This is a genomic window from Streptomyces sp. NPDC051987 (assembly GCF_040680735.1).
Classification (GTDB): domain Bacteria; phylum Actinomycetota; class Actinomycetes; order Streptomycetales; family Streptomycetaceae; genus Streptomyces.
The window spans coordinates 1-111,618 of sequence record NZ_JBFAXI010000019.1; the positions used below are offsets into that span (position 1 = coordinate 1).

The following is a 111,618-nucleotide window of genomic DNA, read 5'->3' on the forward strand; positions in this document are numbered from 1 at the left end:
GTGATCCTGCGGTGCGTGATCTGCGGAGGCCCCGACATCGAGACGGCGTACCTGCACAACCTGAACGTGCTGCCCATCGCGGACGATTTCACCGGGGCGATGTCGGCCTCGGCCCGGCGGCTGCTGGCGGCGGCGACGGTCGCCGGGTGACTCTCGCCCAGCGTGCGACGGAACCGGGTCAGGGTGTCGGTGTGCAGCACCGTGGCCTCGTCCACCCGGTCCAGCGCACGCAGGTCCAGCGCGACGTTGTTGGCGCAGGCCAGGGTGGTCGGGTGGTCCGCGCCCAGGTCGCGCCTGAGGATCTCCAGGGTCTGCCGGTCCAGTTCCAGTGCCTCTGCGTGACGGCCCAGCGCGCTGTGCTGGTTGGCCATGCCCAGGGCCGTGGTGAGGGTGAGGATGTTCTCCTCCCCCAGCGACTCGCGCATGCCCCGCAGTGCCGCCTCGACGTGTTCCCCGGCGGCGTCGAGATCGCCCAGGTGGCGCAGGGTGATGGCCACGTTCGTCCGGGCGGACAGGGTGTAGGGGTGAGCGGGGCCCAGCTGGGCGGCGTAGCGCTCGACGGTCGCCTCGCCCACCTCCCGGGACCGCTCCAGCTGGCCGTTCTGCCTCAGGTCGACGACCAGGTTGGCCGCGAAGGCGATGGCGTCCGGATGGTCGGCTCCGTAGCGGCTCTGGATCCGCGACAGGCCCTCTTCGGCGAGCTCCAGCGCCCCGTCGTGGTCGCCGGCGCGCCGCCGGCACACCGCGAGCACCCGGGCACAGGTGATGCTGGCCGGGTTGTCCTCGCCGTAGTTGGCGATGTACCGGGCGTAGACGTCCTCCTGGTGGACCAGCGCCCCCAGGTAGTCGCCGACCTCGCGCATGTCGAGGGAGAGGCCGCTGAGGGTGTTCAGGGTGTCGAGGTGGTTCTCGCCCAGGGTGAGGCCACGCAGCCGGGCCGTCTCCGCGTCGAGCTCGCGGGCCTCCTGGTACAGGCCCATCAGCCGCAGGCCGATGCCCAGGCTGTGCGCCGCGCGGAGGGTGGCCGGGTCGTCCTCGCCGAAGGCCCGCAGGGAGCGTTCGTAGACCGACCGGTTGATGTTCAGCGCCTCGGCCAGCTCGGCCCGCAGCCGCAGTCCGCTGGTCAGCTGGATGAGGGCGTCCAGGGTGCCCTCGTCGTCCTCGCCCGCGACCCGGACGTAGGTGTCCGCGGTGCGCTGCATCATGTCGGCGGCTTCCGCGTACTCGCCGACCCTGCGCAGCAGGAAGGCCAGCCACTTCGCCATCTCCAGCGTCTGCTGGTCCTCGGCGCCGAACTTCGCGGTCCACACCTGCAGCGCCTCACGCGCCATGGAGACCGCCCCGTCGAAGTCCCCCCAGATGGAGAGGAACTCCACCACGTCCCGGATCAGGCCGCGCACCCACGGCGAGTCGCACTCCACGGCCCGCGACACCACGATGTGCGGCAGCAGCTGCTGGTAGCGCGGCCACAGCTCGCGCGAGCCGGGGCTGTTGGGGTTGGCGTCGGCGAGCAGCAGGTGCGCGCCGTGCCGCATGTCCGCCTGCTGCTGCGGGGACATGCGGTTGACCAGGACCGCCTGGACCAGGCGGTGCAGCTGGATGGTGTCGTGCCGGTGCTCGATGCGGGCCAGGGCGTAGACGTTGATCTCGCGGATGGCCCGGCCCAGCCTGATCGGGTGGCGCAGGGCCTCGTCGAGCTCGGGGGCGATGGTGCTCCGTGAGTTGTTGAAGAGGGAGCGTGAGATCGGCTCGGGGGCGAAGAACGAGCAGACCTGGAGGAGCTGGAGCGCCGCGGGGTTGCGCTGTTCGAGCTGGCGCAGCGAGACGTCCCAGGCGGCGGCCACCGACATGGGGTAGTCCGGCGACGGGACGAGTTCGAGCATCAGCTCGGCGATCTTCTCCCGGATCAGCCCCAGGTACTCGTCCACGGCCATGCCGGTGACGGCCTGCCAGGCCGCGGCCTGCTCGATGGCGAGGGGCAGGTCGCCCAGTTCCTCGGCGAGCAGGTCGGCGTCGGCGTCGGTCAGGTCGCGGGCCCGGCGGCGCAGCAGGGCCTTGCTCTCCTCCCGGGTGAAGACGTCCACGGAGAGGGTCCTGGCTACCCGGTCCCACTCCTGGTTCCGGGAGGTGATGAGGATCTTGCCGGTGCCGCCGGTCGGGAAGTAGGGGCGTACGGCCTCGACGTTCTCGGCGTTGTCGAACACCAGGAGCCAGCGGTCGTAGGGATCGCCCCGGCGCAGGGCCTCGCGGACCGCCGGGACCGCCCGGTTGGCCTCCGTGCCCACGTTCAGGCCGATCCGGTGGGCGAGTTCGGTGAGCGCGGTCAGGATCATCGTCGGCTGTTCGGAGGGGATCCACCAGATCACGTCGTACTCGGCCGCGTGCCGGTAGACGTACTCGATGGCGATCTGGGACTTCCCGACCCCGCCCATGCCGTGCAGGGTGTGCGGCAGCACCGCCGAGGTGTCGCCCGTCAGCAACTGCTCGTGCACCTGCGCGAGGAGTTCCTCCCGCCCGGTGAAATTGGGGTTGTTCGGCGGCACGTTGCCCCAGACCACCGGCACGGAGGCGCGCTGCGGGGTCTGCCGTGACTCCGGGGCGGCCGGCCCCGGGACCGCCCTGCCGGGTGACGAGAGGTCGGCGCCCGGCTGCCCGTCGGCGCTCGGAACGGGAATCTCCCGCGCTGGAGTCCCGCTCGCGGTTCCCTCCGCTGCATGCTGGTACTCACTGGCAGTGGTGTCGGTCATGTCCGGGCCGCCCAAATCTGGATTTACCACATATTTATTACGGACATCGTGGCTCATTTGCCGCGAATTCTCATTGATCGACGCACCCGGGGACGCCCCCTCCAGTGCCGCGCTGACCCGGCGGGCGCGCAGCAGATAGGGCCCCGACAGGGCGCGCAGCACGGCCAGTTCGACCCGCACGAACGGCAGGCTCTCCGCCGTCACTTGGGGAACCGGCTCCTCCTCCGGGGCGAGCAGCGCGCCGTGCAGCCCGCGGGCCGCCTCGAACCGGTCGCCGTAGAACTCGGACACCGAGCTCACCACCCGGGCGGTGTCCGCGCGCATCGCGCCCGCCAGCAGCGCCTCGCGCGCGCCGTCGACGAACTCCAGCGGCGCGGGCGCGGCGGCGCCGTGCGCCCCGGCGGCGGGCGCCGGCTGCTCCAGCAGGCCGCTCAGGAAGAGCTCGGCCAGATGGGCCGGCTGTGCCTCGGGCACCAGTCGGCGCTGCACGTCGCGGACCAGGCGGGGCTCCAGGATGGCGGCGGCCAGGTGGGTGGCCAGCCGGAACGCGGTGGGCGTGGCATGGCTGCGGAAGCGCCGGATGCGCTCCTGCACCGAGGGCGCCGGGATGACGACCGGCGGCTCGTCCACGTCCTCCTCGGGCGCCTCGGGCGCGCCCAGCAGCAGCACCGGGGCCTCGACCCAGCCGGGTTCGGCACCGGCCACCAGACGGGCCCAGCGGCCCAGCCAGCGCGCGTCCAGTTCGAGGACCGGGACCGCCGCCGTCCAGCGGGCGGGCGGCGGGTCGAAGGGGTCGCGCCACTCGGCCGGGAAGTCCACGGCCAGTTCGGTGGTGCGGGCCCCGGCGCGGGGGCTGCGCAGCCGGGCCTGCCGGGGCGCCAGCGCGGTGCGGTGCCAGTCCCGCTCGGACAGCAGATGCAGCACGGCCACCGGTCCGGCCGCGGCCCAGGGCTCCAGCGCCTGCCGGCCGGCCCCGGTCCGCCACAGCGGTCCCAGGCCGTCGGTGAGCACGAGGACGATCCGGCGGCCGGTACGGTCCACCAGTTCGCCGGGGACGCCGAGGACGTCGTGCTCCGGGTACGGCCCGCGCAGCACCGCCTCCGGCCCCCGGGGGCTCTCGCGCAGGCCCAGCCGGCGCACCCGTACGTCACGGAAGGCGCCCAGCCGCTGGGCCACGGCGGCGAACTCGGCGACCGTCTGCTCCCAGATCACCATGGTCGCGTGGTCGTCCACCACCAGCACCAGATCGAAGCGGCGCTCGTCCGCCGGCCGGGTGTAGGGCACCCACAGGCCGTCCTCGGCGGCCCGTTCGGCGGTGGTCTCCTCGTCCAGCTCGACCTCGAACGCCGAGGGCGTCAGCTGCTTCAGCGCGCGCAGGGCGCGGGTGATCCCCGCCGCGTCCCGCAGGTCCGGCGGCGCCTCCGCCGGCCCGGCCGCTCCGGCCCCGGGCCGCCGGGCCGCCCGCTCCTGTTCCGGTGCGGCGGGCCGGAACGGCAGGAACACCACCTCGCCCGGGTCGCCGGTGTCGCGGGGGTCGAGAGTGGCCTGACTTCCGTCGGCGCCATGGGGGGCATGGCTGTCGTGAGTGCCGTGGGTGTCGTGGATGTCGTGGATGTCGCGGGTGCCGACGGACGGCTCCGTCTCCCGCACCGCACCGTCGGGGCCCGTCGCGCCCGTCGCCCCGCCCGTCGGTCCGCCGCCGCCGTCGCCGTCGTCGGCTGCCGTGCCGCCGGTGGCGCCGCCGGTCCTGCGGCCGGCCGGGCCGCCTGTCCTGCCGGGCGCCGACGACCTGCCGGGGGGTGGTTCGGGCAGCCCGGACAGCCCCGACAGGCCGGTCGGCCGGGGCTGCGGCGGGCGGTCCGACGCCGGCAGCCGCGCCGCCAGCGTCTGGTACGCGTGCAGCCAGAGGCCCTCCGCCACTTCGAAGGCCTCCGGCCGGGCACGCGAGTCCTCGTCCATCAGGGCGCCCCCGACAGCTCGCGCCAGAGGGCGTCGAGCAGCTCGCTCCAGGACTCGTCGTCCTCCCGGACCCCGGCCGTGCGCAGGAAGACGGCGTTGAGCAACTGGTCGGTCGCCAGCCCCCCGTGCTGCCGGCTGCGCTCCACGAAGGCCCGGATCATGTCGTCGTGGCGGCCCTCCTGGTCCCGGAAGTGCGCGGCGATCATGGCGGCCAGCTGGTCCTCGCGGGGCGGGGAGACGTCCAGCCGGACGCAGCGGCGGAGGAAGGCCGGGGGGAACTGGCGTTCGCCGTTGCTGGTGATGACGACGAACGGGAAGGCCCGGCACCGGACCCGGCCGTCCGTCACCGTGACCGTGGTGTCCGGGTCGTCGGTGAACACCTGCGCCCGGCTCTCGTGATGGCGGGCACGGACCAGTTCCGGGATGTCGTACGAGCCGTTCTCCAGCACGTGCAGCAGGTCGCTGGGCAGGTCGATGTCGCTCTTGTCCAGCTCGTCGATGAGCAGGACGCGGGGCAGCTCGTACGGGAGCAGGGCGGTGCCCAGCGGGCCCAGCCGCACGAAGTCCCCGATCCGGGCCGCGGTGGCGCCCCCGGCCGGCGCCCCGGTGCCGCCGTCCGGCGCCCCGGTGCCGCCGTCCGCCACCGGTGCCGCGGTGGTGTCGCTCCGGGCCGCGGTGGTGCCGCTCCGGGCCGCCGCCGCGGTGCCGTCGTGGTCCGGTGCGACGGCCGGGCCCCGCCCGAGGGAGGCCTGGGCGCGGCCGATGGCGTCGTACTCGTACAGCCCGGAGCGCAGGGTGCTGCGGGAGGTGATCCCCCAGTGCAGGACGCGGCCCAGGCCCAGTTCGCGGGCGACCAGATAGGCCAGCGTGGACTTCCCGATGCCCGGCCGGCCGGTGACCAGCAGCGGCCTGCGCAGCAGCAGCGCCGTGTTGATCATGTCGATGTCGTGCGGGTCCTGCCGGGAGGTGGTGCGGCCCGCGCTGCCGAGCCGGCGGTCGGTCTCGGCGCTCTCGGCCGGTACGGGCGGCAGCACCGGGCCGCCGTCGAAGGCCCGCCAGCCGGGCGGCGGGGGCAGCACGTCGGCGAGGCGGATGTCCGGCAGCGGCTGCCCGGTGCCCCGATAGATCCACCAACTGCGGCTGACCGGACCGCCGTTGCGGCCGTTCTCCACCGGATGCTGGACGCGGTTCATGAGGTCCCCTCGTCGTCGTGGCCGCCGCGCACGCCGCCGGGCTCCGACGCCGGGTGTCCCGGGTGTTCGGACCAGTCGACCATCCGGTTCGGGTCGTCGAGGAGTACCGCGAGATGACGTCCGGTGTGCGCGTTCCGTTGCGCCGCGGCGGCGGTGGCCGCCTCGTTCCGCAACTGCCTCACGCGCTGGGGCAGTTCGGCGGCCGTTCCCTTCAGTAGTTTGTCGACCCGTTTCCGGAAGTCGCCCGGGGGCGTGGGCCGGCGGTCCCAGACGGCCAGCGGCACGCCGGCCCGCAGCGCGGCTTCGAGGGTGGCCTGGCGGCCGTCGGGTCCGGGCAGCGGCGGCGCGTTGAGCGCGACCGAGACCAGTCGCTCGTCGGCGGCGAGCACGCTGGTCCACCGGACGGGGTCGTGGCCGCGCTCGCCCGTGGTGTCCCAGTGGCAGGCGATCCGGGGCCCGGCCGCCAGTTGCTGCCAGCGGTTGCGCCAGCGCCGGTGATAGCGCCGGGCCCGCATCCGCTCCAGGCTCCGCAGCGCCACCGGGTAGTCCAGGCACAGCGCGGTGGCGGAGGAGGAGTCGGAGGCCGTGGGCAGCCACTCCATGGGCTGGTTCAGCAACTGGAGCGGCAGCACGAACTCCAGGACCGGTCTGCCGGGGCGCTCGCCCCAGTCCTCCTCGACGCTGCCGACCAGCTCCTCGACCGCGGCCTCGACGTCGCTCAAGGCCACGATCCGGTCCTCTCCTCGCTCCGGCCGCCATGAGCCAGGTCGCCGCTGACGCCAGTGGGAGAGCAGGTACTCGTCCGAGCCCATCCCGTGCTTGCTCAACTGGACAACGAGACAGGCGGGTGCCGGTTCCGCCGCTCCCCGGGCGATCTGCGAGCGGAGCGCTTCGAGGGGCCGCACCAGGTCGAGCCGGCTGCTCTGGTCGTCGTTCCAGTCGCGCAGGCCGTCGATGAGGCGCCGGTCGGCGCCGGAGGCGGCGCCCGCCGCGATCGCGTGCTCCACCAGGGCCAGCACGGGAAGCAGGCCGTCGGGGCGGGCGTTGGCCCCGGCGAGGAAGTCGAAGGCCTCCTGGAGGGTGCCGACCGGGTGGGCCGGGAGCGGGAGGTCGCCGGCCGCCGCGTGCAGCAGGCCCTGCGGGTCGGGAGGCGATAATCGGCCGAGCAGCGAGCGGGCTCTGCGCAGTTCGGGCTCGGGCAGGACCGCCAGTACCGGCGAGGCGGAGACGAGCTCCGCGATCCTCAGGACCGGGAGGGAGCCGGGGTCGTACACCTGGAGGGTGTCCACCAGCACGGAGAGCCCGGTGGGCCGTTGCCAGCAGGCCCGTGCTATCTCCATGATGTCGTGCCGCTTCCGGTCGTGTCGCCGGAGGTTGGCCAACTCGGGTAACCGGCCCGCCAGCATGTCGATCAAGAGATCGCGCCCTCCCGGTGCGTCGAGTCCCGCCACGGCGCACATCTGCTCTACCAGTTCATGCTCGAATCCCGCCGCATGACCGCCGTTTCTCACACTGAACAAGCGTCCCCCCGTCACGGCTCCAGTGTCCCCCAACTCCCTTCCGAAACAGGGCAGTCCGGGTGCCGTAGCCCTGCGTTCAGGGTATGGCCCAGGCCTGACACGTGGCCACCCCGGACGGCGAATCACCGGCACGGCATCCGCCGTCCGGACACCGCTTCGCGGCCCGGCCCGGACACGGCCTAAGGTCGTCCGGTGACGAACAGCAGCACGACGCGGTCCCCCGATCTCGACGGCATACGTCCGGCGGCGCCGGCGTCCCCCGGGTGGCCGGGCCGGCTGCGCCGGTTCGGATACGCCGGGCCCCCGCGCACCGGGGCGCACGCCGGCCCGCACGCCGGAGTGCGGGAACGTCTGGTCCCGCCCTTCCCCGAGCCCGCCACCCGCGTCTGGCGGCTGCTGGGCCTCGGCCCGGCGCGGGCGCGGGGCCTCGCGAAGGCGATGGAGTGGCTGGGTCCGCTGCTCGTCACCGCCCTGGCCGGCGTCCTGCGCTTCTGGCGCCTCGGCCGCCCGCGGGACCTCGTCTTCGACGAGACGTACTACGCCAAGGACGCCTGGGCACTGCTGCACCTCGGGTACGAGGGCACCTGGCCGGACCGCAAGATCGCCGACCCGCAGATCCTGGCGCACCCCCAGGTGATCTCGCTCTCCGACACCGGTTCCTTCGTCGCGCACCCGCCGACCGGCAAGTGGGTGATCGCCGTGGGCGAGTGGCTGTTCGGTCTCGACCCCGTCGGCTGGCGCTTCATGACGGCGGCCCTCGGCACCCTGTCGGTGTTCATGCTGTGCCGCATCGGCCGCCGCCTGTTCCGGTCGACGTTCCTGGGCTGTCTGGCCGGGGCGCTGCTGGCGATCGACGGCCTGCACCTGGTGATGAGCCGCACCGCGCTGCTCGACCTCGTCGTCATGTTCTTCGTGCTCGCCGCGTTCGGCTGCCTGCTGATCGACCGGGACCGGGCCAGGGCCCGGCTCGCGGCGGCCCTGCCGGCCGACGCGGCGGGCGGGGTGCGCCCCGACGCGGACACCGGCGACCGCGCCCGGACCGGCCGGCGGCCCTGGCGCCTCGCGGCCGGCGTGCTGCTGGGCCTCGCGGCCTCGACCAAGTGGAACGGCCTGTACGTGCTGGTCTTCTTCGTGGTCCTGACGCTGCTGTGGGACGTCGGCGCCCGCCGCGTCGCCGGGGCCCGGCACCCGTACCGGGCGGTGCTGCGCCGGGACCTCGGCCCGTCGGTCCTCGCCCTCGTCCCGACCGCGGTCCTGACGTACCTGCTGACCTGGACCGGCTGGTTCCTGTCCGACGACGGCTGGGGCCGGCACTGGGCGGACGGCCGCGGCGGCACCTGGTCGTGGATACCGGCCCCGCTGCGCAGCTTCTGGCACTACGAGTACCTCGTCTACCAGTTCAACGTCGGCCTGCACACGCCGCACAAGTACCAGTCGAACCCGTGGAGCTGGCTGGTCCTCGGCCGTCCCGTGCTGTTCGCCTACGACTCCCCGCAGCCCGGCCAGGACGGCTGTCCGGCAGCGGGCTCCTGCACCCGCACGGTCCTCGCCCTGGGCACCCCGCTGCTGTGGTGGTCGGCCTGCTTCGCCCTGGCCTACCTGCTCTACCGCTGGGCGCTGCGCCGGGACTGGCGGGCCGGCGCGATCCTCTGCGGGGTGGCGGCCGGATACCTCCCCTGGTTCCTCTACCAGGACCGCACGGTGTTCTCCTTCTACGCCGTGGTCTTCGTGCCCTTCCTGTGCCTGGCCGTGGCCATGATGACCGGGGCCCTGCTCGGTCCGCCGGGCGCGACGGAGCGGCGGCGCCTGCGGGGCGCGGTGGCGGCCGGGGTGCTGGTGCTCCTCATCGCGTGGAACTTCGTCTACTTCTACCCGGTCTACACCGGGCAGACGATTCCCTACAGCGGCTGGCAGTCCAGGATGTGGCTGGACACCTGGATCTGAGGGTCACCGGTGCACCGTGGCCGTCGGGCTGGGCGCCGGGCCCTCCGCGCGCAGCGAGCGGTGGTCGCGCTCGGAGGTGGGGCGGGGGGTCGGCTTGCCGGCCGCCTCGGTGGCCGGCTTCTTGGGGTGGTGGCGGGGGACGACGTCCTGGGGGAAGGTCAGCTGGTCGTTCATCCACGTCAGGGCGGCCGGCATCTCCCGTACCCAGGTGGGGAAGTTGTGGCTGCCGTTCTCCGGGAGGATGGAGACGACCCGCATGGGCGCCTTGACGGCCTTGATGAAGGCCTCGGTCTCGGGGTAGCCCTTCTCGCCGTGCTTGCTGTTGGCGACCAGGACCGAGACCTGGGGGACGGGCAGGTGCTTGAGCCGCCACATCAGGTCGTGGCCGTCGATCCGGGCCTGGCGGCCGGGTCCGCTGCCGAAGAGGTTGCCGGTGGTGGGGTCGTCCTTGACCCGGTAGTCGGGCGACAGGGCGGCGGCCGTGGTGTAGACGCCGGGGTCGCGCATGGTGAGCTGGAGGGCGCAGCTGCCGCCCGAGGAGTACCCCATGACGCCCCAGGAGCTGGCGTCGTGCCCGGCCCGGTAGACGGACTTGATGGCCTCCGGGAGGTCCTTGGCCAGGAACGTCTCGGTCTGCGGTCCACCGGGGACGTCCACGCACTCGGTGTCGCGGGGCGGGGCGATGGTGGGCCGGATCATCACCATGATCGTCGGCTGCATCCGGCCCGTGCGCTGGAGCTCGCCGGCGGTCTGCGAGACCCGCAGGTGCTGGGCGAGGTTGTAGATGCTGCCCGGGTAGCCGCTGAGCGCGACGATCACCGGGAAGCGCATGCGGTGGTACGCCTTCTGGAAGTACTGCGGCGGCAGATAGACGAAGGCCGGGTCGATCACGCCGGTGCGCCGGCCGATGATCTTCACCGACTCCACCCGGCCGACGCTCGCGGCGGGCCCGTTCGGCAGTCCGCTGACCCGGCTCAGCTGCTGGTCACCGGCGGGCTGCACGAGGGAGGCCCCGTGGATGCTGCTTATGCCGTTCACCAGGCCGCCGCCGTTCCCGCCGGCCGCCTGCGTCACGCCGACGGGGGCGGTGTCGACGTTGCCGAACAGCTCGTTCCAGGAACCGAAGAACTGGTACGACGAGTTCACCGCGCACGCGAACGCCGCGACGATCGTCACCTGCGTCACCCCGATGGCCCCGAGCCGCCCCAGCACCGGCCACAGCCCCGGCCTGGCGAACCGCGGCCACAGCCAGACCAGCAGCGCCACACACAGCGCGGCCAGCGCCGCGAGCGCGTATACCGTCGTACGACTGGTCAAACCCATGTCACTCAGTCCCTGTTTCCCGTTTTCCCTGCCCATGCCTGGTTGCTTTCGCACAGGAGGAGGGCGGAATTCGCTTCCGCGTTCCGTAACGATGGATTCATGAGGAAGACATGACCTGTTACGCCATGTCGGGCGGGGTGGCGGGCGCCGGGAGGTGACGAACGTCATTGACACCCGGATCACCTCGGGTTGTCATGAACACATGCAACTGACCGGGCGCCGTCCCCTGCTCGACGCCGTCCGGGTCCAGGCGGCGGCGCGCCCCGGAGTGCTCCTGCACGGCCCCGCCGGCATCGGCAAGTCCGCGCTCGTCACGGCCCTGGCCGCCGACGCCCCCGAGGGCGGCGCCGTACTGCGCTGCTCCCCCGCCGAGGCGGACGCCCGGCTGCCGTTCGCCGGGCTCGTCGACCTGTTCGCCGGGGTTCCGGAGCACCGGCTGGCGGCCCTGCCGCCGGAGCCCAGGGCGGCGCTGGCGGCCGCCCTGCTGCGCGGCGGCGGACCGGCGGACGGCCGCGGCCTGCTCGCCGTGCGCGTCGCCGTCCTCGAAACGCTGCGCGCCCTGGCCGCGGGCGGTCCCGTCCTGCTCGTCGTCGACGGCCTGCAGTGGCTCGACGAACCGACCGCCGAGGTCCTCGCCTTCGTCGTACGGCGGCTGGCCGACCCCGCCGTCCGGATGCTCGCCGCCGAGCGGGTGGCCGACGGCGGGCGGCCCGAGCGGCTGCACTGCTGCCCGCCGGGCACCGTCGACCTCCCCGTGCCGCCTCTGACGGACGACGAGACGGCCCACCTCGTCCGCACGGACCTCGGCGCCGACCTGCCCCCGGCCACCCTGCGCGCGATCCAGCGGACCGCCGCCGGAAACCCGTACTACGCCGAGGAGCTGGGACGCGCCGCCCGGCACGCGCCGGCGCCCGCCGGGTTCGGCACCCTGCCGCCGGTGCCGCCGGGACTGCGCACCCGCCTGCTGGAGCGGGCCCGCTCGCTGCCCGAGCCGGTGCGCCGCACCCTCCTCGTCGCGAGCGCCGCCACCAGCCCCACCCTCACCCTGTTGCGCGCCGCCGGACTGCCGGACCCGGCCGCCCACCTCGCGCAGGCGGAACGGCTCGGCATCGCGACCGCCGACGCCGACGGGGTCGTACGGTTCCACCACCCCGTGCTGCGGGCCGCCGTGCACGCCGACGCCACCGAACACGGCCGCCGTCAGGCGCACGCGCTGCTGGCCCACGCCGTGCCCGAACCGGTGGAACGGGCCCGCCATCTCGCGCTCGCCCACCCGTACGAGGACGAGGCCACCGCCCGGACCCTGATGGCGGCGGCCGGCTCCGCGCGCCAGGACGGCGCCCCCGCCACCGCCTTCGAACTGGCCGCCCTCGCCGCCCGCCGCACCCCGGCCCGCCACCCGGCGGACCGCGCCGAACGGCTGCTGGCCGCGGCCGAGTACGCCTGCGACGCCGGGCGCGCCGAGGAGGCCGGCGAGGCCGCCGGTGCGGTGCTCGCCCGGTCCGGTTCGGCGGCCCAGCGGGTGCGGGCCCGCCTGGTCCTGCTGCGCGGCGCCGGACAGGCGCTGGAGGGCGCCGAGGACCTGATCGCCGACGGGCTGCGGGACGCGGCCGGCGATCCGCGCTCCGAGGCCCGGCTGCACCACTGGGCCGCCCTCCGCGGCCTGCTGTGCGGGGAGTTGACGGAGGCGGCCGGGCACGCCCGGCGGGCCGCGCGGCAGGCGGGCGCGGCCGGCGACACCGGCACCAGGATCGACGCGCTCGCCACCCTCGCCCGGGTCCGGTCCCTGGCCGGGGAGCCGATCGCCGCCGACGCCGCGCTCGCGGAGGCGCTGACCCTGGTCGCAGGCGCCGACGGCGGGCCGGAGAACCGGCGGCTGATCCGGATGCGGGCGATCCTCGCCCTGGACTCCGACCGGGTGGCCGAGGCCCGCGACCAGGTCGTGCCCCTGCTCGCCGCCGCCGGTGAGCCGGCCGGCGCCGAGGAGACCGTCGCGACGCTGGTGGCGCTGACCCGCGTCCAGGTGCGTGCCGGGCACTGCCGGGAGGCGCTGCGCACCGCGGCCCGCTGTTCGCGCGCCCTGGCCGAGGCGGCTCCCGCCCTGTACGCGGCGGCCCTCGCCGCGACCGCGGGCGGAACGGTCGACGAGGCCCGGCGGCTGGCCGCACGGGCGGTCCGCGCCTCGGAGGCCGACGGCGACCGGCTGTTCCTGCTGCGCGCGCTCGCCGTCCTCGGCCAGGCCGAACTGCTCGGCGGCGATCCGCGCGGGGCGGCCGCCGCCGTCGAGGCGCTGCAGCGCGTCAGGGAACTCGGCGAGGCCATGTGCGCCGCCGACCCGCCGCTGCTGCACTGGTACGGCGACCTGGCCGAGGCCCTGGTCGTGCTGGGCGAGACGGAGGCGGCCGGGACCGTGCTGCGCGACGCCCGCGACCGCGTGCCGGACGGCGCGCCCGGCAGCGTCCTCGCGGCGCTGGACCGGGCGGAGGGGCTGCGCGAGGCGGGCCTGGGCCGGGCGCGGGAGGGGGCGGTGCTGCTGCGCGCCGCCGTCGACCGGCTGCGCGGGCTGCCGCTCCCCGTCGAGCTGGTCCGCACCCTGATCGCGCTCGGTGCGGTCGAGCGCCGCGCCCGCCGCCGCAACGCGGCCCGCGCGGCGCTAGCCGAGGCGCTGGAGACGGCGACCCGTGTCGGCGCGGCCCCGTTCGCGGTCCGGGCCAGGGACGAACTGGCCCGGCTGGCGGCCGCGGAGCGCGGCGGCGAGACGGGCGCCGGCGCGCGTGAACTCACCCCCACCGAGGCGCGGATCGCCGAACTGGTCGGCGGCGGCGCGACCAACCGGGAGGTCGCCGCCGAGCTGTTCATCAGCGTCAAGACGGTGGAGGGGGCGCTGTCCCGGGTCTACCGCAAGTTCGGCGTCCGCTCGCGCACCGCGCTGGCGCACGCGATGGCCGTCGCCGTCATCGCCTCCGGCGCGGCGGTGGACACCGGCGACGACGAGCAACCCGGCCCGAACGCGGCCACCGTGACGGTGAGTCAGGCGGTACGCCCGCGGCTCCCCCGCCCGCTCGACACACGCAGGTGACGTGACGCCCCGTGGGCGTGACGCACGCAGGTGACGTGACACCGCCGTTGATGTGGCACCGCCGTGGGCGTGACACACGCCGTTGACGTGACACGCGCAGTTAACACGTGACGCAAGGGTTCCCCCGCTTACGGGGGTGGGGCCGCCGTTCCTACGGTGATCCCGTTCCGGTTCCGGGACACTCCCCACCCCCACCCCCCACCCTCCGGAGGAACTTCGGTGAAGTCACGCCTGAACCTGCTCGGTCTGGTCGCCGCGCCGGCGCTGATCGCGGCGGTCGTCCCCGCCGCCTACGCGGCCGACGCCCCGCACACCGCCCGTGCCGCCGTCGCCGGTGACGTCCTGCCCGGCCTGAAGCACGACGCGTCCCGCACCGGCGAGGTCGCCGCGGGCAAGCGCATATCGGTGGCGATCAGCCTGACGCCCAGAGGCGGCAGCGCCCTCGACACCTTCATCGCGAAGGTCAGCGACCCGCACTCGGCCGCCTACGGCCACTACCTGACGAAGGGCCAGTTCGCGGCCCGGTTCGGCCGGACCGACGCCGAGGTCAAGCAGCTGAAGGACTACCTGCGCGCACAGGGCGTCACCGTCGGCAAGGTGCACTCGGGCAACCTGCTCGTCGACGCCAGCGGCACCGCCGCCCAGCTGCGGAAGGCGTTCGGCACCCGGCTGTCGACCTGGAAGGACGCCGCCACGGGCCGCTCCTTCTACGCCAACGACAGCGCGCCGACGCTCCCGTCCTCCCTCGCCGCCATCGTCAGCGACGTGGCCGGCCTCAACAACCGTGTCCAGCTGCACCACCAGGCGACCCCGCACACCGTCTCCCCGCACAACGGCCCCGGCGGCGGCTACACCCCGGCCCAGCTCAAGGGCGGCTACAACGTCTCCGGCACGTACACCGGCAGCGGCCAGAAGATCGCGCTCCTGGAGTTCGACGGCTTCCAGCAGTCCAACATCACCAAGTACGACACCAACTACGGCCTGGGCTCCCCCACCCCGACCGTGTCCAAGGTCGACGGCGGCTCCGGTGCGCTCGGCGACGGCCAGGTCGAGGTCGAGCTGGACATCGAGGTCCTGCACGCGATCGCCCCGAAGGCGAACGTGACGGTCTTCGAGGGCCCCAACTCCGACGCCGGCGAGGTCGACACGTACCAGGCCATCGTCGACAGCGGCATCCCGACCACCTCGATCAGCTGGGGCGCGGCCGAGTCCGCCCGCACCACCTCCAACATCAACGCGGTGGACGCCGTCTTCAAGGCGGGCGCCGCCGAGGGCCTCGGCTTCTACGCGGCCTCCGGTGACGACGGCTCCGACGACGCGGGCGACGGCGGCACCTCCGTCGACTACCCGGCCAGCGACCCGTACGTCACCGGTGTCGGCGGCACCAAGCTCACCGTGACTTCCGCCAACGCCTGGAGCAAGGAGGTGGCCTGGTCCGGCGGCGGTGGCGGCAAGTCCTCCGTCTTCAAGATCCCGAGCTGGCAGACGGCCGTCCAGAAGAGCGCGGGCGGCGGCTACCGGCAGGTCCCGGACGTCTCGGCGCACGCCAACCCGAGCCCCGGTGTCTCCATCTACTCGCAGGGCTCCTGGTCCTCGGTCGGCGGCACCAGCGCGGCGGCCCCCGAGTGGGCGGCGTTCGCGGCCCTCTACGACCAGCAGGCCGCGGCGGCCGGCAAGGCCGGCCTCGGCTTCGCCAACCCCGCCCTCTACGCGGCGAGCGGCACCGGCTTCCACGACATCACCAGCGGCAGCAACGGCGCCTACTCCGCGGCCACCGGCTGGGACTTCACCACCGGCTGGGGCTCGTACAACGCCTCGACACTGGCGTCGAAGCTGCTCGGCTGACAGGCGGGGGGGGCTGGGCCACCGTCTCCGGGTGCGGGTGCGCTGCGGCTGGTCGCGCAGTTCCCCGCGCCCCGGACGGGGCCCGCACCGCCGTCACCGGCTGCGCTGAGGGGGCCTCACCTGACGTCGACGAAGTCGCCGGGCGCCGTGGCCGGGCCGGTGGTGCCGGTGCCGGCGAAGACGAAGCGGAAGTAGCCGTCGGTCTTCGCCACGGTGGTGGTCCGCAGCGCTCCGGCGCCGCCGCTGGTGACGGTCTTCAGGGTGGTGTAGGTGCTGCTGCCTTTCTTGCGGAACTGCAGTGCGACCCGCTGTCCCTGGTAGCCGGTGTAGGTACGGCTCTCCCAGTTCGCCCGGCTGAGTCTGCCGGTGACGGTGACGGTCCTGCCCTTCCGCACCGGCTCCGGCGAGGCGTTCACCGTCACCTCTGCCAGCCGCTTGATCCGGGCCGTGCCCGCGGCGTCGATCTCGGTCCAGTCGTCGGTGCGGTCCTGGGCCCCGGCGAGCACCTTCCAGGTACCGGCGAGAGCGTTGTGGTGGAGGTCCCGCGCGGCGTCCACGGCGATGCTCACCGCGCAGGCGGAGGTGGTGGGGTCGGTGGACGACACCGTGCAGGTGCCCGTCGGCGGGTACAGCGGCAGGTGGCCGTCCTCGTCATCGGTGTTCGGGCCGTGCCACAGGTAGGCCCAGGACGCTGCGACGCCGTCCGGGTCGGTCGCCGTCCAGGTGAGGGTGACGGTCTTCCTGGTGGTCAGGCCGAGGACGATGTCCTTGCCGCCGTTGACCACGATGTTCGAGAACGTGGTGTCACCGGACGCGGTCCGGTCCGCCGCCTGGGCGGCTGCCGGGAGCACCGACGTGGCAAGGGCGAGCAGGCCGGTGGCGAGGGTCACCGCGGTGACGGCCGGGCGGATGCGCATGGGATCCCCCTCAGGGACGGACGGCTCGCCGCCTGCGGACGGCGAGTCCTGATGCTGTGTCACACCCGTTGGACATGCGGAGGACCGTGACGGTTGCCCCGGTGTTCCGACCGTGTTCACGAACGCCGGCCGGGACCACGGCGGCCGCCCCCCTTCGTGCGAGATACCCCAAGACGGCGCTTCTGTCCTCGCTTTCCACTTTCTGCCCCCGATGGGCCGGTCCCCGCTGTATCTCTGGCAGCACGCGTCGAGGCAAGGGGGGACGCATGCAACGTGTGGCGCGTTGGGTTGTCGCGGTGTGCGCGGGAGCCGGTTCGTTCGTGGTCTGTCTGTGGGCGGCGCGGGCCGCGCGTCTCGGTTTCCTGCCCCGCGCGGAGGCCGACCGGTGGGTGGTGGCGACGGCGTTCGCCACCACGGTGGCCGCGCTGGTCGGGGCGGCGGCCGGGTGGTGGGCGCAGGCGGGGACCGAGGGGGCCGGGGCGGTGCGGCAGGACGTCACGGCGTCCGACGACGCCCGGGTCACGCAGGTCGCCGGGGACCGGCGCCCCGGCCCCGGCGCCCCCGCGCAACGCCCCGGAGTACGGGACCAGCGCGCCAGGGCGGCGGGCCGGGCTCGGATCACCCAGGTCGGCGGGGACGACGGCACGACGGGCCCCGGGCGTGGTGAGCAGTAGGCGCGGGGCCGCGCAGGCACAGGCCGCGGCGGCCTCCGGGCACGGCCATGTCATCCAGATCACCGGCAGCGGCAACCAGGTCTGCGCGTCCGGCGCCGCGGACCGGTCACCGGTGCTGCACCTCCCGGCGGAGCCCCCGCACCTGGCGGGCCGGGAGCAGGAGGCCGAGGCCGTACTGGCGCTGCTCGCCCCCGTGTCCCGCGGCCGGCCCGACGCCGTCGTCTCGTTGCTGTCCGGGCTCCCCGGCATCGGCAAGACCGCCCTCGCCCTCCACGTCGCCCACCGGGCGGTGGCCCGCGGCTGGTTCCCGGGCGGCGCGGTCTTCCTGCACCTGCGGGGCTACGATCCGGCCGGCCCGGTCGGCGCGGACGAGGCGGTCGGCGCGCTGGCGCGGGCGCTGTGCGTGGCGGAGGCGAGGACACCGGACGAGCAGACGGGCCTCTGCCAGGTCGCGCTGAACCGGCTCGCCGACGAGGACAGGGCGGTCCTGCTCATCGCCGACGACGCGGCCGACGCCGCACAGATCGAGCGCCTCGTACCGGCCCGCTCCACGCACCGGCTGCTGGTGACCTCCCGTCACCTGCTCACCGGACCCGCCGTCCAGCCCCGGCTGATCGGCCTGGACGAACTGACGCCGCAGGGTGCCGCCGACCTGATCGCCGACGCGCTGCGCCATGCCCGGCCCGACGATCCGCGTCCGCAGCGGGAGGCCGGCGCGCTGGCCGAGCTCGCCGGACACTGCGGCCACCATCCGCTCGCCCTGCGGATCGCCGCCTGCCTGCTCGTCACCGACGCGGGCCGGTCCATCGCCGCGCTCGCCGCCGACCTGGCCGACGCCCGGACCCGCCTCGACGTGCTGTGCTTCGAGGACGGCGGGCGCACGACGGCGGTCCAGGCGGCGTTCCGCCTCTCCTACCAGCGGCTGCCGTCGGCCCACCGCCGGCTGTTCCGGCAGCTCGCCCTCAGCCCCGGCCCCGACATCGCCACGGACGCCGCGGCGGCGCTCGCGGGACGGTCCCGGTCCTGGACCCGGGACTCCCTGGCCGCGCTCGCCCGAGCCGGGCTGCTGGCGGAACAGCCGGTGCGTTCGGGGCGCTGGCGGATGCACGACCTGGTCCGGGTCTACGCGGCCGCGCTGGTCGAGAAGGACAGCGCCGCGGTGCGGGAGGCCGCGTTCACCGGTCTGCTGACGCACTTCCGCAAGCTCGCACGGGCGGCGGACGCGCATCAGCACCACCACGACCACGGACCGCTGCCCGGCGACTTCCCCGACCGCGCGCACGCGGTGCGCTGGCTGGAGGCGGAACGGGCGAACCTGGTGGCGCTCATCGTCCGCGCGGCGGCCACCGGACATGCGCGCGCGGTGCTGGACCTGGAGGAGCACCTGCGGCTGTTCCTGCTGCAGCGCAGCAGTTACGCCTCCGACGCCGTGACCGTCGCGCGGCTCGCCGTCGGCAGCGCCCGCGCGATGGGCCACACCTGCTGCGAGGCCAACGCCCTCGGGCACCTCAGCGAGGCCCTCGGTGACTGCGGGCGGCTGCCGGAGGCGGTGGAGGCCGCCACCAGGAGCGTGGCGGTCGCCCGGACCCGCGGCGAGGACCGGGAGCGCCAGATCGCGGCACTGCACGTCCTCGGCACCTCGCTCCGCCGGGCCGAGCGGTTCGAGGAGGCCGTCAAGGCCCACACCGAGAACCTGGCGCTCTGCGAGGAACTCGGTGACGGGTACTGGACCGGCAAGGCGCTCGTGGGCCTCGCCGACACGCTGCGCGACCGCCACGAGTACCCGGAGGCCGCCGGCCTGCTCACCCAGGCCGTACGGCACTTCGCCGAGAGCGGCGACTGGCACGCCGAGGGCCTCAACCTGCTGGGGCTCGGGGACACCTTGTTCGCCATGAAGAGGTCCGAGGACGCCGTCGGCGCGTACCGCCGCGCACTCGCCGTCTACCAGGAGCGCGGCGACGAACACCACCAGGCCATCGCCATGCAGCACGTGTGGGCGGTGACCGACCTGAGCCCGCAGGAGGCGGTGGAGAACTTCGAGAAGGTCGTGGCCATCTGTCACAAGGTGTTCGACCGTCAGCTGGAGGCCCTGGCGCTGAAGGCCATGGCCGACCGGCTCCAGCGGCTCGGCCGGTACGACGAGGCCGTCACCGCCCACCGCAGGGCGGCGGCCATCCACGAGGAGCGTGACGAGGAGAGCCTGCTGGCCGGCGCGCTGCGCGACCTGGGGAGCGCCCTGTGCGCGGCCGGCCGGCCCATCGAGGCCGCCGAGGTGCACGAACGGGAGATCGCACTGTTCCGGAGCAGCTGCGACCGGCACAAGGAGGCCGAGGCACGGGAACGTCTCGCCACGGCGCTGCGGCGCGGGCGCCGGCGGACACAGGCGGCGGAAGCCTCCGCCGCGGCGATCGGCCTCTACCGCGAGCTGGGCGACACCTGGTGCGAGCGCAGGACACTGGGTGATGTGGGCCTGCCCGTCCGGGACACGCGACGGGCCGACCGGGCCATGGCCGTGTACCAGGGGGTGGTCGCCGCGCTGCCGGAGAACGCCACGCGCGGCCGGGAGAGCGTGGTCCTGCTGGCCGTCGCGAGCGCGCAGCAGCAGGCGGGGCGCGTCTCGGACGCCTTCTGGTCGGTGGCGAGCATGGTCGACATCCTGGGGCGCGACGACCAGGTCGCGGAGCAGTTCGCCGAAGCCCTCCGGCTCCTCGCGAGGACCGCCCTCCGCCCCGGCCCGGTCCTCGTCGCCCTGCGGAACCGGTACCGCCGCCCGACCGCCTGAGCCGCACCCCGCAGCCGCCCCGCCCCGCCTCGTCCCACGCGCGTCCCAGCGGCACTCGGTCCCCGCAGGTCACAGGCGGGCGGGCATCCCCGCGTCCCGATCCGGAGTGCGCGGTGCGGGGCGGTGGGGCGCCGCTGCCAACATGGCCGGTGCCGGGGCTCCCGGTCACTCACCGAGGGGGAACACAGATGGGACGGAGGACGCTTCCGCGGGGTCTGCCCCTGTACGGATCCATGGCGGTGCACGCTCGGCGGAACCGGCGACAGCACGCACCGGAACGGCACCCCGGCCGGCCTCGGCCGTGACCGGTGGTGGCAGGACGGCACGGTCTGACGCCGTGCTCTCGGGGGAGCGGAGCTCCGGGTACCGCCGCTTCGGTACCCGGAGCTCCGGGTCTGTCAGTTCTTCGGCGTGCTCTGCGGCGTGCTCTGCGGCGTGCTCTTCAGCGCCGCCTCGCAGGAGGGCCAGTCGTGGAAGTCGTGCCGGACGCTCCACAGCCGGTGGGCCGCCCTGATGTTCCAGTCCGGGTCGAACGCCCGCAGCGGGGTGCCGTCGAGGTCCCGCAGCCGGGCGTCGGAGATCTGGAACACGCCCCAGTTGCGGCTGCCGTTGGTGTTCGGCAGCACGTACAGCGGGTCGAGGAAGGACGCGCAGCGGGCGACGGCCACGGCGGTGCCGGGATCCTCGGTGAACACCTCGCGGATCCGCTGCGCCACCCTGTCCGGCGGCCAGGTCGTCATGCTCACGTTCTGTGCGTAGAGGGCCTTCTTGGTCGCGTCGTCGACCACGTTGGTGGCCGGCAGGCCGGCGAGCACCTGGAAGGCGGTCACCCGGCGCAGGGTCTCGGGTCCGAAGTCGCCGTCGACGGCGAGCTTGCCCTTCGCCCGCGCCAGCAGGGTCTGGACCTCGCGCACGCAGGCGTCGTGCTGCCCCATGCTCACGATCTTGCACGCCGGGGAGTCCAGCAGCTTGTCACCGGACGCCGACGCGCCGCCGCCGGAACCGCTGCCGGGCAGCCACACGAAGCCGGCCACCAGCGCCACCGCGACCAGGGCGGCCAGGACCACGGCCCGCGGCGACAGCTTCTCGGGCATCCCGAACCGCCGCGCCCGCCCGGCCCCCGGCGGCGTGGTGTCCTCCGGTACGGCGCCGCCCGTCTCCGGTTCGTCACCGGCCCGCACGCTGTCGGGGGCGCTCTCCGGCACGCCCCCCTCGGCGGAAACGGCCGGCGGTGTGTCCCGGTCGTTGTCCGCCAGTGCCCACAGCCGATGGAGTTCGCGGAGCTCCTCCGCGCTGGCACCGCACACCTTGGCGAAGGCGTGCACCACGCGGTAGTCCACCGGGACGCTGAGGCCGGAGCAGTACCGGTGCAGACTGGAACCGCTGACGCCCGCCTCCTTGCCGAGTCGGTCGTATCCCCGGCCGCTGCGGTCCTTCAGCATCCGAAGGTGGGCGGCGAACTTCTCGGAATGCGGAGAGGCAACCACGCGTCCCCCGTTGCTCAAACCACTACTGACGGCTAGAAGCTACACCGCGCGAATGGAACACGTACGTGCTTTCGAAGCCGCGATACGACCACCAACAGCCTTTTTCTCACCACCATGTGACACGTCATCAAACAGATACGCACGCTTCCCCCCGGGACCTATTTGCACTCGACCTGCCCCACCGCACCCGGCCCGGTCGTCAGCGCCTCGCACGCCGTCCGCCAGGCGTACCGGTCGGACCCGAGCTGGGCGCGCAGGTAGGCCGCGGTGAGCTGCCCGAGGGCGGCGACGCGCTCGGGGTTCTCGTCGGTGGTTTCGTCGGCGTCGTATCCCGATATGCCGCCCAGCAGGTGCTCGGCGCCGAACAGGGTGAGGAGGGTCTTGGGGGCGGGGGCGAGGCGGTAGGGGTCGGCGTGCCAGTCGGGGCCGATGTCGGTGAAGTGCCGGGAGTCGTCCTTGTCCCCGGCGACGACCAGGGTGGGCGCGGTCATGGTGGAGAAGTCGGTGGCGTGGAAGAAGGGCACCTTGTCGGCCATCGGGCCGTTGAGTATGTCGCCGCCCCTGCCGGGTGCGGCCAGCAGCACGCCCGCCTTGATCCGGGGCTCGCGCAGGTCCACCTCCGCCCCGGTGTCGGGGTCGGTGGTCCGGGCGCCCAGCAGGAGGCTCGCGGTGTGGCCGCCGAGGGAGTGCCCGGCGACCGCGATCCGGTCGTGGTCGAGGCGCCCGGCGAGCTGCGGCACGGTCTTCTCGATCTCGTCGAGCCGGTCGATGACGTGGCTCATGTCCTCGGCGCGCGAGCGCCAGAAGAAGGGGCCCTCCGGGGCGCCGGCGAGGCGATCGGCCAGGGTCCGGGAGCTGAGGTGGGTGGGCTGGACGACGGCGAACCCGGCGGCGGCCCAGAGGTTGGCGAGCGGCGCGTAGCCGTTCAACGAGGAGAGGTTGTGGGAGCCGCCGTGGCCATGGGAGAGCAGGACGAGGGGCAGGCCGGTCCCGGTCGCGGGCACGGAGACACGGACCTGGAGGTCCACGGGCCGTCCCGGCACGGAGAGAGTCACTGGGCTGTACGACAGGACGGGGCTGCTGTCGGCGGCGTCGGAGGTCTCGGTGGTTGCGCGCATGATGAACGGTCCCTTCTGCGTCCGGTCGCACCGAGCGAAACGGAATGCTGTCCCGATTACTATCCGGAACAGCGTCCCGTTTTGTCAAGCCCCACCGGACCCGGCCGGCGTCGGACTCCGTCGTCCCCCGTCGGACCGTGTCGTCCCGCGTCGGACCCTGTCGGCCCGCGGCCCCCGTCGGGCCGCCTGGGACTCCGTCAGCTCGCGTCGGCCCCCCGTGGATCCGGTGCGCCCGCGGCGGTCAGAACGCCGACAGTCCGTTCGGCGTGCCGTTGCCGGTCGGGGCGTCGTAGCCGGTCACCGCGGTGCAGAGGTAGTCGCCGTCGCAGGTGCCGTTCGAGCCCTCGGCCACGTCGTTGAGGCCGGCCGCCGGGGCGGAGTAGAGGCGGGAGGCGTCGGCGAAGGCGGCGGGGTGGCCGGCGAGCGCGATCACTCCGGCCACGTACGGCGCCGAGGCGCTGGTGCCGCCGACGACCGTCCAGCCGCCGCTGCCCCGGGGCACGGAGGTGACGTAGACGGCGGGTCCGGTGCTCGGGTCGGCGACCGCCGAGACGTCCGCGAGCGTGCGGCCGGGGCAGTCGGCGTCCTGCTGCCAGGCCGGCTTGTCGACCCAGGCCGAGCAGCCGCTGCCCGACCCGGACCAGGCGGTCTCCCGCCAGCCGCGGGCGTTGTCGGCGCGGGTGAGCGAGGTGCCGCCGACCGCGACGACGCTGGTGTACGCCGCCGGGAAGCTCGGGACGGTGTAGCCGGAGTCACCGGAGGAGGCGACCACCGCGACACCGGGGTGGCGGTAGTCCTTGGCGAAGGCGGTGGTGCCGTGCGACTCGGTGATGCCGTAGCTGTTGGACACCTCGGTGGCACCCAGGTCGGCCGCGGTGTCCGCGGCGGCGGCCAGGTCCGCCGGGTAGGGCCCGTCGCCCTCGACCAGCAGGATGCGGCACTGAGGGCAGGCGGCGGAGGCCATCTCCAGGTCGAGCGCCGTCTCGGTGGCCCAGCCGCTGGCGGCGCCTGAGGCCGGCAGCGGAGCGGTGCCGCCGCGCTCGTTGACCTTGCGGAAGCAGCCGTTGTCCGTGGTGCACGGGGGCAGTCCGTAGGTCGCGCGGTAGACGGCCAGGTCGGCCTCGGCGGTCGGGTCGTCGTAGGCGTCGACCAGGGCGATGGTCTGGTCCGCGCCGCCGGTCGCCGGCAGGTCGTAGGCCGCGCGCAGGTCCGCCGGGCCGTAGCCCTCGGGCAGTGCGGTGTCCGCCGCGGTGGCCCTGGCGCGGAGCCCGGCGGCCGGTCCGCGTACGCCCAGGCCCCCGCGGACGTCGGTGCGGACCAGGGCGAGACAGCGGGCCTGCCCGGCGGGGACGGCGGCACAGGCGTGCTGGACGGTCGGCCGCGCGCTCGCGGTACCGGCGGCATGGGCGGTACCGGCGGCGGGGAGCGCGAGGGCGAGGAGCAGGGCGGTCACGGCGGGCCGGGCGGCCCGTGTGAGACGGGTGAGGCGTCCGGGGCGGGCTGTCATCCGGGGCTCGTTCTCCTGGTTCTCCCGATCGGGGGCGGAGGTCGTCATGAGGTGGTGGCCGCGACGGTGTAGGCGTGCGTGACGGTCTCGGAGAGGCCGTTGCCGTCGGCGTCGGTGGCGGTGACGCGGATCGCCGGGCTGGTGCCGCGCGCGGCGGCCGGGTTGGTCCAGCGGGCCAGGTAGTGGCCTCGCGAACCGTGCAGGGCGGCCTTCTGCCAGGTCTTGCCGTCGTCGAAGGAGACCTCGACGGCGGCGGAGGCGATCGCCACCCGCGAACCGGCTCCGCCGAAGGTCACGTGGGCGATGTCCAGGGCCATGCTCTGCGTGGTGCGGTGACTGGTGTTCAGGTCGTCCGCGGCCAGGCCGAGGCGCGCGGTGAGGATCGGCAGGACCAGGCAGGGCGTGGCCGCCGACTGGCCTTCGCAGGTGAACGGGGCCGGCAGCAGGGAGCCGGGGTCGCTCGCCGAGGGCAGCCCGAAGGTCAGCTCGGTGTGCGCGGTGGTGGACTGGCCGAGGGTGCTGTCGCCGCTGAAGTCCTGGTCGGCGACCATGCGGTAGCGGGCGCCGGGCGCCGTCTGGCCCTCGGCGAAGACCGCCGTGTTGCCCGGCCGGTCGTCCAGCAGCGTGCCGTCCCGGTAGAGCCTGGCGTCGAAGGCGGCCGGCTGCTGGTCGTAGACGCTGGTGCCGCCCGTGTGGTCGGCCTCGCTGTCGGTCGTGGCGAGGAAGGCCAGCAGGTTGCCGTCCGCCACGCAGGCGGAACAGTCCCAGCCGCCGTACGGGCCGTCCGTGTACTGGCCCAGTCCCAGGCCGATCGGGCCGCGGGCCCAGTCCTGCGTGTAGGTGCGGCCGGCGGTGAAGGTGCGGTCGCCCGAGGTGAAGGCGAGGCTCTTGCCGGGGAAGGACTGCTGGACCCAGACGCCGCCGTTCTCGGTGCTCAGGTAGTCGGTCACCCGGGCCGGCATGGTCTGCGGCACGGACGCCGAGAAGGCGGCCGGGAGTCCGGGGCCGAGCTCGCCGCTGGTGACGACGCCGTCCGGGGAGGCCGCGGGGTCGCGGACGTAGCGCTGGCGCACGGTGGCGAGCTGCTTGCCGGTGACCGTGATCCGCTGGTCGGCCGCCACCTGGTCGGTGGGGCGCCCCGTCAGGTCGTAGCGGTAGGGGTCGGCGGTGTCCGCGCCGTGCCCCGACCACTGGATGAAGTAGGCGACCTTGCCGGTCGTGGCGGCCGGCTGGGGGTTGACGTAGACGGGGGTGGTGTCGGTGGAGACCGCCGAGGCGGTGGGAGCCCAGTCGATCGAGCCGTTGGCGACGTCGGTACGGCCCCAGGTGGCGGCGACGTAGTCGGCCGTGGCCGGGCGCGGTGTGGCGGCGGTGACCTGTGCCGTGGCCGTGCGGGCGTCCAGGTCGGTGCTGGTCGCGCCCGTGACGTCCAGGTCGGTCAGGGTGACCAGGGACTGCGCGGTGACGTTGCCGGCGGCGTCGAAGTCCACCACCGGCGCGGCCAGGCTGTAGTGACCGGACGGCACGGCGACCTTCTCGATGCCGTCGTCCACGGGGAGGACCGCGGTCATCATGGCGGCGTCGTCCGTGTCGGTCACCAGGACCTGCCCGTTGACCCCGGCGCCGGACCGGTCCTCCGCGGTGATCCGGAGGATGTTGAGCTTGTACTTCGCCGTCGCGCCACCCCCGGCCGGCGCGTCCTTCGGGCTCGCGGTGGTGCCGGTGGCGCCGGTCGTGGTGGTCGCGCCGGTCCGGCGGACGGAGGTCACTCCCGGAAAGAGCGGGGTGCTGCCCGGCCGGTGACCGGCCTTCACGTCGGCGGCGATCCGCCGCTTCAGCAGCCGTGCCAGCTTCCGGCCGGAGGCGGCCGTGGTGTATCCGCGGGCCGACGTACCGCGCGTGGATGTCAGGGTCAGCCCGGTGGGAGCGGCCGGTTCGGCGCCCCGGGCGAAGGACACGGTCACCGGGACGCGGTCGCCCGCCGACCCGCTCTCGGCCAGCGCGGTCACGTCGAACAGGGAGAGGTCCAGCTGCCTGCCGGCGTACGGCTGGGCCAGGGACGGAATCACATAGCGGTCGCCCGACGCGTCCTGGAAGGACAGGAACCCGCCGCTGCCCGCGGCGTGCGAGGCCGGGCGGACGGCGAGGACGCGCGGCCGTCCGGACCCGGTGGTGGTGACGGTGACCTGATCGCCCGTCACCAGCGTGACGGTCCGGGTGGCGGGGGTCGTCAGCGCGGCCGCCGCCTTGACCGGCGCGGTCTCCTGCGCGGCGAGTGCCGGAGCACCCGCCACGGCCGTGGCGGTCAGCAGGACGCCGAGAGTCAGGGCTCCGGGGACGGACAGGGGTGATCTCAGGCGAGGCCTGGGGAATGTGGTCATGAACGCTCAGGCTGGCCCGGAAATGTGATCGGAACCCGGCTCGGAACATGACCGAACCGCAACAGCCGCGGCCGGCTGATCACCGTGTCACACCGCCGCGATCCCCCACGGCCCGCCGCCGACTGGCCGCCGCCCGCCGGCGCCGGCCGCCGATACCTGAGTGCCCGTGCCTCGTCCCCGCCTCGTCGAAGGCGCCCCCGGTGTCCGTCTCACCGGTCGTGTGCGACCGCCACGGTGTCCCAGAGCGAGCACTGGTGCTCCGCCGCGAACCGGGTGTCGTCGATCAGGACGCTCCTGCCGCCCGCCCGCAGGGACAGCGTCAGTCCCTTGCCGCCGTGGTACGCGGGCCAGGCGGCCTGCCGGGCGGCGTGCGGACGGCCGGTCCGGGTGAACGCGCCCCAGTACCGCGTCATCTCGTGGGCGAGCCGGCGTTCGGCGGCGTCGAACAGCGGGGCGATCGGCGTGCCGTTGTCGAAGCTGGGCCAGATGTAGGCGAGTTCCGCGGCGTGGCCGGCTCCCCAGACGTACCCCGGTATCTGCGTCAGGCCGGGACCGGTCCGGTGGGCGAACTCGTAGGAATAGGTGGTGGTGTACCGCTCGAAGGTCCGGACGAGCGAGCGTTGCCCGCAGCCGCCGATCCCGGCGATCAGCCCCGAGTCGGTCATGATCGCCCCGACGAGGTACGCCGCGGTGTACGCGTCGGACGTCGTGGGCCACGGGTAGCGGGCGAGGACCTCGTCGGCGCGGTTCCCGGCGACGCTCCGCACGAAGCCGAGGTAGGCGTCCTCGCCGGCTCCGATGTAGCCCAGGGCGAAGGTGCGGCCCTCGTCGCGGTTGGCGCCGACGAGCAGGGGCACGCGGGCGAACCGCCCGCTGTCCACCGCCTCGCGCACGTTGACCGGAAACGTCGGCGTCCCGTCCACGAAGGCGGCCGAGAAGGAACGGCTCGCGTCGAGGAGCGAACCCGCGGAAGCCGACCGCAGGCAGCCGAGGACGGCGGCCCGGTCGGTGGTGTCGCAGCCCGCCTGGCGGGCGAACGCCGTTCCGGCCGTCTCGGCCGCGGCCTGGGGCTCGCTGGGGCAGGAGCCGCTCTGGATCACGGCGCGGGCGAACAGACCGCGCGAGCCGGGCGACACCAGGTGTCCGCAGACGGACCAGCCGCCCGCGGACTCGCCGTCGATGGTGACCGCGGCGGGGTTCCCGCCGAAGGCCGCGATGTTGTGCCGTACCCAGCGCAGCGCGGCCTGCTGGTCCATGAAGCCGTAGTTGCCGGACTCACCGCCCTCGTCCGTGAGGGCGGGCAGTGCGAGGAAACCGAAGACGCCGAGCCGGTAGTTGAGCGAGACGCCGATGACGCCCGTCTCCCGGACGAGCTTCGACTCGTCGTTCTGCGCGCCGCTGCCGTTGGTCAGGCCGCCGCCGTGGATGAAGACGTGCACCGGAAGACGGGCACCGGCCCGCACCCCGGCCGGCCGCCACACGTTGAGGTCGAGACAGTCCTCCGTCTCGCTGCGCGGGCCGTTGCCGCTGGGCAGGACGGGGCAGGGGTTGCCGAAGGCGGTGGCCTGCCGGACGCCGGTCCAGCGGGCCGCGGGCCGCGGCGGCCGCCAGCGCAGGGAGCCGGTGGGGGCGGCCGCGTAGGGGATGCCGAGGAACCGCTCGACGCCCTGGGAGACGGCACCGCGCACGGCGCCCCGGTCGGTGGGCACCACGGCCGGCCCCCTCGCGGGCACCGGCGCGGACGTTTTTTCGGCCGCCGTCGCGGCCGCCGCCGCGGGCAGTAACCCCACGGCGGTCAGGGACAGCATCAGCGCGCCGCCCAGGACGGTACGGATTCTGCGGGCAGTCATGGGGACCTCTCTGCCGGGTCGCCGGTCGCGGTGGTGCGGCCGGCACAAGGGGGGGCGGGAACAGGCAGCGGAGGGTCGGCGGGCGACGCCGACGCTGCCGTGCCCGGTCGGCGGAAGCTCTTCGCCGGCGTTCTTCAGCGGAACCGCGCCGGATTCGGCCGTTTTCCGGGCGGCTTTCGCGCCGTCTTCCCGATCGCACGGCAGCCGCAGGGCCGCCGCACGGTCGAAGAGGCCGAATGTCGCCGTCTGCCGTGGAATGCGCGCGACAGGATCATTCGTCGAGTAGCGCTGTTCGCCGCTGCCGCAGCCGTGTCCGGCCTGGCCGAGCGCCTTCGGACCGGTGCCGCCGTGGACGAAGGACACCGTCTCGTCCAGCGTCGTCCGGGCGACGAGGGCGGCTGCCGCGGCGTCGTACCGATCTCCGACCGAGCTCCATGCGGGCTCCTCACCACTGACGTACTCGACGATTCGTGTCTGCGATGACCAGAATTCGCGTCGAAACAGGTGGCTCCACAAAAGATCGAACGGTCAAGGAGATTAAATTCGCGCATTCGATGCGTCAACCCTCTGGAATGCCGCACCTGTCGCACATAAATTGACGGCTGCGCAGAGGAGGTGACACGTGTCTCCACAGGACGAGGTCCTGGCCCGGGGCGGCGGGTCGGCCGGCGGCGGGCGCGACCCGATCGAACGGCTCGCCCGACCCGGCGTCGGCAACCGCGTCCGTGGCCATGGTGGGGTCCTCTCCTCGTACCTGATCCGCGACGCCGTCGGCGTACGGGGCACCTCGGCCCGGCAGGTCCGGCCGGGCGGGGCCGGGTTCCCCATCGCCCGTGGGCCGGGACCGGATTCAACCGCTCCGGCCAGGAAGCCGACCGCGGACTCGTGGCCGACGCCGTGCGCCGACCGCCGCCCCGCCGCCCGCTCACCGTGTGGTCACGGCAGGTCCGGCGTCACCAGGGGACGACGCCGTCGTCCTCGAAGAACGATCCCGTCGGGCCGTCGTCGGACACCGTGGCGAGCCGGATCGCCGTGACCGCGCCCTGCGCGGGGGTGCGGGGTCCGTGAAAGCCGGTGAAGTCGGTCGCGACCAGCCCCGGACAGACGGCGTTGATCCGGAAGTTCGTGCCGGCGAACTGCCGGGCGTACTGCACGGTGACGGCGTTGAGGAACGACTTCGAGGGTGCGTAGGCCGCCATGACCGGGCCGATCTCGATGTCCGGATCCGCCTGCCGGGTCAGGGAGGCGACGGCACTGGAGACGTTGACGACGCGGGGCGACGCCGAGCGCCGCAGCAGCGGCAGCATCGCGTTGGTCACCCGGATGACACCGATGACGTTCGTCTCCACGACCGTACGGACCACGTCGAGATCGAGCGTGGTCGGGTCCTGCACCCACCCCGGCCCCGTCTCTCCCGAGACGCCGGCGTTGTTGACCAGGACGTCCAGGCGTCCGGCCTCCCGTTCGACCAGTTCCGCGGCGTCCGTGACGCTCTGGTCACCGGTCACGTCCAGCGGCACTCCGAAGGCGTCCGCCCCACCGGCGCGCAGCTTCTCGACGGCGGCTTCACGCCGGGCCTCGTCGCGGGCCCCCACGCCGACGCGGTATCCGAGGGCGCCCAGCCCGGCCGCGATCTCGTACCCGATCCCCTTGTTCGCGCCGGTCACCAGCGCGATCTTCGTTTCGCTCATGCCGTCGATGCTCGCTCGCGGCCGGGCGGCGCAGCCAACACCGATGCGGTGCCCTGTCATACCCGGCGGGTATCACCGACGTACGCTGCGGCCATGGACACCTTGGAGACCCGCGAACTGAGGTACTTCCTGGCCGTCGCCGAGGAACTGCACTTCGGTCGCGCCGCCGCGCGCCTCGGCATCGCCCAGCCACCGCTGTCCCGCGCGATTCAGCAGCTCGAACGGCGCCTGGGAGTCTCCCTGCTGGAACGCAACCGACGCGGCGTCACCCTGACCGGCGCCGGGGAGGTGCTGCTGCACGAGGGCCGCGCGGCCCTCGACGCGACCACCGCCGCCGTCCGCCGCACGCGTCGGGCCGGCGGCGCCGACGGTCCGGGCGGCCCCCGCAACCGTCTGGTGCTGGCGGTGAAGGCCGGCGCGTCCCACGAGCTGCTGCACAAGCTCCTCGACGCCTACGCGGCCGAGCCCGGTGCCGCCGAGGTCGAGGTGCTGCCGAGCGGCACGTGCGAGCAGGAGGACATGCTGCGGGACGGCCGCGCCGACGTGGCGCTCATGCACAAGCCGTTCAACTCCCTCGCCGGGTTCGACAGCGAGGAGCTGCTGACCGAGGGTCAGATCGCCGTCCTCCCGGCTGGCCACCCGCTGGCCGCGCGCGGCACCCTGTCCCTGGCCGACGTCAGTGACATCCCCGGTCTCCCGCTGGCCCGCTGGCCCCGCAACGGCGTCTACCCGCCCGGCCCGGGTCCCGAGATCCGCGACCAGACGCAGCTGGCCCAGCTGATCGCCCTCGGACGCACCGTGGCCGTCTTCCCCGAGTCCGCCCGCGCCTGGCTGTGGGCCGAGCACACCGCCGTCCCACTGACCGACGCGCCTCCCGTGGTCACCCACATCGCCTGGCCCGCGCACAGCCGCTCCCTGCCCCTCGCCGCCCTGATCCGCACGGCCACCCGGCTGTGACCGCCGCCCCCGGCCGGTCCGCACGCGTACGAGCCGTCGCGACCGGGGGCCGGCCTTCGGCGCGCTCATCGACGCAGGGGCGTGCGAACCCGCCTACGCCGGTTCGGTGAACTGGTCGAACACCGTCACGGCGGCGCGGGTGGCGAGTGACCAGCGGTCCTCTCCTTCCGGATCCTCCAGGTTGGGGTGTCCGGCGATCCAGCGCATATGGAAGCCGTCGAGCAGGGCGGCGATGGTGGTGGCGAGGTGTTCGACCTTGTAGGGCGCGCGCATGCGCAGCCCGTAGGCGTCCAGCAGCGCCTGGTATGCCTCGCAGGCGACCTCGGTGAACGATTCGCCGTAGTGCCCCAGGGCGTCGCGGACGCGCGGGTTGGCGGCACTGGCGTAGAAGGCGAGCAGCACGCGGTAGATCGGGTCCACGCGGTGGTTCTCGTGGTTGTCCGTCAGGACGTCGTTGAGAACCTCCTGCCAGGTCGTGCCGTTGTCGACCGCCTCCTTGAAACGGCGGACGCTCTCCGCCAGCCCCGGGACCAGTTCGGCCTGCCGGCTGGTGAGGTGGAAGAGGAGATCGGCCTGGAAGTCGGCCTGGGCCGGCCATATCTGGTAGATGGATCCGGTCGTGATCGCCGGTGCGGTGTCGTCGCCCAGCCTCTCCCGCATGATGCGGGTGGCTTCCTCGGTGACCCGCTTGACCCGGATATGGGCAAGGGCTGCGGAGACAGCCGCCTCGCTCGTGTCGGAGGTGCCGGCGCAGACGAGCCGGGTGGCCGCTTCCAGCATGAGGGCCCGGGTCTCTTCGGGTGAGCGCCGAGGGAGCCTGCGTCGCACGGCGTGCTCCGTCATGTCTTCTCTCCCATTACATGATCGTTAACTCGGTGTGAACCGGGGCGTTGACAGGGCGCCAGCGTACACCTAGATTCCCGATCCGTAAGAAAGTTACGGAACTCGAAGGCGCCGACCACCTGGCCCTTCGACGCTCCTCGGGCTGGACCGAGGCGCCGGTCATCCCGGTGCGCTCCCCTGCCTTCCCGTGCCTTCCCCTCCCCTCCCCTCTCCTGCGCTCCTCTGTCTTCCGCGCTCTCCCCGCATGCCGTGCCAGGGCACCGCCCTGCCGTTTTCCGATCCTGGAGGATCTCGCATGCCCTCACTTGCACGCCCTCTCAGACTCGGCCTCGTCTCCGCCGCCGTGGCGCCCCTGCTGGGCGTCGCCGCATGCGGCGGGTCGGGCACCCACGCCCCCTCGTCGACCGGCGCCTCCGGGGGCGGCTCCTCCGCGGCTGCGGACTCCCGCTCCGCGAGTGACGTCGTGACCGACTACCTCAGCTACGTCGGCGGCAAGGCGGGCAAGGCCGACTCCGGCCTCGCCCCGGTCACCCTGGGCTGGGTGAACGTCGAAGGCGGCCCCGGCGGCAACCCCGAAGCCACCCTGGGTGCCCGCGCCGCCGTGAAGTACGTCAACGACAGGCTGGGCGGCATCGGCGGGCACCCGCTGAAGCTGAACGTCTGCACCGTGGTCTCCGCCGAGGAGGAGGGGCAGAAGTGCGGCCAGCAGATGCTCGGCGACAAAGAGGTCTCCGCCATCGGCGTGGGCAACCTCTACCTCGGAGACGCGTCCTTCAACTCCGTGATCGCGGGGAGGAAGCCCGTGCTGGTCGGAGTGGCGACGGGCCCGACCATGCCCACCGCGAAGAACACCTTCAGCACGTTCGGTGACCTGCCGCACATCTTCGGCACCTGGGGCACGTACGCCCGTGACGTGCTGAAGGCGAAGACCGCGGCGGTGATCCACACGAACACACCCGGTGACAAGATCGCCTCCGGGGCGGCGGTGAAGGGCCTGGAAGCCGCTGGTCTGCAGGTGAAATCCGTCGGATTCGACGCGCAGTCCACCGATCTGATCGGCCCGGTCACCGCGGCCGGGGCGAACACCGCGGACGTCGTGGTCCCGATCTCCGTCGGGGGCGGATGCGTCGGGATCGCCAAGGCACTGAAGCAGCTCAACGTCACCAAGCCGGTGGTCTCCACGCCGCTGTGCCTGTCCCCCGATGTCGCCCAGGGGCTCGGCGGGGACCTGCCCACCTGGACGTACGGCGTCGCCCAGACGCTGCCGATGGACTCCTCGGCCGCCGACTCCAAGGCGTTCCTGAAGGCCTCGGCGCAGGTGGGGCTGGGCAAGGACGACCAGACCAAGGTCTTCGCGCCGCTGGGCTGGAGCACGATCCTGACGTACGCGAAGGTGCTCGACGCCATCGGCCCGGACAAGATCACCCCCGCGTCGGTGACCGAGCAGCTCAAGAAGTTCCCCGGGCCGGTCATCATGGGCGCCGCACAGGTCAAGTGCGGCAAGTACCCGGACGCCCCCGCCGTCTGCAACGACCAGGCGAGGTTCTACCAGTACGAGGGCAAGGGCCAGTTCAAGCCCCTGACCGACTGGATCCGCCCACCCCAGTGAACCCCCGCCCGCCCCGCCGCCGAGGCTGCAGCCCTCGCAGGACGCAGCCTCGGCAGCGCGGACTCGCGGATGTGCGGGCTCATGACAGGAGTCATGAATTGGAACAGATCCTGCTCTTCGCCGTGCTCGGCCTCGGCCAGGGGGCACTGATCGCCGGCATCGCGCTCGGCGTGGTGGTCACCTACCGGGGCTCGGGCATCATCAACCTGTCCACCGGCGCGACAGCCATGGCCTCGGCCTACGCCTTCTGGGCCCTGACCACCGGTTTCTTCGGACTCACGCTGTCCGTGGGACCCGCTCTCGCCGGAGCCCTCGCGGTCGCGCTCGCCGTCGGAGTCCTGACAGAGGTGGCGGTCTTCAAGCCGCTGCGCACCGTCTCGCCCCTGGCCAAACTCGCGGCCTCCCTCGGCATCCTGCTCACCCTGCAGGCCACCGTCCTCCTGGTCTTCGGAGTGCAGCCGCAGCAGGCACCGAGCATCCTTCCGGCCGGCACCGTCACCGTGTTGGGCGTCACCACACCGTCCGACCGCTTCGTCCTGGCCGGACTGGTCGTCCTGATCGCCCTGGTCCTCGGGGCCCTGTACCGCTGGAGCCGCTTCGGCCTGGCCACCCGCGCGGCCTCGGAGAACGAACAGGCCGCGCTCCTGGCAGGCCTGTCACCCAACAGCGTCTCGATGGCCAACACGCTCCTGGCCGCCCTGGTCGCCGGGCTCCTCGGTGTCCTGGCCGCACCCATCGTCCAGGTCGACTCCATGACGCTGCCCCTGCAGGTGGTCCCGGCCCTGGCCGCCGCACTCTTCGCCGGGTTCACCTCGCTGTGGATCGCCTGCACCGCGGGCATCCTCATCGGGGTGCTCCAGTCGATCGTGTACTACCTGTCCACGCAGAGCTGGTTCCCCACCGACAACGGCAACGCCATGCCCGGCCTCCAGCAGCTCCTCGTCTTCGCCCTGATGGTCGTCGCCCTGTACGTGCGGGGTGCCGGTCTGCCGCGCCGCGGTGAACTCGTCGAACAGCGGCTGCCCGCGGTACCCCTGCCCGAGCGGCTGCTGCGTCCCGCCCTGATGGCCACCGCGGTCGCCGCCGCCGCACTGGTGGTGCTCCCGTTCGACTTCCGCCAGGCACTCACGAACTCGTTGATCGGCATGGTCATCGTCCTGTCCTACGTCGTCATCACCGGCTACGTGGGACAGATCTCCGTGATGCAGCTCGCGCTCTCCGGAACCGCGGGCTTCGCCCTCTCCCACCTCTCGGTCCGGATGGGGATCCCCTTCCCGTTCTCCGCCCTCGGCGCGACGGTGCTCGCCACCCTGCTGGGAGTGGCCGCGGGCGTCTCCGCCCTGCGGGTGCGGGGTGTGAGTCTGGCCGTCGTCACCCTGGCCGCGGCCCTGGCCATGGAACAGGCGCTGTTCAACAACACCTCGTTCGGCGGAACGGCCGGAGTGTCCGTGCCCGCGCCCCGCCTGTTCGGGGTCGACCTCGGGCCGAACGCGGACTTCCGCGGCCTGGACGGCAACGAACCCAGCCCCATGTTCGGCTTCCTCGTCCTGGCCGTCACTGTCGCCCTCGGACTGTACGTCGCCCATCTCAGGCGTACCGGACTCGGCCGGCGGATGCTCGCCGTCCGCTCCAACGAGCGCGCCGCCGCGGCAGCCGGAGTCGACGTGCGGGCGGTGAAGATCGCCGCGTTCACGATCAGCTCCTTCATCGCCAGCACCGCCGGCACCCTCTACGGCTACAACTTCGGCTCGGTCAGCGCCGCCCGGTTCACCGCACTGGCCGCCCTCAGCCTGATCGGTTTCGCCTACATCGGCGGCATCACCAGGGTGTCCGGAGCCGTGATCGCGGGGCTGATGTCCACCGAGGCGCTGCTGCCCCACGCACTGGACAAGTGGTTCGGGATCAAGGGGACCTGGGCCCTGCTCTTCGGCGGCGTCTCCCTGATCGTGACGCTGATCGCCAATCCCGACGGCATCGCGGGCGCCGCCCACCGCCGGAGGACGGCGAAGAGGGCGAGACGCGCGGCGGCCACGACGGGACCGTCGGCCGGCAGCGCATCCGTCGTCGACTCCCCACAGATCCGCCTCGGCCGTACCCCTGCCGACGCCAAGGAGGTCGCACCGTGAACGTGCTCTCTGTCCAGCAGCTGGGCGTCAGCTACGGCGGCGTCCACGCGCTCAGCGATGTCTCCCTGGAGGTCGGCGAGGGCCAACTCGTCGGTCTCATCGGCCCCAACGGGGCCGGCAAGACCACCTTCGTGGACGCCGTCACCGGCCTCGTCGCGGCCCGGGGAAAGGTGGAACTGGACGGCAAGGACCTGACCGGACGGCCGCCCCATGTACGGGCCCGGCGAGGACTCGCCCGCACCTTCCAGAGCAGCGAACTCTTCGAAGACCTCACGGTCGCGGAGAACCTCCAGGTCACGGCGGACCCTTCGACGTGGTGGACCGCGCTCGGCGAGACCTTCGGGCGCCGCCCGTCCCCGAACCCCGCTGTCCCTCAGGCCCTTGCGGCCCTGGGACTCGAGGACCTGGCCGACGCCTCGGCACACGAACTGTCCCAGGGCGGACGCAAACTCGTCGGCGTGGCACGGGCCTTGGCAGCCCGGCCCCGCATCATCTGTCTCGACGAACCCGCGGCCGGCCTGGACACGACGGAGAGCGCCGAACTGGGACGCAGACTGCGCAACGTCGCTGAAACCGGCACCGCGCTGCTCCTCATCGACCACGACATGAGCCTCGTGATGGGCATCTGCGACCACATCGTCGTCCTGGAGTTCGGCAAGGTGATCGCCTCCGGGACACCGGCACAGGTCCGGACCGACCCCGCCGTCGTCACCGCCTACCTCGGGGCGTCCGCCCTCCAGCCCGCCGCCGCGTCCGCCACTTCGCCCGACGGCTCCGCCCAGGCCCTGACCAGCACACCGGAGACACCATGAGCACCCCAGTTCTGAAGGTGGACGGTCTCACCGCCGGATACGACGGAGCCGCCGTCATCCGCGGGATCGACCTCGAAGTGGGCGCGGGAGAGGTCGTCGCCCTCCTCGGGGCCAACGGCGCGGGCAAGACCACGACGCTCAAGAGCGTCTCCGCGCTGCTGCGCCCCCTGGCCGGCACGATCACCTTCAACGGAACGGACCTCGCCAGGATCCCGGCGGCGACCCGTGCCCGCCTCGGCATCGCCCACGTGCCGGAAGGCCGAGGCATCTTCTCCGGTCTCACGGTGGCGGAGCACCTGCGTCTCGGTCACCGGGGCGAGCGCCTCGACCAGGCCGCCGCCCAGCGTTACTTCCCCGCCCTGTCCCGCCTCCAGGACCGCAAGGCGGGGCTGCTCTCCGGCGGCGAGCAGCAGATGCTCGCCATGGGACGAGCCCTGGCCCGCAGCCCCCGGCTGCTGCTGCTCGACGAGCTCAGCCTCGGCCTGGCACCCATCATCGTCGAGGAGCTGCTGCCCATCGTCAGGCGCTACGCCGACGACACCGGCTGCGGGGTGCTGCTCGTCGAACAGCACGTCGGCCTCGCCCTCGACATCGCCGACCGCGGCTACGTCCTCTCCCACGGCGAGATCACCGCGCACGCCACGGCCCGGGAACTCCGGGCCGACCAGTCCCGGATCGTCGCCGGCTACCTCGGCGAGCGGCACACCTGACCCGGCCGGGCGGCGGCAACCGCCGTGCGCCCCGACCTCCGTGAGCTGAACTGCCCGGGCCGGCCCGCCCCCTGCGACTCGGCCGGACGCCCGGTGCTGCCCGCGTACCAAGACAAGGAGTCCGATGTTCACCTTCGACAGCGAAGACGGCGTCCAGATCCACGTGCACGAGTGGAAGCCGGACACGCCCCCGCGAGCCGTGGTGCAGATCGCCCACGGCATGGGAGAGCACGCCGGCCGTTATGCCCCACTCGCGGCAGCACTGACCGCTCAGGGCTGTGCCGTCTACGCCAACGATCACCGCGGACACGGGCTGAGCAGGCACGCCGAGCCCGGCCATCTCGGGGACGACGGCTGGAACCGACTGGTCAGCGACATGGTCGCCCTGTCGGAGGCCATCCGCGAGCAGCACCCCGGCCTGCCCCTGGTGCTGCTCGGACACAGCCTCGGTTCCTTCGCCGCACAGCAGTACGTCCTCGACCACGCCCACCTGATCGACGCACTCGCTCTGGCCGGTACCACCGCGGTCGACGTCATGCTCGCGGCACAGGCGCGGCAGGCCGCGGAGGGAGGAGACCCGTTCCTCGCGCTCAACGAGGCGTTCCAGCCCGCCCGCACGCCGTTCGACTGGCTCAGCCGGGACGAGGCGGCCGTCGACGCCTACCTCGCCGACCCCCTGTGCGGCTTCAGCCTCGACGCCCAGGGCATGGCCGACATCACCCTCGCCTCGGCGTCACTTGCCCAGCCCAAGGGCATCCCGGCGGACCTGCCCGTCTGCGTCCTGGTCGGGGATCACGACCCGCTGAACGCCGATCTCTCCCTCAGCAACCTGCTCGTCGAACGCTACGGCGAGGCCGGCCTCGTCGACGTGACCTATCTCGTTTATCCCGCGGCCCGCCACGAGCTGTTCCACGAGACCAACAGACAGGAGATCGTCAGCGACCTGCTGGCCTGGCTGGACCGCGTCCTCACCCGCTGACCCCGGCGCCGGAGACAGCGTCCCCAGGACCGCGAACGGCGACGGGGCGGGCACGGGACGCCAGGGGCCGTACAGGGGACTCGGGGGGCCAGGTCTGCGACCGGTGCTGCCCGGCTGCCTACAGTGGTGGCCGAGGAGAAGGTGAGTGCGATGTCCCTTGCCCCCGGCCCGGCGAGCCCGCCGGGGACCAGCCGCAGCACATCGGCGACGATCCAGCCGAACATCCTGCGTCATCTCGTCGCGGTCGCCGACGCGCGCGGCATCGACCTGCGGCCCCTGCTGAAGCAGGTCGGGCTGGACGAGACCGTCATGCGCTCCGCCGCGCTGAGGGTGTCCTACCGGCAGGGCAGCGCGGTGATCCGTCGCGCGCTGGAGCTCACCCAGGACGAGCACCTGGGGCTCAAGGTGGGTGCGGCACAGCATCTGACCGCGTGGGGCCTGCTCGGCTTCGCCCTGATGGCCGACGACACCCTGCGGCACGCCATCGAGACAGGGGTGAAGTACCAGAACCTGTCCGGGGCGATGGTGGTGTGGTCGGCCGCTACGAGCGAGGAGGACGACGCCTTCGTGCTGCGCGCCGACCTCCCCGATCCGGCCATCGACCCGGCTGTCGCCGTCTTCCTGATCGAGGAGGGGCTCGCCTCCGTGGTCACGCTGTCCCGGCTGTCCGTCGGCCCCGCCTTCGCACCGAAGGCGGTGGAGTTCGCCTGCCCTCCGCCGCACCGGAGCGACCTGCACGCTGCCCTGTTCGGCTGCCCGGTCCGTTTCGGCGCCCCGGCCAACCGCATGGTCGTCGACCCCGCGTGGGCCCGAGCTCCGATGCCCGGCCGGGATCCGGTGACCTACGCGTCGACTCTGGAGATGCTCGACGCGCAGATGGCCGCACGCCGCGGCCTCCAGGACCTGCTGGAGGTTCTGGAGATCTCCGTCGCCCAGAGCCTCCCGGCGATCCCCTCGTTCGCCGAGCAGGCACGACGGCACGCGACGAGCGAGCGGACGCTGCGTCGCCGGCTGGCCGACTGCGGCACGACGTACGAGGCACTTGTCGAGGGAGTGCGCCGGGAACGCGTCGAACAGCTGCTGCTCCGACCCGAACTGACGTTGCGTGACATCGCCCGCCGGGCCGGGTTCTCCGACGAACGCGCACTGCGCCGCGCGGTGCACCGCTGGCACGGCACCTCACCGGTCCATCTGCGCGAGCGGATGCGTTCGGATCGCCTCTGAGTCCTGAGTCCTGAGTTGTGGGCCCTGAGTTGTGGGTCCTGAGTCCTGATCCACACGAGGTCCTGGGTCAGCGGGTGCGGATCCAGACCGTCTTCTCCCGGGTCCACTGGTCGAAGGCGTTGGTGGACTTCTCCACACCACCGAATCCGGACTGCTTCCAGCCGCCGAAGGGGGTGGTGATGTCGCCCTCGCTGTAGGCGTTCACGGAGATCACACCGGCCTCGATGCCGCGTGCCAGCCGCAGCGCGCTGTCGAGGTCCCGGGTCCATACGGACGCGGCGAGCCCGTACTCGGTGGCGTTGGCCATGCGTACCGCCTCGTCCTCCGAGGTGAAGGTCTGGACGGTGACGACAGGGCCGAACAGTTCCCTGGCGAGGACGTCGCTGCCGTCGGGAGCGCCGGTGATCACGGTGGGCGGATAGTAGGCGCCGCGCGGAGGCAGCCCGTGGGGCAGTCCCCCGGTGTGGATCCGGGCCCCGCCCGCTCTGGCCGCGTCCACGGCTCCCGCGACCCGGTCGAAGGCGGCACGGTTGATCAGCGGTCCCAGCTGCGTGCGCGGGTCCGCCGGATCACCGATGACGAGTTCCCCCGCCGCGGCCGTGAACCGCTCCAGGACCTCCTGTGCGATGCCGCGGTGGACCAGGACACGTGAGCCGGCCGTGCAGTTCTGCCCCGTCGTCAGGAACGCGGCCTCGATCATGTGGTCGATCAGCTCGTCCCCGTGGTCGAGCGCGTCGGCCATCAGCACCTGGGGGCTCTTGCCGCCCATCTCCAGTGAGACCCGCTTGAAGTTGCTCTCGGCGGCGTCCTTGAGGATGCGGCGGCCGGTCGCGGTGGACCCGGTGAAGGAGAGCGCCCCCACAAGAGGGTCACGCGCGAGGGCCGCCCCGGCTTCCCGGCCGTATCCGGGCAGGACGGTGAGCACCCCGTCCGGCAGTCCTGCCTCGACGGCGAGCGCGGCCAGGTGCAGGGCCGAACGCGGGGTCGCCTCGGCCGGCTTGACCAGCAGACAGTTGCCCGCGGCCAGGGCGGGCCCGACCTTCCACGCGGTCATGGCCAGCGGGTAGTTCCACGGCAGGATCGCCGCGACCACCCCGACCGGCTCGCGGATCATGAGGCCCAGTCCGTCCGGGCTGCTCGGCGCGACACGGCCGAAGACCTTGTCGGCCGCCTCGGCGAACCAGCGGATCGACTCGATCGCGCCCGGAACGTCGCCCGTGCGGCACTCCGTGATCGGCTTGCCCGCGTCCTCACTGTCCAGACGGGCGAGGATCTCGGCGTCGCGTTCCATCAGGTCGGCCAGCCGCAACAGCACGGCACTGCGTTCGCGGGCCGGCAGCCGCGCCCACACCCCTGCCTCCACGACCTGCCGGGACCGCTCGGCGGCCTTGGCGACGTCGTCGGCGCTCGCGGCGGGCAGGGTGGTGACCGGCTCCCCGGTGGCGGGGTTGACGACATGCAGCATCCCGTTCGTGGTCATGCTTCCTCCACCAGCTCCCAGCGGCCGTCGGTCTGGCGGGCCAGTCCGCGGCTGCGGAGTTCCTCCAGATAACGGGCCACGCCGCGATCACCGCGCTTGCGGAACAGCGGGAAGACCTTGGGCAGCAGGTTCGGTGCGAGCATCGCGAACCGCACCAGACGGGACTCACCGGCCCGGGGATAGGCCTCCAGGCGGGGCTTGTCCAGCAGGCTCACCACGGCCGCGACGACGTCGGCGGGCTGCTGCGGGCGGTCCTGGAACTGCATGGAGTTCCCGCCGTCCACGGCCTCCTGACGCAGCATCCGGGTGTCGGTCGCCGACGGCAGCACCGAGCCGGCCAGGATGCCCTTGCTCCTGAGGTCGAGCCCGATGGCGAGCATCGCACCGCGCAGCCCGAACTTGGAAGCCGTGTAGATCGGGGTCTCGCCGAGGGGGAAGATCCCGCCGAGGGAGACGGTGGTGACCACCCGGGCATCCCGCGAGGCCTGCAGCAGGGGGATCGCGATCCTGGTCGTGATCAGCGGGGAGGTCAGGTTGAGGGTGATCTCCCGCTCGATGCTCTCGACGCTGCGGACGTCGAAGCGTTCGGCGCTGGTCATACCCACGTTGTTGACGAGGACATCGAGGCACCCGTAGGCATCGGCGACCAGCTCGAACAGCCGCTCCACCTGGGCGCGGTCCAGCAGATCGCAGCCGATCCCTTGGTGTCCGGCACCCGGAAGCCCGGCGGCGACCTTCTCGGCCCGGGTCTCGTCGATGTCGACGACGACGACCCGGGCGCCGCCGGAGGCGAAGCGGCGGCACAGCGCACTGCCGATGCCACCCGCGCCGCCGGTGACCAGCATGACCTTGTCGGTGAAGTCGAACCCGCTCATGCCGTCGCCTCCGCGCGGCGCGGGGACCGTGTCGACGACGGCGGCAGGCCCTCGGTACGCCAGCCCATCTCCCCCGCGACCCTGCCCAGGTACTTCACGAAGGCTCCGCTCTCGACGTAGCCGGTGTGGCGGGGCGATGCGACGAACTTCAGCCCGCCGGACAGATCCGGGCGGTCGGCGCGGATCATGCGGGCGAACCGCTCCGCGTTCGACGGCCGGTGCCGCGCGTCGTGGAGGTACCCGGCGATCAGCTGTGCCTGGGTGTCGAAGAGCCGGTACGCACCGGAGTTGGTCTCCACGAAGCCGACGCCGAACAGGCCCTGGTGCTCGCGCGAGAACGACGACAGGTAGAGGTCGGGGTGCTGCTCGTCGCCGAAGTACTGCTGCGCGACCGGCACTTTGTGGACGTACCCGGTGGCCAGCAGGACGAGATCGAAGTCGTCGCTCGTGCCGTCGGTGAAGTGCACCGTCCGGCCCTCGGTGCGCGCGATCCCGGGCTTGGCCGTGATGTCGCCGTGCTGGAGGTGGTGGATCAGCATCGAGTTGATGGCCGGATGGGTCTCGAACAGCTTGTGGTCCGGCTTCTGCAGCCCCAGCCGCGTCGGATCGCCGTTGATGACCCTCAGGAGGGCGCCGAAGACCCGCTGCGCCAGCCACATCGGCAGGTGCGGCCCGCTGTCGGCGATGGTGTCCACCGGTCGGCCGAACAGGTGCTTGGGGATGAACCAGTACCCGCGCCGCATGCTGATCACCGCGTGGTCCGCGGTGCGGGCCGCATCGCACGCGATGTCACACCCGGAGTTCCCCGCCCCCACGACGAGGACCCGTCTGCCCCTCAGCTCCTCCGCGCCGCGATAGCCGACGGTGTGCCGGACCTCCCCGCTGAACTCCCCCGGCAGCTCGGGGACGTTGGGGTGCCACTGCGAGCCCGTGCACACCACGACCTGCCCATGCACGCTCTCCCGGCCGTCGGACCGGGTGACCGTCCAGCTGCCGTCCGCGTTCTTCTCGACGCGTCCGACCTCGACGCCGAACTCGATGCGGTCCGTCAGCCCGTAGGCATCGGCGAAGGACCGCAGGTACGAGAGGATCTGCCGGTGCGGCGGGTAGTCCGCGAAGTGCTCGGGCATCGGGAAGCCGCCGAATCCCGACAGGGTCCTGCTGGAGATGAAATGGGCCGACTCGTACATCGGGCTTCCGGGATTGTCGATGTCCCAGATGCCGCCGGGCCCGGTGTGCCGTTCGAGATGCGTGTACGGCAGCCCTCGCTCCGCCAGAGCCCGCGCGACCGCCAGCCCGGCAGGTCCCGCCCCGATCACACACGTGTCCAACTGGCTTTCCTTCACGGGCCCGCCTCCTCGTTCGTCCCGCTTCACGGAGCGGGGTTGAAGGAAACGTATGCACCCGCCGTTCGGCGGAAACTGACTCGGGCGGCCACGGACCGGACCTCAGCGGCCGCGCCGCCACGGCATCCGTGTGCACGAAGGCTGACCTGTACGGCGTCGGCCGCGGTGGTCGCCACCGCCTACCTGCTCGGCGTCAGCACCCGACGGGGCGAGAAGCTCACCGAGTCCCGCCCCTTGGACCAGGGACCTCACGCGTTGGTCCGGGTCGACGCCATCGGCGCGGTCCTGCCCGGCGCAAGCCGGCAGCGGTGCCGCACGCATGACGCCCGCAACGGACGTGCCCCGCTGCGGGTCGACCACTCACCGTTTGGAGTCACGCCGGAGACCGGTTCTGGCAATCCAGATGAGTACGGCCGCCGCAATAACCTGAAGCCCGAGGGAAAAGACGGTGGCGTGACCAATCGGATAGATCCGGGGAACCAGCACTCCCGCTCCGGCCACCACTATCAGAACAGGAATCCAGAGAGGATCACGCGAGCCTTTGAGCTGCCACACGGCCGCACCTGCGGAAAATATTTCCACCAGCGCCAACGCAATCTGCAGGTAGGTCATTGGAACTTTCCATCCACAATCGAGCACCGACCCTTGATACTGGCGGATCGACAGCAAGCCAGGCTTTCGAGTTGACTGTGCAGCAACTCGGGATCTCACGACAATGACATCTACTTTTCGAACTGCTTTCTGCTCCTGAGAATCCTGGCGGCGAGCTGTACCCATGCATCTGCCGCCGGGAGGTACGGGTCCCGAGTGCGCGGAGGGGGGCGTGCGGATCACGCTCCCCTCCGTTTCACTGGGACTGGCACCGAGTGTTGCTAGCTAGTCGTACTTGTGGTCGTTCCAGTAGCCGGTGATGGTGTAGTCACCGAAGAAGTTGATCCAGACCTTGAGTCGTGGCTGATCGGCGTACAGCGTCCAGTTCGCTGTCTTGTACTGAACCTTCCCGTGGTAGTAACGCCAGTAGCGACTGTAGTGGTAGTCGTACCGCCAATAGGCTTCCTCAACGTAGACGCCTGCCATGAAGGTGGCCTCCAGCGTCTGGAAGACGGCGCGGATGTGGGCGGGCATCGAGCTGTAGAGAGAGGGTTGCCAGCCAGTGATATGGCTGTAGCGCCCTTCGTAGTACCACGGCGTGGTGGCGTTGCTGCACTGGCTTCCGGTGCGGTTGTCGCCGCACACGATCATGCGACCGTCGAGGTCGAATTTGTTGACCGGGTCTTGGGCGGCGTAGTCGTAGGAATTCGCGCTGCCACCGGGAAGCGGGTCAGTGCTGAGGAAGCGTCCATTGATGGGGTTGTAGAGGCGGGCGCCCATCAGGATGTCGCCGGTGGGTGTTTCGGCGGAGCGTTCCTTGGCGCCGAGCCAACCGTAGCGAGGACCGCTGGTGCTGGCTACGGGATTGCCGTACTCGTCTGCGGCCATGACAGCAACGGCCGTGTTCGCGTCGTTGGTGGGCAGGGTCATGGTGACGTCGCCGTGCAGGTTTGTGAGCTGCAGGATGACGTCGCCGTTGCTGGAGCTGTAGGTCGCCCCCAGCACCCCGCCGAGGTCAGGCACGTTCCTCGTGTAAGCGCCGGTGGAGGTGTCCTCTACAGTCCATGCGGGGCGGTCTGAGGGTCCGTCGTAGTGGCTGGTCTTGGAGGCGGTTTGGGTCCAGGTGCCGGAGGAGTTGGACTCGTTGGTGTATGCGCGGAAGCGTCCGGCGGGGTCGAGTTGCCACGTGGTGCGCCGACTGCCACTGGTCTGCTGATAGACGAGGTCGTTGACGTAGTAGGCGGTGGTGGTGCTGCCGGGCTCGCTGGTGGTGCGGCCGAAGGCGTCGTAGGTGTATCCGTTGTCAACCAGGCGGTCGGCGGTGTCGTAGGTGTGGGTGGTCGTGGTGCCTCCGCTGGCCGGGCAGCTGGGGGTGGTGCCGTCGGTGGTGGTGGCGCCGGTGGCGGTGGTCAGGCTCTTGCGATTGGTGTCCTGGTCGAAGGCATAGGTGCGTGCGGTGCAGTTCTGCGCCTGGCCCTGGATGACGGTTTCGTTGGTGTGGGTGAGTCTGCCGTCGTTGTCGTAGGCGTAGGTGTCATTGAGGCCGAGACCACCGGAGGTGGACAGGGCTCGGTTGACTTCCTGTCCGGCAGCGGAGTGGCCTGCCTGGTCGGAAAGCAGGACGTTGCCGGAGGCGCTGGTGTAGGTGCGTGCGGTGTTCTGGCCGGCCTCGTCCATGGTCGCGGACAGGGTGATCGAGCCGGGGAGAGTCTCGGTGGCCAAGGTGCCGTTCGCGTCGTAAGTGGCTCTGAACGTTCCAGTGTTGGAGTCGGTCTCGGAGGTCACCACACCGCGCGGGTCCTTCGAGGTGTCGTAGGTGTAGGTCAGGGTTGACGGCGCGGAGTCGCTGACCTGAATGGGTCGGTTGAGGCTGTCGTACTGGGTGTTGGCGACGTTGCCGTCGGCGTCGGTATAGGACATCTCACGGCCGAGCTGGTCATAAGCCTGGGCGACGGCCTTCCCGTCGGGAGTCGATGCCCTGGACGTCAGCCCGGTGCTGGAGGAGTAGGAGATGGTGGTGTGCTGAACCGCCTGGCCAGTACCGCCGGAGACCGCGATCTGGATCGGGCGGTCGGCGTTGTCGTATGCGGTTGTGGTGGTCCGGGTGACGCCGTTGGCCGTTTCCGTGACCTGGTTGGGCATCCCGGTGGCGGTGTAGGTGGTTGTGGTGGTGACTCGCTGGGCCGGGTTGGAGCCGCCGCCGGTGATGCCGGCCGCAGGGGCGGTCCGGCAGATCATGTCAGCCCACTCGGGGTGGCCGCCGCAGGGCGCTGCACCGCTGGCGGTGTAGTAGATCGTCGTGGTTGTTGCGGCGTCCGAGCCGTTCGATGCGGGCTGGGAACTTGCGGTGATCTGGCCTGCCGTGTTGTACGCGGTGAGGGTGGTGATGGCCAGACCGGACGGGTCGGTGACGGTCTTGGTCGGCTTTCCAAGAGTCCAGTCGTAGTAGGTCTTGCTGGTACGAGTGTCCGCGTCCGAGGCGTACCCGGTGAGGGCTGCACCGATCACCGCCGTGGTGACCTGGTTCGAGACCTTCGCGGAGCCGTCGGTGGGCCGGTTCTCGTCGAAGGTGTTGTGCGTGTGGGTGCGTGCGGCCACCACGGAGCCGGCTGGCAGGGCCGCCGACGTGCCGGAGGCTGCCAGTGCGTGCTCCAGGGTGATCTGGTGCAGCGGCCCGTAGGTGTCCTTCTCCTGCTGGTCGGTGCTGTCGTAGACGTGCTGGGTGAACAGCTCGGTCGCCCGCTGCGCGGAGGTCATCGACGCCAGGCCCAGCGTATTGAGTTCGCCGTTGGAGCCTGCGGCCAGCGCCAGTTCGCGGTTGGCCGCAGTGAGTTCCCGAATGATGTTGCCCGAGGTGTCATACTCCGTGGTCGCGATGTGGCCGCCTGGCTGGGCTGTGTTGACCTCGCGTCCGTTGACGTCCAGGTAGTGAACCGTGGCACGGCTGTAGTCGCCGCTGGCCAGGTTTCCACTGCCTGTGTTGGACGCGGGCACTTGGTCGGCCGGGAAGATGGCCGTGGCATCGGTGGGCTTGTCGCTCTGCGCCCAGGTGGCAACGTCGCCCCCGCCCATGGCGTAGGGGCCTGCGGCGCCTGTGGTCAGCGGTACGTCGTAGACCACGCTGGTGGTGGCGGTGCCGTTGGTGGTGGAGGCCGAACCCGGTGTGAGGGTGGCACGACTGACACTGAGCAGGCGTCCGGCGTTGGTGTCCCCGTCCGTGCCTGCGGTGCCGTAGGCGAAGTTCCAGGGCAACTGCCCGGGTGGGGTCAGTGTGATGATCCGGCCGGCCGAGTCATAGCTGTAGGCCGTGACCAGGTTCGGGCTGATGCGCGGGTCCCACTCCTCGCGGAGCATGCCGTTGGTGTCGTAGGCGTATTGGGCGACGACCGTGGCGGTCTCGTTGCCGGTGGCCGGGTCCGTCGCCCATCGGGTGACGGTCGCGACACGACCGGCGTAGTTGCCGAACGTGCCCATAGCGGTGCCGGTCGCAGTGGTGGTGGCGGCGTAGTCGAACTGCAAGGCCCGGCAGCCCGTCGCCGGGGTGCTCGGGGTCAGGCAGGAGCCGGTGAGGTCCGAGATCGCCGAGGTCGGCGCCACCATCCGGGCCAGGCGCACCGAGGTGGTGCCACCGGAGGTGACGGTGTCGAACCGGTAGCGGGTGGCGTTTCCCGAGCCGGTCGGGGTCGTGGAGGAAATCGTCCACACACCGGCAGCCGCGGCGGACTTGGTGAATATGGTGACCGTGCCGTCGGTGTCGGTGAGTGTGTAATGGTCGGCCGAGGAGTCGTAGGCGAGTGAATAGTCCTCCGCGCCGGGCTCAGGGCTCCAGGATCCATCGCCGTTCTTGGTGAACGCCACTTCGCTGCCGTCGGAGGTGACGAGCTGGACGGCGGTGGAGGTCACCGGCCGGATCTCGGTGTAACCGTTGGAAGCTACCTGGGAGAGTTCACCGAGGGTCCACTGCGGGCCGAACGGGGCCACCTGTCCGGTCGGCGCGCCGCCGGAGGGATTGCGGGAGGAGGCGGTGCGAGTCAGCGCCAGACCGAGCCCGGAGGTGTCGTTGCCGGAGATGGTGAAATCGCCGGTGGACAGGTTCACCGAACCCGGTCCCACCTGCTCGGTCGCAGCATCGGTGGATTTCCGGTCCAGGGTGAAGGGGACCGCCGAGGAGTCGTAGGTGCCGCTGGACGAGTCGGTGAAGTGCCCGCGGACCTGCACCGAGCCGTCGTCCCCCAAGGTGGCGGCGGCATCCCACACGAGGTCCGGGGAAACACCGTTCGACATGGTCACCGGCCAGGACGAGAGCGCCTTACCGCCGGTGGTGACGTGTGCGACGGGGATGTTGGTCCAGCTGTCCGCTCCGGCACGGCGGTACTGCAGCGTCACGGATTGAGCGGTGGAGGGTCCGGCCGCGGTCAGTGTCGCCCTTCGCGCACTTCGGTCGCCGTCCTTCGGAGAGGTGATGGCGCCGGCGCCCGCGTCGAAGTGGTAGGTGGCCGCGTCTGACAGGTTGCCTGCAAGGTCCCGGGTGTAGACGGTCAGCGTGTGCGGGCCGTCGGAGTCCGGGGTCACATGGGCGGTCACGGCCGCGCCGGTGGTGGCCACGAAGGTCTGCTGACCGGAGTCGAGCTGCCACACGACTCCAGCGGTGTCAGTACCGCTGGAAGGCGGTGTGAGGGTGAAGTCGCCACTCTGACCCGCGCCCTTGGCCCAGCCGCCGGAGGGATAGTCGGTGGAGGCGGCGGCGGGAACGCCGGGTCTGGTCGTGTCGACGGTGAAAACGAGTCCGCTGGGCACGGTCTGACGGGCCCACAGTGACCCGTCGTAGCCCCACGGCCAGGCCGTGTAGGTGTGCCCGCCCACGAGCTTCCCGCTGGGTACGGAGGCACTGGAGGTACCGCCGGAGGCGGTCCAGGAGCCGTTCAGATTGGAGATGATCTGGGTGTTGGCGCCGCCGGTGGTGTCGTAGACGTTCCACTGTGCCATCACGTTGCCGCCGTCGGCATCGGTAACCGTCGCCTGCAGCTGCGGGGTGGCCGTGTTGGTGTACAGCGTGGTGGTCGTCCCCGAGACAGAGGAAACGCCAGGCGCAACCGTGGGCGCTGAGGTCATGGGGTAGGAGTTGTACGTCACCGACAGGTAGGGCACATTACTGGCCGCGTTGGCGGAATAGAACCGCTTCCAGGAGCTGGAGTCCGTCTCATCCGTGGCCCGGAGCCCGATGTTGGCGTACGTGTAGCCGTGATCCCCGGCGTATTGCAGGAACGAACTGGGGTCGATGGACACCCAGCCCGCCGGAACGGACCCGCAGTCGGACGGATAGCCCTTGGTCTGCGTCGTGGTGGCGTACTTCGTCGTCCACGACGGCTGGTTGGACCACACCGTGGAGGTGGAAGCAGCGCCGGTCTGCCACAGCTCCCACGAGTTCTGGACGCAGTCGGCGGACCAGTACTCGTAGAGGTTCAACGAGGAGGACAGAACATGGGCGTTGACCAGCTGTGAGACCGGGAACTGCAGGAAGGAGCGGGCGACGTCGGTACCCGCGTCGTAGGTGCCCAGCTTGAGGTCCGTGGACGTGTACTCCGCGGTGGAGTCGGTGTTCTCCACAAAGGTGTCCAGCACGCTGGACAGACTGGTGGAGGGATCGACGGTGACCGGGTAACGCGTCTTGGGGCTGGCAAGGAACTTTGCGTCCGGGGTCAGGGTGAGGTCAACCGTGTCACCGGACTGAGACATGGTCATCTTCACCCGGGCACGGTGGGTGTGCTCCAACGACTTCGCGTCGACCTTGGCGTCCCACATGACCGGTGCCGGTATGGTGCCCGCGACCTTGCCGTGGGAGTCGGTGAACGCGATCGAGCCGTTCTTCGCCTGCTTGGCGGTCAGACCCTTGGCGCTGATCGGGATGACGACCTGGTAGCCGGCCGAGGGCCTGGCGCGCAGGACGACATTCTCCTCGAACCCGGTCCGCGTGGCCTGCACCGTCACATCCGTGCCCGGAGAGACATTCGCGTAGGTGGCCGTGCTCCCCTTCAGCCTCGGCTTGGGCAGGGTCCCTTTCCAGCCGACCGCCACGCGGTGCACGCCGGTGCCCTCCGCGGCCAAGGCCGCCTTCCTGCCTCCCGCGGCAAGGACCAGACCCTGCGGCTCCGCCTTGGGAACCACGCCACCGTCGGAAGCGGCGTGCAAGGTGGTGTCCACATCTACCCACGCGCCGCCCCGCTTGAAGCGGATCGGCGCGGCGTAGGACTCAGTGGTGAGAGTGCCCTTCGGGTTCGCCCACGTCGTCGACTGGGCGGTCCGCTCGTCCAGCACCTCGACCTTACGGTTGCGCAGCCGCGCTGTGGCGATTGCCGACGCCAGATCGGGTGCCGTCAGAGGACCGACAGACCGGGCCGCTCTGGACGGGGCCGTACTGGCGGTCTCATGCCGCGCGGGAACAGCAAGCGCCTGACCGGCCGATGACACGATCACCGCTGCCTCAACAGCCATGAGCAGGGCCAAAGCGCCCGCTGTTGGCCTGATTCGCCCTGGCGATGACCCGCTGTCCGGCCGTCTTCGAAGGCCCACAACACGATCGCTCCGCACAGAAGCACCCCCCTCTTTCCGTACCCGGACGCAAGATCGTCCGGAGCCGGAGGTGAGTATCGATCCGCAGGGCGATGCACACCAGATCGCACGGTCGCCGGTGGTGCAAAGCGATCACCAAGTCAAGCTCAACACTTCGACAGGCGTGTACTTCCTTTGTGTTTGAAGATCCACATCTGTCCCACGAGATCGCTACCCACCGTGAGATTCAGTGGTCTGCCCTCGATGAGAATCGGCTACCAGATCGTTATATCGATACGCGTGCTGACTCCACGCCCCCCACGAAGACACGACAGGCCTACTCGTGAAGGCCAGGAAATGCTCTGCTCTGCGCTCGTAGCGGCGGTGCGGTCGGCGGCATCCGGCGAGCCAGGACATCGTGCTTCCCGATCTGCGTCGTCGGGGACCGCGCCGGAAGCAGACCGGCGGTATGCCCTTCCCCAGCGGGATCAGCGCCTGGCCGTCGTGCAGGTTCGCCCCGGAGATTCCGGCGGACATGGGCAGACCCGGCCCTTCGGTGATCAGGTGGATCTTAGAGCCGTACCTGCCCCGGTCGACTTCAGCGCCCGCATGGGCGGCCAGCCGAAGACGACCGAGCAGACGGCGCACGTGCGGCCGGAGACGGTGAGCCGGGAGGCGGGACGCGAGGTCGGCCGATCCCATCGGAGCACCAGCTGTGCCACGACGACTTCAAGGGCCTCGACGCCCTGCTGACCGTCGTGCCCGTCACCCGCCCCAAGCTGCCGGCCGACCGGTAGGCCCTGTTCCAGGGCAGCGCCGTCGTCCTGTGTGCCTCCCTCAGCGCGCGACCCGGGTCGCCTGCGATCGCCGTACGCGCAGCTCGGCGATGTACGCCTCGTAGTCCGCGGCCTTCTGCTGGAAGCGGACCGGTGTGGTCGGGTGGGTGTAGATCATGAAACGTTCGTCGCGGAGGGCCTGGATCACGGTTTCCGCCACTGCCTCGACGGTGATCGCGTTGCCCAGCAGATACGGAGCCGCGTCGAGGATCGGGGTACGGACCGCCTCCGGGCAGATCACCGAGGTGCGGATGCCCCGGTCGGCGTAGGTGAAGGCAAGCCATTCGGCCAACCCCACCGCCGCGTGCTTGGCGGCCGCGTAGCCGGGGCTGGTGAGTTCGGTGAGCAGCCCGGAGGCCGAAGCCGTGTTGAGCAGATAGCCCTCGCCCCGCTCCAGCATGTGCGGCAGGACGTGCCGGGCCGCCCAGACGTGACTCATCACGTTGACGGCGAACACCTTGTCCCAGACGCCCTGGGGGGTCATCGGGTCCATTTCGTGGCCGATCCCGGCGTTGGAGCAGAACAGGTCGATGCGGCCCTCGTGGGCGAGAACGTCGGCGACAAGCCGTTCGATGTCGGCTTCCTTGCTGACGTCGGCCTGGACGTACCGGAGTCCGGCGGTCCCGGCCGGGGTCTGCGCCGCGAGGTCGGAGACGACCACCCGCGCCCCCTCGGCCGCGAACCGGGTCGCGAGGCCCTGACCGATGCCACTGGCGCCGCCGGTCACGACGACGGTCCTTCCGTTCACGTCCACTGCGGGCTTCCTTCGTCCTGGTTCCGGTCGGGCTGTGTACGGGGGGCGGTGTGCGCGGCCGTCACCAGGGCGGAGACGCCGTAGACGATCGCGTAGAAGCCGAAGAGGGTGGCGAGGGTGAGAACGCCGACATCGGGACGGACGGCGAGGACGACACCGAAGGCCAGGGTGGCCAGGCCGCTCAGGATCCACATCGCGCGGTTGCCTGCGGGCGCGCCGCGCCGGAAGCCGAAGCCGACCTCGAACAGACCGGCGACGACCGCCCAGATCGCGATCCACACGGCGAGCGCCAGAGCGGTGATGCCGGGCCAGACGAGCGCGGTCACTCCGGCGGTGAGCGAGACGAACGCCAGCAGGAGACGGCCGACGACGGGGCCGGCGCGGTCACCGCGGAACGCGACGGCGGCGTCGTTCCCGGCGCTCATGAAACAGTTCACGGCGAACAGGATCACCAGGGCGCCGACGGTGATGCCTGGCCAGACGACCGCGATCAGGCCGAGGACGACGGCCACGAGGCCTCTCCAGGCGTAGGGGGAGGACCACACGTTTCTTCTCCTCGTGGCTTCATGAGTGGGTTCATGAGTGGGTTCATGAGTGGGTTCATGACTGGATTCGTGACCGGGCTCGCGGACGGACCGACGGATCTCACCAGCGGCCGTCGGCCAGGTACTGCAGGCCGTTGACGCCGGGCAGGAAGACGTGTTCGCCGCCCTTGGTCACGACGAACGCGGGCAGCCCGCGCAGGCGGCGCCGCACCGGCTTCGCCGCGTAGCTGAAGTCGGCGCCGGTGACGTGGTTGCCCGCGAGCGGGTCCTGGTCGGCGCCGGCCGAGATGAAGTCGCCGTCGTTGACCCACTGGGACTGGACGAACTCGAACTGCCGGGCCGGGTCGGCGTTGGCGAAGGCCAGGACCACGCCCCGGTCGACGCCGTCGTCCTCCAGGACGCCCTCGGGGAGCATCGGCCCGTAGGCGGCCCCCCGGCGCAGGAGCTGGTGGAGGCGGACGTCGACGATGGTGTCCTGGAGCGCGTCCCGCGGGTTGACCCGGCGGATGTGGGAGGCGATCGGGGTCCGCAGACCGCGCGGGTCGTCGTCGTGGTAGGCGAAGTCGTTGAGCCGCTCGGGCTCCACGGTCACGTCCTTCTCCGGCGACAGGGCCAGCGGGCAGCCGCTGCGCCAGCGGCCGGCCATCTTCGCGGCGAGCAGTTCGGCGCCGTACTCGTCCTCGGACCGTGCCGTCAGGAAGCGGCGGAACTCCGCGACCTTCTGGTGGAGTTTGCGGATGGACAGGTACGTGCCGTTGCGCCACAGCGCCTCGGGGCCCGGCCCGGTGGCGGTCCGGCCCAGTTCGTTGACGTAGCCGAGGACGAACTCCCCCGGTTTCGCGACGCTCTGGCCGCGCCTCGGGGTGCCACCCTGGCCCTCGATGTACGGGCGGCTGATGCCGTCGGCGTACCCGAAGTGCTCGCGCAGGTTGTCCGGGGTGCGGATGTCGAGACGGCTCACCCGGCGCACGGAGGGCAGGTCCTCCTGGGCGCCGTGGCCGATCGCCAGCTTCTCGGCGAACGCGGTCTCGTCCGGGGCCATCAGCAGCACCCCTATGTCGAAGGAGCCGTGCTCGGGCAGGTCCCAGTGCGCCGGGTCGCTCTCGCCGACGTCGCCCAGGAACTCCTTGCGGGTGCGCATCGGTTCGCGCAGCTCGCGGGGAAAGCCGTCGAGGATCTCCTGCGGCAGCCCGATGCGGGCCAGACCCGGGTGGGTGAGGACGACGTTGAGCCAGGCGTCCCCGGCCGGGTGCTCCCAGCCGGCGGCCGTGGTCACGTGGGGCAGCAGCCGGCGCAGCATGGCGCGGCCCTCGGCGGCGTCGCCGACCTCGTACAGCAGGTAGGAACCGAAGTAGGGCAGCGGCCGTTCGCGGAGGACGGTGCCCTGGATCCGGTCCAGATCCAGGGCACCGACGGCGTCAGTTGGCCGCATCGAGAACCTCGGAGAGGGCGTCGTTCAGACGCTTCATGCGCTTCACGTCGTGGACACTGCTGTCCGAGGTGGCGTGGAAGTACAGGTCCGCCGAGTACGAGCGGGAGATCACCAGCTCCGGGGTGCCCGGGTCGTCGTAGCCGTTGTAGCCCTCGACGATCTCGCCGAAGATCTCGTCCAGCCAGGGCTGGGCGCGGCCGATGTCGGCGAGGTAGGGCTTGAAGTCGCCGTCGTAGACGAGGGTGATGAGCATCCGGGTGTCGTTGTCGAAGAGCAGGATGCGGAAGTTGTCGACCGTGCCGACCTTCGTCTCCCAGTAACCGGCCTGCGCCTGGATGCTCGCCACCCGCTCGCGGAAGATCTTGCCCCCGTTCGGGGTCAGCGGCGTGATGATGGTCAGCTCGCCCTTCTTGCCGATGCGCCGGCCCGGGCCGTCGGGCTGGTCGCTGATGGGCTGGGCGTGCGCGTAGCGCTCGTCGGTGCCGTCGATGGCCGGGGTGGTGGTGTCGGTCATGGCGTGCTTCTCCTCGAAGGCTGTTCTCAGGCGTGACAGGTGGATGGTCCGGGTCACTTTTTTCATGGGCGTGTCACTCGTAGTGCTTGGCGAACGGGCAGGTGTGCCAGCCGCCGGTCCGGTAGGCCGCGGAGACCTCGTAGACCCCGCGGCGGGCCTGGAGGATGGGGTCGTCGTTGAGCTCGATGCCGTCGGTGACCTTGGTCGGGTCGTGGTTCATCACGGGGTCGCCGAGCTCTTCGGGTGTGACGGGAGCGGTGATCTGGAGGGTGCCGACGGTGACCCGCTCCCGGTCCTCGGGCCACAGGGCGGTCGGGTCGTCGAGGGGGTCGCCGTCCTGGCCGATCTCCAGGACCAGGTCGAAGCCGACCGGGCCGGTCGCCAGCCGCTCGTCGAACTCGTCCAGGAGGACCTCGCGGGACATCGCCGCCAGCTCCTCGACGGGCCGGCCCTCGACCCCGGCCCGCGGGATCCAGTGGCAGCGGACGTTGGTGAGGACGTCGTCCTCGTCGAGGAAGCGGAAGACGTGCACGGCGTGGAACTCGCTGTGCGCGAAGCTGGTCGGGGCCAGCGAGGCGGCGCGCATCTGCAGGACGTCCGCGACCTCGGGGTGTTTCGCCAGGAAGGGCCGCAGGGCCGCCTTGTCCAGCGGGCCACCGGGCTCCGGGGGCGCGGCCAGCGCGATGGCTTCGAGGAGGTCCTCGGGGCGGCGGGCGGGGAAGAGGAGCTGGCTGAGCATCACCAGGTTGGTGGTGCGCCCGTTGGGCAGGTAGAAGCGGGTGGCCATGCCGACGGTGGCGCCGAACGGCGCGTCCGGGCGGCCGCCGCCCTTGGAGAAGCGCACCGAGGCCGGGATCAGGTCGCCCTGGAGGTGGGCGGCGCGGGTGTAGTTGCGGGCGGCCGGCAGGGCGCGGAAGGCGCCGCGGTAGATCCGGCCGTCGGCGTGCAGGGCACGGTATCCGGGATGGAAGCCGAAGACTTCGTGGGCTCCGTCGACCAGGGCTTCCGCGTGGTCGTACTGGCTGAGTTGCGCCATGGGTACCTTCCGATGTCGCTGGGAACGCCCTCATCGTGGGCCGCGACGAGGGCCGTCCGGATGCGTCAAATGACGATGAGCCGCGACGGCTCCGCCGCGGTCCGGCATCGTCGGATGACCGAGGCGGGCGGGGTGCGGACCGGGGAGGATGGGACGTGTCGGAGAGCGCCTCGCGCCGCGGCCCGCGGGCGGATACGCGTTTCGGGGCGTGCGGCCGGTCCGGCTCTGGTACGGCGAGCGGTGGGACGGCGGCGCGACGGAGCACGTACCGCGAGTCCGGCACTCGCACAGCGAACGGAGGCGGACGCTCCTTCAGCCGGACGCCCCTTCAGCCCGTGTGCGGCCGGTCCCGGTACTCGCGTGGGGTCATGCCGTACGCCTCCTTGAAGGACCGGCCGAACCGGGAGGCGTCGGTGAAGCCCCAGCGGTGGGCCACGGCGGCGATGGTGTCGCGACGGGCCCCGGGCGCGGCCAGCTCCCGGCGGGCCCCGTCGAGGCGCTGCCGGCGGATCCACTCGCCGGGGCTGACGCCCTCGCGGGCGAGTACGGCGTAGAGGTGGCGCAGGGAGATGTGGTGGGCCTTCGCCACCGCGCCCGGGGTGAGGTCACGATCGGTCAGATGGCGGCGCAGGTACTCCAGGATGCGCGGGCCGAGGGTCTCCTCGCGGGCCGCGCGGGCCGCCACCTCAAGATCACAGGCGTCGGCGATCACGGCCCGGACCATCTCCAGGGTGGTCGCGGCCAGGTGCTCCGCCGCCGGGCCGGTGTGCAGGTCGGGGGCGGCCGCCAGCCGGGAGAGGTAGGAGGCGCCGAGAGCCGCGACCGAGTCACCCTCGCCGAGCACACGCGCGGTGACGTCGCCGAGCACGGCGTCCGGCAGGCCCAGTTCGGCCACCGGTATCCGGAAGAAGTGCGTGTCCACCCCGCCGTCGAAGAGCAGGGTGTACGGACGGCGGGTGTCGTAGAAGCCGAGGGTGCCGGGGCGGATGGTGGCGGCTCTGCCGTCCTGGACGACGCTGCTGGTGCCGACGCGCTGGAGGCCGAGGAAGAGGCAGGGTTCCCAGTCGGCCGCGGCCAGCCGCAGGGACCGTTCGACGGTCGCCGGGTTGGCCCGGACGGTGCTGAGCTGGACGCGTCCGATGCCGGTGATCGACACCTCGCAGTGCACGTCCTCGGGCCGTTCGGGCAGCGCGATGTGCACCGGTACGACGCGGTCCCGGATCGTCTGTCGTATCGCCTCGGCCCGGTCGTCGACGGTGTACGTCGAGGTGCTCCACTGCGTCTTCATGCGTTCCGGGGAGCGTAACCGACCCCGGTGGCCCGCGGGCAGGCCCGTGTGCGCGGCTGGGGAGCCGGTGTGCACGGTACGCAGACGGCCGTGCACGCAACGCCGGTTCCGGTGCCGTGCCGGGCGCCTATTCTCGGGACGGGCCGCGCCTGCCGCGGCCGGCGTCGACCGTTCGAGCAGCCCAGAGGACCGATCATGACGGCCGTGACCTTCGACGTGGGGGACCTGGCCCCGGTGGACCGGGCCGAGGCGCTCCGCGCCGCCGTCGGCCCCTCGGTCCTGTGGGTGGACGTCGACCACCACGCCGCCGGCCCCATCGCGGCGCGGGGTCTGATCCGCCAGGTCGGAGGGCTCACCCAGTTCTCCGCCCGGACCACTCCCCTGACCGTCCGGCGCACCCCGCGGCAGACCCGGGACGGCTCCGAGACGCGGCTGATCCTGGCCGTTCAGCGGTCGGGCACCGCCACGGTCGTACAGAACGGCCGTGAGGCCGTCGTCCGCCCCGGCGACATGGTCCTGGTGGACAGCGCGCGGCCCTTCACCGCGGTCAACGCGAGCGGTACCCACCACCACTACTTCTGTCTGCCGCGTGCCGGTCTCGCCCTGCCCGACCGGTTGCTCGGGCGGATCACGGCGACCCGGCTCGGGCCGGCCAATCCGGTGGCCGCCCTGGCGGCGGCCCATCTCTCGCGGCTGGCCGACTCGCGCGCGCTGCCGGAAAGTCCCGCCGCACAGCAGCTGGACCGGTCGACCGTCGAACTGGTCCGGGCGGTGATCGCCACCCACCTGGGTGCGGCGGACCTGGCCCGGGGTCCGCTGGAGGACACGCTGGCGCTGCGGATCATGGAGCATGTACGGCGCCGGATCGACGATCCGGCGCTGAGCGCGGCGCGGATCGCCGGGGAGTTCGGCCTCTCCGTCCGGCGCCTGTACGCCGTCCTCGCCCGCTCGGACATCGAACTGGGCAAGTGGATCCGCGCCCGTCGGCTGGAGGCGTGCCGCGCCGACCTCGCCGACCCGCACAAGCTCCGGCAGACGGTCGCCTCCGTGGCCCGCGGTCACGGCTTCACCGACGCCAGTCACTTCGGGCGGCTGTTCAAGGAGACCTACGGCATCCCGCCGGGCGAATGGCGCGCGCGGAGCCGTCCGGCCGACGGCACCCGGGCCTGAACGGCCGGGCAGGCGGAAGGAGTCCCATGTCTGCCGACATCTTTCATGACGTCAATCGCGATCTGTCCCCGTCCGGCGCCCGGTTCCTCGGCCGTACCGCCGAACTGGCCGCTGTGCGGGACGTCGTCGGGCGGGCGGACGGCGGCGACGGCGGGGTGCTGGCGGTGCGCGGTGAGCCCGGCGTCGGCAAGACGTCGCTGTTGCGGACCGCGGTGGCCGTGGCCGGCTCCGCCCGGGTGAGCCACATCGCGGCGATCGAGTCCGAGTCGGACCTGCAGTACGCCGGACTGCACCTGCTGCTGTCGCCGTTCATGGCCGGTCTGCCCGCCCTGCCCGAGCCGCAGCGCCGGGCGATCAGCACCGCGTTCGGCCTGGAGTCCGGTCCCGCGCCGCAGCGTTTCTTGGTGGGCCTCGCCGCGCTGGGTCTGCTGACGGAGGCGGCGGCCGGGCAGACCGTCGTATGCGTCGTGGACGACGCCCAGTGGCTGGACCGGGAGTCCGCGGACGCCCTCGCCTTCGTCGCCCGCCGCGCCGGAGCCGGCCGTATCGCCCTGCTGTTCGGCATCCGCGACCCCGAGGGCGACGGCGGCCCGGTCTTCGCCGGGCTGCCGGAGTTCCGCCTGGAGGGGCTCCCGGCGGACGTCGCCAGAGACCTGATCAGCGGTGCGCACATCGACGACCGGGTCGCCGAGCGGCTGGTCGCGGGCACCCGCGGCAATCCGCTGGCCCTGCTGGAACTGGCCCGGGAACTGTCGGCCGAGCAGTTGACGGGCGCGGCGGCGCTCCCGGACCCGCTGCCCGTGGGCCGGCGTCTCGAAGAGGTCTTCCGGCGCCGGGTGGCAGCGGTCCCGGCCGCCACCCGGACTCTGCTCCTGGTGGCCGCCGCCGAGACCTCCGGGAACGCCCACCTCGTGTGGCGGGCCGCGGGCCGGCTGGGTGCCGGGCGGGCGGCGGCCGTGGTGGCCGAGGAGCGGGGGTTCCTGGTGCTGGGGCAGCGGGTCGGGTTCCGGCATCCGCTGCTGCGCTCGGCGGTGTACCACGGTGCGTCGGCCGAGGAGCGCCGGCTGGCCCACGAGGCACTGGCCGCCGAAGAGGGCGACCCGGACCGCGGGATCTGGCACCGGGCGCTGGCCGCGGTCCACCCCGACGAGGACCTCGCCCATGACCTGGAACAGGCGGCGCGGCGGGCGGTGGACCATGGCGGCTACTCCGCCTCGGCGCGGCTGCTGGGCCGGGCCGTGGAGCTGACCACGGACGAGGCGCGCCGACCCGGCAGACTGCTGGCGGCGGCGCGGGCGACCCTGGAGACCGGCAACCCGGTCGCCGCCGAGGCCCTGCTCCGGCGGGTCGCCCCGCTGCCCGGGGCCGGGTCCGGGTCCGGACGGGCGGAACGGCTGCGGCTGCTGGCCGCGATCCGGTTCGCCCAGGGGCAGGTACGGGAGACGGTCCCGCTGCTGCTGAAGGCGGCGGAACTGCTGCTGCCGGACGACGAACGGGCCGCCCGGGACACGCTGTTCCAGGCGCTGGAGGCGGCCACCTGGACCGGCAAGGCCGACATGACGGCGGTGGCGCGGGCCGTACGCGCGCTGACACCCGCCGCCCCGGACTCCGCCCACCCGGATTCCGCCCACCCGGACTCCGCCTCTCCGACCGACCTGATCAGCGCCGCGCTGACCGCCCGGCTGCTCGACGGTCCCGAGGCCGCCTACCCCCTCTACCGGCGTTGTGTGCGGAGCCTGCTCGGCAGCGAGGATCTGCGCGGTTTCAACCTGGGCAGTGTGCTCGCCGGTGAGATGTGGGACCTGGAGGGCCTGCTGGCGCTCACCTCGCGCTGGGTCGAGCTGGCCAGGACCCGGGGCGCGCATGGCGCCCTGGCGCTGGCGCTGCTGCTGCGGGCCATACCCGAACTGTGGCGCGGCAACTTCACGGCGGCGGCGGAGTTCGGCCGGGCCGCGGCCGACCTGTCCGATCTGACGACACGGCAGCAGGGTCGTACGGGCGGCGGTGTCGAGTTGCTGTACTGCGTGACCGGCCCCGAGCAGGCCGCGCGGGAGGCGGCCGGGGCCCACATCCGGGAGGCGACGGCTGCGGGCCGGGAACACTACGGCGCCCTCGTCCCGCACCTGGCCCTGTGCCAGTTGGAGGTGGCGCTGGGCGACTACCCGGCCGCGCTGACCCACGGCCGGCGGGTGTTCGCCGCCGACACCCCTGGGCCGACCAGCGTGAACGTCCTCCCGGAACTGGTCGAGGCGGCCCAGCGGTCCGGGGACCCGGAGACCGCGCGGGCCGCCCTGGCCCGGCTGCACACCGTCGCGACCGCCAGCGGCACCCCCGTCGCCCTGGGCCTGCTGGCCCGCTCGCGGGCATTGGTCGCGGACGACGACGAGGCCGAGAAGCTGTACCTGGAGGCGATCGAGCACCTGGAGGCGTCCGCGGCCCGGCCGCAGACGGCCCGCGCGCACCTCGTCTACGGCGAGTGGCTGCGCAGGCGGCGAAGGCGGCGGGAGGCGCGGGACAGTCTGCGGACCGCTCTCGCCCTGTTCGAGGCCATCGGCGCCGAGTTCTACATCCGGCGCGCCCGGACCGAACTGGCCGCCACGGGCGCGCGGTTGCGGCACCGCCCGGTGGAGTCCGCCGTCCCTCTCACTCCGCAGGAAGCGCGGATCGCCCGGCTGGCCGCCGCGGGCGTGCCGAACCGGGACATCGCGGCGCAGTTGTTCCTCAGCCCCAGCACCGTCGAGTACCACCTGCGCAAGACCTTCCGGAAGCTGGGCGTGACGGCCCGAGGGCAACTGCGGGACGCGCTGGCGGCGCTCGTGGATGGGGGTGACGGGGGTGACGGGGCTGATCGGGACGATGCAGCAGGCGCCGGGGCCCGGGGGCGGTAGGAGGGGCGGACTGTGGGTCTCAAGGATGCGGCGGCCCCGGCCCGGGACCTACGGTGACGGCACATGCCTTGCTCCGGCTTGCTCCGGCTTCAACCGACGAGGGGATCACCATGGGCGTTACGGGCCCGCCGTTCACGACCCGATACCCAGGGCCCGCCGTAGGGACTCCTGGTCGATGAACTCGTACTGCTCGACGATCGCCCCGGCCCGCCAGCGGCAGACCGTGGTGAACGCGACGTCGAAGGTGCGGCCGGTCGCCGCCGCCTCGGTCCCGTCGGGGAGCCGTACCGGCCGCGTCACACGTCCGCGCAACCGGGCGACGGTGCAGGTCTGGTCACCGTGTCCGAACGCGGCCACGTAGGGCTGGGTGACCACGTGGTTCTCCGGGAAGAGGGTGCAGAACTCCCGTGCCCGGACGACGTGTTCGGCCCGTCCGTGCGGGTCTTCGTCACCGGCCGCCCAGGCCGTCAGGTCCGGGGCGAGGAGCGCTTCGTACGCATCCCAGTCGCGTTCGTTCCACGCGTCGTCGATGGCCCGCATCCGGGTCAGGTTGGAGATCATCTCGGCGCCCTGCCGCCTTTCGTAGCCGCTCCGGTGTACCGGGACCGGCGCACCGGGAGCCATTCCAGGGCCCGGCGACCGCGTCGGGCCATACGTCACCTGACGGTCCGTCCGCCGTCGCCTTCCCGGCGGCCACTGAGCATGGTGAGGAGCCCTCATGTCCATCGAGCAGTCGTCCGCGCCCGGGGGCGTGGACGGGGATGCGGTCGGGCTCCTGGGGCGATCGGCGGACCTGGAGTTCTTCGCGGGTCTGCGTCGGCGGCTGACGGACGGAGGCGCGGGGACGGCTGTCCTGCTGGAGGGCCCGGCCGGCGTGGGGAAGACCGCACTGCTGGAGGCCGCCGCGAGCGGCGCACGGGCCTCGGGATTCCGCGTGCTGCGTTTCGCCGGCGTGGAGTCCGAGGTCACGCTGGCCTACTCCGGTCTGCACCAGCTGCTCTTCGGCATGCGTGACGGCTTCGACCGGCTGCCGCCGGGGCAGCGCGCGGTACTGGAGGGGGTCCTCGGCAGCTCGGTGGCCCAGGCGCCGCCGGACCGTTTCGCGGCCTCCGTCGCCGTACTCGAAGTCCTGCGGCGCACGGCGGAGGACGGCCCGGTCCTCGTCGTGATCGACGACGTCCAGTGGCTCGACCGGGCTAGCGGCGACGTCCTGGAGTTCGTGGCGCGCCGACTGTCCGGGCTACCGGTGGACCTGCTGGTCGCGGCCAGGGCGGGCCATGCGCACGCGCTCGACCGGCACGGACTGCTGCGCCGGCGGGTCGAGACGCTGGACGAGCGGTCCGCCGCCGCCCTGCTTCGGGCTGCTCACCCCGGGCTGGCCGCGCCCGCCTGCGAACGGCTGCTCCAAGAGGCCGCGGGCAATCCCTTGGCGCTGCTGGAGCTTCCCGCCTTGCTCACCCGGGAGCAGATCACCGGTACCGCCCCGCTGCCGCTGTCCCTGCCCGTGGACGACCGACTGGAGGCGCTCTTCGCTCCGCGACTCCGTGAACTGCCCGCGGTCACCTTGGAGTTGCTGCTGGTCGCCGCGCTGGAGGGGACCGGCGGGCTACGCACGATCTGGGCGGCGTATCCGGGCGGGATGGAAGAGGCCGACGCCGCGCTCCTGGCCGCCGAGGAGGCGGGCCTGGTGCGGGTGGACGCTCGGGCCGGCCGGCTGGTCTTCCGGCATCCGCTGGTCCGCTCGGCCGTCGTGCGCACCTGCCGGCCCGGTCAACGGCGGGCGGCGCACCGAGCTCTGGCCAAAGCGCTGGAACGGGACCCGGAACGCCGGATCGGGCACCTGATCGCCGCCTCCCTGGGGCCCGAGGAGCAGCTCGCGGCCGATCTGGAGCAGGCGGGGCAGGCGGCCCTCAGGCGCGGCAGCGCCGCCCTCGCGACGACCGCGCTGCGCCGGGCCGCGGAGCTCAGCCCGGAGTCGGCCGAACGCAGCCGACGGTTGGCGCACGCGGCGTACGCAGCAGCCCAGTCCGGCGCCCTCGACGTCACCGCGGTCCTCGTCGATGACGGGTACGGGGACCGGGCCTCGCCCCAGGACACCGCGCGCGCCACCCTGGCCAGGGTGTACGCGCTGCTGGAGACGGACGGGGACGCGACGGCCGCCCACCGGCTGCTGACCGGTGTGATCGACGGACTGCTCGCCGCCGGTACGGACAGTGCCGAGACGGGTGGTGCCGGCCGGCAGCCGTCGCTCGCCGCGGTCCGCGAGGTCGTCGGCGAACTGCAGTTCCTGCTCACGCTGGTGGCGTTCTACGCCCAGCGGACCGATCTGTGGCCGGAGGTGCTGGAACGCTGCCAGGACGCCCCCGACCAGGTGCGGCTCTACTGCCTGGCCTTCGACGCCCCGCAGAAGCGGGCCCCGGAGGTCCGGCAGCGGATCCGGCGGGCGTTCGCCGCCCTCCCGCCCGACGCGGGCCCCCGGCCGGTCACCCAGCTCTCGATGCTCAGCGTCTACTTCGACGAGGCCTCCGAGTACCGCGAGCACTGGATGCGGGTCGCCCGGCGCTCCCGGGAGGGCGGCACCTTCGTGCAGTGGTCCTACGGCACCATCCTCCTCGGTCACGAGGCCTTCTTCGCCGGCCGTTTCACCGAGGCAGAGGCGCTGGCCCGGGAGGGCCTGGCGATGGCCGAGGAACTGGGGCACCGCCTCGCGGGATTCCGGCTTGCCTCCCAGCTCGCCCTGGTGGCGGCCGTCCGGGGCGACGCCGAGACCGTCGGCACGCTCACCCGCACCATCCTCGCCTGGAGCGAACCGCGCCGGCTGGGTCTGCTCCAGGTGTCCGCCCGGCAGGCCCGCGCGCTGCTCGCCCTGGGGCAGAGGGACTACGAGACGGCGTACCGCGACTGCGTGCTGGTCAGTCCGCCCGGTACCCTCCCCCCGCTCAACCCGCGCGCGATCTGGTCGGTGTACGACCTGGTGGAGGCGGCCGTGTACACGGGCAGGACCGCCGAGGCACGCGTCCACGTCGCGATGGCGCGGAGCGCCTGTCTCGGTGAACTCTCGCCGCGCCTGGCGCTGTTGACGCACGCGGCGGCGGCCCTCGCCGGTCCGGTGGAGACGGCCGAGGCCGGATTCCGGCGGGCGCTGGCGGTCGCCGACGTCCACGCCCCCTTCGACCGGGCCCGGGTCCAGCTCGCCTTCGGCCGCTGGCTGCGCGCCCACGGCCGCGACCCGGAGGCCGCCCGCGAGCACCTGACGGCCGCCCTGCACACGCTGGAGGAGCTGGGCGCCGCGCCCTGGGCCGCCGCGGCCGGTACGGAGCTCGCCGCCCTGGCGCCGCCGGCGGAGCCGGAACCGCTCGACACGGAAGGCCTGCTGACACCCCAGGAACTCCAGATCGCCGACCTGGCGGCCACCGGGCTCAGCAACAAGGAGATAGGCGCCCGGCTGTACATCTCCCCGCGCACGGTCAGCACCCACCTGTACAACATCTTCCCCAAGCTGGGCATCCGCTCCCGCGCGGCGCTGCGCGACGCCCTCGGGGCCCAGGCACGGGCGGCACACGGCGACGGACACGTCGAATACGTCGACGGACCCGTCATCTGACGGTCGCGACCCGCGTCCCGCGCTTCCTAGCCTGCCGCCATGTCCGCACACGATGAACAGCAGATCCAAGCCGCCAACGACTCCGGCAGGACACCCGTGGTCTTCGTCCACGGGCTGTGGCTGCTGCCCAGCAGTTGGGACCGCTGGGTGGAGTACTTCGACCACGCGGGTTACGCCGCCGTCTCGCTCTCCTGGCCCGACGACCCGGACACCGTGGCGGAGGCGAACAGCCACCCCGAGGTGTTCGCCGGCAAGACCGTAGGGCAGGTCGCCGACCACCTGGCGGACCTGATCGGCCGCCTCGACCGCAGGCCGGCCGTCATCGGCCACTCCTTCGGCGGCCTGCTCACCCAGATCCTCGCCGGCCGCGGCCTCTCCGCCGCGTCGGTCGCCATCGACCCGGCCCCCTTCCGCGGCGTCCTGCCCCTGCCCGTCTCCGCGCTCCGCTCGTCCGCGCCGGTACTGAGCAACCCGGCCAACCGGCACCGCGCGGTCCCGCTCACCTTCGAACAGTTCCGCTACGCCTTCGCCAACGCGGTCAGCGAGGAGGAGGCGAAGGAACTCTTCGAGACGTTCGCCGTCCCGGCACCCGGCGCCCCGATCTTCCAGGCCGCCACCGCCAACCTCAACCCCTGGACGGAGGCGAAGGTCGACACCGGGAACCCCGACCGCGGCCCGCTGCTGATCATCTCCGGCGAGAAGGACCACACCGTCCCGTGGGCCATCGCCAACGCCTCCTACAAACAACAGCTGCACAACCCCGGCGTCACCGAGATCACCGAGATACCGAACCGGGGCCACGCCCTCACCATCGACGGCGGCTGGCAGGAAGTCGCCGAAACGGCCCTGACGTTCGTCCGCCGCTTCGCCTGACCAGATCCGGGCCGCCGCCACCACCCCGAGGGTGTGGGCGGGGGCCCCGCCCCCCCCCCCCCCCGGGGGGGGGGGGGGGGCCCCCCCGGCCCCCACGGCCCCACGGCCCCACAGCCCCACAGCCCAGAGACAGGAACGCCACGCCACCGTGTCCAAGTCCAACGACCCGGCCTCGACGCAGATGCCGGCCTGGCTGCCCGCAGCGATCGCCGTCGCTCTCGCCCTCACCGCGGTGTTCGAGATGACGGTCTGGGCCGCCCGGCAGCTCGTCGGTCTCGGAGTGCTGCTGCTGGTCTCCTTCTTCCTGTCGATGGTGATGGAGCCGGCTGTGTCCCGCCTCCAGGCCCGCGGTATGGGCCGGGCCGCCGCGACCCTGCTCGTGTTCGTCGTCACCGCGGCCTCGCTCGCCGGTTTCGCCGCCGCCGTGCTCACCCTGCTGATAAACCAGACGGCCGAGGTCTCGCACCGTCTGCCGACACTGCTCACCACCTTGACCGAACGGATCAACACCACGTTCGGGACGACCCTCACCACGGACCGCCTGGCCGCCCCCACGGGAACCGTGGAGACCTACGCCCGGCAGGCCGCCGGCCACCTCTGGGGCCTGTCCACCACCGTCGTCGGCGGCGTCTTCGACCTGCTCACCGTCGCGCTCTTCGCGTACTACTTCACCGCCGACGGCCCCCGCCTGCGCCGCGCAGCCCTGTCGTTGCTCCCGCCGCAACGGCAGTCGGCCGCGCACCGGGCCTGGACCGTCGCCCTGGCCAAGACCGCTGGGTACATGTACTCAAGGGCCCTGCTCGCCCTGTTCTCCACGCTCGCCCACGCGGTGGCCTTCCTGGTCCTCGGCATCCCGTACCCGGTGGCGCTGGGCATATGGGTGGGCGTCGTCTCGCAGTTCGTGCCCACGATCGGAACGTACGTGGCCGCGGCCCTGCCGACCCTGGTGGCGCTGACGGTCGAGCCCATGGACGCCCTGTGGGTGATCCTCTTCGCGACGGCGTACCAGCAGGTGGAGAACTACGCCCTGCAGCCGCGCATCACCGCTCGCACGGTCGACGTCCATCCCGCCGTGGCCTTCGGCTCCGTACTCGCCGGAGCGGCCCTGCTCGGCGCAGTCGGTGCCGTCATCGCCATCCCCACCACCGCGACCCTCCAGGCGCTCGCGACGGCGTACCTGCCCCGCTACAAGGTCACCCCCGTCGTGGATTCGACGGGCAACCCGCCCGAGGACCGCCCGATGTGACTCGCGTTGCCACCGGGAACCGGGCGTCGCTCTGGCTCGACTCGTTCGTCGCCGCTCTGGAATCGGGCCGAATCTCCTGGTCGCGGGTCCTGGACGTTCCGCGGCTGGGGCCGGCCGGCGATGTCGCCGTGACCCAGTTCCGCCGGGTGATCGGGGAACTGGTCGAACGGGCCGTCGGCGCGCGACCCGGCACTCGACCTGCCCCGCCGTGGAGACAGTCCATGCCGTGCCGCCACCGGATGCGACGGCGGATTCAGGACCCAATTCAATGAGGGTTTTCCAACCTCGGCTTGAGGTCGCCAGGTGGAGGGTGAGTACGGCCTTGACCAGGTTGGTGATGCGGGTGGTGCTGCAGCGGAACCCGCGCAGCAGCCGCCAGGACTTCAGGGTGGCCATCGCCTGTTCGCCGACCGTGCGGATCTTGGCGTGGGAGACGTTGACGGCCTTCTGGCCCGTGGAGAGCTTCTCCCAGCGGCCGCGGTAGGGGACGCGCACCGTGCCGCCGGCACCCTGGGGTCGGCGTAGTGGATGGTGCAGGTCAGCCCCGTAGCGATCTGGTCGACGGCACGCAACTGGGTGCCGAGGTCCTCGGCCAGGGCGAGAAGGGCGCGGCGGTGAGCGGCCGGGGCGAGTTCGTCGCGAGCGAAGCGGTGTTCCGTGCTGATGCTCGCCGGTGTCGGGGTGGGGTCGACGATCTGGGTGTCACGGGCGTGGGCGTGCTCGTGGAGGGCGCGGCCAGCGCGTGCGCCGAGGAGGCGTTGCAGGGTGAGCTGGGGGACGGCAGCGACGTCACCGACGCTGTGCAGGCCGTGCTCGGCCAGCGCCGCGGCCGCCTTCGCGCCCACCCCAGGAAGTTCCCGCACGGGCCGAGGTCGGAGAAAGGCCGAGATCGCCTCGGGGGAGTCGTCGATGATGGTGCGTCGGTCCGGTGGCGCGAGGGCGCAGGCCATGGCCGCGAGCATCCGGTTGCCCGCGCACCCCGCGGAACTGTGCAGGCCGAGGTGGGCGAGCGCGCGCAGCTGGACCACCTCGGTCAGGGCGCGGGCGTCGCGCTTCCAGTACAGGAGCGACCCGCGCTTAGGCGGAGTCCGGTGTCTCAGCGCGGCAGTTCTCGCAGGCGTTCCGTCACCCGTTTGTGTAGGTCCATGACGTGTACGAGCGCCTCGTCTAACGCTCCGAGACCGACCATCACCCGGGCCGCTATCAAGATCATGGCCCGGTGCACTTTGACCGCTCTCACCCGCGCAGAGCGATTCCCCTGCCACGGCTGCGGCGGTCGATGCGACCGGTCGCCTCCAGCTTGGCGAGCTGGTAGGGACTGTTTTTGATCCCCAGTCGGCAGATGGATAGGGCGGCACTGGTTGCCGTAGTGTCCAACGTCAAGACGTCCTGTGCGGCTGGGCTTCGCCGTGAGACGGCACGGGCGTGATGGTGCGCAGGAGTATCCGGGAGGGCAGTACCCATGCCAGGCCGAGCAGCGCGCCCAGGGTTGCGATCCAGAGGGTGGGGCGCAGGCCGATCGTTGCGCCGAGCCATCCGCCTGCCAGTGCGCCGATGGGGCGGATGCCGTAGTTGCACAGGCGGCTGGCTCCTGCGACGCGGGATCGCAGTGCGTCGGGTATCAGCGACGCTGTGAGCGATCCACCTGCGATGTCCAGGAGCATCACGCCGAACCCGGAGCCGAACTCCGCGAGGAACAGGCACGTTGCCGCGAGAAGGACGGATCCCTGCGCCAGGGGGACCAGCACCAGCGGCGCGGGGAACGCGAAGAGGCCAAGGAGTGTGGCCCGTCCGATTCCGATCCGGCGCACGATCCGGCTGGTCAGCAGGGATCCGATCACTGAGCCGGCGGCGCCGCTGCCGAGTACGGCACCCAGGAGGCCGGGGCTGAGCCCGAGGCCGGTGGTGGCGTAGAGGACGAAGACGGCCTGGAAGGCGAAGTTGAACAGGTTGAGGGTGGTCACTGCGCCGTAGAAGCTGCGCAGGGTCCGGGAACGGATGAGGTAGCGGAAGCCGGCTATCAGATCACCCTTGGCGCGAGCGGCGGCCGGTGGTTCGGTGGGACGGATCCGCGACAGCTGCCAGGCCGATGCCAGGTAGGAGGCGGTGTCGGCGAGCAGTGCCACCGGGGCCGACAGGAGCTGCACGAGCGCTCCTCCGGCGCTGGTGCCGACCATGAAGGACATGGCCCTGCTGCCGTTGAGCAGCGAGTTGCCCTCCACGTAGCGCTCGGCGGGAACCAGGGAGATGAACAGTGCGGCGTTGCACACGTCGAACAGCACGCTCAGCGTGCCGACCACGAACGCGACCGCGTAGAGCTGGCCGAGGCCGAGCCAGCCCAGGGCCCAGACGGCCGGGAGCGAGACAAGGGCCATGGCCCGCCCGAGGTCGGTGGCGATCATCATGTGGCGCCGTCGGCCGCGGCGGTCCGCCCAGACGCCGGCGTGCACCGAGAACAGCAGGCTCGGCAGGAGCCCGGCGGCCGTGAGCCACCCCATCTGCGCGGCATCTGCGTCCAGAGCCAGGACGGCGAGCAGGGGCAGGGCGATCTGTGTGATCTGGTCTCCGAAGAGCGAGACGGTATGTCCGGTCCAGTACCGGCGAAAGGACGGCTCGCGCAGCAGGGCGGGTAACCGCCCGGCCGGACTCACGAGCGCGGCTCTTCCGTCGCATCCTGCGTCTTCCCGTCGAACTCCCGCGCCGGGTGCCCGAAGTGCACATACGACACCCGGCGCGCGGTGGCGGGACGCTGTCCTGGATCGTCGGCGCGGCGGATGTACGGCTGAAGCAGCTCCCATATCTTCTCGTCGAGTTCCTTGAGCTCAGCGGCGGTGACGAAGATGGTCGCGTCTCCCAGGGGCGCCGCTTCCTGCCAGTCCGCCGGTTCGGTGTGCCGGTTCTCCAGCCAGCGCGTCGCCTCGGTGAAGTAGCGCTCGACGACCGCGAGGCTGAGCGCGGTCGCAGCCTCCTGCACCTCGGGGTCTGCGGCATAGCCGGGCCAGGAAGTGAACGCCGACGTCGCCCGCCAGGGCTTCTCCCGGCCCTGGCCTTCCCCCGTCTGCTCTGCCAGCCCGTACTTGGCAAGCATGCGCAGGTGATATGAGCAGCTGGCCACCGATTCCCCGGTCAGCTCAGCAGCCCTGGTGGCCGTCATCGCGCCTTCCCTGCGCAGCAGCCCGATGAGCGTCAGGCGGAACGGATGGGCGTAGGCCCGCAGTCCGCGCGGGTCGGTGAGCTGTCTCCGTTTCATGATGTAAAGGTATCTTTCTAAAGATACCTTTACTAGACTGCGTTCCTCGTCTTCCCAAGGGCTGTCCCGCAATGATCAAGAAGCCCGTGCTCGCGGACAGGCGAGCCGTAAGAGGAGACCGTGCGCCGCACGGAGCTGGTAGGAGGTTCGTTCGCTGAACCGGGAAAACCGTTGGACCCGTTGGCGGTGGCGCGTCATAGGGTTCGGGTCGCGGAGACGCGGTCGGCGGAGAAGGAACGGTGGATGGCGGGACTGTACGAGATCTGGCAGCGGGCGGAGGTGTCGCGCCGACTCGACGTGTTGTCGGGCTTCATCGCGATGTGCGTGGCGGGGGACGACGACGCGCAACGTCGTCTCGCTCAGCTGGTTGCCGGCGCGGACGCGGCCCTCTCCGCCTCGCCCCCGGATTTGATGGTCGCCTCGGAGCACCTGGACGAACTCGTCTGGTGGGCTGACACGGAGTGGGCCGATCACCCCTATCGTCCCGTGGAAGTCCGGCCGGACGAGGCCGACCGGCAGACGCGTGACTACGCCAAGGATCTCCGGCACGTCGCACTCCCCGTCCGCGTCCGCGACGAGATGGGCCGCATCGAACTCAGTCTCGAAGTACGGTTTCTGGCCCTGTGCCGCCAACCGGGATTGGACTGCCGGACCCGACAGGACATCTTCTACGTCGCCGGGCGTGCCGCGATGGCCCTCGATCTCGGGCACTTGGAAGCGGCAGAGCGCGAGATCCGGCGCATGGAACAGGTGGGTTCCGTGGAGCCACGGCAGAGCCCACGCTGAGTTGCGGCTTTCCGAGGTCCACAGGTGTGGAACGATCTCTTCAGGTGCCTGGTCTGATCACGGCGTCGGAACCGCATTGGATAGCCCCGTTCAGCGGGCTGCAACCGCGAGACTTCCGCAGGTTGATTGCTAGTGCCGCATCAGACAACGTTCGCCCTGTCGGCATCCTTGCCCGGGCCAGGGTGGAGTCCTTCGTGATACGTTCCTGCCGCCGTGCACTGCTGCGAACTGTGGAGGTGAGACCGATCAACGCTTTGACAGGTCGGGCCTCCCTCCCTCGCATGGCCTAGGGAGCGCCCGCAGAGGCATCCCGAAAGGCATGAACCGCTATGCGCTTCATATCTGAGACGTCGTCCGACGGCGTCCGCGAACAGCTCTTCACCCTCGGCGACATTCCTGGCGTGTTGTGGACGCCAGAAGGTGCCGTCGCCACTAGTCCGCTCGTCTTGATGGGGCACGGTGGCGGTCAGCACAAGAAGGCCCCTGACGTCCTGGCTCGTGCACGCCGCTTCGTGACCGAATGCGGTTTCGCGGTCGTGGCGGTCGACGTTCCCGCCCATGGTGACCGGCCGAAGGTTGAGGAGTATGACCGGATCGTGACTGAGAACCAGGCTCGCGTGGAAGCCGGTGAAGAGTTGGCCCCGCTGATCGCCGACTTCCAGGCACTCGTGGCCCGCCAGACCGTGCCGGAATGGCGGGCGGTCCTGGACGCGGTTCAGCAACTCGAGCACGTAGGCGCCGGCCCGGTGGGTTACTGGGGGGTTTCGCTGGGATGCGGACTCGGTGTTCCGTTCGTCGCTGCCGAACCGCGGGTCCGCGCGGCGGTACTGGGCTTGGGCGGGGTGCTGGCGTCGGCCGAGGCCGCCGCGCGGATCACCGTCCCAGTGGAGTTCTTGGTGCAGTGGGACGATGAGCGGGTGCCGCGGGTTCAGAGCTTGGCGCTGTTCGACGCCTTGGCCTCGGCCGAGAAAACGTTGCACGCCAACCCCGGCAAGCACGGGGAGATCCCGGCATTCGAGCTGGAGAGCACGCTGAGGTTCTTCGCCCGGCACCTCGGCTGATATCGCCGCCTGCAGTCCGCGACGCGCCGATCGGGAACCGGATCCCGACCGGCGCGTTCACTGAAACTGGTCGGCGTGGCCGAAAGAGTTGATGGATGTGATCCACAACTTCAACATGGACGGCTTCGACTCGCTGTACCCGAAGTACAAGGGCGGCAGGCCGAAGACCTTCACGCTGCCCGAGCGGCGCGAGATCAAGAAGATCGCGAAGTCGAAGCCGATCGAGCACGACCTGCCGTTCTCCACCTGGAGCCTGACCAAGCTGGCGGACTTCCTGGGTGCCGAGGGGGTGGTCGACGACATCAGCCACGAGGGCCTGTGCATCCTGCTCCGCGAGGAAGGCGTCTCCTTTCAACGCCTGAAGACCTGGAAGACCTCCCGCGATCCGGACTACGCAGCCAAGAAGGCCCGGGTCGAGCACCTCAACGCGATCGCCGACGGCGAGGTCATACCCGAGGACGGCGAGCCCGAAGTGTTTTTCTGCATGGACGAGTTCGGGCCGCTCAACCTGATGCCGCACCCCGGCCGTCAGTGGGCCGAACGCGGGGGCAAGCACAAGGCGAAGACGTCGACGTTGTCCACGGACTCCAAGTCCTCGCCGGCATGCGGCCGGAACGCGGCCTCGAACTGCTCTGTGTGGACGCGGTACCAGGGTCCGTCCCAGCTGCCCGGCGTTGTGCTGTGGCTCATCGGGCGAGTGTGCCGGGCTGATTCGGCCTCCTCAACCGCTTTGTTCTGGCACGCTTCCTGCGTGAACAGCGATCTTGTGTCCGATGACCTGTGGGAGCGGATAGCACCGCTGATTCCGACCCGGCCGCCGCGACGTCACCGGTCTCCCGGACGGAAGCCAGTCAACGACCGAACTGCGCCGGCCCGGATCATGTATGTCCTGCGCAAGGGCGTGTCCTGGGCAGACGTCCCGTCCGAACGCATCGGCTGCTCCGGTGTCACCTGCTGGCGGCGACTGCGAGACTGGACCGAGGCCGGGGTATGGCCCCGCCTGCATGAGGCCCTGCTCGTCGAGCTGCGACGTGCCGGCCTGCTGGACATGGACGACTGCGCGATCGACGGCTCGGACATCAGGGCGCTCAAAGGGGGGCACACAGGGGGCCTTCGCCGGTCGACCGCAGCCGTCCCGGCAGCAAGCACCACGTCATCGTCGACCGCCACGGCACCCCGCGCCGTCTCGCTGACCGGCGGCAACCGGCACGACGCCACCCAGCTCATCCCGCTCCTAGACGCGATTCCGCGCATCCGGGGCCGACGCGGCCGTCCGCGCCACAGGCCGAAGCGCCTGTACGCAGACCGAGGCTACGACTTCCACAAGTACCCGACTCCTGTGGGCCCGCGGCATCGTCCCGAAGATCTCCCGACGCGGAGCCCCGCACGGCTCCGGCCTGGGCAAGACCCGTTGGGTGGTAGAGAGAACCTTTGCGTGGCTGCACCAGTTCAAGCGCCTGCGCATCCGCTTCGAGATACGTGCCGACCTCCGCCAGGGTCTGCTTCAACTCGCCTGCGCCATCATCTGCTTGAGACGGCTACGCACCGCATTGTGCAGCGATCAGTCAGTCCGTTCAGGCAGAGTTGGCGAACCAGCGCCCAGAACCGGCGTTTCCGCAGGTCAAAGCCCTGCATGGTGGGGCGGGTGGGACTCGAACCCACGGCCGACGGATCATGAGTCCTTTGAGGATCTTGGCGACTCGTGCCGATTTCTTTGACTCGCACGCAACGGATTCGCTTACCGCGTGCAGAGGCTTCACCCTCGCAACGCCTCTTTCGATGGATTGCCGAGACGTAGGGCCACGCAGGCCCTGCATATGGCAGCCGGCCGGCCACCGAAGCCGTCAGCCTCGCTCGAGTGCGAGCACCAGCCGTGGATCCACGGCAACCTTGATGGCGCGGATGCCGGCTACCCAGCAGCGACTCGTCGACACAAGGGGCGTCGGTGATCAACCACCCAGGTGGCGCAGTGCTCGTTCGGCGGCATGGGCGCCGCACATTCCGTGTGCGCCGGGGCCGGGTGGGGTGGCCGCGGAACACAGGTAGTGGCCGGGGACCCCGGTGTCGTAGGGCTGCAGCGTGGGGCGTGGGCCGAGTACGAGCTGGGGGATGTCTTTGGCACCGGTCATGATGTTGCCGCCGACGTAGTTGGGGTTGTACTCGGCGAAGCCGGGCGTGGTGCGTACTGCGGTGCCGATGATCCGGTCGCGGAAGCCGGGGGCGAATCGCTCGATCTGCGCGATGATCGCCGCGGTCGCGTCACCGGTGTAGCCGTTCGGGACATGGGCGTAGGACCACACGGGGTGGACGTCGCCGACGGACCGCGACGGGTCGGCCAGGTACTGCTGCCCGACCAGGACGAACGGTCTCTCGGGCATCCGTCCGGCATGGATGTCCCGCTCAGCGGCCGCGATCTCGGCGTACGTGCCGCCGACGTGCACGGTCCCGGCCTGCCGCGCCGGCTCGGCCTGCCACGGGACTCCGCCATCGACGGCGAAGTCGACCTTGAACGCGCCCGGGCCGTACCGGTAGCGCCGGTAGGCGCGGGCGATGCGTGTCGGCAGCAGATCGCCGAGGATGTCTGCCAGGGCCGTGGGCGCCACGTCCCATACTGTCGCGTCCGCGGGCGTAAGCTGGGCGACCGACCGCACGCGAATCCCCGTCTCGATCTTCCCGCCGAGGTCGAGCAGAAGTGCCGCCATGGCGTCAGTGATGCGGCGTGAGCCTCCCTCGGCCACCGCCCAGCCGTGGCGGTGGCCCGCGGTGAGGATGCCCAGCCCGATACTCGCGCTGAGCGGCCGCTCCAGCGGGCGGAAGGCGTGCGCGGCGACTCCGCCCCACAGTGCCCTGGCCTCTTCGGTCCTGAAGGCCTTCGCCAGCAGCGACGCGGGGGCGAGTGCCGGCATGCCGAAGCGAGCGAGGCGGACAGGATGCCGGGGAAGGCGCATGAGCGGGCCCATGATGTCGTCCGCGATGGCGTCGTACGCCTCTGAGGGTCCCTCGAACAGTCGGCGCCAGGCCCGTCCGTCGGCACCGAGACCGGCGGCGGTCTCGGTCACCGAACGGTGCAGCACCCCGGCCGAGCCGCCGTCCTGCGGATGCACGCAGTCGATCTCCGGCCACGCCCACCGCAACCCGTAGTGGTCGAGGCCGAGCTCGTTCAGGAACGACGAGCCGACGGCCATGGGGTGGACGGCCGAGCAGTGGTCGTGCAGCAGACCGGGCACGATCGCCTCACCGGAGCGGGTGCCGCCGCCGATCTGGTCGGCCGCCTCCAGCACCGTGACCTGTACGCCTGCCCGGGCCAGGACGACGGCCGCGGCCAGACCGTTGGGTCCGGCGCCCACCACGGTCGCTGTGCTCATGTGGCTCTGCCTTTCCGGAAGGTGTTCTGTCCTTGCCCTACGGTGCCAGTCCCTCCGCGGCACGAAGGCATGCCGCCGATGCCGTGGGCGTCTCTTCGCGGGTGAAGGTGACGTTCAGCGGGATCGGGCCGTTCGGCAGCCATGGTTGTTCCTTCACCGCGTCGGCGACCTTCCATGTGCCCCGCTCGATCACGCCGAGGGCGGCGTCGATCACCTGATAGCTCTGAGTTCCGCGGTGGATGGGCTGTGACTCGACCCAGACGACGATCCACTCTCCGGGAGCGAATCCAATACGGGCCTGCACGGCGTCGATGAGGTCGATGTTGTGCAGATGACCGTCGCCGAAGTTGAATCCGATCAGCGAGTTGCAGCCGAACTCCGCCTCGCGCACGGTCCGTCGGTCGAGATCGGGGAGGTTCTTCAGCAGCACCGAGAACAGGCCACGGCCCTGGCTGTGCATGGATCGCCAGGCGATCGTCTGCTGCATGGTGATCTCGGCGACAGCCGGCGGGTACCCCATCGCCCGGAGCTGGTCGACCTGGTTCTTCGTCGGGCGGTGCGGCAGCGAGTTCAGCTTCTCCTCAGCACCGGGCGCGAATACCCACAGTGCGGAGGCCCAGTTGCCCGCGTACTGCCGCATCGAGGGCAGGAACGACACCAGGTCGGGGCGCAGGTTGCCGAGGACCGGGAAGAACAGCAGTCCGGCTGCGAGGGCGGCGGCCAGCCAAGGAGAGGACATGTCGCCGACGCCGTAGCCGTCCAGGGCCGGGAAACCGAGGAACAGGAAGACGGTGAGGTAGGCGAACAGCAGGTTCCACTCCAGCGGCACGGCCAGCGGAAACGTGGAGACGATGAAGAAGTGGAAGACGACCATCAGCACCACCGCGGCGAGCGTGAGGCGGTGGTTCGTGGAGAACAGCAGCACCAGCGGGGTGACGATCTCCACGGTCGAACCGCCGACGTGTGCCATGAAGGTCGCGACCTTCGACGGGCGGATGTCCCGGGGGAAGTCGCGATAGTGCAGCCGCTTGATCCATTTCGCCGGGACGCACGGACTGTTGGAGACCATCGGTGATACGACATTGGTGAAGTGGCGCCCGAACTTCGACACCCCGGCGCCGACCCAGACCGCGCAGATCAGCAGCTTGGCCGCGATGATCATGTCGGTGAACGGCAGTACGGCGAAGAACAGCAACGCCGGCAGATACTGCTCACCCCGGGCGGCCAGGAAGATCGTCTTGTCCCGCAGGCCGTTCAGCACATACAGGACGATCGGCACCACCAGCAGAGCCGGGCGCACCAACCCGGAGGTGTTGTGCGGCAGTGCCTCGGTGAGCGAGGCGCTCGGAGTGCCGGGCGTCAGGACGGCCGACAGCAGGGACCCCAGGAAGGCCAGATAGAGAAGGACGTCGCCCACCGTGCGGCGGTCCCCGCGCGTGAACGGCACCCGCTTCCACGGCCGCAACCGGATGGTGCCCGGCCTGGCCCAGAACAGGATCCCGCCGGTCATCGGCTTGAACTTGCCGGCGATCGGGCCCCAGGAGCCCGCGACACCGACGGCCTCCAGAAACACCGTCCAGAGCACCAGCTTCTGGTAGACGACCGGTTCGTCCCACCAGTGCGTGACGTCCCAGAAGGGGCTTGTGCCCGAGGTCCAGGTCGCCAAGGCCGTACCGCCGAGGACGTAGAGGACGAGGACCTTGACGACGTAGGTCGCCGGAATCATCTTCGGTGTGCCGAAGCCGTATTCCACCCAGTGCAGGGACAGCGCCTTCAGCCGCTCCCGAAGCGGTTTTTCCAGAAATATATCTTGCTCGACCGGAGGAAAGTCACCCGTTTTGAAACCCATTACCGCCACCTTTCCCTACGGATTCTCGTTCCCTGTTCTCAGGTGCTTTTCGGGCGCACCGGACCGCACCCGCCAGAATGCACGGGTGAATTGAGGGGTGATTTCTAGGAGTTCGACGTCGACGCGCGGAGGCGTCGTTTGTCGATCTTCCCCACCGGATTTCTCGGCAGCGCATCGGTGACAGTGACCGCCACCGGCACCTTGATCCGGGCCAGCGAGCCGCGGCAGTGTTCGACAAGGTCGTCGGCGGTGAGCGTCGCTCCGGGCAGGAGTACGACGTGCGCGACCGGGACCTCGCCCAGCGTCGGATCGGGTGCCCCGACCACTGCCGCCTCCAGCACCGCCGGATGGGTGTGCAGGACGTTCTCGATCTCCTTGGGGTAGATGTTCTCCCCGCCTCGGATGATCATGTCCTTGATCCGGTCGACCAGCACGAGATAGCCGTCGGTGTCGAAGCGCCCGACGTCGCCGGTGTGCAGCCAGCCGTCGATGACGGTCCTGGCGGTCTCTTCCGGCAGCCCGAGATAGCCGCGCATGACGTTCGGGCCCCGGACCACGACCTCGCCTTCCGACCCTGGGCGGTCCAGCAGGTTGCCCTCGCCGTCCATCACCGCGACCGTCTGTCCGGGCAGTGGCCGCCCGACCGTGCCGGGTTTGCGCAGGCCGGCCGGGGGGTTCAGCGTCGAGGCGCAGGTGCCCTCGGAGAGTCCGTACCCCTCCACGACCGGCACTCCGTACCGCTGCTCGAACCGGGCGATCAGCTCTGCGGGCATCGGTGCCGCCCCGCAGATGGCGCGGCGCAGCGAGGAGGTGTCGGGCCGCACGTCGTCGGCCAGCGCGACCAGCATCGCGTAGATCGCCGGCACTGCGGAGAAATAGGTGGGCCGGGCGCGTTCGACCGAGGCGAAGAAGGTCGAGGCGCTGAAGCGACCGGCAATCGTCGTGCACCCGCCCGCCAGCAGAGGCGACAGCACGCTCACCACGATCCCGTTGACATGGAACAGCGGCAGGACCAGGAGACTGTGGTCGCTGTCGTTCAAACCGACACCGTCGATGATCATTCGGCACATCGCGGCGATGTTGGCATGGTCGAGCATCACGCCCTTCGGGCGGCCCGTGGTCCCGCTCGTGTAGATGATCAGGGCGAGGGAGCCGGACGTGAGCGGGACCGCGTCCGCCGGGTCCGCGTCGTCCCCGGGCTCCGCGTGCGGCACCTCGGACACGTCGAGCGTCCCGACAGGGCGGGAAGCGTCGTCGGTTATCACCGCCTTCGCTCCGGAATCCTCGATCTGATGGCGTGCCTCGGCGTCGGTAAGTCCCGGATTCACGGGCGTGACCGCGGCGCCGAGATTCCAGGCCGCGAACATGAGGACGACGAGCTCCAGGCGATTCGGCAGAATCAGCGCCACCACGTCACCCGCACCGATTCCTCGTATGCGCAGAAATTTCGTCGCGGCCCGCACGCGAGCGAGAAATGCCCGGTTGTTCAGCTGTTCATGATCGTCCGCAATGCAGGGTCCTGTGGGATTCCGGGCGGCCCTGACATCCGGCAGTTCGGCGATGTGCTGCACGTTTCCTCACCATTGAGTCGACCGTGACGGAGGCAGTGAGGAAAAGGTAGGAACGGCACACCCGGCCGGCCATGGGCCGTCGTCCCAGCTCGGAAGGGCGGCTTTGTGCCGCCGTCACAAAGGCACGGGGGTGCTGGGTACCGGTCGGGCCGGAATGCCGAAGGGGAACATGGCGACGAGTCCTGTCGCCGACCCCGGGCTTCCGGTTACCGTCAGCCATGAGCACCGACACGGACCGGACCGTGCGGGATGTCGCCAAGTACATCCAGGCCGATCTCGAGAGCCTCACCACCGAGATGACCTCGATGTTCGTCCACGTCATCCCTGAGTTCCGACACGACGACGCGGTACGGCGGCTCATGGTCGCCAGCACCGCGTCGAACCTGGCGGCCATCCTCGACATGCTGAGCCTGAGCATCTCGTTCGACGACATCACTGTGCCGCCGGCCGCCGCGGAGTACGCACGCCGTTTCGCCCAGCACGACCTGTCGCTGGAGGCACTGCTGCGCGCCTACCGCCTCGGCGAACACATGTTCGCGCAGTGGGTCATGACCTATCTGCGCCGCCTGGAGCTTTCCACCGACGAGGCGCTGGCCACGACCAGCCGGATGACGCTCCTGGTCAACAGCTACATCGACCAGGTCATCGAGGGCCTGATCGACATCTACGAGAACGAACGCAGACGGTGGGACACCCGCTCCGACGCCGCCCGCGCCGCCCAGGTCCGCGCGGTGCTCGACACGGAAGGGCTCGACCTGGTCTCGGCCGAGAAAATGCTCTCGACCTCGCTGCGCGGATGGCATCTGGCCGCCATCATCTGGGCCGAGCCCGGTACACCCGCCCCGGCCGCGGCAGGGCTCCGGGCAAGCGCGGCGATACTGGGCGCGGCAACCGGCAAGGCCCCACTGACGATCTCCACGGACGAACAGACATGCTGGGCGTGGATCTCCTCCGTCGGAAAGCCGGTCCTCGACGTCCACCGGCTCGAAGAGGAACTGGGCAGGCACCCGGTCCTCCGCGTCGCCGTCGGTGACCCGTCTCCCGGACTCGACGGATTCCGGCAGACGTTCCGTGACGCGCAGCGTGCCCGTGACGTCGCAGCCACCGGGGCCGCCCCCGGCCGTGCGCTCTTCCTTCATTCCCAGGTCGGGCTGGCCGGCCTGCTCGTCGACCATCTCGCCGATGTCAGAGCCTGGGCCGGACGCGTGCTCGGCGACCTCATGCGCGACGACGAGGCCACCGTCCGCCTGCGCGAAACCGTGCAGGTCTTCCTCGACGCACGAGGCAGCTTCACCGACGCCGCCGCCAGGATGCACGTCCACAAGAACACCGTCCACTACCGCGTACGCAAGGCCGAGGAGATACTCGGCCACCCTCTCACCGAACACCGTCTGGACATCGAGGTGGCGCTCCTGGCCTGCGCGCAGCTCGGGCTCACGAACGCGCGGGGCGCCTAACCGCACGATCATCGGGCGGGCAGCCGGAGCAGCAGCTCGATCCGGCTACCCACAGCTACCCGACCGAGCGCATGGGGGCCGGGGCCGCCCCCGAAGCAAGGTCCTCCACGCGCACGAGAAGGCCAACCAAGCGTTCGCCCGGCTCGACGCCGAGGAGCCGGAGCGGGCCGAGGACGAAGTGCGGCAGATCGAGAGCCTCAAACAAGCAGGTCCACCTGTCCAGGCCCGTGCGAAGGCCCTACATGATGGCCACCTGGACATGGGGGCGCCCTCAGCTGAGAGCGCGCTCACCCAAGCGCGCGAGAGCGGTTCGGAACTGGCCCACCCCGATGGAACAGTGGTTGTCAGGGGCGGGCGCGACACCGACGTGCGCTGGTGGACCTGGGCCGGCTACCGGGCCAACGCCGCCCTGGCCGCCACACTCATCACGATCGCCGATCCCCACCAGAGGCCAACGGACACGCGCATCCGCCTTCGCGAGGACGTGACATCCGGAGAATGGCGGAAGGCCGTTTCGGAGGCCGCCGGTCAGCTGTGCCTTCGTGAACTGGCTCAGACTCGTGCGTCTCGCTGCTGGACTTCCTTGAGAACTCCGGCCACCGTCGCGAAGTCGTTGTCCACGTGGAGAACGGTGTGCCCATGGTGCACAGCTGTCGCACACACCAACAGGTCGATCGCTCCAGCCACCCGATGCTGGCCCCTCTGGGTCAGTTTGTACTGGGCGGAGTCGACCCAACGCCAGGCGTTCTTCGGAACCGGAGAGAGCAGACAGAGGGCGTCCAGTTCCTCGGCCAGCTCATCTCGGTGAGACGGGCTGGTCGCCGAGTAAAGGAATTCGGCCCGCGTCGGCTCGCAGAGGTGGAACACCCCGGCCGCGATGTGTCCCTCCCAGGGACGCAACGCACCTGGGGTACGGAACAGATGCCACAGAGCCGAGGTGTCGACCAGATACGTGATCACTCGAAGGCCTCGCGCCGCGCACGCTTCTCGGCTTCATGCGCCGCCGCGGCCTGCTCGAACTCGCCGCGCTCACCTCGCGCGGCCAACTTCTCCGCGGCCTCAAGCCTCCTGATCCGTGCCACGTAGTCCCGAAGCGCCGCGTTGACGGTCTCCTTCTTCGTCGTGGCACCCATGAGCCGCATGGCCTCGGCCAGCGCCTCGTCGTCGAGATCAATCTGTGTGACGGACATCGGGCACCTCCAACATCCACGATGTATGCAACCAAGATACATAACCAACATCGAGCGCGGCCATCGATCACAAACAGACCACACGAGGGAGGCGCGCCGGGCGTCATGGGCCCGCTCTTCACTGCGGGGCGAGCCGTCGGGGGCTTGCCCGACACCGACTCGAAATACACCATAAGCACCACGCCCGACTTCACCGGAATCGGCGCCCAGAATCTGTTCAGACGATCATGAAATCGTGAGCGACTCAGGGTCGCCAGGCCCCTCATGCTCTCGCCCCGACCAGGAAAGTGCCTGCCCGGAACGGTTCTTCTCGCACAGCGAATGGTGGGGCGGGTGGCACTCGAACCCACGGCCGACGGATTATGAGTCCGCCGGGGATCTTGGCGGCACTTGCCGAGCAACGCTCATCTTGGCCGATTTCCCAGGTCAAGCGTGCTGATTCGCGTCAGTCCTGTGTGGCGCTTGTCTATGTGTTCCCGTCCTTGTGACCCCTCAATGGCCCCTGGGGTCGATGGGTTGGACGCTCACCACAGAAGCAGCCGTGTTCGCCGGTTCAGCCAAGGGGATTGAACCCTCACACAGCGGATTCCCATTCCAACGCGGCGATGCTCCGTCCCTGGTCCCGGGATGGAGCATCGCCCCTGACGCGCTCCCACTCCGTGTCCACGGCTGAGCGTCTACCCGCGGATGACGCGCAGCGCGTGCGTGACCGCAGCGGCCATCGCCCGGCGTGCCGCCTTCAGCGCGGGGCGCGGATCGACCACCGTGGCGTCCGCCGCCAGGGTCCCCCGGACGGCTTCGGTGAACGCGACGTTCAGCGCGGTCCCGATGTTTATCTTCACCATGCCGCCCGCCACGGCACGCCGCAGCTCCGCGTCCGGGACTCCGGTCGAGCCGTGAAGCACCAAGGGCACCGGAACCGTCGCCGCCAGCCGGACGATCAGGTCGTGGTCCAGCCGAGCGGTCCGGGTGGTCATCGCGTGCGCGCTCCCGACGGCCACCGCCAGCGCGTCCACCCCGGTCGCGGCCACGAACTCGCGGGCCTGACCGGGGTCTGTACGGACGCCCGGCGCGTGTACCCCGTCCTTGCCGCCGATCTCGCCCAGCTCGGCCTCCAGCCAGAGGTTCCTGGCGTGTGCCCAGGCCGCCGCGGCACGCGTGGCCGCGACGTTGGCGGCGTGCGGCAGCGCCGAGGCGTCGAACATGACGGAACCGAAGCCGCAGTCGGCGGCGCGATGCAGCAGCTCCTCGTCCGTGACGTGGTCCAGGTGCAGGGCGACCGGCACCCCGGCCGCTTCGGCCACCGCAGCCGTGGTCCGGGCGATCGGTTCGAGTCTGCCCCCGTGGAACCGCACCGCGTTCTCGCTGATCTGGCAGATCACCGGGGAGCCCGCGGCTTCCGCGCCCTCGGCGACCGCTTCGGCGTGCTCCAGGGTGATCACGTTGAAGGCGCCGACGGCGTGTCCGCCGCGGCGGGCGGAACGGACCAGTTCGGCGGTGGGGACCAGAGGCATGGGAAACTGCCGATCTCTCATGGGTGAACATTCGCGTTGCGTGAATTTGCTCGATTGAGGGCCATAAAATGCCCAAAGACGCCATGGCTTTTCATGGCTTCGCACACAGGCGCCCGGTCCGGCGCGTGTATCTCGGCGCGCGTGCACCCGCGCTCGCCACCGACAGGGAGCGACGAACATGGTGGCACCGCAGGCCAGGTGGAGCGCGCTGCTGGAGTTGCTGACCCGGGACGGGCGCATCGACGTGGAGACGGCGGCCGCCGAGCTGGGGGTCTCCGCCGCCACCATCCGGCGCGACCTGGACGAGCTGGCCCGGCAGCAGATGGTCACGCGTACGCACGGCGGAGCGGTGATCAACGCGATCGCGTACGACCTCCCGCTCCGCTACAAGGCCGCCCGTAACGCCCCGGAGAAGGAGCGCATCGCCCATGCGGCCGCCGGCCTGGTGAAGGCCGGCGCCGTGGTGGGGCTGAACGGGGGCACGACCACCACCGAGGTGGCCCGCGCGCTGGCTACCCGCGCGGACCTGAGCTCCGGCGGCGCGGAGACCGCCGTCACCGTCGTCACCAACGCGCTGAACATCGCCAACGAGCTGGTCGTACGACGTCACGTCAAGCTCGTGGTGACCGGCGGGGTGGCCCGCCCGGCGTCGTACGAGCTGATCGGACCGCTGGCCACCGAGCTCCTGACCGAGATCGCGCTGGACCAGGTCTTCCTCGGTGTGGACGCCATCGACGTGACCCACGGGGCAACCGCGCAGCACGAGGGCGAGGCGAGCATAAACCGGGCGCTCGCCCGCCGCGCCCAGCAGGTCGTCGTGGTCGCCGACTCCTCCAAGCTGGCCCGGCGGGCCTTCGCCCGGATCTGCCCGGTGACGGACATTCATGTGCTTGTGACGGACAAGGCCGCGTCCGACGCGCTCACCGAGCCGTTCAAGGCGGCCGGTGTGGAGGTGATCCGCTCCTGACGCGGCCGTACGCCCCATTGTCTCGGCCGTCCCATCCGTCTCGGCCGTCTCATCCTCTGACCCCGCCGGCGGTCAGACCGCTGATGAGGTAACGCTCCACGAAGACGAAGAGGATCACCACGGGCACGATCGCGACCAGCGAGGTCGCGAAGAGGTACTGCCACTGCTCGTGGTAGGCGGTGACGAAGCCGGGGATGGCCCGGGTCAGGGTCATGCGGTTGCCGGACGAGGTGACGGTGAGGGCGACGACGTACTCGTTCCACGCGCCGATGAAGGTGTAGACGAGCGCGGTCACCACACCCGGGAGCGCGAGCGGCAGGGTGATACGGGTCAGGGCGCCGAACCGCCCGGTGCCGTCGAGCCAGGCGGCCTCCTCCAGTTCCTTCGGGATGCTCGCGAAGTAAGCGTTGAGGATCCAGATGCAGAACGGAAGGTTGAAGGCCGCGTTGACGAGGATGAGGCCCTCGGCGGTGTCGGTCAGGTCGAGACCGACCATCTCCCGGTAGATGCCGACCAGCAGCGCGGTCGGCGCGAACATCTGGGTGACCAGCACCAGCAGCAGGAACGCCTTCCGTCCCCGGAACCGGTGCCTGGCCGTGAAGTACGCGGCGGGCAGCGCGGCGGCCAGCGTGAGCAACGTCGCCGCCCCCGCCACGTACAGGGAGAACAGCAGCGCGTCGGTGACCGGCGGGTCGGTGAGTTTCCACACGGCCGAGAAGTTGGACCACTCCCACCGGCCGGGCAGATAGGACGGCGGGGACTCCATCAGTTCGGAGGTGGGCCGCAGGGCGGTGAGCAGCATCTCGGCGTACGGCGCGAGGAAGGCGAGTGCGACGAGCCACCCCACGGCGGTGAGCAGGACGGTACGCAGCCTCATCCGGTCTCCTCCCGCGGGTTGACGATGCGCAGGTACACCAGCACGACCGCCAGGATCAGCACGAAGTTGACGACAGCCATGGCGGCCGACTCCCCCACGGCCTGGTTGTCGAAGGCGAGTTTGTAGAGGTAGGTGGTGGTCGTGTCGGTGGCGAAGCCGGGGCCGCCACGCGTCATGGCCCAGATGACGGGGAACGAGTTGAACACGTTGATCACGTTGATGATCGCGGCGACGAGCAGCGACGGCCGCAGCAGCGGAAGGGTGATCGACAGGTAGGCGCGCAGCGGTCCGGCACCGTCCACCCGGGCCGCCTCGTACACCTCGGCCGGGATGCCCTGCAGACCGGCCAGCAGGACGAACGAGGTGAACGGCAGCGACACGAACACCGCGACGCCCATCATGGCGGCGAACGCCTGACCAGGGTGGGCCAGCCAGTTGACGGGCGCGTCCAGGACGCCCAGGTCCATGAGGACTCGGTTGACCACGCCGTAGAAGTAGTTGAGCATCCAGCGCCAGATGAGTGCCGTCATCAGTACGGACGCCGCCCACGGCACGATCAGCGCCCAGCGCACCAGCCGGCGCCCCGGGAAACGGGAGTCGAGCAGCTGGGAGAGGCCGAGGGAGAGCAGGACGGTGACCGTGACCACCCCGACGACCCAGATCAGGGTGCGCAGCAGTACTCCGGGCAGGTCGTCCTCGGCGAACAGGTCGGTGTAGTTGCGCAGACCCGCGAAGCCCTGGGACAGGCCGGTGGAGCTGACCCGGGTCAGGGAGGTGCGGACCATCTCCACCACCGGCCAGACGACCATGGCCAGGATGAGCGCGGTCGCGGGGCCGAGCCAGAGCAGCGGCTCCCAGGCTCGCAGGCGCCCTCGCCTGCGGGGGCGGCACGGTGGCGGCGGTACCGGCGCCGCCGGGGCCTTGTCGGTTCCCGCCCCGGCCGCGCCAGTGGTGACGTCGTGGACGGTCACCGCGTCAGCTTCCCTTCTGCGCGGTCCGCTGTATCTCGCCGAGGACCTTCGCCGGATCGCCGCCCGCGACGGCGCTGCCGATGCGCTGCTTCACGGCGCCGTCGACGGCGGCCCAGGCGGGATCGTCGGTGGGGGCGAACTCCGCGTCGGGCAGGGCGTCGACGAACGGCTTGTAGTACGCGGCGTTCCGGCTGTCCGAACTGAGCGCGTCCCCGGCGGACTTGGTGACCGGCAGGAAGCCCTCGGTGGAGACGAACTTCGCCGCGTTCTTCTTCTCGTAGAAGAAGTCGAGGAACTTCTTCACCGCCGGCTTGTCCGCCCCGCCGTTCTTCTTGAACGCGACGAGGTAGTCCTGGACTCCGAGGGTCTTGTGGGTGGTGCCGTCCTCGCTCGGCAGCGCCGCGACACCGTAGTTCAGCTTGGCATTGACCGGGTCGATGAAGCCCTTGCGCAGGAAGACCGCGCCGTTGAGCATGCCGATCCGGCCCTGCGCGAACTCGTTGAAGACGTCCTTGCGGTCGGTCGTCTCCGGGTTGGGCTGAGTGACCCCTTCCTTCGTGAGTTTCCGCAGGTAGGCGAGGGTGTCGATGTTGGCCTGCTGGTCGATCGCCCACGCGCCTGAGGCGTCCGTCCAGCCGCCGCCGTTGTTCATCGCCCAGATCTGGAACTCGGCCTGGGCCTCCTCGGCCCCCAGCGGTAATCCGAGGCCGATGTAACCGGCCTTCTTGATCTTCTTGGCGTCGGCCTCGGCCTCGGCCCAGGTGGTGGGGGGCTGGGAGATGTTCGCCTTGGCGAAGATGTCCTTGTTGTAGAAGAACAGCCGCGCGCTGGAGATGAACGGCAGTCCGTACTGGGCACCCTTGTACTCGGCGTTCCCCTTGAACACCGGGAGGAAGTCGGCGAGCACCTGCGGCGAGACGACGTCCTTCGCCTGGTACACCAGGCCGTCCCGGGCGAAGTCGGCGAACTTGTTGTAGTTGAGGATGTCGGGCTCCTGCCTGGTCTGGACGTACGTCTTGACCTTGGAGTCCATCTGCTCCCAGTCGACGACCTCGAGGTTCACCCGGTAGCCGGGGTTCGCGGCCTCGAACTCCTTGATGAGCGCCTTCCAGTAGGGCTCGGTGTCGTCGTCGTACTTCGCCGCGACGAACCTGATCGTCTTGCCGTCGGACCCGCCGCTGTCGGACGCGCTGCCCTTGCCGCATCCGGCGACGGTCAGGGCCAGGGCCAGGCCCCCGGCGACGCCCACGAGGTGCCGTCTCACGGTGTACCTCCTCTGTGCGCAGTGATGCACGTGACCATGTCCAGTCCCGTGCTTGTTTATGCGCGATCAGCAGTGCTATCAATCATTAACAATCATCATGCGCAACAATTCACGCACGGTGTCAAGGGCCGCCGGATCACGTATCGGTCACGCCGTGCGCCCGAGACGGGAGATCATCCGATGAGTCAGACCGAGATCGAGATCGGCACGCAGCCCGAGTGCTGGGAGCGGGCCGTCGCCCTGGCACACCGTCAGGACGGCCCCGCCGCGGCGCTGCCCCGGCCTGGCGAGCGGGTGGCCGTCGTCGGCTGCGGGACGTCCTGGTTCATCGCCCAGGCGTACGCGGTACTGCGCGAGTCGGGCGGCCAGGGAGAGACCGACGCCTTCCCCGCCTCGGAGATGCCGGCGGGGCGGCCCTACGACCGGGTGGTCGCGCTGACCCGCTCCGGCACCACGACGGAGGTGCTGGAGCTGCTCGGCCGACTGCACGGAAGGGCCGCGACGACCGCAGTCACCGCCGATCCGCGGACCCCGGTGATGCAACTGGCGGACGCCACCGTGGTACTCGACTTCGCCGACGAGACCTCGGTGGTCCAGACCCGGTTCGCAAGCACCGAACTGGCGCTCCTGCGAGCCCACTTGGGTGAGGACCTGGAACATCTGCCGGAGCAGGGGCACGCCGCGCTGGCGGAACCGCTGCCGACCTGGCTCACGACGGCGGAGCAGTTCACGTTTCTGGGGCGCGGCTGGGCGTACGGGATCGCCCAGGAGGCCGCGCTGAAGATGCGCGAGGCGGCCGGCGCCTGGACGGAGGCCTACCCGGTGATGGAGTACCGGCACGGCCCCATCAGCATCACCGGACCGGGCCGGGTGGCGTGGTGGTTCGGAGACCCGGCGGCCGTGCCGTCCGGCCTGGCCGCCGAGATCGCCCGCACGGGCGGGCGGTTGGTGGCACTCGGCCGTGACCCCCTGGCGGACCTGGTCGTGGTGCAGCGACTGGCCGTCGCCCTCGGGTCGGCACGCGGCCTCGACCCGGACAACCCGCGCCATCTGACCCGCTCCGTGATCCTCACCTGACGCTCGTTCACACAGATTTTACGAACCGCTCCCACCGGCCGCCGGGCTCGTCGCATCGCTTACACGGGCCCGGCGGCCGTCCGCCACCAGCGGCGCAGCCGCTCCGTGCCACCCATCGGATGTCTTCCCGAACCCTGTGCACCGCCTGTTGACACGTGAGACACCACGCAAGAACATGAGCGAAATCGCTCTGAATCTTGCATCAGCGTTCATTCATATGCAGTGCCCTTGAGCATGCTGCGCCGTCTGTACATCGGGCCGTCGGCACGTCGCTCGGCCCGCACGCCCACACCCCCCACGATGCACGACACATCGCCGCTCCACCGAGCCACCGTCCTGTCCGACAGGAGGACACGAGTGCATGCCCGACTGAGCAGCCCCGGCGGCATCCTGACCGCCACCGCCCTGACCACCGCCCTACTGACGCCCGGTGTCAGCCCGGCGGCCGCGGTGGTCGGCACGGAGACGGCCACGGCCACAGCCCGCCCCGCCGCTGCCGCCGCCACCGCGCCGAAGGTGACCCGGGGCAAGGACGCCGTCATCGTGTCCGTGCCGGCCACCGCTGACGCCGCCGGCTACACCCTCGACGTGGCCACCGCCGAGCTGTCGCTCACCACGCGCCGCGCCGGCACGACCGTGCTCGCCACCGCCTCCGGCGACACCGGCGCCCTCCGCTTCACCTCGTCCGACGGCACCTGGCAGCACACCACCGACGTCACCGCCTGGACCTGGAAGAACGGCGTCCTGACGGTCACCGCCGACACCACACTCACAGGGACCACCGTGAAGGCCCGGATCACCCCGAAGGCCGACCGCTACCAACTCGACTGGGAGGTCAATGGCGTCGACAGCCCGAAGCAGCTCGGCCTCGCCTACGACCTGAAGTCGGCGGGCCACTGGTACGGACACGGCGAGGCCGAGACCCCGGTCGGCGGCCCCGGCACCGACCAGCCGTGGCCGCTGGACAGCGGGCAGGTGGAGCACAGCGGCTTCGGCCCGGCGTCGTACAACATGATCGACCCGTTCTGGTACACGTCCTCGTCGACGGGGCTCAGGGTCGACACCGGCGACACCATGAACGTCGACATCAACGCCGGCAAGGACGGCCTCGGCCGCTTCACCGTCGACTCCGCCGACACCTACAGGGCCACCGTCTTCGTCGAGTCGACGCCCCGCGCGGTCTACCGCGACTACATCGGCATCGTCGGCAAGCCGAAGCAGAGCGATGCCACTTACGAGCAGTACGCGAAGCCGCTGTGGAACTCCTGGGCGCAGTTCTACACCAAGGTCGACCAGCAGAAACTCCTCAACTACGCCACCGAGTTGCACGAGAACGGCCTCGACGGGCACACCATCCAGCTGGACGACAGGTGGGAGTCCGAGTACGGCAACCTCACCTTCGACCCCACCACCTTCCCCGACCCGAAGGCCATGTCGGACAAGATCCACGCGATGGGGTTCGACTTCGGCATCTGGGTCACCCTCTGGATCAACCTGGACTCGGACAACTACCAGTACGCCGCCGACCACGGCTATCTCCTCAAGGACGCCGCCGACCCCGCCAAACCCTGCCAGGTGACCTGGTGGAACGGCACCGCCGGGATCGTGGACCTCGCCAACCCCGACGCCAAGGCCTGGTACGAGGACAACCTGAAGAAGCTCATGGACGCCTATGGCATCGACGGCCTGAAGTTCGACACCCGCTTCTTCGACGAGAAGTGCGCCCCGCGCGACGGCTACCAGGCCACCGACTACCAGAAGCTCGGCACCGAACTCGCCGACGAGTACGACCTCCAGGGCGCCGGCATCCGGGTCCACTGGAGCTCCACCGCCCACCAGGCCGGTTTCGTCACCCGGCAGGTCGACAAGGGCACGGGCTGGGAGTCGCTGAAGGCGTCGGCCGGCCAGAACCTGGCGATCTCCACCATCGGCTATCCGTTCGTCGAGTCGGACATGATCGGCGGCTCCGGCGGCCAGCCCGCCCCGAGCAAGAACGTCCTGATCCGGTGGGCCCAGTCGGCCTCGCTCATGCCACTGATGTACTCCTCCACCTCACCCGTGGAGACCACCGACGTCACCACCGGCCAGAAGGTGACCTACGACCGGCAGACCGTCGATCTGTACGCGGCGGCCGTCAAGGCGCACGAGCGGCTCGCCCCGTACATCTGGGACCAGGTCCAGGCGACCCTGAAGACCGGCGACCCCATCATGCGCCCGCTGTTCTTCGACTTCCCGAAGGACCGGGCGAGTTACACGGTGAGCGACGAGTGGATGCTGGGCCCCGCCGTACTGGCCGCCCCCGTGCTCGCCGCCGGCACGACCCGCACGGTCCACCTGCCGTCCGGCACCTGGTACGACGTCAACCACGGCACGCTCCTGCACGGCCCGGCGACTCTCAAGGGCTATGCCGCTCCCCTCGGTGTGACCCCCGCGTTCGTACGGCTCGGCGCCAAGGGAGCCCTGAAGGCGATCAGGGCGCTCAAGCGCGACGACGTCCCGGCCGCGTCCGTCCTGCTCACCCCGGACGCACCGAGCACCGGCATCGGCGCGCCCTTCGAGGTCACGTCGACCGCGACCAACTGGAGCAGCCACGCCATCAGCGGCGTCGCCGCCGCCCTCGGCGTTCCCACCGGCTGGACAGCCACCACCACCAAGTCCACCGCCAGGAGCCTGGCCCCCGGTGCCTCGCTCACCACCACCTGGCAGGTCACCCCGCCCGCCGACGCCAAGTGGGGCAGCCACGACCTGACGGGCACGGTGACCTACGACCGTACGGCCGAGGTCGACGCCACCGTCCAGGCCACCGTGGAACCGACACCGGGCAGCGTCTCGGAGCCGTACCGGACGACGCAGACGACCGACGACGCCCAATACGCCCAGGGCGGCCACCAGTTCGCTATCTGGGCGGGCGGGCAGGACCTGTCCGGCTGGAAGGACGAGAAGGGCGCCGTCTACTTGCCAGACTCCGCCGGTGAACAGGCCACCGTCCAGACCGAGTTGGTCTCCCAGACCGGAACGACCCCGGCCGGCAAGGCTGGTATCGCCCTCGCCGACGACCTGACCGCCCCGGCCAAGGGCGGCTACGCGGTGCTCACCATGTCCAACACCTACGGCCTGGAGTTCCTGACCGACAGCAACGGCGACGGTGTCCTCGACACCTGGGCCGGCGGCGGATCCACCTACCACCCCGCCTACCTGAAGCTCGTGCGCGACGGCACCACCTACACCGCCTACGCCAGCGAGGACGGCTCCGCCTGGACCACCGTCGGCACCGCCGACGTGCCCTCGGCGTCCGGCACCGAGGACGCCGGCATGGTCGCCAGCGCGGTCAACGCGTACTACCCCGGCGAGACGCTCCAAGCGGTCTTCGACGGTTTCTCCGTCACCTCCTGAGAGGGCCCCGATCACCATGGCACGCATTCCCCTGGTCGCCGCTGCCGCGTTCGTCGCCGGAGTCGTCGTGGCCGCGACCACGACAGCCGTCGCCGGCTCCGGCGGCAGCAGCAGCGACGCCAACTCCCGACAGACCACCACCTGGCTGACCGTCAAGGTCGCCGATGCCATGGGCACCAGGAACACCATCACCTGGGTGCCCACCGGTTCCTTCGCCTCCTCCGCCGAGGTACGGGTCCCCCGCTACCCGACCACCGCCATACAGGGCAAGGACACCAAGGACCTCGCCCTGTCCGCCGTCCGCAACGAGCAGGTGTCCGCGCAGCTCGCCATCGCCTCCGGGCACCCCCTGCGCGACGTGAAGGCGAGCGTAGGCGACCTCACCGGACCCGGCGGGGCTCGGATCTCCGGCCGGAGCACCCAGGTGCGGTTCGTGAAGTACGTACCCGTGCAGCGTTCGAAGAGCGAGATGGACTGGTCGGCCACCATCGACCAGGTCAGCTCCGCGACCGAGGTCTCCGGCGACCGGAACCCGGACGTGGTCGGTGACCCCCTGGCGGAGGGCACCTCGGTCGACGTGCCCGCTTATGCGGCGCAGCCGCTCTGGTTCACCTTCCACATCCCGAAGACCGCGAAGCCCGGCACCTACACCGGCGCCGTGACGGTCACCGCCGACGACGGCACGAAGGTCACCTACCCGCTCTCGGTCCAGGTCGCCGACGCCGCCGTGCCTGACCCGAAGGACTACAGCTTCTTCCTCGACGTCTGGGCCCAGCCCGAGACCATGGCCCTGAACAGCGGGGTGGAACTCTGGTCGGACGACCACTGGAAGCTGATCGAGGCCTACGACAGGGACCTGGCGAGCCGCGGCCAGAAGGTCATCAACACCACGATCGTCGACAACCCCTGGCACCACCAGTGGTCGCTGGGCACCCGCCAGTCGCAGACCGCCACCCCGTACTCCAGCATGGTCGCCTGGAAGTGGGACGGCAGCCGGTTCTCCTTCGACTTCTCGCGCTGGGACAAGTACGTCCGCACGGCGCTGAAGGCGGGCCTCGGACCGGACATCGGAGCCTTCTCGATGCTCGCCTTCCAGGACGGCGAACACCTCACCTACACCGACACCCGCACTGGCAGGACCGTCTACGAGAACGTCGACCTGGACGGCGACCGCTGGCGCGAGGCGTGGGGCGCCTTCCTGCCCGCCTTCGAGCAGCACGTCACGGCGAAAGGCTGGCTGGACCACACCTGGCTGTCCTTCGACGAACGGCCGGTGGGCACCATGACGGTGGTGAAGGACTTCGTCCACGAGGTCGCCCCGGCCTTCGACGACCGTATCTCGGTGGCCGGCTCGGTCAGCGACGAGAGCCTCGCCTCGGACCTGTCCGTCAGCTGGGACACCATCGACCAGATGACGGCCGAGACGGCCGAGGAGCGCCGCAGGGCCGGCAAGATCACCACCTTCTACGTCTACGGCGCGCCCGCCCACCCCAACACGCTGTCCTACTCCCCCGCGGTCGAGGCCCGGATGCTCCCGTGGATCGCCGCGCAACGCCACCTCGACGGCTTCCTGCGCTGGTCGTACAACAGCTGGACCGCCGACCCCTTCACCCAGCCCGTCCACATCTTCAGCCAGGGGGACGAGTACCTGGTCTACCCCGGCAAGAACGGCCCGATGTCCAGCATCCGCTGGGAGCAGCTCAAGGAGGGCATCGAGGACTTCGAGCTCGTCGACGAGCTGCGGAAGAAGGAGGTCGACGACAAGGACAGCGCGGCCCTGACCGACGCCCTCACGACGGCGACGCGCGGACTGGACGGCCGCACGAAGGACGTCACCGACATCGAGGCGGCGCGGACGGCCGTCGTGAAGGCGCTGACGTCATGAGCGGACGCAGACGCCTGCACACCGCGCTGGCCTGGGCGCTGGCCACCGTCATGGCCCTCCCCCTCACCGCCGCACTGCCGTCGGTCCCGGCGGCTCGGGCGGCCACGCAGACCGCCCCGACGGTCCATCGGATCGCCTACGACAAGTACTCCGTCACCATCGACGGCAAACGGGTCCTGCTGTGGTCCGGCGAGTTCCACTACTGGCGCCTGCCCAGCCCCGGCCTGTGGCGGGACGTGCTGCAGAAGATGAAGGCGAGCGGCATGAACGCCGTCTCGATCTACTTCGACTGGGCCTACCACTCACCGACGAAGGGCCAGTACGACTTCACCGGCATCCGCGACGTCGACACGCTCCTCGACATGGCCCAGGAGGCCGGGCTCTACGTCATCGCCCGCCCGGGCCCCTACATCAACGCCGAGACGGACGGCGGCGGCTTCCCCGGCTGGCTGCTCACCCAGAAGGCCCGGGCCCGCTCGACCGACCCCGCGTACCTGGACGCGGCCCGCGAGTGGCTGCGGCACATCGACGCGATCCTCGCCCGCCACCAGGTCAGCAACGGGACCGGGCCGGTGCTGCTCTACCAGGTGGAGAACGAACTGTACGACCCGGACGGCCGGGAGTACGTAGTCGACCTGAGCAGACAGGCACGGTCCGACGGGATCACCGTGCCACTGGTCGGCAACGAGCCGGAGCCGCAGTACGCGGGCGGCGAGGGACTCGACTTCGTCGGCACGCTGGACCAGTACAACACCTTCTGCAAGGGCCAGTGGTGGGTCCCCGAGCTGACCCGGCCCGACGGCACCAAGCCGCTGGCAGTCCTGGAGGCGGGCACCGGCTGGTTCCAGACCTGGGGCGACACCGGGTACGACACCTGCCGCAAGACGGTCGGTCCCGCCTACCAGAAGATCGTCAACAAGGCCGAGATCATGCAGGGCACGACGATCGAGAACCTGTACATGGCCTACGGCGGCACCAACTGGGGATGGCTCGCCGACCCCCGGCAGGTCTACACGTCGTACGACTACGGGGCACCGATCACCGAGGCCCGGCAGACCGGCGCCGACTACGACGAACTCAAACGGCAGGGCCTCTTCTACACCACCACCGCCCCGCTCACCGAGACCGGACCCGCCACGGCACCCGCCCCCTCCGACCCCGACGTGAGCGTCACGGCCCGCGCCAACCCGGACACCGGGACCCGGTTCCTCTACCTCCGGCACACCGACGCGATGTCCGCGACCGACACGACCACCACGCTCAACTGGCCGACGCCGGACGGCGATTACCCGGTGAGCGTGCGGCTGCACGGGCAGACCGGCAAGATCCTCGTCGCCGGATACGACCTCGGCGGACAGCGCCTCGTCTACTCCACCAGCGAACTGATGACCAGCACGAGAGCCGGCGCGAAGGACGTCGCCGTGCTGTACGGCGGCGACGGCGACCCGGGACAGACCGTGCTGCGCTACTCCGCGAAACCCCGCGTGACGGTGCTGGACGGCAAGGCCGAGGCCACCTGGGACGCCGGCCGCGGCGACCTCAGGCTCGACTACACGCACGCCGGCCTCACCCGGGTGCTCGTCCACGGCGGCGGCCGACCCGACCTTCTCCTGCTCATCGGCACCGACGACCAGGCGGCCGGCTTCTGGCGGCCGGACGGCTCGACGCTCGTGCGGGGCACGGAACTGGTCCGCACGTCGGCCGTGCACGGCGACACCCTCACACTGACCGGCGACGCCGCGCGCACGGGCCCGCTGGAGGCCTTCGCCTCCCCCGCCGTCCGGCACGTCACCTGGAACGGCAGCCCCGTCGCCGTCCGCCGCACCGCGTCCGGCAGCCTGCTCGGCTCCGTACCAGGCCCCAAGGACGTCACCCTGCCCGCGCTCACCCACTGGAAGAAGTCCGCCGGGACCCCGGAGGCCTCCGTCGGCTTCGACGACTCCTCCTGGACGTACGCCGACAGACCGACCACCGACAACCCGACCCGGCCCGGCACCCTGCCCGTCCTGTACCAGGACGAGTACGGCTACCACTACGGCTACGTCTGGTACCGCGGCCACTTCACGGCGACCGGCACCGAGAAGTCCCTCTCCCTCACCGCCTACGCGACCAACCCCGACACCTCCTCGCAGGCGGTCGGTGTGTACTCGGTGTGGATCAACGGAGAGTTCGCCGGGACGAGTCAGACCGGCCGGCACACCTTCCCGCTCGACAGCGGTCTGTTACGCAAGGGCGCCGACAACGTCGTCTCCGTCCTGGTCGGCACGATGGGCCACAACGAGGACTTCGACTACGCCGGCGACGACCACAAGCAACCCCGCGGCCTGACCACCGCCTACCTCTCCGGCTCCGACGCCCAGATCACCTGGCGGATCCAGGGCGCCCGCGGCGGCGAGCAGCCGGTGGACACCGCCCGCGGCGGCATGAACACCGGCGGCCTGTACGGCGAGCGGTCCGGCTGGATGCTCCCCGGCTATCCGGACCGTGACTGGACCGCCGTCGGCCTTCCCTCCTCCGACCGCACCCCGGGCATCGCCTGGTACCGCACGACGTTCACCAGCCGGCTGCCCAAGGGCCAGGACGTCTCGGTCGGCGTCACGATCGACGACGCCGCCGACCGGAACTACCGGGCGCTGATCTACGTCAACGGCTGGCTGATGGGCCAGTACGTCAACGACACCGGCCCGCAGCACACCTTCCCCGTCCCGAACGGCATCCTGCGCGCCGACGGCCGCAACACCATCGCCATCGCCTCCTGGAACGAGGACGGCACCACCGGTGGGCTCGGCAAAGTGAGCCTGACCGAACTCGGCGACGTCACCTCCTCCCTGAAGGTCCCCGACGTCCGGGCACCCGGCTACGACCTCGCCGTCTACGCCGCCCCGGTCACCCCGGCCACGGTCACGCTCGACTCCCCCGACACGGTCGAGCCGGGCCGCACCTACCGGGTCACCGCCACCGTCGCCGTGCCCCGCACCGGCAGTGCGCTGCACGGCACCGCCCTGGGCCTCGGCCTTCCCGACGGCTGGACGGCGGATCCGGACGGCCCGGCCGGGACCGGCACCGTCCGACCGGGGGCCACCGCCACCGCGGCCTGGCAGGTCACCGTTCCGGCGTCCCAGCCGACCGGCGCCACCCTCGTCCTGAAGGCGAGAGCCGCCTTCGACGGCGGCTCGGTCACCGGTGAGCGGGTGCTGGCCGCCCAGCCGCCACCTCTGACGGCGGGCGAACACCACATCAGCGACCTGCCCTTCCAGTCGAGCAGCAACGGCTGGGGACCGGTCGAACGCGACCAGTCCAACGGGGAGAACGGACAGGGCGACGGTCTGCCGCTGCGGCTGCACGACGTCACCTACGCCAAGGGCCTCGGCACGCACGCCGCCAGCGCCGTCCAGGTCTGGCTCGGCGGCACCTGCACCGCCTTCCACGCCGACCTGGGCCTGGACCAGGAGACGTACGGCCGCTCGGACGGCCCCGCGACCGTCGCCTACACCGTCCTCGCCGACGGCGTCCCGGTGTACGAGAGCGGGACCGTGGACCGCGACACCCCGACGAAGACGATCGACGTTGCCGTCACCGGCGCCCGGCGGCTCGAACTCGACGTCTCGGACGCCGGTGACGGCAACGCACTCGACCACGCCGACTGGGCCGACGCGAAGGTGACCTGCACGGGAGGTCCGGCATGAGGTGGTCCTCGTGGCCCCGCGCCCTGGCCGCGGCCGTCCTGCTCGCGCTGCTGCCCGTACCGGCCCATGCCGAGGGCCGGCCCGGCTGGACCGGCACCTGGGCCACCGCCCAGCATGCCTCGTACGACCCGGGCACCTCGGAGGTGACCGTGCGTATCCCCGTCCACGTCAGCGCGGGCGGAACGAGCGTACGGATCCGGCTGACCAACGGCTTCACCACCGACGCACTGACGATCGGTCATGCCACCGTCGGACGACGGGCGGGCGGGGCCGACGTCGTCGCGCCCCGGCCGCTGTCCTTCGCGGGCAAGGGCCGGTTGACGATTCCGGCCGGCGGGCAGGCGACGAGCGATCCAGTCCGGCTGACCGTACCGGCGGGCCGTGACCTCGTGGTCAGCCTGTACTTCCCCGGCCGGCTGACCCACGTCAGCCAGCACTGGTACGGGCTGCAGACCGTGTACTGGACATCGGACGGCGGCGGCGACCATGCCGCCGACCGGGCCGGGGGCGCGTTCTCGGTGGCCGACTCCACCTTCCCGTTCCTGACCGGAGTCGACGTGCGCGGTGGTCCGGCGCGGGGCGCGGTGGTCGCGCTCGGAGACTCGATCACCGACGGGGCGGCGTCCACGGCGAACACGAACCGCCGCTGGCCCGATTACCTGGCCGCCCGGCTCGGCGAGTGCACGGCACCCGCCGGGGTGCTGAACGCGGGCATCAGCGGCAACCAGGTCACGGCAGGCGTCGACGGCAACCCGTCGGCCCTGGACCGGCTGGAGCGCGACGTGCTGTCCCAGCCGGGCGCCCGTACGGTGATCGTCGCCGAAGGCGTCAACGACCTCATCCGCGAGACCGCCACCGCCGGCCAACTCATCGACGGCCTCACGGAGATCGCCCGCCGCGCCCACGCCCGCGGTCTCAGGGTCGTCGGCGCCACGATCGTCCCCTACAACGGCTACGGCGACCATTGGAGCGAGGCCAAGGAGGGCGAACGGACCGAGGTCAACGCCTTCGTCCGGGACTCCGGCGGGGTCTTCGACGCGGTCGCCGACTTCGACCGGGCGGTCCGGGACCCGGACGAACCGACCCGGTACGCAGCCGCGTACGACTCCGGCGACCATCTCCACCCGAACGACACCGGGCTGAAGGCGCTCGCCGACGCGGTCGACCTCAACACCCTTGGGGCGGCGGCCGGTTGTACGGCAGCCCGGGTCCGGCTCACCCCGTACCGGCCGGAGCTGCGCCCCGGGCAGGGCACGGACGTGACGGCGACCGTCACCGGCACCGGCGGCTCCGCCGTCACGGACCTGCGCACCCGCCTCGACCTGCCGCCCGGCTGGACCGCGCACCCGCTCGGCCAGGGCCGCCGTACGCTCGGGCCCGGCGAGAGCACGACCGTCACCTGGACCGTCACCCCGCCGGCCGACGCGACCTGGGGCACTCAGCAGATCGGCGTCACCTCGTCGTTCCGCCAGGACGGACGGGTCCGGCACACCACCGACAGCGTGGACGGAACGGTCGTTCCCGTGCCCACGGGGGTGCGGGCACCGTACCTGACCGTCTCCACCGCCCCGGACGCCCAATACGCCCAGAACGGCGACCAGTTCGCCATCTGGGCGGCGGGCCAGGACCTGTCCGGCTGGAAGGACGAGAAGGCGGCGGTCTACCTGCCCGGCGCCGCTTCGGCCTCCGGCAGCGTCACCGCCCGCGTGGTGACCCAGACCGGCAGCGGCCCGTCCGCGAAGGCCGGGATCGCCCTCGCTGCCGACCTCACCGACCCGGCCAAGGGCGGCTACGCCGTCCTGACCATGTCGGCCCAGTACGGCGTGGAGTTCATGACCGACAGCGACGGCGACGGCCGCCTCGACACCTGGGCCGGCGGCGGCGCTTCCTACCACCCCGCCTGGCTGCGGCTGACCCGTGACGGCACCACCTGCATCGCGTACGCGAGCACGGACGGCGCCCACTGGCTGCACATCGGGACCGTTGTCCTCCCCTCCGCGTCCGCCACCGCGTCCGAGGACGCCGGTCTGGTCGCCAGCGCGGTCGACCTCGACTACCCCGGCCAGGTCACCTCGGCCGTCTTCGACGCCTTCACCGTCTCCTGAGTCTCCCAAGTCACCTGAGTCTCCCGTCGAAAGGCAGCAACTCCCATGGCAGTAAGCCGCAGGCAGTTCCTCGGTACGGCCACCGCGCTCGGCGGAGCCGTCCTGCTCGCCCCGCCGGGTGCCGCCCACGCGATCGCCGGCGGCATCCCCGACTACCAGGCCACCAGACAGTCCCTGGACACCCACCCCGTACCGCGCTGGTACAAGGACGCCAAGTTCGGCATCTTCGTCCACTGGGGCGTGTACTCGGTCCCGGCGGGCTCCGCCCGGCAGATGGCCGCGGAGTGGTACCTGTGGTACCAGAGCTACAAGGACAACCAGACGTGGTCCTACCACCGCGACACCTACGGTGCGGACTTCGTCTACGACGACTTCATCCCGCGGTTCACCGCGGAGAACTACGACCCCGACTCCTGGGTGCGTCTCTTCGAGCAGGCCGGCGCCGAGTACTTCGCGCTGACCAGCAAGCACCACGACGGGTTCGCCCTCTTCCCCAGCGCGGTGACGGACCGGCACGCCGGGAAGTACGGGCCGAAGCGGGACCTGGTCGGCGAGCTGATGGCGGCGGCCCGCAGACGCGGCACCGTACGCCCCGGGCTGTACTACTCGCTCGGCGAGTTCTTCAACCCCGCGCTCGGCAGGCCTATGCGCAACTTCTACACCGACCAGGAGATCCCCATGGTCGGGTACAAGGAGGTCGCGGACTACGTCGGCGACTACGAGCTCAAACAGCTCTACGAGATCATCGACCGCTACGACCCCGAGCTGCTGTGGGCGGACGGCCAGTGGTTCCGCAAGACCGACACCACGCCGTGGCGCAGCGAAGAGCCGATGGCCCACTACTACAACAAGGCCAAGAACCGGCCCCGGCCGAAGGGCGTCGTGGTCAACGACCGCTTCGACACGCACTACGACTTCGCGACGTACGAGCAGCGCACGAACCCCACGATGGATCCGCAGAAGTGGGAGTGCTGCATCACCATGGGCTACTCCTGGGGCTACAACAAGTTCGAGACGGACGAGGACTACAAGACCTCGGAGTACCTGATCCACCTGCTCGCGGACGTGGTGAGCAAGAACGGCAACCTGCTGCTGAACATCGGCCCCAAGCCGGACGGCACCATCCCGGCCGTCATGCAGCAGCGGCTGCGGGACATCGGCGCCTGGCTCGACGTCAACGGCCCCGCCGTCTACGGCTCGACGCCCTGGCTGCGGGCCGAGGAGACGGGCAGCCCGCTCGGCATTCGCTACACGGTGACACCGGGCAGGTTCAACGTGATCGTGCTGGGCGCCCCGAGCGGCACCCTGTCGCTGCCCGGCGACATACCCGTCAGTTCCGGGTCGCGGATCCGGCTGCTGGGCAGCCGGGAGCCGGTGCGCTGGACCCGCTCGGACGGAAAAATCCACCTCACCGTCCCGTCGTCGCTGCCCAGCGACATCGCCAACACGTTCACCATCGACTGGGTCCGGTGAGCGCCGTGACGGACACCGCCTTCGACACCCTCGGGCCCACGCTGACCGTCACCACCGAACCCGCCGAGCCGGCCGGCGGTGACACGGTGACGGCGACCGCCGCCCTCACCAACGACTGTCTCTTCCCCCTCAAGGGCGCCGTGCTGTACCTGATCGACCCGGGCGCCGAGACGGCCACCCGGACGATCCCGCTCGGCGGCCTTCGGCCCGGCGCCACCGTCACCCGCCGCTGGCGCACCACCATGCCGTCCGATGTCGCCGGTGACGTGTCGTTCACCGCCCACGCCGTGTTCGACGTCCGCGGGCGCAGCAGCGACTGCGCCCGCGCCGCCAAAACGATCACCGTGCCCTACACACCCAACGGTGTGCGGGACCCGTACCGGACCTTCTCCACCGCCGACGGCAGCCAGTACGGCCAGTTCGGGACCCAGTTGGCGATCTGGGCGGGCGGCCGGGACCTGTCCGGCGGCACCGACGAGAAGGGCGTGATCTACCTTCCGGGCGCCACCTCCACGTCCTGCATGGTCCAGGCGGAGGTGATGAGCCTGACCGGGAGCGACAACCCGGTCGCCAAGTCCGGCATCGCGATCGCCGACGACCTCACCGACCCGGCGAAGGGCGGCTACGCGGTCCTGACCATGTCGGCCCAGTACGGCGTGGAGTTCATGACCGACAGCGACGGCGACGGCCGGCTCGACACCTGGGCGGGCGGCGGCGGTTCCTCCCACCCGTGCTGGCTGCGGCTGGTGCGCTCCGGTACGACCGTCACCGCGTACACCACCGGCAACGGGCTGGCGTGGGACGAGGTCGGCAGCGCCACCGTGCCGTCGGCGGGCGGGACCGGTGACGCCGGCGTCGTCGCGAGCGCCGTCAACACCAACTACCCGGGCACGACGATCCGTTCGGTATTCGACCACTTCACCGTGGAGGCGTCATGACGTACCGGGCCGACGAGGACTTCCTCAACCCGCCCGTGTCGCTGACCGTGTCGCCCGACTCCCCCGCCGCTGGGTCCGCGGTGACACTCACCTCGACATTCACCAACAGCACGGCGATCACACTGCGCGGCACTGTGCTGTACCTGGCCGCGGGCGGCTCGGCACGTGCGATCCCCCTCGGTGACCTGAGGTCCGGCGCGTCCGTGACCCGTCGCTTCCGGACGACGCTGGCCGCCGACGCCGAGGGCGAGGTCCCGTTCCTCGCGCACGCCCTGTTCGACGTGCACCGGTCGGGCAGCGACTGCGTCCGCGCCTCGTCCTCCGCGCTCCTGCCCTACCGGTCGCTGCCCGGCGCCTTCGACAACGCGGGCATCGCCTCCGACGACGCCCTGACGGTCGCGAACATCGACGGCTCGGCATCCAGCCTGTCCGCCCAGGCGCTCGCGTCGGCCGGGCTGACCCCGGGCGCCGTGGTGACGTACGACGGAGTGGACTTCACCTGGCCGGGCACCGCGCCCGGCAACCACGACAACGTGGTCTGCTCCGGCCAGACGGTGCTGCTGTCCGGCTCCGGCTCCCGGCTGGCCTTCCTCGGCACCAGCACCTGGGGCCTGGGCGCGGGGGACGGCACGGTGGTCTACGCCGACGGGACCCGGCAGACGTTCTCCGTCTCCGTCCCCGACTGGTACGGGGCGAACCCGGCGGCGGCCGTGGTGCTGCCGTACCGGCACATCGCCACGGGCCGGGACGACAACCCGGTCAGTCTCTTCACCTTCGGGGTCGACCTCCAGGACAAGGAGCTGGCCTCCCTGGTGCTGCCGCGGGTCAGTGACGGCCTGGTGTCGGGAGTACCCGCCCTGCATGTGTTCGCCATGACGGTCGTATGACCGCGCGTCAGGAAGGACGCAGATGAACGACACCGATCAAGGCGTCACCCGCAGACGGGTGCTCACCGGCGCCGTCGCGCTGGGCGGCGCGGCCTGGCTCACCCGCACGCCGACGGCCCACGCCGCGGGCACTCTGTTCGACACCGCGCCCGCGGCCGCCGCGCTGCGGCGGCTGGTACCCGGGCACCACGGGCAGGTCACCCTGCGGGCGGTCGGCCCCGCGGGCGGCCCCGACCGGTACCGGGTCACCGGCCGGGCGGGGCGGATCACCGTCGACGGCACCAGCCCGGCGGTGCTGCTGACCGGCTTCCACACCTATCTGCGCACCGTCGCGTCCGCCTCCGTCTCCTGGAACGGCGAGCAACTGGACCTCCCCCGGCTGCTACCCGCGCCCCCCGGGGAGATCAGCGGCGCCGCGAACGTTCCGCACCGCTTCGCCTTCAACGACACCAACGAGGGCTACACGGGCCCGTACCGGACCTGGGACGCGTGGGAGCGGGAACTCGACGTGCTCGCCGTGCACGGCGTCAACGCGGTGCTGGTCTACATCGGCGGCGACGCGGTCTACTACGACACGTTCCGGCAGTTCGGCTACACGGACGCCGCGCTGCGGTCCTGGATCCCAGCGCCCGCCCACCAGCCCTGGTGGCTGCTCCAGAACATGTCGGGCTTCGGCGGTCCGGTGTCCCGGCGGCTCATCGAGCAGCGCGCCGACCTCGCCCGGAAGATCGTCGACCGGGTGCGCGAACTCGGCATGACACCGGTGCTGCCCGGCTACTTCGGCACCGTCCCCGACGACTTCCCAGCCGCGTACGGCGGCGACGCGGCGGTCGTCGCCCAGGGCACCTGGGGTGCCTTCAAGCGCCCGGACTGGCTCGACCCCCGCACGGACGCCTTTGCCAAGGTGGCGGCAGCCTTCTACCGCAACCAGTCACGGCGGTTCGGCGACAGCGGCATGTACAAGATGGACCTGCTGCACGAGGGCGGCAACGCCGGTGACGTGCCGGTCGGAGAAGCAGCCAGGTCCGTCGAGGCGGCCCTGCGCACGGCGCACCCGGGCGCGATCTGGGCGATCCTGGGCTGGCAGACCAACCCGTCCGCCGAACTGCTGAAGGGCGTCGACCGAAGCGGCATGTTCATCGTCGACGGCCTGTCGGACCGCTACACCACCGTCACCGACCGCGAGAGCGACTGGGGCGGGACGCCGTACGCGTTCGGCAGCATCTGGAACTTCGGCGGGCACACCCCCATCGGCGCCAACGCCCCCGACTGGGTGGACCTGTACCCGGAATGGCGCGACAAGGAGGGCAGCGCGCTCGCCGGGATCGCGGCGATGCCCGAGGGTGCCGACAACAACGCGCCCGCGCTGGCGCTCCTCACCGATCTGGCGTGGACGCCCGGCGGCATCGACCTGGACGAGTGGTTCACCGCGTACGCCGTCTCCCGGTACGGCGCCGCTGACCCGCACGCCGTGGCGGCCTGGCGGACGATCCGTGACACCGCGTACGGCATGAGCCGCGCCGACGCCTGGAGCGAGGCCCCCGACGGGCTGTTCGGCGCCCGGCCGAGCCTGGGCGCCGACAAGGCCGCCGCCTGGGGGCCGTCGGCCGACCGCTACGACACCACGGTCTTCGACACCGCGCTCACCGAACTGCTGCGCGTCGCACCCGCGTTGCGCGGCAGCTCGGCCTACCGCTTCGACCTGGCGGACGTCGCCCGGCAGGTGCTGTCCAACCGCAGCAGGGTGCTGCTGCCGCTGATCAAGGCGGCGTACGAGGCCGGCGACCGCCGTCGCTTCGACCAGCTGGGTGACGTGTGGCTGGACTGGATGCGGCTGATGGACAGGGTGGTGGGCACCAGCGGGCAGCGACTGCTGGGACGCTGGCTGGCCGACGCGCGCTCCTGGGGAGCGACGAAAGAGGAGAAGGACCGCCTGGAGTACGACGCCCGGTCGATCATCACCACCTGGGCCGGGCGGCCGAGCAGCGACGAGGGCCTGCACGACTACGCCAACCGCGAGTGGTCGGGGCTGGTCGGCGGACTGTACCTGACCCGCTGGCGGACGTACTTCGCCACGCTGTCGCAGGCGTTGAAGGAGGGGCGGGATCCGGAGAACGTCGACTGGTTCCAGTTGGAGGACGACTGGGCGCACGACCACACCGCGTACCCGGTGACCCCGCGCGGCGACGTGTATGCGCTCGCCCGGCTGGTCCGGGACACCCTGGCCGCCGATCCGAACCAGGTCGCGCTCACCGCGTCCGCCGACCGGGGTGCGGTGGCGGACGGGCGGCCGGTCGCCGTCACCGTGACGTTCACCAACCGCAACGGCTTCGCCGCCGCCACGGACGTGACGCTGTCGGTCGACGCGCCGGACGGCATGACGGCGCGGCCGACCGGCGCGGTGACCGCGGCGTCGGTCGCCCCGGGCGAGTCGTTCTCGGCGGACTTCACCGTGAGCCTGACCGGGACGGCCGCCGGAGACCTGGTGTCCCGGGTGCCGGCGACGGCGGCGTACCGGACGGGCGGCACCGCGGGTTCCGCGGTGGCGGTCATGCGACTGCTGGCGGCCACCGGGGTCCGGGAGCCGTACCGTACGGCCTCCTTCAACGACGCGGTGTTCGGCGAGTCGGCGGCAGGCGCGCTGGGCATCGAGGGCGCGGGGGCCGACCTGTGGGGCGCCACCAACGAGTTCGGCACGGTCTACCGAGCGGGGGCCTTCACCGACGGGTCGGTTGCGACGGTGACGGTCACCTCCCAGGAGGGCGGCGGCGGCTGGGCCCGCGCGGGGATGGTCGTCCGCGACGATCTGTCGGCGAACGGCACAGCCGGGTACGTCAACCTGGCGGTGACACCGTCCAACGGCTGCGCGCTGTCCTGGGACTCGGACGGCAACGGCACGTTCGACTCGATCGCGCTGTCCGGGTCGTTCACCGCGCCGGTGCGGCTGCGACTGACCCGGTCGGGCGGCTCTTACACCGGTGAGTGCAGCACGGACGGCGTGACCTGGACGACGGTCGGCACCGCCGTCCCGGGCGGGCCGGCGGGCAGCCAGGACGTGGGCGTCTTCATGACGGCGGCGAACGGCTGGACCGGCGCGCGGGGCCTGGCCTCGTTCGAGGGGTTCACGGTCGGCTGACGGTTCCGGCGCCCGGCAGCGGAATTGCCTCCCGACGGGGAGAGGCGGTCCCTGTACCGGGCGTTCTCCCGTCGCCGACGAGGCCTCTGCCGAAGCCCCTTCACAGCCCGTGCCGGTCAAGGATGGTCATCAGCTTGCGCCTGCGCTTCAGTTCCGCCCGCAGGCCGGCGAGATACCCAGGGAACGCATCCTCGGTCCTCAGCGCGCGATAGCAGTCACGGGCCGCCCGGAGCAATTTCCTCAGGTCACAGGCCTGCACTGGTGGGGCGGGTGGGACTCGAACCCACGGCCGACGGATTATGAGTCCGCTGCTCTAACCGGCTGAGCTACCGCCCCATAGCGGCGTGTCGCGTACAAGTGTGCGCGCCGTCTGCCGCAGCATAGCCGCTCATACGATCTCCTGCTTCGGCTGGTCGGCGATCTGCGACGTTCCCGACCTTGAGGACATCGCCGCTGGCCCGGCGGTTCCCGCGGGCATGAAAAAGGACCCCGCAAGGGGTCCTCGTTCAGCATGCTCCCCCGACTGGACTCGAACCAGTAACCTGCCGGTTAACAGCCGGCTGCTCTGCCAATTGAGCTACGGAGGACCGAGCTCCCCCGACTGGACTCGAACCAGTAACCTGCCGGTTAACAGCCGGCTGCTCTGCCAATTGAGCTACGGAGGAATGCCTCGTTGCATCGAACGTACCGTCCTGGGTATCCGCCAGGGGGCGCCCGCTCGCTGCGACACATACATTAGCGCAAGCAGGGGGGTGCTCCGCCAATCGGTACTTCCCCCCACGTCGGAAGGGTGGCCGCCATGCGCTACAAGCTCACGTTCGTCGTCGGGCTCGCTCTCGGTTACGTGCTCGGTACGCGGGCCGGACGCGAGCGCTACGAACAGCTGAAGAAGTCGGCCCGCCAGGTCGCTCAGAACCCGGCCGTCCGCAACACCGCCGAGACCGCCGCCCAGCAGGGCCGCGTCTACGCCGGCCGGGCCTTCCACTCGGTGAGCGAGAAGGTCGGCGACCACATGCCCGACTCGGTCACGGCCCGCGTCCGCTCCCTGCGCGACCGCCACCCGAACGGCGCAGCCGCGGACGACTGGGGCACCGGCACCACCTGACAGCGCTTTCCGGCGCCGGCCGGGCTTCCCCACCCAAGGGGCGCGGGGAGCTGCGCGACCAGCCCCGACGCACCCGCACCCGCAGATCCACGCGAACCCCTACGGCGCCCACGGCCGAACCACAGCGGCGCGTGCGGCAGAATTTCGGGCATGGGGATAGTCGCCGGGTTGGACAGCTCACCGGATTTCACGCGCATCGTGGTCTGCGACACGGACACGGGCGCGGTGCTCCGCCAGGGATACGCACCGCACCCGGTCGACACGCCGGAGGGTGCGGCACGCCCCAGCGACGTCGACCCGCAGGCCTGGCTGCTCTCCCTCGGCGAGGCAGCCGGCGGCGGGCTCCTGGAGGGCGTGCAGGCCATCGGCGTCTCCGCGCAGCAGAACGCGCTGGTCCCGCTGGACGCGCAGGGCAACACCGTCCGCCCGGCGATGGTCGGCGGCGACAAGCGCGCCCAGGTCGCGGCCGCCGATCTCGTCGACGCGCTGGGCGGCCGGGAGGCCTGGGCGCAGGCGGTGGGCACCCTGCCGCAGGCCGCGCACCCGGTCACCAAGCTGCGCTGGCTGGCGAGGACCGAGCCGGAGAACGCGCGGCGCACCGCCATCCTGCTGCAGGCCCACGACTGGCTGGTGTGGCAGCTGCTCGGGCGGCCGGTGCGGCGGACCACGGATCGCGGCGGGGCCTCCGGGACCGGGTACTGGTCGGCGGCCACCGGCGGCTACCGGCCCGACCTCGTCGAACTCGCCCTGGGCCACCAGACGATGCTGCCCGAGGTGATCGGGCCGTCCGACGCGGCCGGTACGACGCCGGAAGGACTGCTGATCTCCGCGGGCACCGGCGAGACCATGGCCGCCGCCTTCGGGCTGGGGCTCGGCTTCGGGGACGCCGTGGTGTCGCTCGGCGCCTCGGGATCGGTGATGGCGGTGCATCCGGAGGCACTCGCCGACACCTCCGGCATGATCACCTCGCTCGCCGACGCCACCGGAATGCACCTGCCGGTCGTCACCACCCTCAACGCCGTACGGGCCCTGCGCGGCACCGCCGAGCTGCTCGGGCTGTCCGACCTGGAGGCCCTGTCCGACCTGGCGATGAAGTCGACGCCGGGGGCGCACGGGCTGGTCATGCTTCCGTACCTGGAGGGCGAGCGGACGCCGAACCTGCCGCACACCGCCGGGACGCTGGCCGGGCTGCGCCGGGAGTCGATGCGGGCCGAGCATCTGGCGCGGGCCTCCTTCGAGGGCATGCTGTGCGGGCTGGCCGACGCCCTGGACGTGCTGCGCGGCCGGGGTGTCGAGGTGCGGCGGATCTTCCTGCTGGGACAGGCCGCCGAGCTGCCGGCGGTGCAGGCGGCGGCGCCGATGCTGTTCGGCGCGCAGGTCGTCGTACCGCAGCCGGCGGACTACGCGGCCATCGGGGCCGCGCGGCAGGCGGCCTGGGCGCTCGGGGTCTCGCAGGGGACGCTGGACCCGCGCACCCCGCCGGTGTGGCAGGGCGCGGCGGCGCAGGTGCTGGAGCCCGGGGACGAGCTGGCGGTCGGGCAGGCGGTGCGGCAGCAGTTCGTCTCGGTGCGGGAGCAGACCCATCCGGGGGCGTTCCGGGGGTGACCGCCGCGAAACGGACGCTCCCGTCGGTGGCCGCACGTCCGCTGTCGGGTTAATCGGTTGAGGTAACGCGGGTGGAGTGTCGGACGATAGGGGCCTAGGGCAAGCGACCCCCGCCTTCCGGGCAAGCGAACCCGCCCCCACCGCCGACTCCGAGAGACCAGCGTGCTCATACGACTTCTGCGGACCTATCTCAGGCCCTACCGGAAACCCATCGCCATCCTGGTGCTGCTGCAGTTCCTGCAGACCTGCGCCACCCTCTACCTGCCCACGCTCAACGCGCACATCATCGACAACGGCGTCGTGAAGGGTGACACGGACTACATCCTGACGTTCGGCGCGCTGATGATCGGCATCTCGCTCGCCCAGGTGGTGTGCAACGTCGGCGCCGTCTACTACGGGGCCAGGACCGCGTCCGCGCTCGGCCGGGACGTGCGGGCCGCGGTCTTCGACCGGGTGCAGTCCTTCTCCGCACGTGAGGTAGGTCACTTCGGAGCGCCCTCGCTCATCACCCGTACGACCAACGACGTACAGCAGGTCCAGATGCTGGTCCTGATGGCGTTCACGCTGATGGCGTCGGCGCCCATCATGTGTGTCGGCGGCATCGTGCTCGCCCTCGGCCTGGACGTTCCGCTGTCCGGGGTGCTGGTCGCCGTCGTACCCGTGCTCGGCATCTCGGTGACCCTGATCGTGCGGCGGCTGCGCCCGCTCTTCCGCGCCATGCAGGTGCGGCTCGACACGGTGAACCGGGTGCTGCGCGAGCAGATCACCGGCAACCGGGTGATCCGCGCGTTCGTCCGCGACGAGTACGAGCAGGGCCGGTTCGGGAAGGCCAACAAGGACCTGACCGAGATGCAGCTGGCCACCGGCAACATGCTCGCGCTGATGTTCCCGATCGTCATGACGACGGTGAACGTGTCCTCGATCGCGGTGGTCTGGTTCGGCGCGCACCGCATCGACAGCGGCGGCATGGCGATCGGTGACCTGACGGCGTTCCTCGCCTACCTCATGCAGATCGTGATGTCCGTGATGATGGCCACCTTCATGTTCATGATGGTGCCGCGCGCGGAGGTCTGCGCCGAGCGCATCGAGGAGGTCCTGGACACCGAGTCCAGCGTCGTCCCGCCGCTCGCGCCGGTCACCGAGCTGCGCCGGCACGGCCACCTGGAGATCCGGGCCGCCGGGTTCTGCTATCCGGGTGCGGAGGAGCCGGTGCTCAAGTCCGTCGACCTGGTGGCCCGGCCCGGTGAGGTGACCGCCGTCATCGGCTCCACCGGCAGCGGCAAGTCCACCCTGCTCGGCCTGGTGGCGCGCCTCTTCGATGCCACGGACGGCGCTGTCCTCGTGGACGGGGAGGACGTCTCGGGTCTCGACCCGCAGCTGCTCGCCAAGACCGTCGGCCTGGTCCCGCAGAAGCCGTACCTGTTCGCCGGCACCGTGGCGACCAATCTGCGCTACGGCAACCCGGACGCCACCGACGAGGAACTGTGGCACGCGCTGGAGGTGGCGCAGGCCAAGGGCTTCGTGGAGAAGCTGGAGGGCGGGCTGAACGCGCCCATCGCCCAGGGCGGTACGAACGTCTCCGGCGGCCAGCGCCAGCGCCTCGCCATCGCCCGCACCCTCGTGCAGCGCCCGGAGATCTACCTCTTCGACGACTCCTTCTCCGCCCTCGACTACGCGACCGACGCCGCCCTGCGCGCCGCGCTCGCCGAGGAGACGGCCGAGGCGACCGTCGTCATCGTCGCCCAGCGGGTGGCGACCATCAGGGACGCCGACCGGATCGTCGTGCTCGACGAGGGACGCGTCGTGGGCACCGGCCGCCACCACGAACTCATGGCCGGCAACGACACCTACCGGGAGATCGTGCTCTCCCAGCTGACGGAAGCGGAGGCTGCCTGATGGCCGGGCCCATGGGACGCATGATGGCCGGGGGCGGCCCCGACCAGCGCTCGATGGACTTCAAGAACTCGGGCAAACGGCTGCTCGCCCGGTTCAAACCCGAACAGTTCACGATCTACGCGCTGTTGTTCTGCGTGGTCGCGAGCGTCACCCTGAACGTGATCGGCCCCAAGATCCTCGGCCGGGCCACCGACCTGGTCTTCGCCGGGGTCATCGGCAAGCAGATGCCCGCCGGGATCACCAAGGACCAGGTGCTGGCGGGCATGCGCGAGCGCGGCCAGAGCACCGTCGCCGACATGCTCAAGGGCACCGACTTCACGCCGGGCAAGGGCATCGACTTCGGTCAGGTCGGCGACGTCCTGCTCTTCGCCCTCTGTACGTACCTGGTGGCCGGCCTGCTGATGGCGGTGGCGACCCGGCTCGTCAACCGGTCCGTCAACCGCACGATGTACCGGCTGCGCGAGGACGTCCAGGCGAAGCTGTCCCGGCTGCCGCTGTCGTACTTCGACAAGCGGCAGCGCGGCGAGGTGCTCTCCCGCGCCACCAACGACATCGACAACATCGGGCAGACCCTCCAGCAGTCGATGGGCCAGCTCATCAACTCGCTGCTCACCATCATCGGCGTGCTCGCCGTGATGTTCTGGGTGTCCTGGCTCCTGGCGCTGGTGGCCCTGGTCACCGTGCCGCTGTCCTTCCTGGTCGCCACCCGTATCGGCAAGCGCTCGCAGCCGCACTTCGTGCAGCAGTGGCGCTCCACCGGCAAGCTGAACGCCCACGTCGAGGAGATGTACACCGGGCACACCCTGGTGAAGGTGTTCGGCCGGCAGGAGGAGTCGGCGCAGCAGTTCGCCGAGCAGAACGAGGCGCTGTACGAGGCCGGGTTCAGGGCGCAGTTCAACAGCGGCGTCATGCAGCCGCTGATGATGTTCGTGTCGAACCTGAACTACGTGCTGGTGGCCGTGGTCGGCGGTCTGCGGGTCGCCTCGGGCGCGCTCTCCATCGGTGACGTCCAGGCCTTCATCCAGTACTCCCGGCAGTTCTCGATGCCGCTGACCCAGGTCGCCTCCATGGCCAACCTGGTGCAGTCCGGGGTCGCCTCCGCCGAGCGGATCTTCGAACTCCTCGACGCGGAGGAGCAGGAGGCCGACCCGGTCCCCGGCGAGCGTCCCGCCGAACTGCGCGGCCGGGTCGCCCTGGAGCACGTCTCCTTCCGCTACGACCCGGAGAAGCCGCTCATCGAGGACCTGTCCCTGACGGTGGAACCGGGCCACACGGTCGCGATCGTCGGCCCGACCGGCGCCGGCAAGACCACGCTGGTCAACCTCCTCATGCGGTTCTACGACGTCTCCGGCGGCCGGATCACCCTCGACGGCGTCGACATCACCCGCATGTCCCGGGACGAACTGCGCGCCGGCATCGGCATGGTGCTCCAGGACACCTGGCTGTTCGGCGGCTCGATCGCGGAGAACATCGCGTACGGCGCGGCCCGCGAGGTCACCCGGGGCGAGATCGAGGAGGCGGCGCGGGCGGCCCACGCGGACCGGTTCGTCCGGACCCTGCCCGACGGCTACGACACCGTGATCGACGACGAGGGCACGGGCGTCAGCGCCGGTGAGAAGCAGCTCATCACCATCGCGCGCGCGTTCCTGTCCGACCCGACGATCCTCGTCCTCGACGAGGCGACGTCGTCCGTCGACACCCGTACGGAGGTCCTGATCCAGAAGGCGATGGCCAAGCTGGCGGACGGGCGCACGTCGTTCGTCATCGCCCACCGGCTCTCCACGATCCGGGACGCGGACACCATCCTGGTGATGGAGAACGGGTCCATCGTGGAACAGGGCGCGCACGCGGACCTGCTGGCGGCGGACGGGGCGTACGCCCGCCTGTACAAGGCGCAGTTCGCGCAGGCGGTGGCCGAGGTGGACTGAGTCGGCGCCGGCCGCTGGGGCCGGGCACGGGTGGGGACGCTCACCGGCGCTTGCCGGGTGCCTCCCGCGCCCACCCGT

70 protein-coding genes, 3 tRNA genes and 5 pseudogenes are annotated in these 111,618 nt (G+C 71.3%); 37 read left to right on the forward strand and 41 right to left on the reverse strand.

Translation table 11 applies throughout. From position 1 onward, the window contains the following. The 3 genes from fxsT to AB0M11_RS13125 all read right to left on the reverse strand — a co-directional run. Positions 1-4,706: FxSxx-COOH system tetratricopeptide repeat protein (gene fxsT / locus AB0M11_RS13115; protein WP_365704539.1), on the reverse strand; the 4,706-nt coding region annotated here is incomplete at its 3' end. Beyond that, positions 4,706-5,899, reverse strand: a complete 1,194-nt coding sequence (locus AB0M11_RS13120) for a MoxR family ATPase (protein WP_365704541.1) — start codon at positions 5,897-5,899, stop codon at positions 4,706-4,708. The genes AB0M11_RS13120 and fxsT, both read right to left, overlap by 1 nt. After that, positions 5,896-7,359, reverse strand: a complete 1,464-nt coding sequence (locus AB0M11_RS13125) for a hypothetical protein (protein WP_365704674.1) — start codon at positions 7,357-7,359, stop codon at positions 5,896-5,898. Before AB0M11_RS13125 ends, AB0M11_RS13120 begins: the two co-directional genes overlap by 4 nt. A 252-nt stretch (positions 7,360-7,611) precedes the next feature. On the opposite strand from AB0M11_RS13125, the gene AB0M11_RS13130 reads away from it, so the two are divergent. Then, positions 7,612-9,363 (forward strand): phospholipid carrier-dependent glycosyltransferase, encoded by a 1,752-nt coding sequence (locus AB0M11_RS13130; RefSeq protein WP_365704543.1) that lies wholly within the window; start codon positions 7,612-7,614, stop codon positions 9,361-9,363. Positions 9,364-9,366: 3 nt separating this feature from the next. Here the strand turns inward: AB0M11_RS13130 and AB0M11_RS13135 are convergent, their stop codons facing one another. Further along, positions 9,367-10,686, reverse strand: coding sequence for an alpha/beta hydrolase-fold protein (locus AB0M11_RS13135; protein WP_365704545.1), 1,320 nt, complete (start codon positions 10,684-10,686; stop codon positions 9,367-9,369). 202 nt (positions 10,687-10,888) lie between these two features. Here AB0M11_RS13135 and AB0M11_RS13140 point away from each other — a divergent pair, with 202 nt between their 5' ends. Continuing rightward, positions 10,889-13,765, forward strand: a complete 2,877-nt coding sequence (locus AB0M11_RS13140; RefSeq protein WP_365704547.1) for an AAA family ATPase — start codon at positions 10,889-10,891, stop codon at positions 13,763-13,765. 219 nt (positions 13,766-13,984) lie between these two features. Then, positions 13,985-15,610 (forward strand): S53 family peptidase, encoded by a 1,626-nt coding sequence (locus AB0M11_RS13145; protein ID WP_365704549.1) that lies wholly within the window; start codon positions 13,985-13,987, stop codon positions 15,608-15,610. A gap of 116 nt (positions 15,611-15,726) precedes the next feature. Here AB0M11_RS13145 and AB0M11_RS13150 read toward each other — a convergent pair whose 3' ends face one another. Further along, entirely contained in the window at positions 15,727-16,527 is an 801-nt protein-coding gene (locus tag AB0M11_RS13150; protein WP_365704551.1) for a hypothetical protein, read from the reverse strand. Between the two features lie 266 nt (positions 16,528-16,793). Between AB0M11_RS13150 and AB0M11_RS13155 the strand changes: the two genes are divergently transcribed. Both AB0M11_RS13155 and AB0M11_RS13160 read left to right on the forward strand, forming a co-directional pair. Then, positions 16,794-17,201, forward strand: coding sequence for a hypothetical protein (locus tag AB0M11_RS13155; RefSeq protein WP_365704553.1), 408 nt, complete (start codon positions 16,794-16,796; stop codon positions 17,199-17,201). Beyond that, positions 17,188-19,983 (forward strand): tetratricopeptide repeat protein, encoded by a 2,796-nt coding sequence (locus AB0M11_RS13160; protein WP_365704554.1) that lies wholly within the window; start codon positions 17,188-17,190, stop codon positions 19,981-19,983. Before AB0M11_RS13155 ends, AB0M11_RS13160 begins: the two co-directional genes overlap by 14 nt. 398 nt (positions 19,984-20,381) lie before the next feature. Here AB0M11_RS13160 and AB0M11_RS13165 read toward each other — a convergent pair whose 3' ends face one another. From AB0M11_RS13165 to AB0M11_RS13190, 6 genes are all read right to left on the reverse strand, one after another. Continuing rightward, positions 20,382-21,470, reverse strand: a complete 1,089-nt coding sequence (locus AB0M11_RS13165) for a helix-turn-helix domain-containing protein (protein ID WP_365704555.1) — start codon at positions 21,468-21,470, stop codon at positions 20,382-20,384. 158 nt (positions 21,471-21,628) lie between these two features. Continuing rightward, the gene (locus tag AB0M11_RS13170; protein ID WP_365704557.1) at positions 21,629-22,588 is read right to left on the reverse strand and encodes a chlorophyllase; all 960 of its coding nucleotides are present in this window, start codon (positions 22,586-22,588) and stop codon (positions 21,629-21,631) included. Between the two features lie 241 nt (positions 22,589-22,829). Next, a complete protein-coding gene (locus AB0M11_RS13175) occupies positions 22,830-24,143 on the reverse strand; it encodes a S53 family peptidase (protein ID WP_365704559.1) in 1,314 nt (437 codons plus the stop codon). After that, positions 24,140-26,476 (reverse strand): hypothetical protein, encoded by a 2,337-nt coding sequence (locus AB0M11_RS13180; protein ID WP_365704561.1) that lies wholly within the window; start codon positions 26,474-26,476, stop codon positions 24,140-24,142. Before AB0M11_RS13180 ends, AB0M11_RS13175 begins: the two co-directional genes overlap by 4 nt. A 209-nt stretch (positions 26,477-26,685) precedes the next feature. Further along, entirely contained in the window at positions 26,686-28,326 is a 1,641-nt protein-coding gene (locus AB0M11_RS13185) for a carboxylesterase family protein (protein WP_365704563.1), read from the reverse strand. 953 nt (positions 28,327-29,279) lie between these two features. Further along, positions 29,280-30,017, reverse strand: coding sequence for an SDR family oxidoreductase (locus AB0M11_RS13190; protein WP_365704565.1), 738 nt, complete (start codon positions 30,015-30,017; stop codon positions 29,280-29,282). 102 nt (positions 30,018-30,119) lie between these two features. On the opposite strand from AB0M11_RS13190, the gene AB0M11_RS13195 reads away from it, so the two are divergent. Continuing rightward, entirely contained in the window at positions 30,120-30,974 is an 855-nt protein-coding gene (locus tag AB0M11_RS13195) for a LysR family transcriptional regulator (RefSeq protein ID WP_365704676.1), read from the forward strand. A gap of 93 nt (positions 30,975-31,067) precedes the next feature. Here the strand turns inward: AB0M11_RS13195 and AB0M11_RS13200 are convergent, their stop codons facing one another. Then, positions 31,068-31,817 carry a hypothetical protein gene (locus AB0M11_RS13200; protein WP_365704567.1) on the reverse strand — a complete coding sequence of 250 codons (750 nt, stop codon included), beginning with the start codon at positions 31,815-31,817 and terminating at the stop codon, positions 31,068-31,070. 295 nt (positions 31,818-32,112) lie between these two features. On the opposite strand from AB0M11_RS13200, the gene AB0M11_RS13205 reads away from it, so the two are divergent. The 6 genes from AB0M11_RS13205 (at position 32,113) to AB0M11_RS13230 (ending at position 39,277) form a co-directional block, all read left to right on the forward strand. Beyond that, entirely contained in the window at positions 32,113-33,426 is a 1,314-nt protein-coding gene (locus AB0M11_RS13205) for an ABC transporter substrate-binding protein (RefSeq protein WP_365704569.1), read from the forward strand. Between the two features lie 98 nt (positions 33,427-33,524). After that, positions 33,525-35,552, forward strand: a complete 2,028-nt coding sequence (locus AB0M11_RS13210; RefSeq protein ID WP_365704571.1) for an ABC transporter permease — start codon at positions 33,525-33,527, stop codon at positions 35,550-35,552. Further along, complete coding sequence (locus AB0M11_RS13215) at positions 35,549-36,364, forward strand: ABC transporter ATP-binding protein (protein WP_365704573.1); 816 nt, start codon at positions 35,549-35,551, stop codon at positions 36,362-36,364. The genes AB0M11_RS13210 and AB0M11_RS13215 overlap by 4 nt, the downstream gene beginning before the upstream one ends. After that, complete coding sequence (locus AB0M11_RS13220) at positions 36,361-37,074, forward strand: ABC transporter ATP-binding protein (RefSeq protein ID WP_365704575.1); 714 nt, start codon at positions 36,361-36,363, stop codon at positions 37,072-37,074. Before AB0M11_RS13215 ends, AB0M11_RS13220 begins: the two co-directional genes overlap by 4 nt. Before the next feature lie 124 nt (positions 37,075-37,198). Continuing rightward, the gene (locus tag AB0M11_RS13225; protein ID WP_365704576.1) at positions 37,199-38,053 is read left to right on the forward strand and encodes an alpha/beta hydrolase; all 855 of its coding nucleotides are present in this window, start codon (positions 37,199-37,201) and stop codon (positions 38,051-38,053) included. 150 nt (positions 38,054-38,203) lie between these two features. After that, entirely contained in the window at positions 38,204-39,277 is a 1,074-nt protein-coding gene (locus AB0M11_RS13230) for an AraC family transcriptional regulator (protein ID WP_365704577.1), read from the forward strand. 67 nt (positions 39,278-39,344) lie between these two features. Here AB0M11_RS13230 and AB0M11_RS13235 read toward each other — a convergent pair whose 3' ends face one another. From AB0M11_RS13235 to AB0M11_RS13290, 12 genes and pseudogenes are all read right to left on the reverse strand, one after another. Next, positions 39,345-40,757: an aldehyde dehydrogenase family protein gene (locus AB0M11_RS13235; RefSeq protein WP_365704578.1), complete on the reverse strand. Its 1,413-nt coding sequence runs from the start codon at positions 40,755-40,757 to the stop codon at positions 39,345-39,347. After that, the gene (locus AB0M11_RS13240) at positions 40,754-41,632 is read right to left on the reverse strand and encodes an SDR family oxidoreductase (protein ID WP_365704579.1); all 879 of its coding nucleotides are present in this window, start codon (positions 41,630-41,632) and stop codon (positions 40,754-40,756) included. Before AB0M11_RS13240 ends, AB0M11_RS13235 begins: the two co-directional genes overlap by 4 nt. Then, the gene (locus tag AB0M11_RS13245; protein WP_365704581.1) at positions 41,629-42,978 is read right to left on the reverse strand and encodes an NAD(P)-binding domain-containing protein; all 1,350 of its coding nucleotides are present in this window, start codon (positions 42,976-42,978) and stop codon (positions 41,629-41,631) included. Before AB0M11_RS13245 ends, AB0M11_RS13240 begins: the two co-directional genes overlap by 4 nt. 360 nt (positions 42,979-43,338) lie before the next feature. After that, complete coding sequence (locus tag AB0M11_RS13250; protein WP_365704584.1) at positions 43,339-43,590, reverse strand: hypothetical protein; 252 nt, start codon at positions 43,588-43,590, stop codon at positions 43,339-43,341. Positions 43,591-43,854: 264 nt separating this feature from the next. Further along, entirely contained in the window at positions 43,855-49,884 is a 6,030-nt protein-coding gene (locus AB0M11_RS13255; RefSeq protein WP_365704586.1) for a DNRLRE domain-containing protein, read from the reverse strand. A 573-nt stretch (positions 49,885-50,457) separates the two neighbouring features. Beyond that, a pseudogene (locus AB0M11_RS13260) lies at positions 50,458-50,712 on the reverse strand (IS5/IS1182 family transposase); the annotation flags it as partial. A 243-nt stretch (positions 50,713-50,955) separates the two neighbouring features. Beyond that, positions 50,956-51,708, reverse strand: coding sequence for an SDR family oxidoreductase (locus AB0M11_RS13265; protein WP_365704588.1), 753 nt, complete (start codon positions 51,706-51,708; stop codon positions 50,956-50,958). Beyond that, complete coding sequence (locus tag AB0M11_RS13270) at positions 51,699-52,253, reverse strand: DUF308 domain-containing protein (RefSeq protein WP_365704592.1); 555 nt, start codon at positions 52,251-52,253, stop codon at positions 51,699-51,701. Before AB0M11_RS13270 ends, AB0M11_RS13265 begins: the two co-directional genes overlap by 10 nt. Positions 52,254-52,353: 100 nt before the next feature. Then, the gene (locus AB0M11_RS13275) at positions 52,354-53,685 is read right to left on the reverse strand and encodes a peroxidase (RefSeq protein ID WP_365704594.1); all 1,332 of its coding nucleotides are present in this window, start codon (positions 53,683-53,685) and stop codon (positions 52,354-52,356) included. Then, positions 53,672-54,199: a hypothetical protein gene (locus AB0M11_RS13280; RefSeq protein WP_365704596.1), complete on the reverse strand. Its 528-nt coding sequence runs from the start codon at positions 54,197-54,199 to the stop codon at positions 53,672-53,674. Before AB0M11_RS13280 ends, AB0M11_RS13275 begins: the two co-directional genes overlap by 14 nt. A gap of 73 nt (positions 54,200-54,272) precedes the next feature. Further along, entirely contained in the window at positions 54,273-55,235 is a 963-nt protein-coding gene (locus AB0M11_RS13285; RefSeq protein ID WP_365704598.1) for a catalase, read from the reverse strand. 328 nt (positions 55,236-55,563) lie between these two features. Then, entirely contained in the window at positions 55,564-56,523 is a 960-nt protein-coding gene (locus AB0M11_RS13290) for a helix-turn-helix domain-containing protein (protein ID WP_365704600.1), read from the reverse strand. Positions 56,524-56,718: 195 nt separating this feature from the next. On the opposite strand from AB0M11_RS13290, the gene AB0M11_RS13295 reads away from it, so the two are divergent. After that, positions 56,719-57,693, forward strand: coding sequence for a helix-turn-helix domain-containing protein (locus AB0M11_RS13295; protein WP_365704602.1), 975 nt, complete (start codon positions 56,719-56,721; stop codon positions 57,691-57,693). Between the two features lie 26 nt (positions 57,694-57,719). After that, positions 57,720-60,581, forward strand: a complete 2,862-nt coding sequence (locus tag AB0M11_RS13300) for an AAA family ATPase (RefSeq protein WP_365704604.1) — start codon at positions 57,720-57,722, stop codon at positions 60,579-60,581. 132 nt (positions 60,582-60,713) lie between these two features. On the opposite strand, the gene AB0M11_RS13305 is transcribed toward AB0M11_RS13300, so the two are convergent. After that, positions 60,714-61,142: an ester cyclase gene (locus AB0M11_RS13305; RefSeq protein WP_365704606.1), complete on the reverse strand. Its 429-nt coding sequence runs from the start codon at positions 61,140-61,142 to the stop codon at positions 60,714-60,716. A 157-nt stretch (positions 61,143-61,299) separates the two neighbouring features. On the opposite strand from AB0M11_RS13305, the gene AB0M11_RS13310 reads away from it, so the two are divergent. The 3 genes from AB0M11_RS13310 (at position 61,300) to AB0M11_RS13320 (ending at position 66,304) form a co-directional block, all read left to right on the forward strand. Further along, entirely contained in the window at positions 61,300-64,185 is a 2,886-nt protein-coding gene (locus AB0M11_RS13310) for an AAA family ATPase (RefSeq protein ID WP_365704608.1), read from the forward strand. Positions 64,186-64,224: 39 nt separating this feature from the next. Further along, positions 64,225-65,058 (forward strand): alpha/beta hydrolase, encoded by an 834-nt coding sequence (locus AB0M11_RS13315; RefSeq protein WP_365704610.1) that lies wholly within the window; start codon positions 64,225-64,227, stop codon positions 65,056-65,058. A 148-nt stretch (positions 65,059-65,206) separates the two neighbouring features. Continuing rightward, positions 65,207-66,304: an AI-2E family transporter gene (locus AB0M11_RS13320; protein ID WP_365704612.1), complete on the forward strand. Its 1,098-nt coding sequence runs from the start codon at positions 65,207-65,209 to the stop codon at positions 66,302-66,304. A 288-nt stretch (positions 66,305-66,592) separates the two neighbouring features. Here the strand turns inward: AB0M11_RS13320 and AB0M11_RS13325 are convergent. The 4 genes and pseudogenes from AB0M11_RS13325 to AB0M11_RS13340 all read right to left on the reverse strand — a co-directional run. Next, a pseudogene (locus tag AB0M11_RS13325) lies at positions 66,593-66,915 on the reverse strand (transposase family protein); the annotation flags it as partial. Between the two features lie 204 nt (positions 66,916-67,119). Continuing rightward, positions 67,120-67,266, reverse strand: a pseudogene (locus AB0M11_RS13330) (hypothetical protein); the annotation flags it as partial. A gap of 417 nt (positions 67,267-67,683) precedes the next feature. Then, a complete protein-coding gene (locus AB0M11_RS13335) occupies positions 67,684-68,955 on the reverse strand; it encodes an MFS transporter (protein WP_365704614.1) in 1,272 nt (423 codons plus the stop codon). After that, a complete protein-coding gene (locus AB0M11_RS13340) occupies positions 68,952-69,554 on the reverse strand; it encodes a helix-turn-helix domain-containing protein (protein WP_365704616.1) in 603 nt (200 codons plus the stop codon). The genes AB0M11_RS13335 and AB0M11_RS13340 overlap by 4 nt, the downstream gene beginning before the upstream one ends. Before the next feature lie 243 nt (positions 69,555-69,797). Here AB0M11_RS13340 and AB0M11_RS13345 point away from each other — a divergent pair, with 243 nt between their 5' ends. The 5 genes and pseudogenes from AB0M11_RS13345 to AB0M11_RS13365 all read left to right on the forward strand — a co-directional run bounded on the left by AB0M11_RS13345 (position 69,798) and on the right by AB0M11_RS13365 (position 73,119). Then, entirely contained in the window at positions 69,798-70,340 is a 543-nt protein-coding gene (locus tag AB0M11_RS13345) for a hypothetical protein (protein ID WP_365704618.1), read from the forward strand. A gap of 329 nt (positions 70,341-70,669) precedes the next feature. Continuing rightward, on the forward strand, positions 70,670-71,401 hold the full coding sequence (locus AB0M11_RS13350) for an alpha/beta hydrolase (protein ID WP_365704620.1): 732 nt from the start codon (positions 70,670-70,672) through the stop codon (positions 71,399-71,401). 94 nt (positions 71,402-71,495) lie between these two features. Continuing rightward, positions 71,496-71,960, forward strand: a pseudogene (locus AB0M11_RS13355) (helix-turn-helix domain-containing protein); the annotation flags it as partial. Between the two features lie 264 nt (positions 71,961-72,224). Next, positions 72,225-72,671 (forward strand): annotated as a pseudogene (locus AB0M11_RS13360) (transposase); the annotation flags it as partial. A gap of 127 nt (positions 72,672-72,798) precedes the next feature. Further along, positions 72,799-73,119, forward strand: a complete 321-nt coding sequence (locus AB0M11_RS13365; RefSeq protein ID WP_365704678.1) for a transposase — start codon at positions 72,799-72,801, stop codon at positions 73,117-73,119. A gap of 231 nt (positions 73,120-73,350) precedes the next feature. Here AB0M11_RS13365 and AB0M11_RS13370 read toward each other — a convergent pair whose 3' ends face one another. The 3 genes from AB0M11_RS13370 to AB0M11_RS13380 form a co-directional block, all read right to left on the reverse strand. Next, positions 73,351-74,766, reverse strand: a complete 1,416-nt coding sequence (locus AB0M11_RS13370; RefSeq protein ID WP_365704622.1) for an NAD(P)/FAD-dependent oxidoreductase — start codon at positions 74,764-74,766, stop codon at positions 73,351-73,353. Positions 74,767-74,803: 37 nt separating this feature from the next. After that, positions 74,804-76,615: a DUF3556 domain-containing protein gene (locus tag AB0M11_RS13375; protein ID WP_365704624.1), complete on the reverse strand. Its 1,812-nt coding sequence runs from the start codon at positions 76,613-76,615 to the stop codon at positions 74,804-74,806. A 104-nt stretch (positions 76,616-76,719) separates the two neighbouring features. Continuing rightward, a complete protein-coding gene (locus AB0M11_RS13380) occupies positions 76,720-78,186 on the reverse strand; it encodes an AMP-binding protein (protein ID WP_365704626.1) in 1,467 nt (488 codons plus the stop codon). A gap of 218 nt (positions 78,187-78,404) precedes the next feature. Here AB0M11_RS13380 and AB0M11_RS13385 point away from each other — a divergent pair, with 218 nt between their 5' ends. Beyond that, entirely contained in the window at positions 78,405-79,643 is a 1,239-nt protein-coding gene (locus tag AB0M11_RS13385; RefSeq protein WP_365704628.1) for a helix-turn-helix domain-containing protein, read from the forward strand. Positions 79,644-80,195: 552 nt separating this feature from the next. On the opposite strand, the gene AB0M11_RS13390 is transcribed toward AB0M11_RS13385, so the two are convergent. The 3 genes from AB0M11_RS13390 to AB0M11_RS13400 all read right to left on the reverse strand — a co-directional run bounded on the left by AB0M11_RS13390 (position 80,196) and on the right by AB0M11_RS13400 (position 82,347). Beyond that, positions 80,196-80,603, reverse strand: coding sequence for a PIN domain nuclease (locus tag AB0M11_RS13390; protein WP_365704630.1), 408 nt, complete (start codon positions 80,601-80,603; stop codon positions 80,196-80,198). Continuing rightward, positions 80,600-80,833 (reverse strand): type II toxin-antitoxin system VapB family antitoxin, encoded by a 234-nt coding sequence (locus tag AB0M11_RS13395; protein WP_033530157.1) that lies wholly within the window; start codon positions 80,831-80,833, stop codon positions 80,600-80,602. The genes AB0M11_RS13390 and AB0M11_RS13395 overlap by 4 nt, the downstream gene beginning before the upstream one ends. Before the next feature lie 677 nt (positions 80,834-81,510). Continuing rightward, positions 81,511-82,347 (reverse strand): class II fructose-bisphosphate aldolase, encoded by an 837-nt coding sequence (locus AB0M11_RS13400; protein WP_365704633.1) that lies wholly within the window; start codon positions 82,345-82,347, stop codon positions 81,511-81,513. 178 nt (positions 82,348-82,525) lie between these two features. On the opposite strand from AB0M11_RS13400, the gene AB0M11_RS13405 reads away from it, so the two are divergent. Continuing rightward, positions 82,526-83,314 (forward strand): DeoR/GlpR family DNA-binding transcription regulator, encoded by a 789-nt coding sequence (locus tag AB0M11_RS13405; RefSeq protein WP_365704636.1) that lies wholly within the window; start codon positions 82,526-82,528, stop codon positions 83,312-83,314. A gap of 49 nt (positions 83,315-83,363) precedes the next feature. On the opposite strand, the gene AB0M11_RS13410 is transcribed toward AB0M11_RS13405, so the two are convergent. From AB0M11_RS13410 to AB0M11_RS13420, 3 genes are read right to left on the reverse strand one after another with little or no spacing between them, the layout of a single operon-like run. Beyond that, on the reverse strand, positions 83,364-84,191 hold the full coding sequence (locus AB0M11_RS13410) for a carbohydrate ABC transporter permease (protein WP_365704638.1): 828 nt from the start codon (positions 84,189-84,191) through the stop codon (positions 83,364-83,366). Further along, complete coding sequence (locus tag AB0M11_RS13415; RefSeq protein WP_365704640.1) at positions 84,188-85,162, reverse strand: sugar ABC transporter permease; 975 nt, start codon at positions 85,160-85,162, stop codon at positions 84,188-84,190. Before AB0M11_RS13415 ends, AB0M11_RS13410 begins: the two co-directional genes overlap by 4 nt. Before the next feature lie 4 nt (positions 85,163-85,166). Beyond that, positions 85,167-86,426, reverse strand: a complete 1,260-nt coding sequence (locus AB0M11_RS13420) for an extracellular solute-binding protein (protein ID WP_365704642.1) — start codon at positions 86,424-86,426, stop codon at positions 85,167-85,169. Between the two features lie 180 nt (positions 86,427-86,606). Between AB0M11_RS13420 and AB0M11_RS13425 the strand changes: the two genes are divergently transcribed. From AB0M11_RS13425 to AB0M11_RS13465, 9 genes are all read left to right on the forward strand, one after another. Continuing rightward, positions 86,607-87,503, forward strand: coding sequence for an SIS domain-containing protein (locus tag AB0M11_RS13425; protein WP_365704644.1), 897 nt, complete (start codon positions 86,607-86,609; stop codon positions 87,501-87,503). 357 nt (positions 87,504-87,860) lie between these two features. Beyond that, on the forward strand, positions 87,861-90,896 hold the full coding sequence (locus AB0M11_RS13430) for a TIM-barrel domain-containing protein (RefSeq protein WP_365704646.1): 3,036 nt from the start codon (positions 87,861-87,863) through the stop codon (positions 90,894-90,896). Between the two features lie 16 nt (positions 90,897-90,912). Beyond that, positions 90,913-92,781, forward strand: a complete 1,869-nt coding sequence (locus AB0M11_RS13435; protein WP_365704648.1) for a glycoside hydrolase domain-containing protein — start codon at positions 90,913-90,915, stop codon at positions 92,779-92,781. Continuing rightward, complete coding sequence (locus AB0M11_RS13440) at positions 92,778-96,467, forward strand: beta-galactosidase (RefSeq protein ID WP_365704650.1); 3,690 nt, start codon at positions 92,778-92,780, stop codon at positions 96,465-96,467. The genes AB0M11_RS13435 and AB0M11_RS13440 overlap by 4 nt, the downstream gene beginning before the upstream one ends. After that, on the forward strand, positions 96,464-98,572 hold the full coding sequence (locus AB0M11_RS13445) for a GDSL-type esterase/lipase family protein (RefSeq protein WP_365704652.1): 2,109 nt from the start codon (positions 96,464-96,466) through the stop codon (positions 98,570-98,572). Before AB0M11_RS13440 ends, AB0M11_RS13445 begins: the two co-directional genes overlap by 4 nt. Before the next feature lie 45 nt (positions 98,573-98,617). Next, a complete protein-coding gene (locus AB0M11_RS13450) occupies positions 98,618-100,045 on the forward strand; it encodes an alpha-L-fucosidase (RefSeq protein ID WP_365704655.1) in 1,428 nt (475 codons plus the stop codon). Continuing rightward, positions 100,042-100,983 carry a hypothetical protein gene (locus AB0M11_RS13455; RefSeq protein WP_365704657.1) on the forward strand — a complete coding sequence of 314 codons (942 nt, stop codon included), beginning with the start codon at positions 100,042-100,044 and terminating at the stop codon, positions 100,981-100,983. Before AB0M11_RS13450 ends, AB0M11_RS13455 begins: the two co-directional genes overlap by 4 nt. Then, positions 100,980-101,870: a beta-glucosidase gene (locus AB0M11_RS13460; RefSeq protein WP_365704659.1), complete on the forward strand. Its 891-nt coding sequence runs from the start codon at positions 100,980-100,982 to the stop codon at positions 101,868-101,870. Before AB0M11_RS13455 ends, AB0M11_RS13460 begins: the two co-directional genes overlap by 4 nt. 22 nt (positions 101,871-101,892) lie before the next feature. Continuing rightward, entirely contained in the window at positions 101,893-105,006 is a 3,114-nt protein-coding gene (locus AB0M11_RS13465) for an alpha-N-acetylglucosaminidase TIM-barrel domain-containing protein (protein ID WP_365704661.1), read from the forward strand. A gap of 259 nt (positions 105,007-105,265) precedes the next feature. On the opposite strand, the gene AB0M11_RS13470 is transcribed toward AB0M11_RS13465, so the two are convergent. The 3 genes from AB0M11_RS13470 to AB0M11_RS13480 all read right to left on the reverse strand — a co-directional run bounded on the left by AB0M11_RS13470 (position 105,266) and on the right by AB0M11_RS13480 (position 105,671). Next, a tRNA-Ile gene (locus AB0M11_RS13470) sits at positions 105,266-105,342 on the reverse strand. A gap of 178 nt (positions 105,343-105,520) precedes the next feature. Beyond that, positions 105,521-105,593, reverse strand: a tRNA-Asn gene (locus AB0M11_RS13475). 5 nt (positions 105,594-105,598) lie between these two features. After that, positions 105,599-105,671, reverse strand: a tRNA-Asn gene (locus AB0M11_RS13480). Positions 105,672-105,805: 134 nt separating this feature from the next. Between AB0M11_RS13480 and AB0M11_RS13485 the strand changes: the two genes are divergently transcribed. The 4 genes from AB0M11_RS13485 to AB0M11_RS13500 all read left to right on the forward strand — a co-directional run bounded on the left by AB0M11_RS13485 (position 105,806) and on the right by AB0M11_RS13500 (position 111,540). Then, positions 105,806-106,111 (forward strand): YtxH domain-containing protein, encoded by a 306-nt coding sequence (locus AB0M11_RS13485; RefSeq protein ID WP_365704664.1) that lies wholly within the window; start codon positions 105,806-105,808, stop codon positions 106,109-106,111. A gap of 150 nt (positions 106,112-106,261) precedes the next feature. Further along, positions 106,262-107,716 (forward strand): FGGY family carbohydrate kinase, encoded by a 1,455-nt coding sequence (locus tag AB0M11_RS13490; protein WP_365704666.1) that lies wholly within the window; start codon positions 106,262-106,264, stop codon positions 107,714-107,716. A 162-nt stretch (positions 107,717-107,878) separates the two neighbouring features. After that, positions 107,879-109,612: an ABC transporter ATP-binding protein gene (locus AB0M11_RS13495; protein WP_365704669.1), complete on the forward strand. Its 1,734-nt coding sequence runs from the start codon at positions 107,879-107,881 to the stop codon at positions 109,610-109,612. After that, positions 109,612-111,540 carry an ABC transporter ATP-binding protein gene (locus AB0M11_RS13500; RefSeq protein WP_365704672.1) on the forward strand — a complete coding sequence of 643 codons (1,929 nt, stop codon included), beginning with the start codon at positions 109,612-109,614 and terminating at the stop codon, positions 111,538-111,540. Before AB0M11_RS13495 ends, AB0M11_RS13500 begins: the two co-directional genes overlap by 1 nt. Positions 111,541-111,618: the final 78 nt, after the last annotated feature.

Bases quoted from the DNA above. Each gene is read 5' to 3' on its own strand.
- AB0M11_RS13230 (WP_365704577.1), top strand. From the start codon at position 38,204: ATGTCCCTTGCCCCCGGCCCGGCGAGCCCGCCGGGGACCAGCCGCAGC.
- AB0M11_RS13465 (WP_365704661.1), top strand. From the start codon at position 101,893: ATGAACGACACCGATCAAGGCGTCACCCGCAGACGGGTGCTCACCGGC.
- AB0M11_RS13440 (WP_365704650.1), top strand. From the start codon at position 92,778: ATGAGCGGACGCAGACGCCTGCACACCGCGCTGGCCTGGGCGCTGGCC.
- AB0M11_RS13345 (WP_365704618.1), top strand. From the start codon at position 69,798: ATGGCGGGACTGTACGAGATCTGGCAGCGGGCGGAGGTGTCGCGCCGA.
- AB0M11_RS13405 (WP_365704636.1), top strand. From the start codon at position 82,526: ATGGTGGCACCGCAGGCCAGGTGGAGCGCGCTGCTGGAGTTGCTGACC.
- AB0M11_RS13140 (WP_365704547.1), top strand. From the start codon at position 10,889: ATGCAACTGACCGGGCGCCGTCCCCTGCTCGACGCCGTCCGGGTCCAG.
- AB0M11_RS13275 (WP_365704594.1), bottom strand. From the start codon at position 53,685: ATGCGGCCAACTGACGCCGTCGGTGCCCTGGATCTGGACCGGATCCAG.
- AB0M11_RS13395 (WP_033530157.1), bottom strand. From the start codon at position 80,833: ATGTCCGTCACACAGATTGATCTCGACGACGAGGCGCTGGCCGAGGCC.
- AB0M11_RS13450 (WP_365704655.1), top strand. From the start codon at position 98,618: ATGGCAGTAAGCCGCAGGCAGTTCCTCGGTACGGCCACCGCGCTCGGC.
- AB0M11_RS13150 (WP_365704551.1), bottom strand. From the start codon at position 16,527: ATGCGCATCCGCCCGGCCGTCACCGCGGTGACCCTCGCCACCGGCCTG.
- AB0M11_RS13200 (WP_365704567.1), bottom strand. From the start codon at position 31,817: ATGACGGAGCACGCCGTGCGACGCAGGCTCCCTCGGCGCTCACCCGAA.
- AB0M11_RS13220 (WP_365704575.1), top strand. From the start codon at position 36,361: ATGAGCACCCCAGTTCTGAAGGTGGACGGTCTCACCGCCGGATACGAC.
- AB0M11_RS13190 (WP_365704565.1), bottom strand. From the start codon at position 30,017: ATGAGCGAAACGAAGATCGCGCTGGTGACCGGCGCGAACAAGGGGATC.
- AB0M11_RS13205 (WP_365704569.1), top strand. From the start codon at position 32,113: ATGCCCTCACTTGCACGCCCTCTCAGACTCGGCCTCGTCTCCGCCGCC.
- AB0M11_RS13135 (WP_365704545.1), bottom strand. From the start codon at position 10,686: ATGGGTTTGACCAGTCGTACGACGGTATACGCGCTCGCGGCGCTGGCC.
- AB0M11_RS13400 (WP_365704633.1), bottom strand. From the start codon at position 82,347: ATGCCTCTGGTCCCCACCGCCGAACTGGTCCGTTCCGCCCGCCGCGGC.
- AB0M11_RS13385 (WP_365704628.1), top strand. From the start codon at position 78,405: ATGAGCACCGACACGGACCGGACCGTGCGGGATGTCGCCAAGTACATC.
- AB0M11_RS13485 (WP_365704664.1), top strand. From the start codon at position 105,806: ATGCGCTACAAGCTCACGTTCGTCGTCGGGCTCGCTCTCGGTTACGTG.
- AB0M11_RS13170 (WP_365704557.1), bottom strand. From the start codon at position 22,588: ATGCGCGCAACCACCGAGACCTCCGACGCCGCCGACAGCAGCCCCGTC.
- AB0M11_RS13490 (WP_365704666.1), top strand. From the start codon at position 106,262: ATGGGGATAGTCGCCGGGTTGGACAGCTCACCGGATTTCACGCGCATC.
- AB0M11_RS13500 (WP_365704672.1), top strand. From the start codon at position 109,612: ATGGCCGGGCCCATGGGACGCATGATGGCCGGGGGCGGCCCCGACCAG.
- AB0M11_RS13280 (WP_365704596.1), bottom strand. From the start codon at position 54,199: ATGACCGACACCACCACCCCGGCCATCGACGGCACCGACGAGCGCTAC.
- AB0M11_RS13435 (WP_365704648.1), top strand. From the start codon at position 90,913: ATGGCACGCATTCCCCTGGTCGCCGCTGCCGCGTTCGTCGCCGGAGTC.
- AB0M11_RS13175 (WP_365704559.1), bottom strand. From the start codon at position 24,143: ATGACGACCTCCGCCCCCGATCGGGAGAACCAGGAGAACGAGCCCCGG.
- AB0M11_RS13315 (WP_365704610.1), top strand. From the start codon at position 64,225: ATGTCCGCACACGATGAACAGCAGATCCAAGCCGCCAACGACTCCGGC.
- AB0M11_RS13460 (WP_365704659.1), top strand. From the start codon at position 100,980: ATGACGTACCGGGCCGACGAGGACTTCCTCAACCCGCCCGTGTCGCTG.
- AB0M11_RS13290 (WP_365704600.1), bottom strand. From the start codon at position 56,523: ATGAAGACGCAGTGGAGCACCTCGACGTACACCGTCGACGACCGGGCC.
- AB0M11_RS13240 (WP_365704579.1), bottom strand. From the start codon at position 41,632: ATGAGCGGGTTCGACTTCACCGACAAGGTCATGCTGGTCACCGGCGGC.
- AB0M11_RS13295 (WP_365704602.1), top strand. From the start codon at position 56,719: ATGACGGCCGTGACCTTCGACGTGGGGGACCTGGCCCCGGTGGACCGG.
- AB0M11_RS13445 (WP_365704652.1), top strand. From the start codon at position 96,464: ATGAGGTGGTCCTCGTGGCCCCGCGCCCTGGCCGCGGCCGTCCTGCTC.
- AB0M11_RS13235 (WP_365704578.1), bottom strand. From the start codon at position 40,757: ATGACCACGAACGGGATGCTGCATGTCGTCAACCCCGCCACCGGGGAG.
- AB0M11_RS13285 (WP_365704598.1), bottom strand. From the start codon at position 55,235: ATGGCGCAACTCAGCCAGTACGACCACGCGGAAGCCCTGGTCGACGGA.
- AB0M11_RS13410 (WP_365704638.1), bottom strand. From the start codon at position 84,191: ATGAGGCTGCGTACCGTCCTGCTCACCGCCGTGGGGTGGCTCGTCGCA.
- AB0M11_RS13310 (WP_365704608.1), top strand. From the start codon at position 61,300: ATGTCCATCGAGCAGTCGTCCGCGCCCGGGGGCGTGGACGGGGATGCG.
- AB0M11_RS13250 (WP_365704584.1), bottom strand. From the start codon at position 43,590: ATGACCTACCTGCAGATTGCGTTGGCGCTGGTGGAAATATTTTCCGCA.
- AB0M11_RS13340 (WP_365704616.1), bottom strand. From the start codon at position 69,554: ATGAAACGGAGACAGCTCACCGACCCGCGCGGACTGCGGGCCTACGCC.
- AB0M11_RS13425 (WP_365704644.1), top strand. From the start codon at position 86,607: ATGAGTCAGACCGAGATCGAGATCGGCACGCAGCCCGAGTGCTGGGAG.
- AB0M11_RS13305 (WP_365704606.1), bottom strand. From the start codon at position 61,142: ATGATCTCCAACCTGACCCGGATGCGGGCCATCGACGACGCGTGGAAC.
- AB0M11_RS13350 (WP_365704620.1), top strand. From the start codon at position 70,670: ATGCGCTTCATATCTGAGACGTCGTCCGACGGCGTCCGCGAACAGCTC.
- AB0M11_RS13370 (WP_365704622.1), bottom strand. From the start codon at position 74,766: ATGAGCACAGCGACCGTGGTGGGCGCCGGACCCAACGGTCTGGCCGCG.
- AB0M11_RS13125 (WP_365704674.1), bottom strand. From the start codon at position 7,359: ATGTGCGCCGTGGCGGGACTCGACGCACCGGGAGGGCGCGATCTCTTG.
- AB0M11_RS13375 (WP_365704624.1), bottom strand. From the start codon at position 76,615: ATGGGTTTCAAAACGGGTGACTTTCCTCCGGTCGAGCAAGATATATTT.
- AB0M11_RS13225 (WP_365704576.1), top strand. From the start codon at position 37,199: ATGTTCACCTTCGACAGCGAAGACGGCGTCCAGATCCACGTGCACGAG.
- AB0M11_RS13300 (WP_365704604.1), top strand. From the start codon at position 57,720: ATGTCTGCCGACATCTTTCATGACGTCAATCGCGATCTGTCCCCGTCC.
- AB0M11_RS13155 (WP_365704553.1), top strand. From the start codon at position 16,794: ATGCAACGTGTGGCGCGTTGGGTTGTCGCGGTGTGCGCGGGAGCCGGT.
- AB0M11_RS13185 (WP_365704563.1), bottom strand. From the start codon at position 28,326: ATGACTGCCCGCAGAATCCGTACCGTCCTGGGCGGCGCGCTGATGCTG.
- AB0M11_RS13120 (WP_365704541.1), bottom strand. From the start codon at position 5,899: ATGAACCGCGTCCAGCATCCGGTGGAGAACGGCCGCAACGGCGGTCCG.
- AB0M11_RS13180 (WP_365704561.1), bottom strand. From the start codon at position 26,476: ATGACCACATTCCCCAGGCCTCGCCTGAGATCACCCCTGTCCGTCCCC.